Source organism: Pseudomonas sp. 3-2, assembly GCF_019710535.1.
Lineage (GTDB): Bacteria > Pseudomonadota > Gammaproteobacteria > Pseudomonadales > Pseudomonadaceae > Aquipseudomonas > Aquipseudomonas pharyngis.
On record NZ_CP081200.1, the window covers coordinates 3,338,144 to 3,453,486 of the forward strand.

104 protein-coding genes and 4 pseudogenes (2 of these 108 running past the window's edge) are annotated in these 115,343 nt (G+C 59.2%); 58 read left to right on the top strand and 50 right to left on the bottom strand.

Features of this window, described 5'->3' with window-relative positions; genetic code table 11:
* The 3 genes from K3819_RS14985 to K3819_RS14995 form a co-directional block, all read right to left on the bottom strand.
* Positions 1–764, bottom strand: partial view of a major royal jelly family protein gene (locus K3819_RS14985; protein WP_260328921.1) — the 5' portion only. It extends 388 nt beyond the left edge of the window; the window shows 764 of its 1,152 coding nt (coding positions 1–764); it begins with the start codon at positions 762–764; the stop codon falls past the left edge of the window.
* Positions 765–976: 212 nt separating this feature from the next.
* Positions 977–1,741, bottom strand: a complete 765-nt coding sequence (locus K3819_RS14990; RefSeq protein WP_011334128.1) for an SDR family oxidoreductase — start codon at positions 1,739–1,741, stop codon at positions 977–979.
* Between the two features lie 23 nt (positions 1,742–1,764).
* A complete protein-coding gene (locus tag K3819_RS14995; protein ID WP_221397342.1) occupies positions 1,765–2,562 on the bottom strand; it encodes an SDR family oxidoreductase in 798 nt (265 codons plus the stop codon).
* 105 nt (positions 2,563–2,667) lie between these two features.
* Between K3819_RS14995 and K3819_RS15000 the strand changes: the two genes are divergently transcribed.
* Complete coding sequence (locus tag K3819_RS15000; RefSeq protein WP_085610287.1) at positions 2,668–3,639, top strand: GlxA family transcriptional regulator; 972 nt, start codon at positions 2,668–2,670, stop codon at positions 3,637–3,639.
* A 27-nt stretch (positions 3,640–3,666) separates the two neighbouring features.
* Here K3819_RS15000 and K3819_RS15005 read toward each other — a convergent pair whose 3' ends face one another.
* The 4 genes from K3819_RS15005 to K3819_RS15020 all read right to left on the bottom strand — a co-directional run bounded on the left by K3819_RS15005 (position 3,667) and on the right by K3819_RS15020 (position 7,698).
* Entirely contained in the window at positions 3,667–4,689 is a 1,023-nt protein-coding gene (locus K3819_RS15005; protein WP_221397343.1) for a transketolase family protein, read from the bottom strand.
* On the bottom strand, positions 4,686–5,534 hold the full coding sequence (locus tag K3819_RS15010; protein WP_011334132.1) for a transketolase: 849 nt from the start codon (positions 5,532–5,534) through the stop codon (positions 4,686–4,688). Before K3819_RS15010 ends, K3819_RS15005 begins: the two co-directional genes overlap by 4 nt.
* Before the next feature lie 18 nt (positions 5,535–5,552).
* Positions 5,553–6,851 (bottom strand): MFS transporter, encoded by a 1,299-nt coding sequence (locus K3819_RS15015; protein WP_064596576.1) that lies wholly within the window; start codon positions 6,849–6,851, stop codon positions 5,553–5,555.
* Positions 6,852–6,948: 97 nt separating this feature from the next.
* Positions 6,949–7,698 carry an SDR family NAD(P)-dependent oxidoreductase gene (locus K3819_RS15020; protein WP_064381592.1) on the bottom strand — a complete coding sequence of 250 codons (750 nt, stop codon included), beginning with the start codon at positions 7,696–7,698 and terminating at the stop codon, positions 6,949–6,951.
* Positions 7,699–7,895: 197 nt separating this feature from the next.
* On the opposite strand from K3819_RS15020, the gene K3819_RS15025 reads away from it, so the two are divergent.
* The gene (locus K3819_RS15025) at positions 7,896–8,810 is read left to right on the top strand and encodes a LysR substrate-binding domain-containing protein (RefSeq protein ID WP_221397344.1); all 915 of its coding nucleotides are present in this window, start codon (positions 7,896–7,898) and stop codon (positions 8,808–8,810) included.
* On the opposite strand, the gene K3819_RS15030 is transcribed toward K3819_RS15025, so the two are convergent.
* Positions 8,804–9,604, bottom strand: coding sequence for a DUF1206 domain-containing protein (locus tag K3819_RS15030; protein WP_221397345.1), 801 nt, complete (start codon positions 9,602–9,604; stop codon positions 8,804–8,806). The genes K3819_RS15025 and K3819_RS15030 overlap by 7 nt on opposite strands.
* Positions 9,605–9,886: 282 nt before the next feature.
* Here K3819_RS15030 and K3819_RS15035 point away from each other — a divergent pair, with 282 nt between their 5' ends.
* Positions 9,887–10,117 carry a hypothetical protein gene (locus tag K3819_RS15035; RefSeq protein ID WP_221399702.1) on the top strand — a complete coding sequence of 77 codons (231 nt, stop codon included), beginning with the start codon at positions 9,887–9,889 and terminating at the stop codon, positions 10,115–10,117.
* 93 nt (positions 10,118–10,210) lie between these two features.
* Positions 10,211–11,062 carry a LysR family transcriptional regulator gene (locus K3819_RS15040; RefSeq protein ID WP_221397346.1) on the top strand — a complete coding sequence of 284 codons (852 nt, stop codon included), beginning with the start codon at positions 10,211–10,213 and terminating at the stop codon, positions 11,060–11,062.
* Between the two features lie 6 nt (positions 11,063–11,068).
* Here the strand turns inward: K3819_RS15040 and K3819_RS15045 are convergent, their stop codons facing one another.
* The gene (locus K3819_RS15045; protein ID WP_221397347.1) at positions 11,069–12,523 is read right to left on the bottom strand and encodes an MFS transporter; all 1,455 of its coding nucleotides are present in this window, start codon (positions 12,521–12,523) and stop codon (positions 11,069–11,071) included.
* A 230-nt stretch (positions 12,524–12,753) separates the two neighbouring features.
* On the opposite strand from K3819_RS15045, the gene K3819_RS15050 reads away from it, so the two are divergent.
* Positions 12,754–13,512, top strand: coding sequence for an SDR family NAD(P)-dependent oxidoreductase (locus K3819_RS15050; protein ID WP_085610293.1), 759 nt, complete (start codon positions 12,754–12,756; stop codon positions 13,510–13,512).
* A gap of 60 nt (positions 13,513–13,572) precedes the next feature.
* Here the strand turns inward: K3819_RS15050 and K3819_RS15055 are convergent, their stop codons facing one another.
* Positions 13,573–14,487 carry a LysR family transcriptional regulator gene (locus K3819_RS15055; protein WP_221397348.1) on the bottom strand — a complete coding sequence of 305 codons (915 nt, stop codon included), beginning with the start codon at positions 14,485–14,487 and terminating at the stop codon, positions 13,573–13,575.
* A 214-nt stretch (positions 14,488–14,701) separates the two neighbouring features.
* On the opposite strand from K3819_RS15055, the gene K3819_RS15060 reads away from it, so the two are divergent.
* The 3 genes from K3819_RS15060 to K3819_RS15070 all read left to right on the top strand — a co-directional run bounded on the left by K3819_RS15060 (position 14,702) and on the right by K3819_RS15070 (position 17,376).
* Complete coding sequence (locus tag K3819_RS15060; protein WP_221397349.1) at positions 14,702–16,042, top strand: nucleobase:cation symporter-2 family protein; 1,341 nt, start codon at positions 14,702–14,704, stop codon at positions 16,040–16,042.
* A 30-nt stretch (positions 16,043–16,072) separates the two neighbouring features.
* Positions 16,073–16,582: a nucleoside deaminase gene (locus tag K3819_RS15065; RefSeq protein ID WP_011334143.1), complete on the top strand. Its 510-nt coding sequence runs from the start codon at positions 16,073–16,075 to the stop codon at positions 16,580–16,582.
* A 134-nt stretch (positions 16,583–16,716) separates the two neighbouring features.
* Entirely contained in the window at positions 16,717–17,376 is a 660-nt protein-coding gene (locus tag K3819_RS15070) for a carbonic anhydrase (RefSeq protein ID WP_221397350.1), read from the top strand.
* Positions 17,377–17,500: 124 nt separating this feature from the next.
* On the opposite strand, the gene K3819_RS15075 is transcribed toward K3819_RS15070, so the two are convergent.
* Positions 17,501–18,724, bottom strand: coding sequence for a zinc-dependent alcohol dehydrogenase (locus K3819_RS15075; protein ID WP_221397351.1), 1,224 nt, complete (start codon positions 18,722–18,724; stop codon positions 17,501–17,503).
* A 264-nt stretch (positions 18,725–18,988) separates the two neighbouring features.
* On the opposite strand from K3819_RS15075, the gene K3819_RS15080 reads away from it, so the two are divergent.
* Positions 18,989–20,779 carry a thiamine pyrophosphate-requiring protein gene (locus tag K3819_RS15080; protein ID WP_221397352.1) on the top strand — a complete coding sequence of 597 codons (1,791 nt, stop codon included), beginning with the start codon at positions 18,989–18,991 and terminating at the stop codon, positions 20,777–20,779.
* Between the two features lie 267 nt (positions 20,780–21,046).
* Here the strand turns inward: K3819_RS15080 and K3819_RS15085 are convergent, their stop codons facing one another.
* Complete coding sequence (locus K3819_RS15085) at positions 21,047–21,562, bottom strand: cupin domain-containing protein (RefSeq protein ID WP_221397353.1); 516 nt, start codon at positions 21,560–21,562, stop codon at positions 21,047–21,049.
* Between the two features lie 215 nt (positions 21,563–21,777).
* Positions 21,778–22,092, bottom strand: a pseudogene (locus K3819_RS15090) (peptide-methionine (S)-S-oxide reductase MsrA); the annotation flags it as partial.
* Positions 22,093–22,144: 52 nt separating this feature from the next.
* Here K3819_RS15090 and K3819_RS15095 point away from each other — a divergent pair.
* Together K3819_RS15095 and K3819_RS15100 are read left to right on the top strand one after the other, a co-directional pair.
* A pseudogene (locus tag K3819_RS15095) lies at positions 22,145–22,438 on the top strand (Npt1/Npt2 family nucleotide transporter); the annotation flags it as partial.
* Positions 22,439–22,611: 173 nt separating this feature from the next.
* Positions 22,612–23,514 carry a bestrophin family protein gene (locus K3819_RS15100; protein WP_039768508.1) on the top strand — a complete coding sequence of 301 codons (903 nt, stop codon included), beginning with the start codon at positions 22,612–22,614 and terminating at the stop codon, positions 23,512–23,514.
* A gap of 108 nt (positions 23,515–23,622) precedes the next feature.
* Here the strand turns inward: K3819_RS15100 and K3819_RS15105 are convergent, their stop codons facing one another.
* From K3819_RS15105 to K3819_RS15120, 4 genes are all read right to left on the bottom strand, one after another.
* Entirely contained in the window at positions 23,623–24,423 is an 801-nt protein-coding gene (locus tag K3819_RS15105; RefSeq protein WP_221397354.1) for an alpha/beta fold hydrolase, read from the bottom strand.
* 119 nt (positions 24,424–24,542) lie between these two features.
* The gene (locus K3819_RS15110) at positions 24,543–25,472 is read right to left on the bottom strand and encodes a ZIP family metal transporter (RefSeq protein ID WP_085610298.1); all 930 of its coding nucleotides are present in this window, start codon (positions 25,470–25,472) and stop codon (positions 24,543–24,545) included.
* A 61-nt stretch (positions 25,473–25,533) separates the two neighbouring features.
* The gene (locus K3819_RS15115) at positions 25,534–26,418 is read right to left on the bottom strand and encodes a manganese catalase family protein (protein WP_221399703.1); all 885 of its coding nucleotides are present in this window, start codon (positions 26,416–26,418) and stop codon (positions 25,534–25,536) included.
* Positions 26,419–26,664: 246 nt separating this feature from the next.
* Complete coding sequence (locus K3819_RS15120) at positions 26,665–26,913, bottom strand: hypothetical protein (RefSeq protein ID WP_178076437.1); 249 nt, start codon at positions 26,911–26,913, stop codon at positions 26,665–26,667.
* A 150-nt stretch (positions 26,914–27,063) separates the two neighbouring features.
* On the opposite strand from K3819_RS15120, the gene K3819_RS15125 reads away from it, so the two are divergent.
* Both K3819_RS15125 and K3819_RS15130 read left to right on the top strand, forming a co-directional pair.
* A complete protein-coding gene (locus tag K3819_RS15125) occupies positions 27,064–27,561 on the top strand; it encodes a short chain dehydrogenase (protein ID WP_085610300.1) in 498 nt (165 codons plus the stop codon).
* 52 nt (positions 27,562–27,613) lie between these two features.
* Positions 27,614–27,934: a hypothetical protein gene (locus tag K3819_RS15130; RefSeq protein ID WP_085610301.1), complete on the top strand. Its 321-nt coding sequence runs from the start codon at positions 27,614–27,616 to the stop codon at positions 27,932–27,934.
* A gap of 155 nt (positions 27,935–28,089) precedes the next feature.
* Here K3819_RS15130 and K3819_RS15135 read toward each other — a convergent pair whose 3' ends face one another.
* The 3 genes from K3819_RS15135 to K3819_RS15145 all read right to left on the bottom strand — a co-directional run bounded on the left by K3819_RS15135 (position 28,090) and on the right by K3819_RS15145 (position 30,446).
* Positions 28,090–29,406 (bottom strand): APC family permease, encoded by a 1,317-nt coding sequence (locus K3819_RS15135; protein WP_409348299.1) that lies wholly within the window; start codon positions 29,404–29,406, stop codon positions 28,090–28,092.
* Positions 29,407–29,639: 233 nt separating this feature from the next.
* The gene (locus K3819_RS15140; RefSeq protein WP_039768520.1) at positions 29,640–30,005 is read right to left on the bottom strand and encodes a histone-like nucleoid-structuring protein, MvaT/MvaU family; all 366 of its coding nucleotides are present in this window, start codon (positions 30,003–30,005) and stop codon (positions 29,640–29,642) included.
* A 141-nt stretch (positions 30,006–30,146) separates the two neighbouring features.
* Positions 30,147–30,446, bottom strand: coding sequence for a hypothetical protein (locus K3819_RS15145; protein WP_221397355.1), 300 nt, complete (start codon positions 30,444–30,446; stop codon positions 30,147–30,149).
* Between the two features lie 348 nt (positions 30,447–30,794).
* Here K3819_RS15145 and K3819_RS29465 point away from each other — a divergent pair.
* The 4 genes and pseudogenes from K3819_RS29465 to K3819_RS15160 all read left to right on the top strand — a co-directional run.
* Positions 30,795–31,076, top strand: a pseudogene (locus tag K3819_RS29465) (TolC family protein); the annotation flags it as partial.
* 32 nt (positions 31,077–31,108) lie between these two features.
* Complete coding sequence (locus K3819_RS15150; protein ID WP_221397356.1) at positions 31,109–31,651, top strand: redoxin domain-containing protein; 543 nt, start codon at positions 31,109–31,111, stop codon at positions 31,649–31,651.
* Positions 31,652–31,662: 11 nt separating this feature from the next.
* Positions 31,663–32,190, top strand: a complete 528-nt coding sequence (locus K3819_RS15155; RefSeq protein ID WP_103385244.1) for a DsbA family protein — start codon at positions 31,663–31,665, stop codon at positions 32,188–32,190.
* A gap of 158 nt (positions 32,191–32,348) precedes the next feature.
* Entirely contained in the window at positions 32,349–33,449 is a 1,101-nt protein-coding gene (locus tag K3819_RS15160) for a low temperature requirement protein A (protein ID WP_085610305.1), read from the top strand.
* Between the two features lie 40 nt (positions 33,450–33,489).
* On the opposite strand, the pseudogene K3819_RS15165 reads toward K3819_RS15160, so the two are convergent.
* A pseudogene (locus tag K3819_RS15165) lies at positions 33,490–33,630 on the bottom strand (diguanylate cyclase domain-containing protein); the annotation flags it as partial.
* 225 nt (positions 33,631–33,855) lie between these two features.
* Between K3819_RS15165 and K3819_RS15170 the strand changes: the two are divergent.
* On the top strand, positions 33,856–35,319 hold the full coding sequence (locus K3819_RS15170; protein ID WP_221397357.1) for an aldehyde dehydrogenase family protein: 1,464 nt from the start codon (positions 33,856–33,858) through the stop codon (positions 35,317–35,319).
* 62 nt (positions 35,320–35,381) lie between these two features.
* Here the strand turns inward: K3819_RS15170 and K3819_RS15175 are convergent, their stop codons facing one another.
* The 3 genes from K3819_RS15175 to gabT all read right to left on the bottom strand — a co-directional run bounded on the left by K3819_RS15175 (position 35,382) and on the right by gabT (position 37,961).
* Entirely contained in the window at positions 35,382–35,870 is a 489-nt protein-coding gene (locus tag K3819_RS15175; RefSeq protein ID WP_039768527.1) for an Lrp/AsnC family transcriptional regulator, read from the bottom strand.
* Between the two features lie 45 nt (positions 35,871–35,915).
* On the bottom strand, positions 35,916–36,572 hold the full coding sequence (locus tag K3819_RS15180) for a 2-haloalkanoic acid dehalogenase (protein ID WP_221397358.1): 657 nt from the start codon (positions 36,570–36,572) through the stop codon (positions 35,916–35,918).
* A gap of 96 nt (positions 36,573–36,668) precedes the next feature.
* Positions 36,669–37,961: a 4-aminobutyrate--2-oxoglutarate transaminase gene (gene gabT, locus K3819_RS15185; protein WP_221397359.1), complete on the bottom strand. Its 1,293-nt coding sequence runs from the start codon at positions 37,959–37,961 to the stop codon at positions 36,669–36,671.
* A 286-nt stretch (positions 37,962–38,247) separates the two neighbouring features.
* Between gabT and K3819_RS15190 the strand changes: the two genes are divergently transcribed.
* Entirely contained in the window at positions 38,248–39,174 is a 927-nt protein-coding gene (locus K3819_RS15190) for a glyoxylate/hydroxypyruvate reductase A (RefSeq protein WP_221397360.1), read from the top strand.
* A 54-nt stretch (positions 39,175–39,228) separates the two neighbouring features.
* On the opposite strand, the gene K3819_RS15195 is transcribed toward K3819_RS15190, so the two are convergent.
* From K3819_RS15195 to K3819_RS15250, 12 genes are all read right to left on the bottom strand, one after another.
* Complete coding sequence (locus K3819_RS15195) at positions 39,229–40,308, bottom strand: tartrate dehydrogenase (protein WP_221397361.1); 1,080 nt, start codon at positions 40,306–40,308, stop codon at positions 39,229–39,231.
* A 28-nt stretch (positions 40,309–40,336) separates the two neighbouring features.
* On the bottom strand, positions 40,337–41,794 hold the full coding sequence (locus K3819_RS15200) for an NAD-dependent succinate-semialdehyde dehydrogenase (protein ID WP_085610310.1): 1,458 nt from the start codon (positions 41,792–41,794) through the stop codon (positions 40,337–40,339).
* A 123-nt stretch (positions 41,795–41,917) separates the two neighbouring features.
* Positions 41,918–43,075 (bottom strand): acetylornithine deacetylase, encoded by a 1,158-nt coding sequence (argE, locus tag K3819_RS15205; protein WP_085610311.1) that lies wholly within the window; start codon positions 43,073–43,075, stop codon positions 41,918–41,920.
* Positions 43,072–44,226, bottom strand: coding sequence for an FAD-binding oxidoreductase (locus K3819_RS15210; protein WP_221397362.1), 1,155 nt, complete (start codon positions 44,224–44,226; stop codon positions 43,072–43,074). Before K3819_RS15210 ends, argE begins: the two co-directional genes overlap by 4 nt.
* Positions 44,223–45,599: an NAD(P)/FAD-dependent oxidoreductase gene (locus tag K3819_RS15215; RefSeq protein WP_221397363.1), complete on the bottom strand. Its 1,377-nt coding sequence runs from the start codon at positions 45,597–45,599 to the stop codon at positions 44,223–44,225. The genes K3819_RS15210 and K3819_RS15215 overlap by 4 nt, the downstream gene beginning before the upstream one ends.
* Complete coding sequence (locus K3819_RS15220) at positions 45,581–45,889, bottom strand: (2Fe-2S)-binding protein (protein WP_221397364.1); 309 nt, start codon at positions 45,887–45,889, stop codon at positions 45,581–45,583. The genes K3819_RS15215 and K3819_RS15220 overlap by 19 nt, the downstream gene beginning before the upstream one ends.
* Positions 45,886–47,727, bottom strand: a complete 1,842-nt coding sequence (locus K3819_RS15225; protein WP_221397365.1) for an ABC transporter ATP-binding protein — start codon at positions 47,725–47,727, stop codon at positions 45,886–45,888. Before K3819_RS15225 ends, K3819_RS15220 begins: the two co-directional genes overlap by 4 nt.
* A gap of 1 nt (position 47,728) precedes the next feature.
* A complete protein-coding gene (locus K3819_RS15230) occupies positions 47,729–48,604 on the bottom strand; it encodes an ABC transporter permease (RefSeq protein ID WP_221397366.1) in 876 nt (291 codons plus the stop codon).
* A complete protein-coding gene (locus K3819_RS15235) occupies positions 48,601–49,557 on the bottom strand; it encodes an ABC transporter permease (RefSeq protein WP_221397367.1) in 957 nt (318 codons plus the stop codon). The genes K3819_RS15230 and K3819_RS15235 overlap by 4 nt, the downstream gene beginning before the upstream one ends.
* A gap of 47 nt (positions 49,558–49,604) precedes the next feature.
* Positions 49,605–51,242 carry an ABC transporter substrate-binding protein gene (locus K3819_RS15240; RefSeq protein WP_039768550.1) on the bottom strand — a complete coding sequence of 546 codons (1,638 nt, stop codon included), beginning with the start codon at positions 51,240–51,242 and terminating at the stop codon, positions 49,605–49,607.
* A 94-nt stretch (positions 51,243–51,336) separates the two neighbouring features.
* Positions 51,337–52,611, bottom strand: coding sequence for an FAD-binding oxidoreductase (locus tag K3819_RS15245; protein WP_221397368.1), 1,275 nt, complete (start codon positions 52,609–52,611; stop codon positions 51,337–51,339).
* 32 nt (positions 52,612–52,643) lie between these two features.
* Positions 52,644–53,312, bottom strand: coding sequence for a haloacid dehalogenase type II (locus K3819_RS15250; RefSeq protein WP_085610318.1), 669 nt, complete (start codon positions 53,310–53,312; stop codon positions 52,644–52,646).
* A gap of 592 nt (positions 53,313–53,904) precedes the next feature.
* On the opposite strand from K3819_RS15250, the gene K3819_RS15255 reads away from it, so the two are divergent.
* Complete coding sequence (locus K3819_RS15255; RefSeq protein ID WP_085610319.1) at positions 53,905–54,759, top strand: GNAT family N-acetyltransferase; 855 nt, start codon at positions 53,905–53,907, stop codon at positions 54,757–54,759.
* A 61-nt stretch (positions 54,760–54,820) separates the two neighbouring features.
* Positions 54,821–55,528: a cupin domain-containing protein gene (locus K3819_RS15260; protein WP_221397369.1), complete on the top strand. Its 708-nt coding sequence runs from the start codon at positions 54,821–54,823 to the stop codon at positions 55,526–55,528.
* 2 nt (positions 55,529–55,530) lie between these two features.
* Here K3819_RS15260 and K3819_RS15265 read toward each other — a convergent pair whose 3' ends face one another.
* The 8 genes from K3819_RS15265 to K3819_RS15300 form a co-directional block, all read right to left on the bottom strand.
* The gene (locus tag K3819_RS15265) at positions 55,531–56,919 is read right to left on the bottom strand and encodes an LLM class flavin-dependent oxidoreductase (RefSeq protein WP_221397370.1); all 1,389 of its coding nucleotides are present in this window, start codon (positions 56,917–56,919) and stop codon (positions 55,531–55,533) included.
* 35 nt (positions 56,920–56,954) lie between these two features.
* Positions 56,955–57,800: an amino acid ABC transporter permease gene (locus tag K3819_RS15270; RefSeq protein WP_221397371.1), complete on the bottom strand. Its 846-nt coding sequence runs from the start codon at positions 57,798–57,800 to the stop codon at positions 56,955–56,957.
* On the bottom strand, positions 57,797–58,618 hold the full coding sequence (locus K3819_RS15275) for an ABC transporter substrate-binding protein (protein ID WP_039768560.1): 822 nt from the start codon (positions 58,616–58,618) through the stop codon (positions 57,797–57,799). Before K3819_RS15275 ends, K3819_RS15270 begins: the two co-directional genes overlap by 4 nt.
* A gap of 148 nt (positions 58,619–58,766) precedes the next feature.
* On the bottom strand, positions 58,767–59,165 hold the full coding sequence (locus K3819_RS15280) for a DUF5329 domain-containing protein (protein ID WP_221397372.1): 399 nt from the start codon (positions 59,163–59,165) through the stop codon (positions 58,767–58,769).
* A 94-nt stretch (positions 59,166–59,259) separates the two neighbouring features.
* On the bottom strand, positions 59,260–60,834 hold the full coding sequence (locus K3819_RS15285) for a phospholipase D family protein (protein ID WP_221397373.1): 1,575 nt from the start codon (positions 60,832–60,834) through the stop codon (positions 59,260–59,262).
* Positions 60,835–61,140: 306 nt separating this feature from the next.
* A complete protein-coding gene (locus K3819_RS15290; protein ID WP_221397374.1) occupies positions 61,141–62,166 on the bottom strand; it encodes a sensor histidine kinase KdpD in 1,026 nt (341 codons plus the stop codon).
* A 10-nt stretch (positions 62,167–62,176) separates the two neighbouring features.
* Complete coding sequence (locus K3819_RS15295; RefSeq protein ID WP_221397375.1) at positions 62,177–63,637, bottom strand: ATPase domain-containing protein; 1,461 nt, start codon at positions 63,635–63,637, stop codon at positions 62,177–62,179.
* A complete protein-coding gene (locus K3819_RS15300) occupies positions 63,634–64,068 on the bottom strand; it encodes a hypothetical protein (RefSeq protein WP_085610674.1) in 435 nt (144 codons plus the stop codon). Before K3819_RS15300 ends, K3819_RS15295 begins: the two co-directional genes overlap by 4 nt.
* Positions 64,069–64,334: 266 nt before the next feature.
* On the opposite strand from K3819_RS15300, the gene K3819_RS15305 reads away from it, so the two are divergent.
* The 7 genes from K3819_RS15305 (at position 64,335) to tspO (ending at position 73,833) form a co-directional block, all read left to right on the top strand.
* Complete coding sequence (locus K3819_RS15305; protein WP_166742306.1) at positions 64,335–65,780, top strand: ATPase domain-containing protein; 1,446 nt, start codon at positions 64,335–64,337, stop codon at positions 65,778–65,780.
* Between the two features lie 24 nt (positions 65,781–65,804).
* Positions 65,805–66,167 (top strand): response regulator, encoded by a 363-nt coding sequence (locus K3819_RS15310; protein ID WP_039768563.1) that lies wholly within the window; start codon positions 65,805–65,807, stop codon positions 66,165–66,167.
* A gap of 508 nt (positions 66,168–66,675) precedes the next feature.
* Positions 66,676–67,659, top strand: coding sequence for an LLM class oxidoreductase (locus tag K3819_RS15315; protein WP_221397376.1), 984 nt, complete (start codon positions 66,676–66,678; stop codon positions 67,657–67,659).
* A 460-nt stretch (positions 67,660–68,119) separates the two neighbouring features.
* Positions 68,120–68,662 (top strand): DUF3833 domain-containing protein, encoded by a 543-nt coding sequence (locus K3819_RS15320; RefSeq protein ID WP_085610328.1) that lies wholly within the window; start codon positions 68,120–68,122, stop codon positions 68,660–68,662.
* An 8-nt stretch (positions 68,663–68,670) separates the two neighbouring features.
* Positions 68,671–70,209 (top strand): cryptochrome/photolyase family protein, encoded by a 1,539-nt coding sequence (locus tag K3819_RS15325; RefSeq protein ID WP_221397377.1) that lies wholly within the window; start codon positions 68,671–68,673, stop codon positions 70,207–70,209.
* Positions 70,210–70,373: 164 nt separating this feature from the next.
* Positions 70,374–73,319 (top strand): PAS domain S-box protein, encoded by a 2,946-nt coding sequence (locus K3819_RS15330; RefSeq protein WP_221397378.1) that lies wholly within the window; start codon positions 70,374–70,376, stop codon positions 73,317–73,319.
* 58 nt (positions 73,320–73,377) lie between these two features.
* Entirely contained in the window at positions 73,378–73,833 is a 456-nt protein-coding gene (gene tspO, locus K3819_RS15335; RefSeq protein WP_085610677.1) for a tryptophan-rich sensory protein TspO, read from the top strand.
* Between the two features lie 27 nt (positions 73,834–73,860).
* Here the strand turns inward: tspO and K3819_RS15340 are convergent, their stop codons facing one another.
* On the bottom strand, positions 73,861–74,838 hold the full coding sequence (locus tag K3819_RS15340) for an NAD-dependent epimerase (protein WP_221399705.1): 978 nt from the start codon (positions 74,836–74,838) through the stop codon (positions 73,861–73,863).
* A gap of 603 nt (positions 74,839–75,441) precedes the next feature.
* Here K3819_RS15340 and rfaH point away from each other — a divergent pair.
* The 15 genes from rfaH (at position 75,442) to K3819_RS15415 (ending at position 93,349) form a co-directional block, all read left to right on the top strand.
* Positions 75,442–75,978 (top strand): transcription/translation regulatory transformer protein RfaH, encoded by a 537-nt coding sequence (rfaH, locus tag K3819_RS15345; RefSeq protein ID WP_064596747.1) that lies wholly within the window; start codon positions 75,442–75,444, stop codon positions 75,976–75,978.
* Between the two features lie 37 nt (positions 75,979–76,015).
* On the top strand, positions 76,016–77,176 hold the full coding sequence (locus tag K3819_RS15350; protein ID WP_039768571.1) for an outer membrane beta-barrel protein: 1,161 nt from the start codon (positions 76,016–76,018) through the stop codon (positions 77,174–77,176).
* A 12-nt stretch (positions 77,177–77,188) separates the two neighbouring features.
* The gene (locus tag K3819_RS15355) at positions 77,189–77,722 is read left to right on the top strand and encodes a polysaccharide biosynthesis/export family protein (RefSeq protein WP_085610331.1); all 534 of its coding nucleotides are present in this window, start codon (positions 77,189–77,191) and stop codon (positions 77,720–77,722) included.
* 2 nt (positions 77,723–77,724) lie between these two features.
* Positions 77,725–80,037 (top strand): GNVR domain-containing protein, encoded by a 2,313-nt coding sequence (locus tag K3819_RS15360; protein ID WP_039768574.1) that lies wholly within the window; start codon positions 77,725–77,727, stop codon positions 80,035–80,037.
* Positions 80,038–80,185: 148 nt separating this feature from the next.
* Entirely contained in the window at positions 80,186–81,577 is a 1,392-nt protein-coding gene (locus K3819_RS15365) for an undecaprenyl-phosphate glucose phosphotransferase (protein ID WP_064596757.1), read from the top strand.
* Between the two features lie 70 nt (positions 81,578–81,647).
* Positions 81,648–82,988, top strand: a complete 1,341-nt coding sequence (locus tag K3819_RS15370; RefSeq protein ID WP_221397379.1) for a UDP-glucose/GDP-mannose dehydrogenase family protein — start codon at positions 81,648–81,650, stop codon at positions 82,986–82,988.
* A gap of 13 nt (positions 82,989–83,001) precedes the next feature.
* Positions 83,002–83,706 carry a WecB/TagA/CpsF family glycosyltransferase gene (locus K3819_RS15375; protein ID WP_064596761.1) on the top strand — a complete coding sequence of 235 codons (705 nt, stop codon included), beginning with the start codon at positions 83,002–83,004 and terminating at the stop codon, positions 83,704–83,706.
* A 2-nt stretch (positions 83,707–83,708) separates the two neighbouring features.
* Positions 83,709–84,788: a glycosyltransferase gene (locus K3819_RS15380; protein ID WP_221397380.1), complete on the top strand. Its 1,080-nt coding sequence runs from the start codon at positions 83,709–83,711 to the stop codon at positions 84,786–84,788.
* Positions 84,785–85,897, top strand: a complete 1,113-nt coding sequence (locus K3819_RS15385) for a glycosyltransferase (protein WP_221397381.1) — start codon at positions 84,785–84,787, stop codon at positions 85,895–85,897. The genes K3819_RS15380 and K3819_RS15385 overlap by 4 nt, the downstream gene beginning before the upstream one ends.
* Positions 85,894–87,207 carry an O-antigen ligase gene (locus tag K3819_RS15390; RefSeq protein WP_064596767.1) on the top strand — a complete coding sequence of 438 codons (1,314 nt, stop codon included), beginning with the start codon at positions 85,894–85,896 and terminating at the stop codon, positions 87,205–87,207. Before K3819_RS15385 ends, K3819_RS15390 begins: the two co-directional genes overlap by 4 nt.
* Before the next feature lie 16 nt (positions 87,208–87,223).
* Positions 87,224–88,177: a glycosyltransferase family A protein gene (locus K3819_RS15395; RefSeq protein ID WP_221397382.1), complete on the top strand. Its 954-nt coding sequence runs from the start codon at positions 87,224–87,226 to the stop codon at positions 88,175–88,177.
* A gap of 13 nt (positions 88,178–88,190) precedes the next feature.
* Positions 88,191–89,609, top strand: coding sequence for an oligosaccharide flippase family protein (locus K3819_RS15400; protein ID WP_221397383.1), 1,419 nt, complete (start codon positions 88,191–88,193; stop codon positions 89,607–89,609).
* 29 nt (positions 89,610–89,638) lie between these two features.
* A complete protein-coding gene (galE, locus tag K3819_RS15405) occupies positions 89,639–90,694 on the top strand; it encodes a UDP-glucose 4-epimerase GalE (protein ID WP_103385231.1) in 1,056 nt (351 codons plus the stop codon).
* Positions 90,694–92,172, top strand: coding sequence for a family 16 glycosylhydrolase (locus K3819_RS15410; RefSeq protein WP_260328925.1), 1,479 nt, complete (start codon positions 90,694–90,696; stop codon positions 92,170–92,172). The genes galE and K3819_RS15410 overlap by 1 nt, the downstream gene beginning before the upstream one ends.
* Positions 92,173–92,299: 127 nt before the next feature.
* Positions 92,300–93,349 (top strand): acyltransferase, encoded by a 1,050-nt coding sequence (locus K3819_RS15415; protein ID WP_221397384.1) that lies wholly within the window; start codon positions 92,300–92,302, stop codon positions 93,347–93,349.
* A gap of 109 nt (positions 93,350–93,458) precedes the next feature.
* Here the strand turns inward: K3819_RS15415 and K3819_RS15420 are convergent, their stop codons facing one another.
* Positions 93,459–94,367 carry a helix-turn-helix domain-containing protein gene (locus K3819_RS15420; protein WP_085610342.1) on the bottom strand — a complete coding sequence of 303 codons (909 nt, stop codon included), beginning with the start codon at positions 94,365–94,367 and terminating at the stop codon, positions 93,459–93,461.
* Between the two features lie 161 nt (positions 94,368–94,528).
* On the opposite strand from K3819_RS15420, the gene K3819_RS15425 reads away from it, so the two are divergent.
* The 3 genes from K3819_RS15425 to K3819_RS15435 all read left to right on the top strand — a co-directional run bounded on the left by K3819_RS15425 (position 94,529) and on the right by K3819_RS15435 (position 98,364).
* Positions 94,529–95,887, top strand: a complete 1,359-nt coding sequence (locus tag K3819_RS15425; protein ID WP_064600843.1) for a glutamine synthetase family protein — start codon at positions 94,529–94,531, stop codon at positions 95,885–95,887.
* A 90-nt stretch (positions 95,888–95,977) separates the two neighbouring features.
* Complete coding sequence (locus tag K3819_RS15430; RefSeq protein ID WP_221397385.1) at positions 95,978–97,066, top strand: polyamine ABC transporter substrate-binding protein; 1,089 nt, start codon at positions 95,978–95,980, stop codon at positions 97,064–97,066.
* Positions 97,063–98,364 carry an FAD-binding oxidoreductase gene (locus tag K3819_RS15435; RefSeq protein ID WP_085610344.1) on the top strand — a complete coding sequence of 434 codons (1,302 nt, stop codon included), beginning with the start codon at positions 97,063–97,065 and terminating at the stop codon, positions 98,362–98,364. The genes K3819_RS15430 and K3819_RS15435 overlap by 4 nt, the downstream gene beginning before the upstream one ends.
* 76 nt (positions 98,365–98,440) lie before the next feature.
* Here K3819_RS15435 and K3819_RS15440 read toward each other — a convergent pair whose 3' ends face one another.
* The gene (locus K3819_RS15440) at positions 98,441–99,484 is read right to left on the bottom strand and encodes a phospholipase D family protein (protein ID WP_221397386.1); all 1,044 of its coding nucleotides are present in this window, start codon (positions 99,482–99,484) and stop codon (positions 98,441–98,443) included.
* Positions 99,485–99,697: 213 nt separating this feature from the next.
* On the bottom strand, positions 99,698–100,498 hold the full coding sequence (locus K3819_RS15445) for an NYN domain-containing protein (protein ID WP_221397387.1): 801 nt from the start codon (positions 100,496–100,498) through the stop codon (positions 99,698–99,700).
* A 213-nt stretch (positions 100,499–100,711) separates the two neighbouring features.
* Between K3819_RS15445 and K3819_RS15450 the strand changes: the two genes are divergently transcribed.
* On the top strand, positions 100,712–102,367 hold the full coding sequence (locus K3819_RS15450; protein ID WP_074690527.1) for an intermembrane transport protein PqiB: 1,656 nt from the start codon (positions 100,712–100,714) through the stop codon (positions 102,365–102,367).
* Between the two features lie 16 nt (positions 102,368–102,383).
* The gene (locus tag K3819_RS15455; RefSeq protein WP_221397388.1) at positions 102,384–102,935 is read left to right on the top strand and encodes a membrane integrity-associated transporter subunit PqiC; all 552 of its coding nucleotides are present in this window, start codon (positions 102,384–102,386) and stop codon (positions 102,933–102,935) included.
* Positions 102,936–102,949: 14 nt separating this feature from the next.
* On the opposite strand, the gene xerC is transcribed toward K3819_RS15455, so the two are convergent.
* Positions 102,950–103,795, bottom strand: a complete 846-nt coding sequence (xerC, locus tag K3819_RS15460; protein WP_260329070.1) for a tyrosine recombinase XerC — start codon at positions 103,793–103,795, stop codon at positions 102,950–102,952.
* Between the two features lie 447 nt (positions 103,796–104,242).
* On the opposite strand from xerC, the gene arnB reads away from it, so the two are divergent.
* The 10 genes from arnB to K3819_RS15510 are packed head-to-tail and all read left to right on the top strand — an operon-like array spanning position 104,243 to position 115,201.
* Complete coding sequence (arnB, locus tag K3819_RS15465; RefSeq protein ID WP_221397389.1) at positions 104,243–105,391, top strand: UDP-4-amino-4-deoxy-L-arabinose aminotransferase; 1,149 nt, start codon at positions 104,243–104,245, stop codon at positions 105,389–105,391.
* On the top strand, positions 105,388–106,410 hold the full coding sequence (arnC, locus tag K3819_RS15470) for an undecaprenyl-phosphate 4-deoxy-4-formamido-L-arabinose transferase (protein WP_221397390.1): 1,023 nt from the start codon (positions 105,388–105,390) through the stop codon (positions 106,408–106,410). The genes arnB and arnC overlap by 4 nt, the downstream gene beginning before the upstream one ends.
* Positions 106,407–108,398 (top strand): bifunctional UDP-4-amino-4-deoxy-L-arabinose formyltransferase/UDP-glucuronic acid oxidase ArnA, encoded by a 1,992-nt coding sequence (arnA, locus tag K3819_RS15475; RefSeq protein WP_221397391.1) that lies wholly within the window; start codon positions 106,407–106,409, stop codon positions 108,396–108,398. Before arnC ends, arnA begins: the two co-directional genes overlap by 4 nt.
* On the top strand, positions 108,398–109,282 hold the full coding sequence (gene arnD / locus K3819_RS15480; protein WP_221397392.1) for a 4-deoxy-4-formamido-L-arabinose-phosphoundecaprenol deformylase: 885 nt from the start codon (positions 108,398–108,400) through the stop codon (positions 109,280–109,282). The genes arnA and arnD overlap by 1 nt, the downstream gene beginning before the upstream one ends.
* A complete protein-coding gene (gene arnT / locus K3819_RS15485) occupies positions 109,279–110,928 on the top strand; it encodes a lipid IV(A) 4-amino-4-deoxy-L-arabinosyltransferase (RefSeq protein ID WP_221397393.1) in 1,650 nt (549 codons plus the stop codon). The genes arnD and arnT overlap by 4 nt, the downstream gene beginning before the upstream one ends.
* The gene (arnE, locus tag K3819_RS15490) at positions 110,925–111,269 is read left to right on the top strand and encodes a 4-amino-4-deoxy-L-arabinose-phosphoundecaprenol flippase subunit ArnE (RefSeq protein ID WP_221397394.1); all 345 of its coding nucleotides are present in this window, start codon (positions 110,925–110,927) and stop codon (positions 111,267–111,269) included. The genes arnT and arnE overlap by 4 nt, the downstream gene beginning before the upstream one ends.
* The gene (arnF, locus tag K3819_RS15495) at positions 111,266–111,670 is read left to right on the top strand and encodes a 4-amino-4-deoxy-L-arabinose-phosphoundecaprenol flippase subunit ArnF (protein ID WP_221397395.1); all 405 of its coding nucleotides are present in this window, start codon (positions 111,266–111,268) and stop codon (positions 111,668–111,670) included. The genes arnE and arnF overlap by 4 nt, the downstream gene beginning before the upstream one ends.
* The gene (locus K3819_RS15500) at positions 111,667–113,046 is read left to right on the top strand and encodes a UDP-glucose/GDP-mannose dehydrogenase family protein (protein WP_064596803.1); all 1,380 of its coding nucleotides are present in this window, start codon (positions 111,667–111,669) and stop codon (positions 113,044–113,046) included. The genes arnF and K3819_RS15500 overlap by 4 nt, the downstream gene beginning before the upstream one ends.
* Complete coding sequence (locus K3819_RS15505) at positions 113,043–114,638, top strand: glycosyltransferase family 39 protein (protein ID WP_221397396.1); 1,596 nt, start codon at positions 113,043–113,045, stop codon at positions 114,636–114,638. Before K3819_RS15500 ends, K3819_RS15505 begins: the two co-directional genes overlap by 4 nt.
* A 35-nt stretch (positions 114,639–114,673) precedes the next feature.
* Positions 114,674–115,201: a GNAT family N-acetyltransferase gene (locus K3819_RS15510; RefSeq protein ID WP_221397397.1), complete on the top strand. Its 528-nt coding sequence runs from the start codon at positions 114,674–114,676 to the stop codon at positions 115,199–115,201.
* Here the strand turns inward: K3819_RS15510 and K3819_RS15515 are convergent.
* Positions 115,185–115,343: the 3' portion of a LysR family transcriptional regulator gene (locus K3819_RS15515; protein WP_221397398.1), read on the bottom strand. It continues 807 nt past the right edge of the window; only the last 159 of its 966 coding nucleotides appear in the window; its start codon lies beyond the right edge, outside the window; it ends in the stop codon at positions 115,185–115,187. The genes K3819_RS15510 and K3819_RS15515 overlap by 17 nt on opposite strands.

Here is a 115,343-nt window from a genome sequence, read left to right on the forward strand (position 1 = left end):
AACGGGCAGAAGTAAAGCGTCTTGCCGTCACTGGACAGGGCAATACCGTCAGACGCCACCGTCAACAGGCCGGTTTTGCCTTGAGCGTCGCGCGTCACCAGTGCGGGCTTGCCTTCAACCTTCGGGATAAAGGACGGGTCGGCCGAGGTGGATTGGGCGCCAGTCAGTTTGCGGCTTGCCTGGCCACTCGCCAGATCGACCACGATGATGCCGCCAGGACCACTGACCGAAGAGTCGGTAATGTAGGCGGTCCCTTCCTTGCCTGTACGGAAGTCAAAGCGCACGTCATTGACATAGGTGGTCGGCAGGATGACGTCGTCAGGGAACACAATCGTTTTTGTGATCTTGTCGGAGGTCAGGTCGATCGCCACCAGCTTGGCTCCGCCCGCCTGAGGTGCGGAAAACTTCGGTGCTGCCGTGTCGAGCACCCAGACGCGGCCTTTGCCGTCGGCAACCACACTTTGCACGCTGATGAATCCCTTGGCCGGGTTCTGCGGATCCGCGACATTGGTTTTCAGATCAGGGTAGGGCACAAGTTGACCGTTGGAAATTTCCGCAACGGTGTAGGGCACGTCATCGCCCCAGCGGGGGAAGTTCACGAAGATCCGGCCGGTTTCGGTTACCGTCACGCCTGTCGGCATGGCCCCGTTGAACGCGTAAACACGTTCGATGCCGGCGCCTTTGCCCGTATCACTTTGCGCTACGGCCAGGCCGCTTACGGATACCGCAAGGGCCAGGCCTGCGATTTTAAATAATCTGTTCATGTTCAAGTCCTTGAGCGCCAGTGATATGAGGAGCCTTCAAGCACGAGTCGCGATAAATCAGTGAGCGCGAGAAGGCAGTGACAGGCTATGCACGAAGACCTTCTTCAGACAGAAGCAGATCGCAGGAAGACTTTCCGCATTTTGCGGAAAATACAAAACTGCCAGCCTTCCATCAGGGAGGGCTGGCAGCGTTGACGACAGATGGCTTCAACTCAGGCGACCGGAATCGGGTTCTCCTCCAGTGCCTGATTGAACTGATTGATCAGAGCGTGCTCATTAATGCCTTGGTTGGCTCGCAACGGGACGACCCGATCCACCAACACTTCCGTGGTCGCCGTTTCGAGTTTTTCCAGGGTTTCCCGAATGAATTCGTCGAGCGGCATGGCGCGTTCATCGCCGCTTTTGTGAATCAGGTCGGTGTCGACCCATGGCGGCGCGATCTCCAGCACTTTTACGCGGGTGTCGCGCAGGGTGAAGCGTTGCGACAGCGAGTAGGAGTGAATGGCCGCCTTCGTCGCCGAGTACAACGCTGTCGCAGCCAGTGGCAGATAGGCCAGCACGGAGCTGTTGTTGATGATGAAGGCTTCGGGTTGACGCTTGAGGTGCTCGACGAATGCGGCGCTGACACGCACCGGGCCGAGCAGGTTGGTTTGCAAAAGACTCACCGCCTGTTCGTCGTCGTAATCACCCGAGGCTGGATTATCGAACGGCATGATCCCGGCGTTATTGATGATCACGTTCAGCGAGGGGTGGCGGCGTATGACTTCCTGGGCGACGTCCTTGATTTGCTGCGGGTCATTGATGTCCAGCTGGACCGTGTCGATTCCGGGATTGGCCCGGGCGATCTCATCCAGCAGGGCCTGGCGACGGCCCGCGATGATGACCTGATTGCCGCGCTGGTGAAATGCCTCGGCCAAAGCGCGGCCAATGCCGGAGGTGCCGCCGGTGATGAAGATCGTGTTAGCGCTGAGTTTCATGATTCATATCCTTTTGATAGCGATCAGTTGGCGTTGTAGCGCGGCGCGAGCCGGTTGCTCGAAAGCTCGGAGAACAAGGCCTGGCGGCTGGCTTCGTAACGCTCGTAGCCTTGCAGGTCGTGCATCGAGGGGATGGAGATCAGTACGCCGTTGTCGAAATCCTGCAGAGCGCCGGCGACCAGGTCCTGGGCCGACATCACAATGCCCGGATCCAGATGCTCGACAGGCAATCCACCGATTTGCCAGAAGTCCGTCGCGGTTGCGCCGGGCAGGACAGCCTGAATCCGGATGCCTTTATCCGAGAGTTCCTTATGCAGGGACTGGGTGAACGCGGTGACGTAGGCCTTACTGCCGCCGTACACGCCGTTGAGCAGCTCCGGCGCCAGGCTGACGATCGAGGAAATATTGATCACGGCGCCTTGTTCACGGGCGACAAAACCTGGAATCGCGGCGTAGGTCAGGCGGGTAAGGGCGGTGACGTTCAGCGTGATCATCTCGGCCATCCGCTCGACATGACTCTCCAGCAGGCCGGTATGGGTGCCGATGCCGGCATTGTTGACCAGCAAGGTGATGCTGGCGTCCTCACGCAACTTGCGTTCTACCTTGGCGAGGTCCTCGGGGCGACCAAGATCGGCCTGCAACACTTCGATGTTCTGCCGGGTTTCGCTGGTCAGGCGGCTGGCCAGTGCGTTCAGACGTTCGCGGTTGCGCGCCACCAGCACCAGGTCGTAACCCCGGCGGGCAAGGTGTTCGGCGTAAATCGAGCCGATGCCGGTGGACGCGCCGGTGATGAGCGCAGTGCCTTTGTATTGTTGCGTCATGATCAAGCTCCGTGGGTTGTGTGTGGAGCCATGATGAAGGAGGGGACTGATGTCTTAAACGACGTATATGGTAGTGTTTAAGGACATTCAAAAAGGAGTTCAGTCATGCATCGCGTCGGCTATCTGATTACCGAGGGTTTTCAGGTGATGTCCCTGGCAACCCAGGCTGTATTCGAGTTCGCAAACATCGTTGCGGGGGAAGAGATCTACAAGGTCCAGAACTTCTCGATCGGCGGCGGAACCGTGCGTTCTTCATTGGGCATGTACATCGACACGCTCCCTCTGGGCACCCCGGGATTGGCCGACACGTGGATGATTACCGGTACGCTGACCCCGTTGAATCCACCAGATGAAGAAGTGCTGGCCAGTGTGCGCGCCTTCGTCGATGGAGCCCGACGCACAGCAGGTCTGTGCACCGGCTCGTTCGTTCTGGCGCAGGCTGGGGTTCTGGACGATCGGAGGGCGACCACCCACTGGGCCTATGCGAACAAGCTCCGTGAGCTGCATCCAAGAATCGAGGTCGAGGAAGACCGCATCTTCATCGTCGACGGTCCCGTCTGGACGTCGGCAGGCATGACAGCCGCGCTGGACATGGCGCTGGGCATGGTGGAAAAGGATCTGGGCACCGACATGGCCAGGTCGGTGGCGCACAAACTGGTCATGCATCAACGGCGTTCGGGTGGGCAATCCCAGCATTCGGAACTGCTTACGCTTGCTCCAAAGTCGGACCGTATTCAAAGCGCGCTGGAGTATGCGCGCACGCACCTGGACCGCCCGCTCAGCGTGGAGGAACTTGCCGACGTCGTGCACTTGAGTCCCAGACAATTCACCCGGGTATTTACTGCCGAGACAGGCCAGTCACCGGCCAAGGCTGTTGAAAGCCTGCGTCTGGAGGCCGCTCGCGTGATGATCGAGCAAAGTCGTCACAGCCTGGATCGCGTGGCGAAGGAAACGGGGTTTCGAGACCGTCGCCACATGCGCGAAGTGTTCATGCGAGGGTTTGGCGTTCCGCCGCAGGCGGTTCGACGAGATGCCAGGCGGATCGGCCAGGGGGAATACACCTCATCGGGGCGCTAATCCGTAAGCGCCCCGATCAGCCAGCAGTCAAAGCCAGGACTTGATTTGCGCGCAGACGGCGTCGGTGGAAATGCCATAGCGATCATGCAGTGTCGGCAATGCACCGGCGTCGAGGAAGGCGTCGGGCAATGCGATCTGCCTGAATGTCGGCGTCACTCCGTTGCGCAGCAGTACCCCGGCAACCGCTTCACCCAGCCCGCCAATAATCGAGCTGTTTTCTGCGGTAACCACCAGCCGGCCAGACTTGCGGGCCTCGGCGAGAATGGTCTGTTCATCCAGCGGTTTGATCGTCGGCACATGCAGCACGGCGACATCGACGCCATCGGTCTGCAGCGCCTTGGCAGCCTCCAATGCGCGCATGGTCATCAATCCGGTCGAGATGATCAGGACATCGTTGCCGGTACGCAGGGTCTTGGCCTTGCCGATCTCGAATTGATAGCCGTACTCATCCAGCACCAGCGGCACGTTGCCGCGCAGCAGCCGCATGTAGACCGGCCCCTGATGCGCGGCAATGGCGGGCACGGCCTGTTCAATTTCCAGTGCATCACAAGGGTCGACGATCATCAGGTTGGGCATCGCCCGGAAGATCGCCAGGTCATCGGTGGCCTGGTGGCTGGGGCCGTAACCGGTGGTGAGGCCGGGCAATCCGCAAACGATTTTGACGTTGAGGTTTTCCTCGGCAATGGCCATGCAGATGAAGTCATAGGCGCGACGCGAGGCGAACACCGCATACGTGGTCGCGAACGGCACGAAGCCTTCGCGGGCCATGCCTGCGGCAGCGCTCATCAACAGTTGTTCGGCCATGCCCATCTGATAGAAGCGATCCGGGTGGGCCTTGGCGAAAATGTGCAGGTCGGTGTACTTGGACAGGTCAGCGGAGAGGCCGACGATGTCCGGACGCTGATCCGCCAGTGCAGCCAATGCATGGCCAAAAGGTGCTGAGCGGGTGGCTCGGCCCTCAGAGGCAATCGAGGCAATCATCGCCGAGGTGGTCAGGCGCTTCTTGATCGGTTCGCCAGTCGAGGTCGGTGTGTTGGCGGCGTTGCTCATTGGTTTTTTCCTTCTTCAAGCGTGGTCAGTGCCAGATCCCATTCGTGTTCGTCCACACGGATGAAATGGGTCTTTTCGCGGTTTTCGAGGAAGGGCACACCTTTGCCCATGGTGGTGTCGCAGATGATCACCCGTGGCTGAGTGCCGGGGTGGTGGCGGGCGGCATCGAAGGCTTCGACCAGTGCGTCCAGGTCGTTGCCGTCGACGCGCTGGGTGAACCAGCCAAACGCTTTCCAGCGATCCACGATGGGTTCGAACGACAGGATCTCGCTGGAATGGCCGTCTGCTTGCTGGTTGTTGACATCGACGATGGCGATCAGGTTGTCGAGCTTCCAGTGCGAGGCCGACATTACGGCTTCCCAGGTCGAGCCTTCGTTCAGCTCGCCGTCCGACAGCAGGTTGTAGACGAACGATGTCGAGCCCTTGCGCTTGAGACCCAGGCAGGCCCCGACCGCGATGCCCAGCCCCTGACCCAGCGAGCCACCGGTGATTTCCATGCCCGGCGTGTAGGCGGCCATGCCCGACATCGGCAATCGGCTGTCATCCGAGCCGTAGGTTTCAAGCTCATCGAGCGGAATGATCTCGGCTTCGATCAGCGCCGCGTACAGCGCAATCGCATAGTGACCGATCGACAGATAGAAACGATCACGCGGCTCCCACGCCGGGTCTTCGGGGCGATAGCTCAGCGCATGGAAGTAGGCGACCGCGAGCAGGTCCGCCGCACCGAGGGCCTGGCCGACGTAGCCCTGGCCTTGCACCTGCCCCATGCGCAAGGCATGGCGGCGAATGTTGTGGGCGCGCTCGGCCAGCGTCTGGGGTGTTGTGAATGAAAGGTTGGCAGTCATGGTGAATTCTCCTGTGAATCAACGATTGACCAAGGCAGCAGGAATGCGCAGGACCAGCGAGGCGCCGATCAGCAGCACGCCGGTGATCAGATACATGCCGATAGCGCTGGAGCCTGTGAGTGTGGTTATCCAGCCAATCAGGTAGGGCGAGCAGAAACCGGCAAGGTTGGCGAAGCTGTTGACGGCGGCGATGCCGGCCGCGGCGGAGACACCACCAAGCAGCGTGGTGGGGAGCATCCAGAACAGCGAGGTCGCGGACAGGATGCCGGAAGCCGCCAGGCACAGACTGAGAATGGACAGCATCACATTGCCTCCCATCAGCGCCGCGAGGGTCAGGCCGATGGCCCCGGCGATCATCGGCACGATGAGGTGCCAGCGGCGTTCGCGATGTTTGTCGCCACTGCGTCCGACCAGCAACATGGCGGCGATGGCACAGAGGTAAGGCAGGCTGGTCAGCAAGCCGATCTTCATCGGATCGGAGACCCCGGCATTACGCACAAGGGTCGGCAACCAGAAGGTGATTGCGTACTGCCCCATCACCACACAGAAATAGATCCCCGCGAGCAGCCAGAGGCGACGGTCACGAATGAATTCGCCTACGGACGCATGCGTCACTTTCTGCTGGTCGTCCTCCGCCAGCTCACGAGCGATCAGGGCTTTTTCGTCGTCGTTGAGCCAACTGGCCTGATGCACGCCATCCTTGAGGTAGCTGAGCACCAACAGTCCGACAACCACCGTAGGCACAGCCTCCAGCACAAACATCCATTGCCAGCCGGCCCAGCCGTGCATACCGGCGAAGTGGTTCATGATCCAGCCGGAGAGCGGACCGCCGACCATGCCCGACAACGGGATAGCGATGAACCACAACACCGTCATGCGCGCACGCCGGTAGGACGGAAACCAGTAGGTGAGGTACAGCAGCAGACCCGGCGCCAGGCCGGCTTCGGCAATGCCCAGCAGAAAGCGCAGGGCGTAGAACTGCCAGGCGGTTTCGACGAAGGCGAAGAGGGCGGAAACAATGCCCCAGGTGATCATGATGCGCGCGATCCAGACTCGCGCGCCGACCTTGTGCAGGATGATGTTGCTGGGCACTTCGCAGAGAAAGTAGCCGATGAAGAACATGCCCGCGCCCAGCCCGTAGACTGTTTCGCTGAGCGCCAGATCGTTCATCATTTGCAGTTTGGCAAAGCCGACGTTGACGCGATCGAGGTAGGCGCACAGGTAGCACAGCATCAGGAACGGCATCAGGCGCCAGGCGGTTTTACGGTAGGCGTTGGAACGCACCGCCGAAACGGCTTCGAGCGACAGGGTAGTCATGATGGTCTGATCTCTTGTTTTTATTGACCGCCGGGCAAGTCTGCCCGGCCGTATCATCGATCCAGAACCGCACGGGCCGCGAGGCCCGCCACGTGTGTCAGTGAATCAGCATGCCGCCGTTCACATCCAGGGTGATGCCGGTCAGATAGGAGGACAGGTCGCTGGCCAGGAACAGCGCCGCATTGGCCACATCCTGGGCCTCGCCCAGGCGACCCAGCGGAATACCGTCGATGATCGCGTGGCGGCGCTCGTCCTGCATCAGGCCGCCAGTAATGTCGGTGTGAATCAGGCCGGGAGCAATGGAGTTGACGCGCACGTTGTCCGGCCCCAGTTCACGCGCCATGGCCTTGGCCAGGCCCAGCACACCGGCCTTGGCGGCGCTGTAATGAGGCCCGCCAAAAATGCCGCCGCCGCGCTGCGCGGAAACCGAAGACATGCACACGATGCTGCCGCTGGCTTGTTGGCGCATGAGCGGAATCACCGCCTGGGACATCAGCAACGTACCGCGCAGGCTCACGTCCAGCACCTTGTCGTAATCACCGGGGCGGATATCGAGGGTCTTGAGGGGTTGGGTGATGCCGGCATTGTTGACCAGTATGTCGATCCGGCCAAAGTGTTCGATGACGGTGGCGACAGCCTGCTGCACCTGGGACTCGTCGGCGACGTTGGCAGCCAGGCCGAGATGACCCTCGCCCAAAGAGGCAGCGGCATCGCGGGCAGCGGATGCGTCCAGATCCAGAATCACCACCCGGGCGCCATGTTGAGCGAAGGTCGTAGCTGTCGCGCGGCCGATACCACGTGCGGAGGCAGCACCTGTGATGATCGCGACTTTGCCTTGAAGAAGCATGGGAGAAACCTCTGATTGTTGTTATTGAGTCGGTCCGTACAGAACCGATGACTCAGCTTGTCTCCCGCAACGACCCTGAGCAATAACGCAAACTTCACTGGATGCTGAAAAAAATTCAGCACTCGCCAACATGCGGTTGCGGTGTTTGAATAGCCGAACGCCCGGCCTCAGCCACTTGCAGCGGAATAACCCTCATCATGAGTTCATCCGGCGAAGCACCGCCAATCCTGCCACCCCTGAAAGCCATTCAGGCCTTTGAGCAAACTGCGCGCTTTGGCAACGTCGCGCGTGCGGCCGAAGTGCTGGACCTGACGCCCTCGGCAGTCAGTCACCAACTGGCCAAACTCGAGGCGATGATCGGGCGGCAGCTGTTCCTCAGAACGGCCAGAGGGGTGACGTTGACGCCCGTGGGCGAGCAATACCTGTCCGAGATTTCCGGCATCCTGCACAGCCTGGCGGTGGCAACAGAGCGTGCGACCAGTGATGTCAGCCTCGACTGTCTGCGATTGCATTCATCACCCAGCTTCGGCCTGTTGTGGCTGATGCCGCGCCTGGAACAGTTTCGCGAGAGCCATCCCGACATTCAGCTCAATCTCTCATGCTCTTATGAATCGCTGCACTTCAGTCGGGACAAGATCGACGTGGACATCCGCCACGGCATGCCGAACTGGCCAAGTTTCGAAGTGCGCACGTTGCGCAACGAAAAAATCGCGGTCCTCGCATCGCCCAAACTTGTGGAAAAACGCCCGATCCGCGCCGTCGCCGACTTGCTGGACTGCAACCTGATCCTGTCGGAAGCGACGCTGATCAAGTGGCCGCAACTGTTTGCTCAACACGGGCTGTCGCGCCCTGAAAGCCCCTATACCTTGAGCTTTGATCGCTCCTACATGACCCTCGAAGCCGCCAGCCACGGGCTTGGATTTGCATTGGAAAGCACGCTGCTGGCGCAGGACTACCTGGCGCGCGGCGAGTTGGTCGAAGTCATTCCCGGGTTGAGCGCCCCGATCACCGCACACCACCTGGTTTTCCCGAAGGCGCATGCGGGGTTTCCACGGGTGAGGCGTTTTCTGGAATGGATGCAGCGTGAGTTGGGGCATGACTTCAGTTACTGAAGCACATCCATATTGATCTTGCGCCAACACGCTTCCGAGAAACTGTAAACCGAGAACGCAATCAGCCCCAGGGCCATTACCATCAAAAGAAGCCATCCAGCGGGCAGATTCTGCAGCGCGTCCAGCGCTTCCTTCATGCCTGGCGGGTCCATGGCTTGATAAGCGGAACCGCTGACGGCCAGCAGCAAAGCAATCTCCATAAACACGACGCCGCGTGCGATCAGACCGAAGCGAGACACCGGACGGACATAGCGCATGACCTCTTCGTCGGCCTCAAAATACTTCTCGAACGAGGCCTTCCAGCCCTTGATGATGTGCGCAACGCCAACCCCCAGCGGAATGAGCGCAATCAGGTACAACAATAGATTCGAGTGTTCCCACGACAAAAGATGCGCCAGCCAGTCTTTGGTCTGCTCTGCGGAATGGTTCGAACTGCGGCTACCACTCACAAGCAGGCCCAACGCAAAAAACGCCAGAGCACCGTTGACCAGACCTCCTGCAAACAGGCCTGCACGAATCACCAGCCCTTTGAGCTGCGTGCCGTGATGATCGACATCGCGTATCGCTTGCAGGACACGCCAGGCTGCAAACGCAAGCAGACCCGCCACCACAAGGCCCACCAGAAAATAGCCGAACGGCTGGCTCAGCAAGGCCTCCAGGCTCTTGTGACTGTCTTTGGGTTTTGTCGAATCCTGGGCTGCCAATAGCGCGAATATGCCGATGATCAAATAAAGCACTCCGCGAGCGGCGTATCCGCCCCGAGCGAGTATGACGAGACTGCGTTGCGCGGACATTGGATAGATTTCCGAGGTGTATTAAGAGAGCAGACCCTTGTCGCTGAAAGGGGTTCTGTTACAAATCGGAGTCCGGACATTTACCCGGAGTGCGATGGATGAAGGGGACGAGCTGACGTTGCGAGCCGGACGATCCTGACCCATCATTCAGATTCATATTGATGCCGTGGTGAAAATGGACAAGCAACTGGCTGGTTACTCGATTGTATTGACCATCATCTGGGTTTCAGCGGTTATCGCGGTCATGTACTGGATGTCTAATTGAACGTATTGGGTGGCGATGTGGAAGGCGTGGTGTTGGGCGACAAGATTCAGCGAGAAGCGGATCGACTGCTGGCGCAGATTGTCCGGGCAGACTCGATGATCATTGCTGTCAAGGCAGGGGCGCGGGCGGATGGTTTCGTGCTGGGACTGGAAACCGGCGGGGCGTTGCGTGCCGGCGATGCCGAGAAGCTGTACATCATTTTCGAAGCCGCACTGGTGGAGCGTTTGAAGTCATTGTCGCGAGGCTGATCAGATCGGCTGACTGAATCGAAATTCATGAGCAGCCATCTACTTGAACTATAAGCTGACCACTCAATGTTCATTTTTGTACGGGGCGAGGGCATGGACTGGAGTGACTTGCGGATCTTCCTGGCGATTGCCCGCAACGGCTCGCTGGGCGGAGCCGCCAGGGAGTTGGGGGTCAGTCATCCGACGGTCGGACGGCGCTTGCAGGTGCTTGAACAAACCAGCGGGCAAACCTTTTTCCTGCGGACCGCCCAAGGGCTGGTGCTCACGGACAGTGGCGAGAGGATTCTCGGTCTGGCGCAGGACATGGAACACAGCGCCTTGGCCATCGAGCGGCGTCTGGCGGGGCATGGTGATCAGCCTGAAGGCCTGTTGCGGATATCCTCAGCCGACTGGTTCGCCTGTCATGTTTTGTCGCCGGTTCTCAGCGAACTGGTGCACCGCTACCCGTTGATCGTTCCCGAAGTCATCGCCGGGCATCGACTGTTCGACCTTGCCCGCCGGGATGCCGACATCGCTTTCCGGATCGTGCCTTTCACCGAACCCGACATAGTGCACCGCAAGCTGACAACTCTGTCGTACGGCCTATACGCGGCTTTGCATGTCCCGGCGCCGCAGCCGGACGGCGAGGGGCTTGGCCTGATCCTGATGAACATCGCCCAGGCCCATTACCCGGACGTGCAATGGCTGCAGCAACGCTATCCGCTGGCCCGCACCGTGTTCACCAGCAGCAGCCGTACGGTTCAGGCACAGATGTGCGCGAAGGGGCTGGGTGTTGCGGTGTTGCCCCGCGTCCTCGGCGACTCCGTGCCGGGACTGCGACTGCTGGATGAGGACGAGCCACCGCCAGGGCGGGACATCTGGATGGGGTATCACCAGGACATGCGCCAGATGGACCGGCTGCGCGCGCTGGCCGACCTCGCCTCCAACATGATCGGTGCGGGGTAGCGCGCCTCAGGTCGGGCAAACAGCCGAGGCTTGCGCTACCGTCGCTGGCTCGCGCGCTAACGTCAGGCTTATCGCTGCCCCTACGGCCAGGCAAACGGCGATGCACAGAACAGCGATCGTGAACGCATGAGTGATGCTGACCGCCGTCGCCGGTTCTCCCAGCAAGGTATAAAACACACCGCCAATCAGTGCGACGCTCAGCGATGTGCTGATCTGCAGCGTGGCGCTGGTAATGCCTGCGATCATCCCGGCATACGCCGGCGCTACCCGGCCCGTGACCATGCGCATCAACGTCGGCAGGCCGAGCCCCTGTCCCAGACCGATCAGGAACAGGATGACCGTCATGGAAGTGAAGGGCGGGGCGAGGGTAGTCGGTGTCACTGACACGAGCCAGCCCAGCCATAGCAATCCGACTACTTCCAGCCCCATGCCTACCGGATTCACGTAGCTCCCGAGGACGCGCCTGAGGAGCGGAACCGACAGGGGACCGAGCAGAAATCCCGCGCCAAACGGCAGAAAGATCAGGCCGGCATGCAGTGCGCTCATATGCAATGCGCTTTGCATGTACATCGAAAACATCAGAAAAAACACACCGATTGAATAGAAGCAAAGCGCGACCAGAAGCGCTCGCCCCAGGCCCGGTGCATTCAGTACGGCCGGGGCGAGGATGGGAGTTCCTCCGGCTCGGTGCAAACGGTTCTCGTAGCGCCAGAACACTACCGCCAGCACAGGGCTGGCGGCCAGCGACAGCCAGGCCCACCACGGCCATCTCGCCTCGCGGCCTTCAATCAACGGCACCACAAGGGTGGTCAGGGTCAGCATCGACAACGCGGTGCCCACCAGATCCAGCTTGCTCGCGTGTTGCGCACGGGTTTCTTTGAGCACACGGATGCCGAACGCAATCACCAGCAACGCGATCGGCAGGTTGACCAGGAAGATCGCGCGCCATCCCATGCCCAACACGTCGACCTCAATCAAAAAGCCGCCCAGTGCCTGACCGATCACAGACGCCAGTCCAAATACGGCCCCGTAAATGCTCAATGCCAATGGTCTTTCCGACACTGGGAAAATCGCCTGCACCGATGCAAGTGCCTGAGGGGCCATTACCGCGGCGGTCACACCCTGCAAGGCGCGTCCGAGGATGAGCATCCACGGCGAAACCGCCAGGCCGCACATCAGCGACGCGGCGGCGAAGCCCAGCAGGCCAAGGAAGAACATCCGCCCGCGGCCGTACAGATCGCCGAGTCGTCCGCCGGTAATCAGCGTCACGGCATAGAGCGTTGCATAGGAAGAAATCACCAGCTGCTCGGCAGAGGAGCCTGTCCCCAGATCCTCCTGTATCGAGGGCAGGGCGACGTTGACGATAAAAAAATCCAGGGGCGGCAGAAACGCACCGACGAGCAAGATGGCAAACATCAACCAGCGCCGGGGTTTGGGCACTTCGATTTCGATTCGAGACATGACAGGCATCCTGTAGGGAAACTCAGGTTTGACGACGACTGAAGGGCAAGGCTTCGCGCCTGCCCGGGTCAGGTCACCGCGTCCCAATTTAGGCAATCGCTACTGCGTTTTCGCCTTACAAAACTGCACGGCCAACGTTCATTCCTGTCAGTGCCGTTCTGCGCCGTTGACGCTCACCATGGGCCAGGTCGTTTCAGACATTCCCTTCATCAGCGACCGAGGAGTCAGACATGTCAGGTAAATTCAGCGATCAGGTTGCCGTCGTGACCGGCGGTTCCACAGGGATCGGGTTTTCCATCGCGCAAGCCTTGATCGCCGAGGGCGCCGAACGCGTTTACATCACTGGACGGGCAGCAGACAGGCTGGAGGCGGCAGTTGCCAGACTCGGCGACAAAGCTGTCGCGGTGGTTTCCGATGTCTCGCTTCAGGCCGATCTCGACACGCTCAAAGCGACAATCCAAACGCGCGACGATCGGCTGGACGCAGTGTTCGCAAATGCCGGGATCTGTGAGAAAAATCCGCTCGGAGAGACCAGCGAGGCGGCTTACTACGCCATGTTCGACGTGAACGTGAAAGGCGTTTTCTTCAGCGTTCAAACGCTTCTTCCGTTGATGAAAGACGCTTCGTCCATCGTCTTGACTGCCTCAATCTGCTCCAGCAACGGCATGGAAGGATTGAGTCTGTACAACGCGTCGAAGGCGGCGGTGCGATCGTTTGCACGCACGTGGGCCAATGAGCTCAAGGACCGCAAAATCCGCGCAAACGTGTTGAGCCCTGGCTTCACCCGCACACCGCTGATGGACAACGGGCTGAAAATGAGCGAGAGCGACATTGCCGCGCTGCGCCAGCACGTCGAGCAAATCACGCCATTGGGCTACATGGCGCAACCCGAAGAAATTGCCAGCGCGGCACTGTTTCTCGCCTCGGACGACGCCAGATACGTGAACGGCGTGGAGCTGATGGTCGATGGTGGTTTATCGCAAATCTGAAGCAGGGGATTGGTAAAGCATCGGGCAGGCGTAAGGCGACTTGTTCCATCTGCATTGATCTCAAAGCGTGGTGGTCTGCCCGTTGCGATCCAGTTCATACACCTTGTTGCCCTGCAACTTCTCCTTCAGCCATCGCTCTGCCTTACCCAACGGCCGCTGCCGCGCCCAGAGCAAATCCACACCAATCTGCCAGTCGGTATGCGGATACGCCGAGAGCTGCAGTTCCACCAGCTCACCCTTGGCCAGTTCACGCTGAATGAGTTGGCGAGGCAGGGTGGCCCAGCCGAGTCCGGCGCGGACCATTTCCAATAACGCCAGATAGCTTTCCGCCTGCCACAACTGGGTCGAACGCAGATATTCGCTGCTCGGCAGTTTGCTCGCGTGGGCGCTGAAGGCAAGGCGGCGATGGACGTGCAGATCCTCGAACGTGACGTTATCGAGTTGCGCCAATGGGTGCTGGGGATGGCAGACGTGCAGCATGATCAGTTTGCCCAGTTGCTGGAACGCCAGCTCCTTGGGGTAGCCGGGCTGTGAGAACGCCACACCGAGCACCGCTTCGCCGCTGCTGACCAGTTCACTGACGTCGCCATGGACCGGATGACGAATGATCAGGTCGACAAAGGGGAAGGCTGCTTCGAAGGCTTTGAGCACCGGCATGATCGGGCCGTACGGCGTTTCAATGGCCAGTGTCAGGCTGGGTTCTACGTTTTCCGACAGACAATCGGCGTGGGCTTCGAAGGTCATGCAGCGTTCGAGCACGGCTTCGGCCTGCACCAGCAATTTGTGGCCGCTGGCGGTGAGGGCAGGGCTGCGGTTGCTGCGGTCGAACAGGTCGACGCCAAGGTCGGTTTCGAGGTTGGCAATCGATGCGCTGATGGTCGATTGGGTCTTGCCCAGTTTGCGCCCGGCGGCGGAAAACGATCCGCTTTTGACCACTTGGACGAACATCAACAGTTGATCGAGTGAGAAGCGCAAGCGTTGAACTCCCGGTTCGAAAATGAAGGTTTGGAGCGGCTAACGGATGCCAGATCCGTGCCATCGGAAAAAGCGATGGTTGCTAATTTGTTTCATCGCAATAAACGTTCAAATATGGCCCCGCTTCAAACGATCTCCGGGGCGGATGCACCTATCAAACGCCTTGGGCATGCCCGCAATCTCAACAGATGCCGCACCTTCAGGAGCGTGTGAAATGACCACACAACGCATTCATCCGGTGGACGAGGTTTTGCCACTGCGCCAGTTGTTCACGTTTGGCTTGCAGCATGTTCTGGTGATGTACGCGGGAGCGGTGGCGGTGCCGCTGATTCTTGGCAGCGCGATGGGGCTGACCTCGGCGCAAGTCGTGTTGCTGATCAACGCCAACCTGTTGACCTCTGGTGTGGCGACGCTGATTCAAACCCTCGGTTTCTGGAAGTTCGGCGCCCGCCTGCCGCTGATTCAGGGCTGCTCGTTCATTGCCCTGGCGCCGATGATCATGATTGGCAAGGAGTTCGGCCTCAGTCAGATTTTCGGTGCGGTGATCGCGGCGGGATTTATCACCGTCGCGCTGGCACCGGTGTTCAGCCGCTTGTTGCGTTTTTTTCCGCCGGTGGTGATTGGCAGTCTGATCACCATTATCGGCATCTCGCTGATGCCGGCCGCGGCGATCTGGCTGGGCGGTGGCAATCCCGACTCGGCAGATTTTGGCAATCCCGCCAACCTGTTGCTGGGTTTGGCCACGGTCAGTGTGACGCTGGTGATCTACGCCAGATTCAAGGGCTTCATCGGCAACCTCAGCGTGCTGATTGGCCTGTTTGTCGGCAGCCTGATCGCAGCGGCTTGCGGCATGACTCACTTCAATCGGGTCAGCGAAGCGGCGTGGTTTGAGCTGAGTGCGCCGATGGCTTTCGGCGCGCCGGAATTCGCGCCGGTACCGATTCTGATCATGACCCTGGCGATGCTGGTCATCATGGCCGAGACCACCGGCAACTGTCTGGCGATCGGCAAATTGACCGGCAAACCGACCACGCAACAGACCCTCGGCAATGCATTTCGCGCCGATGGCTTGTCGACCATGCTCGGTGGCTTGTTCAACAGCTTTCCTTACAACGCCTTTACTCAGAACACCGGTTTGATTGCACTCTCCAACGTTAAAAGCCGCTTCGTTGTGGCCGCTGCCGGGGCAATCATGGTGCTGATGGGCCTGTTCCCGAAACTCGGCGCGTTGATCGCCGCGGTGCCGACGCCGGTGCTCGGTGGCTGCGCGATTGTGATGTTCGGCATGACCACGGTCGCGGGAATTCAGGAACTGTCACGGGTGCAATTCGAGGGCACGCGCAACGGCATTATCGTCGCCGTGTCAGTGAGTGTCGGGGTGCTGCCGATGTCCTTTCCGGCGCTGTTCGAACACGTCGGCCCGACCCTGAAACTGGTGCTCGACAGCGGGATTTTCCTCGGAGCGATCACCGCCATCGTCCTCAACGTTCTGCTCAACGATGAAAAAAAATCGACCGAAACCATCGGCGCTACATCGGTTGAACTGGCCGACTGACTTTTGTTTTCCACTGCCCTGGAGTTACCCATGAATCAATTGACTGAACTCATCCCGGCTGGCATCAGCGCGCTTGATCTGACGTTACTGCGCCAGACCATTGCCTTGTCCGAGGCATCGAAGCAACGCGGTCGCCATCCGTTCGCGGCATTGGTGGCCGACCGCAACGGCAAGGTGATTGTCGAAGCGGGGAACAACTCGATGCCCCCGGAAGGTGATCCAACCCAGCATGCCGAGTTGGTGGCAGCGGCGGCAGCGGCCAAACTGCTGTCGCCGCAGGAGTTGGAACTGTGCACGCTGTACACCAGCGCCGAGCCATGCTGCATGTGCGCCGGCGCGGTGTATTGGACGGGGATCGGACGTGTGGTCTATGCCTTGTCGGAGCATGCCTTGCTGGGACTGACGGGGGACCATCCGGAAAACCCGACGTTCTCGCTGCCGTGCCGCGAAGTGTTCGCCAAGGGGCAACGCAAGGTCAGCGTGTTGGGGCCGATGCTGGAGGGGGAGGCAGCTGAACCGCACAGGGGGTTTTGGTCGTAACAGGTTTTGAAACGAAGCTTGAGCGGTGTGAGGCCGCGCACTCGCATGCGACGTCTGCAATAATGACGCCCCACTGAGACGCGAAGGCATCAAGTGCTCGTCTCGGCATCCGGAATCAGGCTTTGGAGGACTTTATGCGTGACATTATTGATGGCTTTCTGCGGTTTCAGCGTGAGGTGTATCCACAACGCGTCGAGCTTTTCAGGCAGCTCGCGACAGAGCAAAACCCAAAGGCGTTGTTTGTCACGTGCTCGGACAGTCGTGTAGTGCCTGAACTGCTCACACAGCGTGAGCCGGGTGAGCTGTTCGTGATCCGCAACGCCGGCAACATTGTGCCGTCATATGGTCCTGAGCCGGGTGGTGTTTCGGCCACCGTCGAATATGCGGTTGCAGTGCTCGGCGTACGGGACATCGTGATCTGCGGCCACTCGGATTGCGGAGCGATGGGCGCGATTTCACGCTGCACGTGTCTGGATCATCTTCCGGCAGTTGCCAACTGGCTTCGTCACTCGGACGCCGCGAAAGCGATCAACGCGGCGCATGAGTTCGATACGCCAGGCGACAAGCTCGATGGCCTCGTTCGTGAAAACGTGATCGCACAACTGGCGAACCTGCGGACTCATCCATCGGTGGCGCTTGCGCTTGAGCAAGGACGCTTGAATTTGCATGGCTGGGTCTATGACATCGAGGCAGGTTGCATCGATGCGCTGGATGGAGCCACTCGACGCTTCGTTCCACTGTCCGATTCACCGACCACCGTTGCCGTCGCTGCGCGCAACGGTGGTCAGATATAACGCCGACAGACAGGTCGGGACGGGGAAAATTTCGTCCCGGCCGATCGGTCCCTGACCCGAATCAAAGACCCACCGATGACTCACAATCGTTTGATATTTCACGTCCTTTCTTTTATTCACACATTTACGTGGCCAACGCCGTGGTGTTGACATCGTGTTCCGGTAGAGCCACATCGCTATCGCCCGGCGTCAGAATGACCTTGCGGCAATCCTCTTCCTTTTTATCAAAAATTTTATAGCCCTCCGGAGCCTGTTCCAGCGACATACGATGGCTGATGATGACCTCCGGTGAGAGGCGGCCTGCCTCGATGTGATGGAGCAGCTCCGGCAGGAAGCGATGCACGTGGGTTTGACCCATTTTGAAAGTCAGACCCTTGTCAAACGCGTCCCCGAAAAGGAATCCATGTATGAATCCAGAATAGACTCCAGGGACACTCACAATGCCACCACGTCTGACAGCTGCAATACACTGGCGCAGAGCTTTGCCGCTACTTCCCTCGAGCTTGAGTGTCGCCAGAACCGTTTCCGTCGTACTACCTTTCGCTTCAAACCCGACCGCGTCCACGACGCCGTCGACGCCCCGCATTCCTTTGGTCTGCCGAATGATCGTATCTGCAGGGTCGTCGTCTTCATCGAAGTTGATGGGAATTACGCCGTATGTTTTCTGCGCGTAAGCCAAGCGGTAAGGATGGTGATCGACCATGAAAATCTGGTCGGCCCCGAGCATTCTTGCGCAGGCTGCACTTAATAAACCGACAGGGCCCGCACCATAAATGGCGATGCTGGAGCCGTTGCCAATCCCCGCGTTCGTTACAGCCTGATACGCAGTCGGGAGGATGTCGGAGAGGAAAAGAACTTTTTCATCCGGCAGTGTCCCTGGCACTTTGAACGGCCCGGTGTTGGCTTTCGGTACACGCACGTATTCGGCCTGCCCGCCAGGCACTCCGCCGTACATATGGCTGAATCCGAACAGCGCGGCTCCCGGGGGGATCGCCTTTTTATTCAAGATCGCTCCACGCCCCGTATTTGTAGTTTCGCAGGCCGCGAACAGATCCATTGCGCAGAAGAAACAGCTGCCGCAGGCAATAACGAAGGGAATGACAACCCGATCGCCCGGCTGCACGGCGGTGACCGCTGAACCTGCCTCCTCGACGATCCCCATGAACTCATGACCGAAAATATCGCCATGCTCGACAGTTGGAATTTTTCCTCGATAAAGGTGAAGGTCAGATCCGCAAATCGCGGTTGCCGTCACTCGAAGAATGATGTCATCGCTGTCCTGGATGACTGGATCCTCAACGTTGTCGACTTTGACGCTGTGCGCGCCGTGATACGTAAGTGCTCTCATGGCGTCCTACCTCTGACTTTCACTGGATGTAAGTGGGAGAGGGCACACGGAGAGCGTAAGTTCATAATGAAAGGCGGGGGAAGTGACTGGCGGTGGTCCTCACAATGAAGAGCGCCTTATCACCCTGTCTTGCGTCTCCGTCGTGATCCGCAATTAATCGAAACTTCGCCGTCCGCCGGGCGGTCCAGACCTTTACATCTCCCGAGCGTGTCGTGGATGTCGGCGCACCGGGATGTCATACGCAATGAAAAGATGAGGTCGGACATGACGGTGACAGTGGGTGATTTTCTGGTCGAACGCCTGAGCCAATGGGGTGTGACGCGAATTTTTGGTTATCCCGGCGACGGTATCAACGGCGTCTTCGGTGCGTTGAGCCGGGCGGGCGGCAAGATCGAATTCGTCCAGGCGCGTCACGAGGAAATGGCGGCGTTCATGGCGTCCGCCCATGCCAAATTCACCGGTGAATTGGGTGTGTGCATCGCGACATCCGGCCCCGGCGCCTCGCACCTGATCACCGGACTGTACGACGCTCGGCTGGACCACATGCCGGTGCTGGCGATTGTCGGGCAGCAGGCGCGCACGGCACTGGGCAGCCATTATCAGCAAGAGCTGGATCTGGTCTCGATGTTCAAGGATGTGGCCGGAGCATTTGTGCAACAGGCCTCGGCGCCTTCTCAGGTCCGGCACTTGCTGGATCGTGCGGTGCGCACGGCGATTGGCGAACGCCGGGTGACTGCGTTGATCCTGCCGAACGACCTGCAGGACTTAGAGTACAAGGCGCCGGCGAGGGCCCACGGCACTGCGCATTCGGGGGTTGGTTACAGCAAGCCGAAAGTGCTGCCTTATGACGCGGATCTGCAACGTGCGGCCGATGTGCTGAATGCGGGAGAGAAGGTTGCGATTCTGGTGGGTGCCGGAGCGCTGCACGCCAGCGAGCAAGTGTTTGCGATTGCCGAGAAACTGGGCGCCGGAGTGGCAAAGGCACTGCTCGGCAAAGCTGTATTACCGGACGAATTGCCTTGGGTCACAGGTTGTATCGGTCTGCTCGGCACCGAACCGAGCTACAAATTGATGACGGAGTGCGACACCCTGCTGATGATCGGATCGGGGTTTCCTTATGCCGAGTTCTTGCCGAAAGAAGGGCAGGCGCGCGGGGTTCAGATCGACCTGCAACCGGACATGCTCAGTCTGCGCTACCCGATGGAGGTGAACCTTGCCGGCGATGCGGCCGAGACCCTGGCGGCACTGGCACCGTTGCTCGAACACAAGCCGCTGCGCAAGTGGCGTAAAAAGATCGAAGGCTGGCGGGCGAGCTGGGATAAAACCCTCGAGAAGCGCGCGATGGCCAAGGCCGACCCGGTTAACCCGCAACGGGTGGTGTATGAGTTGTCCCCGCGTTTACCCGAGCAGGCCATCATCACCAGCGACTCCGGTTCTTGCGCCAACTGGTTCGCCCGTGACCTGAAAATCCGCAAGGGCATGAAGTGCTCGCTCTCCGGTGGCCTGGCCTCGATGGGCGCCGCTGTGCCATACGCGATCGCGGCGAAGTTCGCTTTCCCGCAACGGCCGGTGATCGCCCTGGTGGGCGATGGCGCCATGCAGATGAACAACATGGCCGAACTGATAACGGTCGCCAAATACTGGCGACAGTGGGACAGCCCGAAGTGGATCTGTGCCGTGTTCAACAATGAGGATCTGAATCAGGTCACCTGGGAGCAGCGCGTGATGGAGGGCGATCCGAAATTCGTTGCCTCGCAGAGTATTCCGGATGTGCCTTACCACCTGTTCGCCATCTCCATCGGCCTCAAAGGCATTTTTGTCGATCGGGAGGAAGACGTGGCCGCAGCCTGGGAGCAGGCGTTAGCTTCCGAAGTACCGGTCGTCATTGAATTCAAGACCGACCCGAATGTGCCGCCGTTGCCGCCGCATATCAAGCTGGAACAGGCAAAGAAATTCGCCAGCACATTGCTCAAGGGTGATCCGGACGAAGCGGGCGTCATCGTGCAAACGGCTAAACAGGTATTGGGGACGGTATTGCCCGGGAAGCGCAAGTAGTGACGGTAAGACCCGCGAAGAGTTTCGTGACGATGGCTTGGTTTTCAATCTGCATATCACCAGGACGCCGGGGAGTCAGGGCGTCCTGGCGTCAAAGGTGAACCGAGGAAGTTCCGATCAGAAACACTATTTAACATAATATACATTACACGTAACAAAGTATTACGGAGTCAGCCCGGTTGCGCACGCCATTTCGATCTCCAGCATCGCCTTCAAACGACCTGATCTTTGTTGGCTGTAGGTCCCTCTATTTAAAACGTGCCGCTCTCAATCCTCGGCACGCGTCAGCTTTTCAATCAGCGCTCGATGCTGCGGATACCGCGCTGTGAGTTTCTGCCGGTTCCCCATTTCCATATCGGCAAAATCAAAGCCTGGTGAAACCGCTTCGCTGATCAAACCAAATCCGTTCTCGCCATTCAGCAGTCTGGAGGCTTTCCAGATTCCGCCCGGTACGTGCAATTGCAAATGTTGTCCGGCTAGAACATCGCTGCCCATCACCAACGTCTGCAGTGAACCGTCTTCAAGGATCAAGCTGTACTCAATGGAATCGCCCAGATGGAAATAATGCAGGATGTCCGAATGGTTGAAATGAAACTGGCCGACCGGTGAATCTTCGGTAAGCAGGTAGTAAATCGACGTCATCAGAAAGCGTGAGCCGCTCGTGGTTTCAAGCATGTCCCGGTGATCAGCCTGGTATGTCCTGCGGAAATAGCCGCCCTCAACATGAGGTTCAAGGTCCAGTGATGCAATCAAGTTCGACGCACTGATCTGACTCGGATTCATGGCCTGCTCCATTGATTTTCAATACATTATGTAATAACTCGACTAAACGGTCATTTAGTGTAGTTAACTGTATTTCGACGATTTTAATCACTTTTATACGCCCTCACCTGCCCGTGTTCCTGTGGATTCACTCTTGCGCCAATATTGGCTTGCCCACTCGCCGACCCAAGAAATCGCAACGCCCCGGCCCAGATGGCAAAAGCGTTGCCTATGCATCAAATGGAACAGGCGCTGCCACCATGCTTTTCAAGGTAGCGCTGATGTTCTTCATCTGCCTTTTGAAACTCACCCAGTGGCAGGATCACCGTAGCCACTGGCTTGCCCAACCGGCCACTGGCATCCAGTTGCTGCCTGGCGACAAGCGCCAGTCGGGACTGCTCGGCACTGTTGAAAAACAGCGCGGAACGGTATTTCGCCCCGACGTCCGCACCCTGCCGGTCGACTGACGTTGGATCGTGCAGTGTCCAGAAGTGCTCGACGAGACGGCTGTAGGAAATGAGTCGGGGGTCGAAGTCGACTTGCACGACTTCTCAGCAATGGAGCTTTGCGTTTCGGCAAGCCACACCGGTTGACGGAACGGCGCGCCGCATCGGTGAGTACGCCCTCGTTCGCCCAGGCCGGGAGATGCTGTTTGCCCCGCTCGATGCCGAAAGCAAGTACAAGGCAAAGAACGTCATCGACACCGTGGTCTACCGCGCCGGCGACGCCATCAGTGCCTGGGCGAAAAGCGCGCTGGACGCGCTCGGCCAAGGTGCAGGCATGGCAGCGCTGGTCGGCGCGTTGTGTGCACTGCTATGGGGTCTGCTGGGATGGCGGCTCGGCGAGCGGGCGGACCGACGATCCAGTGTGTCGGCAGCGCGGCAAACCCCCGCCTAGTGTTCAAGAGTCTTTGAGAGAGCGGACGAACAACTTTTTGCTCGGTCGCTCTGTCCGTTCCCTTCTGCGTTCGTAGATTGACTGACGGTTGGCTGCTTCACCAGGGAACTGCCGGTGCCAGGCGTCGTCCGAGCTTAAGCGTTTAAACAAACTGCTCGCCACGAGGTTTCCGTTTGAAAGCTGCCATCGTCAAAAAATACCGCCTGATCATCAAGACCCTGGGCTACGTGGGCTGGTCTCTGTTCTGGTTGCTGCTGTGGGACATCGCCGTCACCGTCGACTTCATGCTGTTTCTCAACGCCAAGCTGAACCTGCCGCTGATGCCGCTGACCTTGCTGGGTTCGGCGTTGATCGTATTGATCAGTTTTCGCAACAGCAGCGCGTACAACCGCTGGTGGGAAGCGCGGACGTTGTGGGGGGCGATGATCAACAACTCTCGCAGCTTCGCCCGGCAGGTGCTGACGCTGCTGGACGATGCCGGCGGCGAGGTGAATCCGGTCAAATCCACTCTGCTGCGCCGCCACGTCGCGTATGTGAATTGCCTCGCCGCGCATCTGCAAGGCCAGCCTTGTCCCGACGAGGTGCGGGCGTTTATTCCCGCCGAAGAGTTCGCCCGCAGTGGCACGACCAATAACTTTGCCAACGACATCCTCACCGGCTCCGCGACTTTGCTCGCCAAGGAATACAAGGCCGGGCATCTGGACAGTATTCGCCTGGCGCGGCTTGAGTCGACGCTGGTCGACCTGTCCAACAGTCAGGGCGGCATGGAGCGGATCGCCAATACCCCGCTGCCCTACCCTTACGTCTATTTTCCGCGGCTGTTTATTTCGCTGTTCTGCCTGATCGTGCCGGTGGGACTGGTCGAATCCCTGGGCTGGTTCACGCCGCTGGCGTCGACCGTGGTGGGATTCATGCTGCTGGCCATCGAACGCATCGGCACCGATCTGCAAAGCCCGTTTCGCCACAGCGAACACCAGATTCAAATGGAAGCACTGTGCGAAACCATTGAAAAGAACTTGCAGTCGATGCAACGTGATTCGTTGGGTGATGTGCGCAGGCTTGAAGAGCACGCGTGAGGCGCTGCTTTAGCAGCAGTGTGATAGCGGGTCTCCCCCTTTTCTTTATCAGGTGCAGAGCGACTATTGATGAGACGAGCGTGTGCGCTCCAGGCCAGCCTTGGTGTTTCAGTTCGCGATCCTCGGTGCCTTCTCTTCATCGTCGTAATGGCGGCAAAGAAATTCGCGGACCAGGACGGCAGTTCGTCTAGCGCTGGTCACCACAAAGAAATGTCCCTCACCCTTCAGAAGGCGAAGTTCTGAACGTCCAATTGTGCGGCGCAGGATATGGCCGTTGTACGCCTGTATTAACGGATCGCGGTCGCCGGCAAGAATCAGCGTGCGTTGAAGCAGTCGGGACAAGCGAAGCAGGCTTGTCCATCCAATCAAGGCTGCGAGCTGGAAATAGTAGGTTCGCGGATTAACAGAGAGCATGCCCTTCATCACACCGAACCGCAGCAGCGTCTGAACTGAATGGCCGGATCGTTCTTGCTTGTGCATGTTGGTGTTTTTGCTCTTGCGGAAAAAATCCATAACGTCTGCAGGCTTCATCAGCAGCAATGGACCGGGAGAGGTCGCCGCGAGGATCAGCCTGCGTACCCTGCTCGGGTAACGAAGAGCGAATTCCTGAGCCAATGCACCTCCCCAACTCACACCGAACACATCGACCTGGTCGATCCCCAATTGCTCAAGCATCCCGGCAATCACGTCGGCATGGCGTGGCAGGCGAAAGGGCCAACGGGGCATTTGCGACTTGCCGACTCCGGGCACGTCCAGCGTGATGGTCATGAAGTCGTCAAGTTCATTGCGCAGCGGATCGAAGGTACGAATCAAACCACCCAAACCATTGAGCAAAAGCAGCGGAGAGCCTTGACCGCAGATCGAAACGTTCAACTGCAAGCCCTTCGTTGTCAGCCTGTGCGTTGTCATGATTTCTCCTTGCTGCACGTATTGAAAGGCAGTGCAGGTGGGATCGCGACGTCTACCGTCGGATTTTTGCTTCCAGTTTCTTCAACCAAGCCGTCCAATGATGGATGGGAAATAAAGGGTCAACCCAAAGCCGTATCGAGAAACATCATGACCCCGAAACCGAGCATCAACCCCAAGGTTGCAGGTGTCTCATGACCATTGCGATGGGTCTCGGGAATGACCTCATGGGACACCACAAAAATCATCGCGCCCGCCGCCAGACCGAGCGCTATGGGATATCCCAATGCGAAGCTGCTCGAAATGCCCAAGCCGACGATCGCGCCAATGGGTTCCATCAACCCTGAGCCCACCGCAATAAGCGCAGCGCGAAGCGCTGAAATCCCGGTCACGCGTAACGCAAGCGCCACAGCCAGGCCTTCGGGAATGTCTTGAATGGCGATGGCAGTGGTGAGCGGCAATCCCACCTTCATATCGCCATTGGCAAAGCTCACTCCAATGGCCATCCCCTCCGGCAAGTTATGCAGCGTGATTGCCAGAACAAACAGCCATACGCGATTGATGCGCTGCGCCTCGGGCCCACGGCGACCGCTTTTCTCATGTTCGTGAGGCACGAAGCGATCCAGACCGACCATCAGCGCTACCCCCAATCCCAATCCTGCGACGACGACACAGGCTGCGAGCAACTGGTTACCGTACAGCGCCTGGGCGGCTTCGATACCCGGAAGAATGAGCGAAAACGAACTGGCGGCCAGCATCATCCCGGCAGCGAAGCCGAGCATGATGTCCTGCGTTCTGGCGGCGATATCGCGTAACGCAATCGCTGCCAACGCACCTATGGCCGTCGCAGCGAAGCCTGACATGCCGCCGAGAAATGCAAAGTGCAGATTTTGTTTGTTGGCGCCGACGAAGGCGCCGTACCCGCTGATCAGCAAGCAAAGCGTCACGCCAATCAGAATTGACCAGAAGGCTAGCCCGCCCCATCCGGATTTTGAGAGTCGAACAAACCGTGAGCGAAGTGTTGCGCCAGATGAGGTCAACGGCTCGGACATCGCACCCTCCTGTTTTCTTGAGTTGGAAAAACCGCACGCCCTTCGGCGTGCGGTCGCGTCGTTAAGGTTGTGGTTCGCCTTGCACACCCGCCCCCAGGTCCGCACCCGTGATCGGATTGCTGTCTGGGTCGGACATCGTCCTGGCTTTCATGTCCATGAGCAGCGCTTCATCCTCGGCGCTCAATTGCACAGTCGCGGTGCCGTCACCTCCATCCACCGCCGGCGCTGGATTCTCTACGAACTCCCAGTCCTCCCCTTCGTTCCACGGCCCGCGGGTGCTGCCTTCGCCCTGAGACATGTTGAAGTAAACGTTGGTGAATTCAGGCATACCCGGCAGTTTGCCCTGAGGGAAATTAGGCTGGATGGCGTGCAGTGCTTTTTCGAAAGACAGTTGATGGGCGATTTCACGGGTCATCAGAAATCCGAGGGCTTCCTTTACACCCGGATCATCTGTGACATTCATCAAACGCTCGTAGACGATTTTCGCCCTGGCCTCAGCGGCGATATTGGAGCGCATGTCTGCAGTCGGTTCGCCGATGGTATCGACGTAAGCCGCTGACCAGGGAACGCCTGCCGAGTTGGTCAAAGGAGCACCCGCTCCGTACAACAGACTTGTGATGTGGGAATCGTTGCCGGCCCCGTTGATGGCGCGATACAACTCGCCCTCTTCCTCGACACCTTCGGCCATTTGCCCTTTGGCGCCCTTGTTCAACATCACGATAATCGACCCGACGATCTCAAGGTGGCTGAGCTCCTCGGTGGCAATATCCATAAGGAGATCCTTTCTGCCTGGATCATCTTCGGCCAACGCCTGTGTGAAGTAGCGTGAAGCTGCAGCGAGTTCCCCTTGGGCGCCCCCGAATTGTTCCAGTAGTAGATTGGCCAACCCCGGATTGGGCTGAGCAACGCGCACGGTGTATTGAAGTCGTTTGTTATGTAGGAACATGACATTCTCCTCAGGTGAACCAGGGCTGCCGTTCACTCGGCAATAGACCGAATGCCAACCCGCATTCATCTGAAGCAAATGCGCCGGGGTTAATTTCAAAAACCTTCTGCCCTGTCGACCAACGGGTGCTGATTTCCCTTTAACGGAGATCAAGACTTTCAACTGATAGGCCATGTCCTCGCGTATTGGATAATTCCGGCTGCGCAATTGCGAGTGTCGTCGGCGATAGACATGAGCTGAATGACCTCAGTGATAATCCTCACCGGCGACCGCACGCAGATAGGCCGCATCTGCCTCCCTTCTCAGGTCACGCCATTCGGAATCGGTCAACCTACCCAACCGATGCATCTCATCAGTCTGGCGCAATAGCTCCTCGTGATAGGCATCGGGACACTCCATGCGTAACGCTCGGTTCTCCAATGCAAGATGCCAGGCATCCAGGGCTTTCAATTTGGATTCCTGCTCAAGCGTCAGTTGATTCTTGAAAGCATTCATTTCACCTACCCCGAACATTTCCCGGTTGAGCAACAGTTTTCGAATTAGGTTCAAAAGGTCTGACGAAAATCAGCCTTTCGGTAATCTCGATGGAACGTTGCGCCAGGCCCCGTCCTCTATCGCAACACCAGCGAATCTGAGGATTTCATCATGATCGATCCAGCAACCGGTATGAAGGCAGGCGAGCGCTACACCATAGACAGTCTCGAACGCACGCGACATTTCCCGGGTTTCTTCCTCGACGGAAAATATTACCTTGGCCCGGAATTGATGACGGCCATAGGTTGGCTGGAAGGAAAGCAGTTTTATTACGATGAGCTTGATCCGACGGGTGAGCCGGTGTTTCCCGATCGACTCGCCGGCACTGTCGAAGACCTCACCCTGACTCTCGCGGACGGTGCGCGTTTGCCCTTGAACGAAATGCCGTACAGGGCAGATGTCGACTCACCTGCCAGTGCAAGCCGTCTTACTCCATCGTCATCACGGCATCGACCTGCTCCGGCAAGCGATCAACTCGGAGTCGAGGGCGTCCGGATGTCAGGTAAACATCCATATCCAATACTCCTGGCGGCAGGCGCCGCGCTAGTACTGGGAATACTGCTTGGAGTCAAACAAGCCAATCGCCTTCCTGCCCGAAAACCGAGATAGCCGTCCTTGCTGAATTTTTGGAGAAGTGCTCTTTGAACGATCGGAGACAGGAATGCATCCAGTGACACCAGACGGTCGCTACTTTGTTGTCAAAGGCCAGCTATGGCGATGTTCCAACCCATCATTGGATGAAGAGGTGCGCCAGCGTCTTGTCGATGCGCTTATGGCCGCTCGACGAGAGGTCAAGAACGCAAAGGGTTCGCAAGACGCGTCGCAACTGAAGCGCGCTCGGGAAAAGGTACAAATGGCCAAAGTGGCCCTCGGGGAACGGGGGCCTGTCTGGTGGGCTGATGGAAGCCCGGACTTCAACCGGCGGCTGGTCAGCAATTCCCCTTATGCCGAATGGTTCAGCTCGCTCCAAGAGCCTGATTAACTCTCGGCGTAAGGCGGGATTCGGATGATGTTCCAGTGTTGCTCACAACCGCCGATCCAAGGCATTGGATGCACCCATTACAACCGCTCACCCCCTGGCATTTGTACGACGTAGCCAAGTTAACGCTGCGGTAGACAGGGAAAGCGCTTGCAAGCCTAGCCAGGCTCCACTGGCGCCGGCAGTGCCACTCTTGCACAGGCGAAAAGCAGCATGCCTGTCAGGATCAGCGCGCCTCCACGCATCCAGGTTTCCAGACTTTGCTGACTAAGCAGTACCAGGCAAGAGACGATAGCAAGTAGCGGAACCCACGTAGGTACTCGAAAGTGATCTTGCGCAACCTCGTCACGGCGCAGGATCAACACGGACAAATTGGTACTGAGAAATACGAACAGCAGGAGCAGGACGACTGTTTCAGCGAGTGTGGCTAGCGTCCCCGTCAGCGTGAGCCCGATTGCTACGAGGGTGGTAGCGATCACTGCTATCCACGGGGTGCGTCGTTGAGGCAGCACTTTGCTCAAGGCATTCGGCAAAAGTCCAAGGCAGGCCATGCCATAAGTAAGGCGGCTGGCCATTATCATGGTTAGAAGTGCGCCGTTGGCTACCGCGACCAATGCAATAAAGGCAAAGACGCGAGGCGGGATGTTCAAACCTGACGCCCGAACCACCTCAAGAAGAGGAGCAGAGGTTGCAACCAGTTTTTCCATGGGCAGTACGGAAGATGCCGCTACACCGACCGCCATGTAGAGGACTCCGGCGGTCAGCAATGCGCCAAACAATGCGCGGGGGTAAACCTTTCGAACGTCTCGAATTTCTTCTGCAAGATTGGCGGATGTTTCGAATCCTACAAAAGAATAGAAGGCGATCAGTGCCGCACCCAAAACGGCTAACATCGGGCTGACTCCCGGCTTGAACTCCAGGCTGCGACCCAAATCTGCATCGCCTGTACGGAAATACCAAGCGGCGGCAACAACGACCAAAAGAAGGCCTGACAGCTCAATGACTGTCATCACCAGGTTGGCTCCCAAGGATTCTTTGATTCCCCTCGCATTGAGTAGCGCGATCACGAGAAGAAACAGTAAGGCTGAAATGTGAGGTGGTACATGGATGAACGCCGCCAGGTAATCACCCGCAAACGCCAGCGATAAACCCGCAGCGCTCGTGACAGCTGCAGATAGCATGCAAAAGCCCACAAGAAAAGAAATGAGCGGTGACCCGAACGCTTTCTCGGCGAAAACCGAAGCGGCGCCTGCGTGGGGATATTTTGTTACCAACTCGGCATAGGAACCTGCAGTAAGCATCGCGAAAAAAAGAGCGATCAGCAGCGGCATCCATATTGCGCCACCCACCTCCCCCGCAATTGTCCCGGCAAGAGCATAAACGCCTGCCCCGAGCACATCGCCGAGAATAAATAGAAAAAGCATCGGGCCGGTAACGGCCCGGCGCAGGGAGGTCTTGGAGGGCAAGGTCTTCACGATCTACTTCCTGACTTGAGGTTCGGAGGGCCGATTACCGGGCTGGAAGTCAGGCGGCTCCACTCTCAATCAATGGAAATTCGCGTATCACTAAAGTTCACATATCTTGCCAAGGTGACAAGTAAAAGGTGCCTCACGTACACCCTGATTAGAGCTATGGAATTCCTCTCAAGTAGCTAAAAATCGAAAACAAAAAAGGGCCGTAATCAGGCCCTTTTGTGTTCAAACCAAAATCATTTGGTCAGCCAGGACTCCACAGTGTCGGAGCCGTGCTCTGCTTTCCAATCCTTCAGCGTTTTATGATTGCCGCCTTTGGTTTCAACAACTTCCCCAGTGTGCGGATTTTTATAGACCTTCAACTGGCGAGGCTTGCGACTGCCGGCTTTGGACCCGGCGGCTGGAGCGCGACGACCTGCTTGCGGATCAAGCAGGTTGATCACGTCCTTAAGGCTGTAGCCGTATTTTGCGAGCAAGTCGCGCAGCTTCGTTTCGAACTCGATTTCTTTCTTGAGGCCAGCATCACCCTTGAGGGTTTCGAGGGCCTGGAGCTGTTCGGCGAGGTGTTTTTCGAGCTGGCGGAATTCGGCAAGTTTAGACATGAAAAAATCTCGATGTGAGTAATACCTGAAGGTTACACCATAAATCACGGCCCGCACTTACAAGGACTGGCGCTGGGTCTTTACCTGGACAGCCTCAACAGGCCTTGAATTGATTCCCTGTGAACGGTCGAAGTCTTTTTCTTATCGATGAGTATCCGCCTCCTCAGCCGGATAAAACTCACCTTCCTTCCCTATCCTTTTGAGCTGTTCGCGCACGATCAACTCAACGCTGGCAACTGCGGCTTGATCGTCAGGGTCGACCAGCTGCAAGGACAGGCGCTGGATATTCTGATCGTGGGTGCCCTCACTCATCATCTCGTGCGTAAAGACTTGTTCACCTCGCCATAGGCAAAGTTGAGTATGAGTTTCTCCGAGCCATATTTCGTTGATTGATCTGAGGTCGGTGGTAGCCAGTTGATCGACAGTGATTGTCTTATCCATTGCGCCGTACCTTACCAATGAGTAGATACACATAGACTTGCGGGCCCAGGGGTCGCTCCAAGTGAAGGCAGTTCACTGCGATTTCCGATGATGACGAAACCATCCCGTTCGTCCGCTTCCAGCCCTTCCTGCATCTCAGCCAAACCAGCAAAGAACATCGACTTCATGATCAGAAATACCGCCGGTGGTAAATCACCCACTCATCAGCAATTGAGGCTATGGAATCACCAGAGTGATCGAGCAACGCTTTGATCTGCGAATTCGCAGAGGCGAATCGATCAGTAATGAGATGACCAGGCGTTTACGGCGAAGGTGTATGGCAACAGAGCGAGAGCGCGAAGCCCTGCCAAGGAAACCGAAAACGCGTTTAGCGACTACGACAAGCGACAACAGCGACTATAGTCATTGGTGAGCCAGAGCGAATCCTGTCGCTGCTCTCCCCAACTGGCCCTCAATTCAATACCGCGAAAGCACGGCGAGCGTCGTCGTGCTTCTGGACGCGGAATATGAACGTCTTGCTGCCGAAAACACGCAGGCTCAGGCTGAGATCGTGGCAGCGTTGCCTCTTATAAATCCCTTGATGGTGGATGGAGTTATCCCCGCCGGGCAAGTCGCATCCCCCCTGAGTAGACCCCAAACTCCTATCTATCAGGGCTCAAGCAATGAACACTTCAGAATTTGGTGATGCAGAGGAAACGAAAGACGACCTGGTTCAGGAGCCGCTGCCAGCCGGCACCGTAGCGCCCGACTTCTTACTGTACGCGACTCCCGATCAGCAATTGTCGCTACGCGAGCTGAAGGGAAATCCCGTGATACTGACGTTTTATCCCGCCGATTGGAGTTCGGTTTGTGGCGATCAACTGACCTTGTACAACCAGTTGCTACCCACATTCAGAGAATACGGTGCGACGCTCCTGGGTATCTCAGTCGACAGCGCCTGGTGTCATCAGGCCTTTGCCAAAGATCGGAATTTCCACTTCAGCCTGCTGGCCGATTTTGAGCCCAAAGGAGCTGTGGCGCGACGGTATGGAGCGTACGACTCCCACCTGGGAGTTTGTAAGCGGGCACTGTTCGTGATTGACAAGGAGGGAGTGATCGCCTGGAGCTACATTTCACCAATGGCAATCAACCCAGGGGCGGACGGCATTCTGGATGCGCTGGATGCGCTGGCGAATGCACCACAATGCACGCCAACCAAAAATTAACAGGTGATCACATGGCCACTCTCAAAGTGCCGGTAAGTGCCAACGACCATCGCCAGGGAAGCGCGCATGCCAAAGTCACCTTGGTGGAATTTGGCGATTATGAATGTCCCTATTGCGGTTTAGCGTATTGGGTCGTCAAAAATCTCCAGCAGCGTTTTCGCAACGATTTGCTCTTCGTGTTCCGTAACTTTCCCCTGACCACCGCCCACCCGCACGCAATGGGTGCAGCCGTCACCGCTGAATATGCAGGGAGTCGAGGACTCTTCTGGGAGGCTCACGACGAACTGTATGAAAATCAGGATCGATTGGGCATGCCACTGTTTCGGGCCATCGCTCTAAAACACGGTCTCTCCAGTGAAGAACTTTATGTTGCGCTGCAGGAAGGCACTTACCTGGCCAAAATAAAATCCGACTTTAATGGCGGTGTACGGAGCGGCGTTAACGGCACCCCCGCGTTTTACATTGACGGGCTTCGCTATGACGGGGTTCCAGAGTTCGCCGAGATGAGTCAGATGATTGAGCGTTCGTTGGTGAGTTGACGAAATGGCCGGATAATCAATTCGCCTGATAGTTCCCCACCGTAATCGAGGCGGCATGTACGGCTGTTGAACGGCAGCATCTGCCCGATCCAATTGGCTCGCTGCCACGCACTCGCCATTTGGCCATATACAGACCGCCGATACGGAGCCAGCAGCGAATGAAATCCTTGAAGTATTATGAAAAAAATCGACACGCCACATGGTTAGAGTTGTTTTTTGACCTGATTTTTGTTGTTGCAATTGGCAAGGTTACACACACTCTCGGACATGTTCATCAAGGCCACTTTGAACAAGAGCAACTATGGACATTTCTCCTGCTTTTTGTTCCATTGTGGTGGGTTTGGTCCAGCCACACGATTTACTCCAACAGGTTTGATACAGACAGCAGCCTTCACCGTCTGGCCACATTATTTATAATGTTGCTGCTGATTGTGTTGTCTGCACGGATCGGTGAGGAATTAGGATTAAACTATCCGCTTGTTATTTCCTGCTATTTTGGAATACGTGCCATCATCAGCATTATGTACATTTCATCCATCAGTAAAATCGACTACCGCAGCGAATTATCCTCCAGGCTTGGCTTTGCGCTGTCAATTAGCGCAATGGTTAGTCTTTCATCCATCCTTTTTGACCCACCTGTGCGTTACGTTGTCGCTTACATTGGGATTTTCCTTGACATTCTGCTGCCTGTATTTTTTTGGAGCAAATCAAAGCCATTGCCAGCACATACGGAACACTTGGTTGAACGACTAGGCTTACTCACCCTCATCTTATTGGGTGAGTCAGTCATTAGCCTTGCTGGAGGATTATCCGGCATTCAATGGGATCGTTATAATGTGATGGCAGCAATCACCGGCTTTATCATGATTTGCAGTATCTGGTGGATCTATTTTGATAGCTTTTACCTGCTGAGCAAAAATGATAGCAGTATGAGCGGGCACTCCTTAATCTACTCGCACCTCTTTCTATTTATAGGGCTGGCCCTCCTCGCAAATTTGATTAGACATGCAATCCTGAATGACATTGTGATTCGCGATTTTCAGATTATGTCAATCATCGGCATGACCTTGTTTTTCCTGGGCAAGCAATATGGCTATTTCGTAGCCGTACCTAAAATAAGGAAGTACATACTGCAAAACACCTTGATCGTGTTGTCTTTGGCAGGGCTGTTTATATTCCTGCCCCGCGCCGAGTACATATTGATCGGACTAACAGCAACCATGATCTGTTATGTTTTGTTGAATTTCAGATATCGTTAAATGTTTATTATTCGAGCATGGAGCTCGCAGGTGCATCAGTGGTATCACCGGGACGAACCTGCTGAGTCATTCGCTGCGCCACTTCAATCAGTACCTGATCGCCGAAGTAGTGTCCGATCGAATCGTTGATGGATTTGAATCCATCCAGATCAATACACATCACCGCCAGACGACGCTTACGCATTAGCTATCAGCTTTGATGCTCGATCGCACAGACACAACGTCAGCCCCTGAGATACAGCAGATTATCCCTTGCCGACTTCAAGAACGGCATATTTCGACTGAGCCCTTTTGCTAGCTTATTCAAACCACAGGGCACCCCATATACCGGTGCCCCGGCGTCGCTCTGACCTCCCTCCGTCCCTGCGGTTAACAGCCCCCATCAGTCCTCTAAGGAGCTAGTTGGATGACAACACAATCTTCGAATACCTACACCGTGGATTCGCAAACGGCTCAACAGTTTTATATCAATGGTGGCTGGTGTTCGCCGGCAACGCCTGCCAGTTCGCCCGTGGTCAATCCGGCGACTGAAAGCGTAGTTGCAGAGGTTGCCAGCGGGTCGGCCGCAGACGTTGATCGGGCCGTCGCTGCAGCGCGTGCTGCGTTTCCTCACTGGTCTGCAACCTCCGCCGAAACGCGCGCGAGCCTTCTTGGAAAGATTTACGACCTGATCCTTGAACGAAAAGAGTCGCTTGCGCAGGCCCTATCTCTGGAAATGGGTGCTGCCATCGTTTTCGCCCGAGCGATGCAAGTGCCTTTGGCGGCCGAACATGTTCGGATTGCCCGTGATCTGCTGTCCACCTACCGCTTCCAGACGGTTGAAGGCGGCACCGCGATTGACCGCGAACCCATTGGCGTCTGCGGTCTCATCACCCCTTGGAACTGGCCGCTTTATCAAATCACCGCCAAGGTGGCTCCAGCGATTGCGGCCGGATGCACAGTGGTGCTGAAACCCAGCGAGCTGTCACCACTGAGCGCCCTTCTTTTCGCCCAGCTGGTGCATGACGCCGGCCTGCCACCGGGTGTCTTCAATCTGGTCAATGGCACGGGCCCCGAGGTCGGCGGCGCCATGGCTGCGCACCCGGATATCGATATGATTTCGATCACCGGTTCAAACCGTGCAGGTGCGCTGGTCGCACAGGCGGCTGCTCCTACAGTGAAACGCGTCACCCAGGAACTGGGCGGCAAGTCACCCAACGTGCTGTTGCCCGATGCGGACTTCGCCAACGTCGTGCCACTGGGCGTGATGACGGCGTTTCGCAACGTCGGGCAATCCTGCAGCGCCCCGACCAGAATGATCGTACCCAGGGACCGGCTGGCGGAAGTCGAGGCACTGGCCGCCGCAACCGCCAACGCGATCATCGTGGGGGATCCACAATCGGAAGAAACGGTACTCGGTCCGATAGCCAATGAGGCTCAGTTCAAGCGCGTGCAAGCCATGATCGAATCGGGCCTGAATGAAGGGGCCAAACTCGTCTGCGGCGGACCAGGCCGCGTGCCTGGTCATGAAACAGGCTTCTATGCCCGACCGACTGTCTTTTCCGATGTCGACTCGAGCATGCGCATTGCCCAGGAGGAAATCTTCGGGCCAGTGCTGTGCATCATTGCCTATGAAACGCTCGATGAGGCTGTCGCGATCGCCAACGACACCGTGTACGGACTGAGCGCCCACGTTCAATCCCGCGACCTTGATCAGGCACGCGCCGTTGCCTCACGCATCCGCGCAGGACAAGTGCTGCTGAATCACCCGGCCTGGAATCCCATGGCCCCATTCGGTGGCTACAAACGATCCGGAAATGGTCGTGAATTTGGTGTCTACGGCTTTGAGGAATATCTGGAAACCAAAGCAATCGTAGGCTTCGGTGGCTAGCACACAATGGGGGACAGTCAGCTGTCCCCCTATTGGATCGCGCCTGATGGATGTAGGGAACTTCAGTGCCGCAACAACTTGCGCAACGGCACACCGTCCTTGAGCACCGGGGACTTGATAACGATGTAGCTGAAGTACTTGGAAATGCCGATGTTTTTATCCAGCAGGCTTTCAATCACTTCCTGATAGTGCTGAATACTGCGCGTCATGAAACGCACCAGATAATCGTAGCCACCACTGATCAAATGGCACTCGAGCACCTCATCCACCAGCCGAATGTTCGACTCGAACTTGGCGAAGTCTTCACGCTTGTGGTCACTCAGGGTGATTTCGGTGAAGACCGTTACCGATTCGGTGATCTTCGCCAGGTTCAGGTGTGCCTTGTAGCTGGAAATGTACCCGGCCGATTCCAGCCGTTTGACCCGTTGCAGACAGGGGCTGGCCGACAATCCCACGGCATCGGCCAGGCTGACATTGGTCATGCGCCCGTCCCTCTGCAACTCAACCAGGATACTGATGTCGATGCGGTCCAGTTTGACTAAACCTTCCATTGCGAACCTCTTGACTGCCATTTGTAGGACAATCTACTAGCAAAATCAGCGCCGTAAACACTGCTGATGCTGTGCGACCAGATCAGCCATGCTGTTGATGCAATAATCCGCAGCACATGGGGTCGGCTGTTGGCCCCGTTCGCGACCGATCAGACACACATCGGTCAGCGCCGGGCCACGGGCGGCGGGTCGGGTCACCCGCAGAATGTGCTCCGGCTTCAGCTCGTTGGCATTCAACCAGTCCTCGTCCCGCAGCGGATCGCTGGCCAGCGAAATAAAATCATCGGCCACAATCCCCAGATGCTCGCACAACACGGCGCGATCCTCGGCATCCCGGTCGCCCACCACCAACAGACGATAAAACTTGCGCAAGTACAGCATCGCTCCCGGCGCGTCTTCGAACAATGACCAGTTGGCAGCAGAGCGCGCGAAACTCATGCCCTCCTCCCAACTGGCGTTCAAGCTCCAGCGCTCGGCCAGTTGGCGATGGGCAAAACACAGCAATCCGCTGAAGCCCAGTTCGGCAAAGCGCGGATAGAGCGCCTGCACCACCTCGCGAAATTCGCCCAGCACCTGTTCCTTGTCCGGGCGCCCGCCCCGGCTGTCGAGCAACGGCTGCAGCGCTGTCCAGACACCCGAATCACGGTCAACCAGGACTTCGTCGCAATCGATGAGCAGTGCTCGATAATCAGTCAGCCCCATGGTGTACACAGCCTCCGATGATGCGTTTCATCAATCCGTGCGCCAAAAAGGTTCAGCGACGCTGGCCAGCGACCGCGCCGCTGAACCCGGCGGACATCAGTTCAATACCCGTGCCAATGCAGCCTGCAGCATCTGCAACGCTTCATCGATCTGCGCTTCGGTCGTCACCAGTGGCGCGAGGAAGCGCAAGACGTTGCGATAGACGCCACACTTGATCACCAGCAAGCCACCTTTGCGTGCTTCATCGATCACACGCTGGTTCAGATCCGCGTCCGGGGAGCGCGCTTCATCGTTCTTGATCAGCTCGATGGCCAGCATGAAACCGGTGCCGCGTACGTCACCGATCTGCGGGTGACGGCGCTGCAACTGCAGCAAACCTTCACGCAGGCGCTTGCCCAATGCATCGCCACGTTCGAGCAGTTTCTCCTCTTCATAAGCGTCGATCACTGCCAGGGCCGCTGCGCAGGAAAGTGCATTGCCACCGTAGGTGCCGCCGAGGCCTCCAGGCAGTGGAGAATCCATGATTTCAGCTTTGCCGACCACGCCCGACAACGGCAGCCCGCCGGCCAGACTCTTGGCGACGGTGACCAGGTCAGGCTGGATGCCGGCGTGCTGGAAACCGAACCACTTGCCGGTGCGGCCGAATCCGGTCTGGATTTCATCGAGGATCAGCACGATGCCGTGCTTGTGGGTCAACTCACGCAATGCCTGGAGGAATGGTGCCGGCGCCGCAAGGAAACCACCGTCGCCCTGTACGGGTTCAATGATGATCGCCGCAACCCGCTCCGGCGCAACCTGAGTGGCGAGCAACTCGTCCAGCGCCTTGAGCGCCATCTCACTGGTGACGCCGCGATAGGCATTGGGAAATGGGGTGTGAAACACCTCCGGCGCGAATGGCCCGAAGTTCTGTTTGTAGGGCTGGCTCATGCCGGTCAGCGTGGTGCCGAGCAAGGTGCGTCCATGGAAACCGCCGCGGAAGGAGATCACCGCAGAGCGGTTGGTGTGAGCGCGGGCGATTTTCACCGCGTTCTCCACGGCTTCGGCACCGGAGGTGAAGAACGCCGCTTTGTAGTGTTCCTCGCCACCTATCATTTCGCACAAACGCTGGGCCAGATCCAGATACGGCTTGTAGGCCACCACCTGGAAGCAGGCGTGCGAGACCTTATGCAATTGGGCCTGCACCGCTGCAACCACTTTGGGATGGTTATGGCCGATGTTCAGCACGCCGATGCCGCCGACGAAGTCCAGATAACGCTGGCCGTCCACGTCCCACAATTCAGCCCCTTGGGCGCGATCAATCACCAGTGGATGAGCGGTGACCAGTCCGCGTGGCACGAACTGATCACGCTGACGGAGTAAATGAGGCGTTTGGTCGACTTGGCTGTTCATGGCATTTCCCTTCGTGATTCCGGCAGCCCGGAGTGAATGCAGGAGGTGGTTACACAGGGTCTTAAGATTAAGACTTGTGCGGAACGAACTACGCCGAACTTGGCCCCTGAGAAATCCGGATCGACTGTTTTCACCCTGCCAAACGGCAGATTCCTTCAGGCCGCCGAATCTGCCGGACGCGTGCGTATATGACGTGGCGCGCAGTGTTCGCAGCGCTGCTTTCGACAGATCCTGCTCTGGCGTTGGGCGATGATGGGAGCACCTTCAACCTCCTCAGGAATTGACCATGGCCCTGCTTTACAAAGCTGACCCCGTGCGCGGCGAACGGTGGAAAGCACTGTTCGCCGAACATGCCCCGGACATCGAATGGCGCGCCTGGCCGGACATCGGCGATCCCGCAGACATCAAGTACCTGGCGGCGTGGCAGGCGCCGGAAGATCTGCAGACGGTGCTGCCGAATCTGCAGGTGTTGTTTGCGTTGTCGGCCGGCGTCGATCAACTGGATCTGAGCCGTGTCCCGCCAAGTCTTCCGGTGGTGCGCCTGCTCGATCCCGGGATCACCCAAGGCATGTGCGAGTACGCCAGTTTTGCCGTGCTCGCTTTGCACCGGGACATGTTGCGCTATCGCCAGCAGCAGATGGCGCGGTGTTGGCAGGCGCACCTGCTGCAGCCGGCGCATCAGCGTCGGGTGGGAGTGATGGGCCTCGGTACTCAGGCGCAGCAGATTCTCGCCACCTTGCAGCCCCTGGGCTTTGCCCTCAAGGGCTGGGCGCGCAGCGCGCATCGGATTGCCGGCGTCGAGTGTTTTGCCGGTCGCGAGCAACTGCCGGCGTTTCTGAGCCAGTGCGACATTGTGATGTGCGTATTGCCGCTGACCGAGCAGACCCGTGGCATTCTCGACCGTGAGTTGTTTCGCCAATTGCCGCGTGGCGCTGCACTGATCAACATGGGGCGCGGTGGGCATCTGGTGGAAGAAGATTTGCTCGAAGCGCTGGACAGCGGGCAACTCAGCGGAGCGGTGCTGGATGTGGTGCAGAACGAACCGGCGCCGGCGGATCATCCCTTCTGGGGCCATCCGCAGATTCTGCTGACGCCGCATATCGCGGCGATGACCCAGCCGGAAAGTGCATTTGCTGTCCTGCTGGAGAACATCCGCCGCTTCGAACGCGGCGAGCCCATGAACGGTCAGATCGACCGCAACAAGGGCTACTGATTCAGACCCTCTGCACGAGCGAGCAGGCTCACTCATGCAGAGGATGACGATGTTTCAGAGGAATTCGGCGATGGCCCTGCCGACATCCTGGGTCGAGCCCTTCCCGCTCAGGTCCGGGGTGATCGGGCCCTCGGCGATCACCCGCTCGATCGCCTGCAGGATACCGTCGTGTGCTGCACGATAACGCTCGTCACCGTTGCCCAGGAAATCGAGCATCAGCGCCCCGGACCAGATCATCGCAATCGGGTTGGCGATGTTCTGCCCATAGATGTCCGGCGCCGAACCATGCACCGGCTCGAACAGCGACGGAAAGCGTCGCTGCGGATCAAGGTTGGCCGACGGCGCAATGCCGATGGTTCCGGCACACGCCGGCCCCAGGTCGGAGAGGATGTCGCCGAACAGGTTCGACGCCACCACCACATCGAACCGATCCGGTTGCAGAACGAAGCGCGCGCACAAGATATCGATGTGCTGCTTGTCCCACGTCACTTCCGGGTACTGCGCAGCCATCAGCGCGGTGCGCTCGTCCCAGTACGGCATGCTGATCGAAATGCCGTTGGACTTGGTCGCTGCGGTCAGGCGCTTGCGTGGCCGGGTCTGGGCCAGGTCGAAGGCAAACTTGAGAATCCGGTCGACACCCCGGCGGGTGAAGACCGATTCCTGCAGCACAAACTCATGCTCGGTGCCTTCGAACATCTTGCCGCCGACCGATGAGTACTCGCCTTCGGTGTTCTCGCGAATCACCACGAAATCGATATCCCCCGGTTCGCGTCCAGCCAACGGGCATGGCACCCCGGGGAACAAGCGCACCGGCCGGATATTCACGTACTGGTCGAAGTCGCGACGGAATTTCAGCAGCGACCCCCACAGGGAAATATGGTCCGGCACTTTCTCCGGCCAGCCCACGGCGCCGAAGTAAATCGCGTCGAAGCCCTTGAGCTGTTCGAACCAGTCCTCGGGCATCATCTGCCCGTGTTCCAGGTAATAATCGCAATGCGCCCAGTCGAGCACTTCAATGCTCAAGTCCAGCTGCCATTTCTTCGCGGCCTGCTCCAGAACCCGCAGCCCCTCGGGCAACACTTCCTTGCCAATCCCGTCGCCGGCAATCGCGGCGATCTTGAAGACCTTGCTCATCAGTTGTGGCTCCTCCGTTGTTGTGAAGTTACAAGCCGCCGATGTGGAAGGCTTTGACTTCAAGGTATTCGTCAAGACCGTATTTGCTGCCTTCACGACCCAGCCCCGATTGCTTGATGCCGCCGAACGGCGCGACTTCCATGGAGATGATTCCGGTGTTGAGGCCAACCATGCCGAATTCCAGCGCCTCGCCGAAACGCCATGAACGCCGCAAGTCTTGAGTGAAGTAATAGGCGCCGAGGCCAAACGGTGTGGCGTTGGCCAGGGCCAAGGCTTCGGTTTCGTCGGTGAACCGCATCAGCGGCGCGACGGGGCCGAAGGTTTCTTCGTTGGCCAGGAGCATGCCGGCGTGGGCACCGCCAAGCACCGTCGGTTGCACAAATTGACTGTCACCCTCGGGAACGCCGCCGCAGAGCAACTGCGCGCCCTGGCTCAAGGCATCATCGATGTGGCGGGCCACCTTGCTCACGGCCGCCTTGTTGATCAGCGGGCCGATGGTCACGTTGTCTTGCAGGCCATTGCCGACCTTGAGCTTGCCGACCTCCTCGACCAGACGCTGGGCAAAACGCTGGTAAATGCCGTCCTGTACCAGAATCCGGTTGGCGCAGACGCAGGTCTGCCCGGCGTTGCGAAACTTGCTCAGCATGATCCCGGTAATCGCCTGCTCAAGATCAGCGTCGTCAAACACAATGAACGGTGCGTTGCCGCCGAGTTCCAGGCTCAATCGCTTGATGTGTTCGGCACTCTGGCGCATCAGCAAACGGCCCACCGCAGTGGAACCGGTGAAGGAAATCTTGCGCACTGTCGGGTTGCCGGTCAGCTCTTCGCCAATCCCGGCGGGCATGCCGGTCAGCACATTGAACACCCCGGCCGGAATGCCGACGCGCTCAGCCAACACCGCCAACGCGAGCGCTGACAGCGGCGTCAGATCCGACGGCTTGACGATGATCGGGCACCCCGCCGCCAGAGCCGGTGCACACTTGCGGGTAATCATCGCGTTGGGGAAATTCCACGGCGTGATCGCCGCGCAGACACCCACCGGTTGCTTGAGGGTCAACAGTCGGCGGTCGCCGCTGGGCGCCGGCATGGTTTCGCCGTAAATCCGCCGAGCCTCTTCGGCAAACCATTTGACGAAACCCGCACCGTAGCGGATTTCACCTTTGGCTTCATTCAGCGGCTTGCCTTGTTCGCAGGTCATGATCAGCGCCAGATCATCGAGGTTGTCGATCATCGCCTGATACCAACGCTCCAGCAGCGCCGCTCGTTCGGCGGCCGGTCGTGCCCGCCAGGCGGGCCAGGCCTGTTCGGCGGCGGCGATGGCGCGTCGGGTTTCCACGCCTTGCATGGCGGGCACGCGGCCGATCAATTCGCCGCTGGCCGGGTCGACGACATCCAGGGTCGCGCGGTCATCGGCGCCGATCCACTGGCCGTTCACATAAGCGAGTTCTGCGAGAAGACCGGGGTCTTTCAAACGATTCTTGAGCATGGTCGAGTCCTGATCCGAGACAGATTCCAGTCTAGGGAGACTCGACGGATAAGGATGCTGAAAGCGCGTAGCGGACAGTGTCGGCTGCTGAAATTGACGGTGGAACAGCAGAATTGCTGTTTCCTATCGTTTCAGCGAACCGAGCAAACCCTCCAGAAAGCGCTCCCCCGCCTCCATCTGGCTGATCTCGATAAACTCGTCCGGCTTGTGCGCCTGCTCGATCGATCCTGGCCCACAGACAACCACCGGCACATCCAGACGCTGCTTGAACAACCCGCCTTCCGTACCGAACGAAACCTTGGACGTCGCGGTATCCGGCGCCGCGAAATTTTTCAGAAAACGTACCGCTTCGACGCTCGGGTGGGTGTCCAGTCCGGGATAGACGTTGACCGTTTCAATCTCGATGGCCGCCACACTTGAGAGCTTCTGCGCCTCGCGCACGATCACCTCGGCACGCTCCTGCATCTGCGCGAGAATCTGTTCCAGATCATCGGCCGGCAAATTGCGCACCTCAAAATCCACCGTGCACAGATTCGGCACGATATTCAGCGCCCGACCACCGCCGATCTGGCCGACGTGCACGGTGGTGTAAGGCACGTCGTAATCGGCATCCCGGGCGCCCTGCTCCTGCAGTTGGCGCTGGGATTCACGCAACGCAGCAATGAAATCGCAGGCAACGTGGATCGCGTTGACCGAGCGCGGCGCCAGCGAAGAATGCGCCTCCAGCCCCCGACAATAAGTGCGGTACGAGCCCTTGCCCTTGTGCCCCAGCACAAACTGCATGTTGGTCGGTTCGCCGATCAGGCACAGGAACGGTCGCACCGGCGCCAGGTGCAGCACATCGAGCAAACGCCGCACGCCAACGCAGCCGATTTCCTCGTCGTGTGACAGCGCCAGTTGCAGCGGACGGCTGAGGGAATGTTCAGCAGCGTCAAGCATCGCGTCGATGGACAGGGCGATAAAGCCTTTCATGTCGCAACTGCCGCGCCCGTAAACCCGCCCGTTCTGCTCCGTCAGCTGGAACGGTGGAACAGTCCACGCCTGCCCCGCTGCTGGCACCACGTCGGTGTGTCCGGACAGCAGAATGCCCGGTTGGTCTTTCGGACCGGTACTGGCAAACAGATTGGCCTTCTTGCCGCTTTCGTCCTTGACGATCAGCGACTCGATGCCCTTGCTCAGCAGCAACTCGCGAACGTACTCGATCAACGCCATGTTCGATTCCGACGACACGGTATCGAACGCAATCAATCGTTTGAGAATCTCCAGTACACGGGGTTTCATGAGGCTTTGCTCCGTTGTTCGGCCAGGGGGGCGAACCGGCGTATGGAAAAGGGTTCAATCAACGTGGAGGTACTGCCGGTACTGATCAATTCAGCCATGACGTCACCGACGCCCGGCCCCAACTGGAAGCCATGGCCACAGAAGCCGAACGCGTAATACAAGCCATCGACCGTACCGCTTGGCCCCATGATCGGCAGCGAGTCCGGCAGATAGCTTTCGATGCCGCTCCAGACTCGAATGATGTTCAGATTGCCGACGCCCGGCAGCAGTCGGCGCATTTGCCGGATCTGGTTGAGGATGCTGCGCGGCTCGACATAAGCGCGGCGATTGAGCATGTCCGGTTTGCTGCGATAGCCGCCGCCAATGATGATGTTGCCGCGCGGAATCTGCCGGAAATAAATGACTTCCTCAGGGATCTTGGTGAACACCCCAATCACCGTCGGCAAGGCGTACGGCACCGGTTCCGTCACCGCCATCTGCGGGCCATGGGTGTCCAGCGGAACCGGTTCGCCGAACTGCGCGGACAGTTTCTCGCCCCAGGCCCCGGCGGTGATCAGCAGTTGTGCGGCGCGATATTGCCGGCCATCGGTGGTGGTGACGCTGAACTCGCCTGCGGTTTTCTGCACCTGGGCCACTTCGGTCTGTTCTTCGATACGCGCACCGATCCGCCGCGCCGCCCGGGCAAATGCCGGCGCCGCCAGACGCGGGTTGGCGTGACCGTCATGCGGCGCGTAGGAGCCCCCCTTCACGTCCGGCCCCAGAAATGGAAAACGCCGATGCAGTTCAGCGCCGCGATAGACCTGCAGATCCAGTTGGGCCGCCTCCGGTGCAGCGGCATACGCCTCGAGCTCGGCAATTTCGTCTTCGCGGTAACACACGCGCATGTGGCCGCTGGCGATGAATTCCAGATCGTCGTCAATCAGCTCCGGCAAGCGCTTCCACAGCGCAAACGAACGGTTGGCCAATTCCAGTTGCCCCAGATAACGGCCCTGACGCCGCACGTTGCCGAAGTTGACGCCGCTGGCGTATTGGCCAATCAGGTCGCGCTCGAGCAGCGTCACGGAGTGCCCGCGCTGACACAGGAAAAACGCTGACGCCGCGCCCATGATGCCGCTGCCGATAATCAATACATCACTTTTCTGCGGGTTCATGACGGCTCCTCGATGATCACCATCGGCAACGGTTTGACGGGGGCCTGACCGCGTTGACGGCCGACCTGCTGCACACTGACGCCGGCCGCGGCGGCAATCACTTCGGCGCCGGCCTGGGAGCAGTAGCGGCCCTGGCAACGGCCCATGCCGACCCGACTGAAGGCCTTGGCCCGATTGACTTCACACGCGCCCTTTTCACTGACCGTACGGCGCAGTTCGCCCGCGCTGATCATCTCGCAGCGACAGACGATCGCCGAATCCGGCAACGCCCGGGCCTGTTCGGCGGGCCAGGGAAATGCCTGCGCCAGACCGAGGCGGAACTGATCCATCAACGCCAGTGCGCGCCGTTGCTCCGCGCGCAAACCGGCATCCACCGGTTGTTGCTGATCCTCCAACAGAGCCATCGCCACCAGACGTCCGGCATGTTCAGCCGCATCGGCGCCGCGGATCTTTGCCCCGTCGCCAGCGGCATACACACCGCTGACCGAAGTGCGGCCCTCTTCATCAAGCGCCAGCCACCATTGGCCGGATGCTTCATCAAAACGCATGCGGCACCCGGCCAGATCGGCCAGTTGGGTTTCCGGACGCAAGTGATACCCCAGGGCCACGGCATCGCAATCGATGTCCAGGTTTTCGCCTTTGGCTGAGCGCACGCGCACGCCACTGACGCCGCTAGTGGCATCTCCCGATATCTGCTCCGGCTTGATCCCCAGGTGCACCGGAATTTTTGCCTGGTACAACTGCGCCAACAGTTTCATCCCGGTGAGCAACACCCCGGGCCGCGCGAGCATCTTCGGCAGCGCCACAATGCGTTTGCTCATCGGCGATGTATCAAGCACCGCGGCGACGTTGGCGCCGGCCTTCACGTACTGGCTGGCCACCAGATACAACAGCGGGCCGCTGCCCATGAACACCACGCGATGACCGATAGAAACCGCCTGCGACTTGAGCGCGATCTGCGCCCCGCCGAGGCTGTAGGTGCCCGCCAGCTGCCAGCCTTCAATGGGCATCAAACGATCCGTGGCGCCGGTGCAGAGGATCAGCGCGTCGTAGTCCACCGTCGTATGGTGCCCCTGACTGACGCAGCACAACTGCTTGGGCACCAGATTCCACACCAGCGTGTCGGGCCGGTAATCGATGTGTGGGCGCAAGCGCTCGAAACTCTCGTGCAGGTCGCGCGCCTTGGCCGCTTCAGTGCCGTACAGCGCGCGGTAGTCGCGGGTGAAACCTTCGGGTTGGCGCCGATAGATCTGGCCGCCGTCGCGGCGATTTTCATCGATCAGGACCGGCTTGATGCCGGCCTTCACCAACGTCTCGGCGCAGCGAATCCCCGCAGGGCCGGCGCCGACGATAACTACCCGTGCAGTGGCCATGTCGCCTCCGGTTGTGTGGTGACGAGATCCAGCCCTTCACGGACTTCACTGGAGCACGCACGCAGACGTTCGCCGCTGCGCGTCCACACCCAGCAATCCTGGCAGGCGCCCATCAGGCAGAACCCGGCACGTCGACCGGCATCGAACTCCGACTGGCGCAGCGCATTGCCCTGAGTGAGCAATGCGACCATCAGTGTGTCGCCCTGCAACGCCTGGATGGGCACGCCATCCACGGTCAACCCGACGGTCACCCGACCCTGCTCGGCCAGTCTCACAAAACGAGCACTCATGCATAGGCTCCCTGATTCAAGGTGGTCACGTCCCGCTGGGTTTTCAGCAGTTCGACGCTGTCGTGGTGGCAAAGAATTTCACTGCCACCGTCGATGATTCGGCGGTTGGGTGCCGTACGGTTGCACAGGCCATCGACGCGCACCGGGCAGCGATTGAGGAAGGTGCACAGCTCGGCGACATTGGCTTTGGGCCCGATGGACGGCAGTTCGCCGCAAGTCGTCCCGCAGGTTTCCAGCCAGCCCTGGCGCAGCTCCGGCACCGAGTGAATCAACAGATCGGTGTAGGGATGGAACGGTGCCTGCGCAAACGACTGGCGGCTGCCGGCCTGAACCTTGTGGCCGCTGTACATCACCACCACGTCATCGCACAGCGCGCGCACGGTGGAGATGTCATGACTGATGAACAGGTAGGACACACCGAGCTGCTCACGCAAGTCGCGGAGCAATTCGAGAATCGCGGCACCGACCACGGTGTCAAGCGCCGAGGTCACTTCATCGCAGAGGATCAGATCGGGTTTGGCCGCCAGTGCCCGCGCCAGGTTCACCCGCTGTTTCTGCCCGCCGGATAACTCGCTCGGACGACGCTCGGCCAGGGCTCGCGGCAGGCGCACCAGATCCAGCAATTCACCGATACGTTCGCGCAACGCCGCGCCTTTGAGGTTGAAATACATTTTCAGCGGCCGACTCAGAATCGTGCTGATGCTGTGCATCGGATTGAGCGCCGTGTCGGCGTTCTGGAACACCATCTGGATCCGCCGGAATTGCTCGTCGCTGCGTTCGGCCAGACAACCGCCCAGCGGTTGCCCGTCAAAGGTCAGCCCGCCCAATGCCGGCGTGAGCAGGCCGGCCACCACGCGGGCCAGCGTTGACTTGCCCGAACCCGACTCGCCGATCACGCCAATCGCCTGGCCCCGGCGCACGGTCAGATCAATGTCTTCCAGTACACGAATGGCCGGCATGCCCTGGGTGTTCTTGTTGCCGTAACCGGCAGTCAGGCCGCGAATGGTCAGCAGCGGGGTTTCTTCGGCAATACCGCCAGGTGGGCGGATCGTCGTGTCCGGCCGCGCGGCGGCCAGCAAACTGCGGGTGTATTCATGACGCGGGCCTTTGAGCAGCGCCGCCGTGGCGCTTTGTTCGAAGATCTGACCGCCATTGAGCACGACAATCTGATCGGCCATTTGCGCCACCACGGCCAGGTCATGGGACACATACACCGCTGTCGCGCCACGATCACGCACCACGCGTTTGAACGCTCGCAACACGTCGATCTGGGTCGTCACATCGAGCGCCGTGGTCGGTTCGTCGAGGATGACCAGCAACGGATCACTGATCAGCGCCATTGCCGCCATCACCCGCTGCAGTTGCCCGCCGGACACCTGATGCGGGTAACGCTGGCCGATGTGATCCGGGTCCGGCAGGGCCAGGTCGCGGAACAGTTCAATGGCCTTGGCCTCAAGGGCGGCGCGGGTGCCGAGGCCATGAATCAACGCGCCCTCCACCACTTGGTCGATCAGCTTCTTCGCCGGGTTGAAAGCCGCCGCAGCGCTCTGCGCGATATACGACACCCGATTACCGCGCAGGCCCTGCAATTGCTGCTCGCTGAGCGCGAGCATGTTGTGCTCGCCGACCTGTACCACGCCGCCGGACAACCGACAGCCCCGTCGGGCATACCCCAACAGAGCGAGGGCAATGGTGGTCTTGCCCGAGCCCGACTCGCCGATCAACGCCAGCACTTCACCTTGTTCCAGGGCAAAGCTCACGCCTTTGACGATTTCGGTTTCCCCGTGTTCGCCGCAAGCGACCACGCGCAGGTCTTCAACTCGAATCAATTGGGTCATTTCAATGGCCTCCCGTGCGGCGACTGCGTCGCGACGACACTCTGTCGATAAACAGATTCACGCCGATGGTCAGGGTGCCGATGGCCAGCGCCGGGATGACGATGGCCGGCGCACCCTGATTGAGGCCGCCGATGTTTTCCCGCACCAGCGAACCGAGGTCGGCATCCGGCGGTTGCACGCCCAGTCCGAGAAAACTCATGCCGCTGAGCAGCAGCACAATGAAACCAAACCGCAAGCCCAGGTCAGTCAGCACCGGGTTGAGCATATTCGGCAGGATCTCCACGCACGCGATGTACAAGCGCCGCTCGCCACGGGTTCGGGCGACCTGCACATACTCCAGCGCTTCGATGTTCACCGCCATGCTGCGGGCGATACGGAACGCGCCCGGGGCGAAGCTCAACACTGCCGTGCTGATCAACAGCGTCACTGAAGAGCCGAACGCCGAGACCATGATCAACGCGAGCATCTTGCTCGGAATCGAGATAAAGGCGTCCATCAAGCGGCTGATCACTTCGTCCAGCCACTTCGGCGAGACCACCGACAGCAGCGCGCAACCGGTGCCCAGCGCACTGGCCAGCACCGCCGCAATCAACGCCAGGCCCACGGTGAAACGTGCGCCGACGAGCACCCGGCTGAGCATGTCGCGGCCCAGATAATCAGTGCCGAACGGGTACACCGCGCTGATGTTGTCGAACACATTGCCTGAAACCACTTCGCCGACCGGATGCGGCGCCAGCCACGGGCCGACCAACGCGACCAGCAGCCAGATAACGCAGATGGCGGCGCCGATGAGTCCCAGCCACGCGGGCCCGTGAGACACTTTGCCGGCTGACAGATCGGGGGCCGCGGGCGTCGATTTCACAATGAGATTGTTCATTGGTTTCTCAGCCTCGGATTGGACAGAATCGCGCACAGGTCGGCAATCAGCACCAGACCCAGATAAGCCGTACAGAACAACATGGTGCAGGCCTGCACCAGTGCCATGTCACGGTTGGTCACGGCATCGACCATCAGGCTGGCGATGCCGGGATAGTTGAAGATGGTTTCGACAATCACCACCCCTCCGAGCAGATACGACAGGCTCAGCGCAATCGCATTGGCGATCGGCCCGATGGCATTGGGCAAAGCGTGGCGCAGTACGATGCGCATCGGACTGACGCCTTTGAGCCGGGCCATTTCCACGTAGGGGCTGTCGAGCTGGTCGATCACTGCCGCGCGTGTCATCCGCGCCATTTGCGCAACGATCACGCAACACAGCGTCATCACCGGCAAGGCATAGGTGCGCATGAATTGCCACGGTGAAGTGATGTCACTGGCATAGGACAGCGCCGACAACCAGCCCAGGTTTACCGCAAAGATCAGCACCGCGAGGGTCGCCACCAAAAACTCTGGCACCGCGACCATGGCCAGGGTGGTGAAACTCAGGACACTGTCGATCCGCCCGCCCCGGCCCATCGCCGAGCCGATGCCGAGAACCAGCGCCACCGGCACCGACACCAGCGCGGTGGCGGCCGCCAGCATCAAGGTGTTGGGCACGCGCCCGGCCATCAGCTCGACGACCGGCATCGCGTTGGATACCGACACGCCCATATCGCCACTGAACAGGCTCATCAACCAGTGCAGGTAACGCACCACACCGGGTTGATCGAGCCCCAGTTTCAGGCGCAGCGCCGCCACCTGTTCCGGAGTGGCAAACTGGCCAAGGGATTGTTGCGCCGCGTCTCCAGGCAATACCGCCGTGATCGCGAACACGACCATCGATACGATCAACAAAGTCACGATCGCGGCGCCCAGCCGTCGACCGATCAACCACAGTGTGCTGCTATTCATCGCCTACCCTCCTGCACCTGGCTTGCCGTTCATTTCGACGGCTCTGTTCAAGCGTCCAGCCAGACCTGCTCGGCGAACATGTAACCCATGAAGCCGCCGAGCGGGTTGCTGCCGTAGCCCTTGATCCGTTGATCGACGCCGTCGATGTTGCTGATGAACACCGGAATGCCGATGCCACAGTGGTCGTGCACCAGAGTCTGCATGTCCGCGTACATCTTGCCGCGCTTGGCATCGTCGGTTTCGCCGCGGGCGAGCATCAGCAACTGATCGAACTGTTCGTTCTTCCAGCCGGACTCGTTCCACGGCGCCTTCGACTGGAAGAACTGCGAGAACATCACGTCGGCGTTCGGACGTGGGTTGATGTTGCCGAAGCTGATCGGGTGCTTCATCCAGTGGTTGGACCAGTAGCCGTCGCTCGGCAGGCGCTTGACGTCGAGTTTGAGCCCGGCCTGTTTGGCCGACTGCTGCAACAGCACTGCGATATCGACGGAACCCGTTGCGGCAGGCGACGCAAACAGCTCCATGCTGATGTTTTCCATGCCCGCTTTTTTCAGCAGGAACTTGGCTTTTTCCGGGTCGTAGACTGTTTGCGGCAGGTCGCTGTTGTAGTAGCGCGAGCCGGGCGCGATCGGATGATCGTTACCGACCACGGCAAAGCCGCGAAACACCGCCGACTTGATCTGTTCGCGATCGAGCAGGTACTTCATCGCCTGGGTGAAATCGGCGTTCTGACCTGGCAGCTGATCCTGACGGATGATCAAATCAGTGTAGTTGCCCGACGGCGCATCAACGACCCGGTGTCTGGCGCTGGCCTTGATCCGGTCGGTGGAGCGCGGGTTGACCTCGTTGATCATGTGCACGTCGCCGGACAGGAGCGCGTTGACCCGCGATGGCTCGTCGCCGATGGCAATGAATTCGATTTCGTCGAGGTACGGCAGGCCTGGCTTCCAGTAGCCGGTGTTGCGTGCGGCGACCGAACGTACACCCGGTTTGAACTCCTTGACCTTGAACGGTCCGGTGCCAATGCCCTGGTTGAAGTCAGTGGTGCCTTCGGGAACGATCAGCAGATGCGAGACGGCCAGAATCGACGGCAATTCGGCGTTCGGGGCAGTCAGGCGAATCTGTACTTCGTTGGCCCCTGTGGCCTTGATTTCGGCGAACTGCTCCATCAGCGGCATGACTTTGGAGCCGGTCAGCGGATCCTTGTGTCGTGACAGCGAGAACACCACGTCGGCCGCGCTGAGGGTTTTGCCGTTGTGGAAAGTCACGTCCTTGCGCAGGGTGATCGTCCACAGGGTCGCGTCGGTGTTATCGATGCGCTCGGCCAGTTCCAGTTGCGGCACCAGGTGCGCGTCGAAACGGGTCAGGCCGTTGTAGAACATGTAATGCCGCACATAGTCGGTGGACAGCGCGCCTTTGGCCGGGTCGAGGGTATCGGCGGTGGAGCTGGACATGCCGGCGACACGTATGCGCCCACCCTGCTTGCCTTTGCCCGGCGTCGCCGTATCGTCGGCCAACAGCTTGCCCGCGGCACCGAACAGGCTGCCGGCGCCGGCAGCCGCTACACCGGCCACGCCGAGCATTTGCAACGCGTGACGGCGTGACATGCCGCGATTGAGGCCTTCGAACACCCGCAGGCTTTCTTCGCCCGAGATCAGAGGTGAGTCGTTCTTGTGATCAGTCATTTCAGTGCTACCTGTCGAAATTAAGAAGGCTCAAGTGTTCCGGTTGGCCGGAACGTCCTGGAAACGCAAACGACGGTAAAGCCACAGCATCAGCTCAATGCAAATAGTCCTGAAAGCGGTAATAGGCGCCCACGAAAGGCAGGAACCACGGCTTGCCGAAATGCCCGGGGATCGCCGGCCAGTCGAGTTCACGCCAGGGGTTGGCCTCGGCATTGCCCGCCATCACATCGGCCATCACCTGCCCCATGTGCACCGACATCTGCACGCCGTGGCCGCTGTAGCCCATCGAATGGAACACGCCACCGTGCTGGCCGGCTCGCGGTAAACGGTCGGAGGTCATGTCTACCAGGCCGCCCCAGCAGTAATCGATCCTGACGCCGGCCAGTTGCGGAAACATCTGGATCATTGCCGCCTGCAGCACCTTGCCGCTCTTGGCATCGTTGACACTGTCGGACATGGCAAACCGCGCGCGCCCGCCAAACAGCAGGCGGTTGTCCGGGGTCAGGCGGAAGTAGTTACCAATCATTCGACTGGTGACATAAGCGCGGCGCCCCGGCAGCAACTGGTCGATCAGCGTCCGCGGCAGAACCTCGGTGGCAATGACGAAGCTGCCCACCGGCACAATCCGCCGCCGATACCAGCCCAGACCACCGTGCTGACAGGCACCGGTCGCCAGCAGAATCTGCCCGGCGTGCAGCGATCCCTGGCTGGTGTTGACCTGATAACCACCAGCCCGGGCTTTCCAGTCGAGCACCGAGGTGCCCTCATGGATCAGCGCGCCGTGACGCACCGCCGCTTCTGCCAGACCGACGCCGAAACGCCCGACGTGCATCTGCACGCCATTGCGCTGCAACAGGCCGCCATGGAACTGCGCAGAGTTGACTTCGGTGCGGGTCTGTTCGGCAGACAGCAATTCAACATCGGCATCGACTTCGTTGCGAATCAGCTCGCAGGTGCGGGCCAGCCCTTCGTAGTGCAGCGGTTTTGCCGCCAGTTTCAGCTTGCCGTTGCGCAACAGGTCACAGGCGATCTGCTCCTGCTCGACCAACGAGACAACGCTTTGCACGGCACTTTCGTAAGCCTGGTAATAGGCTTTGGCCCGGTCGGCACCGAGGCTGGCGCTGAGGCTGGCGTAATCTTGCGCCACCCCCGTGTTGCACTGCCCGCCATTGCGTCCCGAAGCCTCGCCGATCACGCGCCCGGCTTCCAGCACCACCACACTGGCGCCCTTGAGCGCCAGGGCCCGGGCTGCCGCCAGCCCGGTGAAACCGCCACCGACGATGGCCACATCGACTTGCCCGGGCAAACCGCCGAGCTGTGCGCCGGTGAAGGCCGGTGCGCTGTCGAGCCAGTAGGATTCACTGCCCATGTTCAATCCCGCCTTTGCCAATGAGGATGTCGTTACAGGCCGACCAGTGCGGCCAGACCGCCGATGTCCGGGATCTGGTGGTAGCTGTAGAAGGCATTGCCCGGTACTTCGTGGCCACGGGCGACGAAGGCCTTGTTCTTGATCTTCATGTCGTGGGCCGGCATCAGGTCGTAACGGAAGCTGGAGGACACATGCAAGATGTCTTCCGGGCCGCAGTTGAGGTTGTCGAGCATGTACTCGAACGCCGCCAGACGTGGTTTGTAGGCTTGTGCCTGTTCGGCCGTGAAGACTTTGTGAAAAGGTGCGCCGAGTTTTTCGACGTTGGACATGATCTGGCTGTTGCTGGCGTTGGAGAAAATCACCAGGGGAATCTTGTCGGCGATTTTCGACAGGCCGGCCGGTACGTCCGGGTGCGGGCCCCAGGTCGGAACGGCGTCGTAATACAGCTGGCCTTCTTCGCGGTATTCGATTCCCCAACGCTTGCAGGTACGCGCCAGAGCGATCTTGAGAATCTCGTCATACGGCATCCAGTCGCCCATGACCTGGTCCAGGCGATAGGCCGAGAAATCCTTGACGAACTGATCCATCTGCTCAGCGGGAACGCGATCGGCGAAGAGTTCGCGGGTCATCGTACCCATGTGGAAATTGGTCAGCGTTCCGTAGCAGTCGAAGGTAATGAATTTGGGGCGAAGAAAGCTCATTGAGTGCGTTCCTGAAGTTCGTTGAGGTCAATGGCGCTACAAGCATTTGCCTGGTTTGCGCAGTAGCGATGCAACGCTGCAGCACACCGTCATTACAACACCGTGAAATCAGCAGATGGCGTTAAAAGCGACCTCCGTTCGATACAAATCACCGTTTTGGTCACGCCGCTCAGCAGACTTTGCGGTGCGCTCCAGCCTTGGGCAAAGCCCCGGTTTATGCGCACTTATGGACCTTTATCAGCCGCTTTGGACTTCGGGCAGCGACTTTGCCCGCAGAAACTGCGCCCCATCGCAGCCGTGGCATCAGTTGCTGCGGCGCATCTCAGCCCGGTTCTGAATCGAGGCGATTGAACGTACATCCTGCGCCTGAGCGACGAGGCTCGGTACAAGCCTTTTATAGGGTAAAAAGGCCCAAGCATTTGCTGCCGACACAAGGCCCGGATTAAGTAGTAAGTGTGGTCTTCGGGACCGTGCTTCGCGGAATCTGCCGAATATTCCCTGCCCCCTTGTCAGGCTTTCATCCAGATGGGATACAGGCGTCACCTCGCCGCAAAACCCGGCGCCAGCGCACACTCTTGATCGGAGAATCGCCATGTCCACCCCACTCCCTTCCTACGTCTATCGGCCGATGACTGCCGACGACCTGCCCAAGGCCCATGCCCTGTCCGTGCAATTGAAGTGGCCCCATCGACTTGACGACTGGGCCATGCTGCAACGGGTCAGCAAGGGCTTTGTCGTACTCGATGGCGAGCGTTTGATCGGCACCGCGTTCGCCTGCCCGCAAGGTGATTTCACGACCATTGGCCTGGTCATTGTCAGTGACGATTACCAGGGCCAGGGCATCGGGCGAAAGCTCATGGAACACGCGCTGCAGGCTTGCCAGTCAAGCACGGCGATATTGAATGCGACCGTGGCCGGCGCACCGCTGTATGCCAGCCAGGGTTTTGTCGAGTTTGGCCGGATTCAGCAGCATCAGGGCCTGGCGCAAGCCCCCGTGCCCGGACCATTGGCAGACGGTGAGGAATGCCGCCCGCTGCACGAGGCGGATCATGGGCGGGTGCTGGAACTGGCCAATGCCGGCAGCGGGCTGGATCGGCAAGCGGTGCTCAGCGATCTGTTCACTGTCGTAGAGCATTCGGTGGGCATTGTGCGCGCCGGCCAGTTGCGCGCCTTCGCCCTGCTGCGCCCGTTCGGTCGCGGTCGTTGCATCGGCCCGTTGATCGCCGAAAACCTTGGGCAGGCCCAACATCTGATCGCGACATTGCTGGCCGGGATACCGGACGCCTTTGTGCGCATCGATATTCCAGCCGATTGTGGCCTGGCCGATTGGCTGGAGGCCGCCGGCCTGAAAAAGGTCGACACCGTGGCCCAAATGTCCCGCGGTGCTGCACCGCAGGCACACCATGGCGTTCGGCAGTTTGCCCTGGTCACCCAAGCCATCGGCTGACTATCGGGCTGGCGCTGGTCGCCCCCCATGAAATTCCCTCAAGACCTGGAGCTTCACCCGTATGTTCGAACCTTGCATCATGCTGCTGGCTCGCGCCGATGGCAGTCGCGTCGACACCGCTTTCAAACAGCAACCCTTGAACGCTGCAGACCCTTTCTCGACCGGACGTCAGGTCGCCTGGTCAGGGAGCGACGGCATATCTGCAGGCATCGTCAAAGCAGGCGCAAGCCTTGATATCGAGGACTTCCCGCACACCGAGGTGATCGTGGTTCACGCGGGGCATGTGACGTTGAAAACCCGGGAGCGGACGCTGGAACTGGCCGTCGGCGCCAGCGCGGTCATCGGCCGCGGCACGGCCCTGCGGATCGAAGCAAAGACCGGCACCCGATGGGCGTTTTGCGCCATGGCCACCAAAGCCGCGACACCCGGCCTGACCCCGCTCGACCCGCTGGCGCACCTATCTCCCTCCGCCGCGCCGGAGCAGCAGATACTGATCGGTCCGGCACCGCAATGCCGCTCACGCAATGCCTTCGAAGACGCCACAACCGATCTGCGTGTCGGCGTGTGGGACTCGACGCCCTACGAACGTCACGGTCGCCCGCACAAGCTCAATGAGCTGATGTACCTGTTCGAAGGCAGCGTAACGTTGCAGACACCTGAGGGCTTGAGCGTGACCGTCAATACCGGCGACAGCGTATTTGTTGCGCGCGGGGCACCGTGCGCCTGGAAAAGCACGCGCTATGTACGCAAGGTGTATGCGGTTAAATAGCGTCAGCCATGAAGCGCCTTGTCGAAGCGGAACGAAGCCCCATAAGCCGAGGCAGGCAGGTGACTGGAGTGATCTGCCCGCAACCGCGAGCGGAAAGTGCCGCTCTGGGGTCGAGTACGGTACAGCCCACGCTTTTGCAGTTCGGGAATAACCAGTTCGACAAAGTCCTCAAGGCTGCCTGGGCTGATCAACGGGTTGAGCATATAGCCGCTGGTGCCGGAAATTCGCGCGTGCTCTTCGATGCGATCGGCCACTTGCTGCGGCGTACCGACGAGAATCAGGTCGCTGCCACGGGTAACGCTGGCGAAGCGCTTTTTCACATCACCCGCCGTCAGCGGCTTACCACTGCCATCGGGGCGCATCACGTAAGAGGTCAGGCCTTCGGTGTGCGTCGAGAGCGCATCGCTGTCGGCGTAGCGGCTGATATCGATGCCGGTGTCACCGGCGTAACTGACCAGTTGTGCCTGCAAGTGATAGTTGCTTTGCAACTCGTCGTATTTGCGCTGGGCTTCGATTTCGGTTTTGGCCGTGACGATGCGCAATACCGTCAACGATTTCACGTCTTCACGTTGACGCCCCCGCGCCTCAGCCTGGGCCCAGATGTCTTCCAGGCCCTGACGGATTTCCTGCGGGTTGGATTTAGCGATAAAGATCAATTCCGCATGCTTGGCGGCGAATTCTCGACCGCGTCCCGACCAGCCCGCCTGAATCAGCAACGGGGTGCGCTGCGGCGACGGAGCGGTCAGGTGCGGCCCGGCCACGCGATAGTGCGCCCCTTCGTGATTGATCGGTCGCACCCGCTCGCCTCTGGCATACAGCTGGCGGGCCTTGTCGGCAACCACGGCGTCATCGGCCCAACTGCCTTCCCAGAGTTTGTACACCACGTCGAGAAACTCCTCGGCGCGTTCATAGCGATCGTCATGCTTGATCATTTGCTCCAGCCCGAAATTGCGGGCGGCACTGGACAAGTAAGAGGTGACGATGTTCCAGCCCACTCGCCCATTGGTGAGGTGATCAAGCGTGCTGAAGCGCCGGGCGTGGGTAAACGGATGCTCATAACTGGTGGTCACCGTGACACCAAACGCCAGGTTTTCCGTCACGGCCGCCAATGCCGGAATGATCATCAACGGATCGTTGGCCGGTGCTTCCACCGCCCATTTCATGGCCGCATCGGCATTGCCGCCGAACACATCGTAGAAACCCAGAACATCACCAAAGAACAACATATCGAGGTGCGCCTGATCGGCAATCCGCGCCAGGTTTGACCAGTAGCCCAGCGAGTTGATCGCCAGGCGTTCGTCAGCCGGGTGCGTCCACAGACTCGGCGCACCGCCGCACCCGACACTGGCTTGTTCATAGAGTGCAAAAAGCAGAGGTTTGGGATCGGACATCTTGGTTCCTGCAAGAAATCATTCAACGGAATGGCTCAGCGCTGATGCTTGAAGCCTCTGCCGTAATGGCGTTCGAGGCGATGCTGGATCAGTTCGAGACCGATGGATAACAGCCAATAGATGGCGGCTGCGGTGGTCAGCATTTCAATGTAACGGTAGGACGAGCGCCCGTACGACTGCGCCAGAAACATCACTTCCCAAACCCCCATGACCGAAATCAGGGACGAGTCCTTGAGCATCGAAATGAACTGGCTGGTGGTCGGCGGAATGATCGTGCGCATGGCTTGCGGCAGGATGATATGGATGAACGTCGCGGCCGGCCTCAGGCCCAGTGCGGCTGCCGCTTCGCGCTGACCTGGGGCAACAGCGAGGATGCCGGCACGGAAAATCTCACTCAGATAAGCCCCGTAGTTGAGCGACAGCGCGATGATCCCGGCGCTGATTGCGCCTGGCACCACGCCCAACTGCGGCAGCCCCAGATAGATCAACAGGATCTGGATCAACAGTGGCGTGCCGCGAAAGAATGAGGCGTAGAAGCTGGCGATACCAAACGCCACGGCGCTGCTCGACAGTCTGGCCAGCGCGGTGACAAAGCCCAGCAATAACGAAAACCAGATCGAGCAGAAACACAGGAATATCGTCAGCGCCGCGCCCTGCAAGAACCCGTTCGGCCCCAGATGCAGGCCGACCAGGTTCGGCAACTTTTCCACAATGATCGAAAATTTCAGATCGAAGCGCATGAAAAACCACACGCCCAGACCCGACAGCGCCGCCCAGGTCAGATAAAGGCGCGTGCGAAAGCCGAACAGCTGACGTGTCAGTGGCGGCTGCTTTTGCGGGCTGACGGCCGCTTTGGCCGGATGCGGATTGATGGCTGTCATTGGCTGATATCAGAACCGATCCACTTGCGGGATATTTTGCTCAGCGTGCCGTCAGTCTTGAGTTGCGCAATGACCTCGGTGACTTTCGCATTCCATTGCGGATCGCCCTTCTCGACCGCCACGACGTTCGGCTCGGCATACAGTGGATCTCCGGCAATCTTGAAACGCGGATCCTGAGCGATGCGTTCACGCGCGGTGATGAGGTTGGTGACCATGGCATCCAGGCGCACGCCAGTACCCAGTGCGAGATCCTGGAAGGCAACGGTTTCATTGTCGTAAGGGGCGATCTGGACATTGTCGAACGGATAGCTCAACGGTTTGTCCTCGGCGCCTTCAATGACCAGATCCTTGTTCAGATAGGCCTCATAAGTCGACGCACTGATCACACCGACTTTTTTGCCGGACAAATCTTTGCCAGTGACGATGTCCTTGTCCTTCGCATTGACCACGATCACCGCCGGTGACTGGTAATACTCCACGGGGAAATCAAATACTTCGGCCCGCGCCTTACTCGGTGTCATCGAGCACACGCAGATGTCGTATCGACCGTTCCAGTGCCCCGCGGCAATCACGTCCCAGGAAGGTGTTTCAAGTTTCAGCTTGACCCCAAGGCGCTCGGCCACAGCTTTAGCGACATCCACATCGAAGCCGTCGAGCTGGTTCTGGTCATTGAGAAAAGAGAACGGCGGGTAACTCTCCATCAGGACACCGGTGAGCTCACCTTTTTGCGTCACGCGATCAAGGGTGGGCCCGGCGAAGGCTGCAGCGCAACTGACGGCGAGCGCCAGGCCAAGTGTCAAATGTGTCGGGATCTTCAAGTGCGAATGCTCCAATCAGGAAATGCCTGGTTAGATTAAAACGCACTATAAAATTAATATGAACTTCGTTTTAGGAATAAAAAGCTACACTTGGGCTATATGAAATTCAGCCGCCAGCATCAGGCAAAGCCTTCATCTCCAAGGCCCGTTAATGAAGTTGCCGTTGCCTGTCGAGCTCCCTCTTCAACCAGCTGCTGGCGGGTTCTGTGCGTTCTGCACAACGCACCTCATAGGCGCGCCCACTGATGCTGCTTTGAGTGGCAGCAAGATCGATGAAGTCTTCTGCGCTGTTCACCCTGTTCCTGGCTTCAAGATAATTCAGCTTTTTCTCCAGATGCGCTCGAGCACGGGGACCTGGGTATTCGCTGCCATTGCGCACAAACTGACACTCACTGTGTTCGACAAAGTCCAGCAAGGCTTTTATCTCTTCAATGGTTTGAGGTCTGGTTTGAACCTGCGCATCTGCGACGATTGCGATGAGGCTGATCCCTGCAATCATGACCCATTGGCTGATACGCCTCGCCGTTTCCCCTGCTCTCATTCGCATGATTCATCCTGCTCTTGAAAAAGGAATGGAACGAGCTCTGGCAGTATCGCCCGTCGTTGTCCGGTTGGTCGCAGACCCAAACTTGATGCGGTCTCTATAGCATCCTCTCCAGCCCGATCGCGCTGCTCAGCCACGAATTGAAGTGTCGCCACCAACTCCCCGGCTCCCTGGTCAACGTATGCTTTTTGCCGTCATCCTCGGTGACCCAGACCAGTTGATCCTTTTCCAGCACGGTGTGATAACTCAGAGCAGGCGCCATACCTTCCAGGGCTAGTTCACGCACCCGCCCCGCGAGTTCGGGATCATCAACCAACACCCCGACTTCGGTGTTCCACAATAAGGATCGCGAGTCAAAATTGAACGACCCGATAAAAGCTTTCTGCTGGTCAAAAATCATCGCCTTGCTATGCAGGCTGGAGTCGGAACTGCTGGAGGACCCGCTGTGGAACAGACGCGGTCCGCTATGGCTGTCGGCATTGTCGCCGGACTGGCGGCGTAATTCGAACAACTGCACACCATGCTTGAGCAAGGTTTTTCGATAAGGCGCGTAAGCGCCGTGCGCGGCGGGTACATCGGTAGCTTCCAGAGAGTTGGTCAGTAAGGTGATCGACACGCCGGCGTCGGCACGACCGGTCAAGTACAACAATCCCGGTTGACCAGGCACCATGTAGGCCGAAACCATGATCAACTCCTTGCTGACGCCGTCAAGTTCAGGCGCCAACTGGGTGGCCAACAGCAAGTGCGGAGCGGGTTCGCCCTTGGACAATACCTTGCTCGGGGCATCCCACATCGCTTTGTTCCAGGCCCAGATCAGCTCCCGGCGCCAGACATTCAGGCGTGGGTGAGTGGTGTAAGTCATCAATTGCTGATAGAGCGCGTGATCCTGCTTGCGAGTTTCCTCCAGGGATTCATCCAGCCGGGTCCGGGTATTTTGCAGGTCCCTGGTCGTCGGCCTGATCGAGAGAAACTGCTCGATCGACTTGCTCAGCGCACTGTTCCAATACTGATCAAAACTTTGCTCCAACTGCTCCGCAACCGGGCCGACACTCAACATATCGATGTCTTTGAAATTCTTGTCAGGCTGCGCATCGAAATACTCATCCCCCAAATTGCGGCCTCCGACGATTGCCACACAGTTGTCTGCCACCCACAATTTATTGTGCATCCGTCGGTGTTGCTGCGACAGATTGAACAGCCGCCCCATCGTTCGCGTTACGACGGTGCTGCGTCCCAGGTGCAGCGGATTGAACACGCGCACTTGAATCAGCGGGTGCGCCGCCAGCGTCGCGATAATCCGGTCCAGGTCATCGCTGGTGGTGTCATCGAGCAGAATCCTCACGCGGACGCCGCGGTCGGCGGCGTCGAGCAACTCGCTCACCAGTATTCTGGTACTGATGCCGTCGTGGACGATGTAGTACTGCAGGTCCAGGCTGCTTTGGGCATTACGAATCAGCTCGGCGCGGGCACTGAACGCTTCGGCACTTTCGGATAACAAACGAAACCCCGATTGGCCCTGATGCGGGGCAGCCTGGGCCTTGATTGAACGCCCGAACGCCGAATCGCTTGCCGGCAAAGCCTGGCTGGGTTCGTGGAGGACATTGGGGGTCGTACACCCACCAAAGAGTACGGCGAGCAACAGAAGAACAAACAAGCGCTGCTGGTTTCTCACGGAGCGTACTCCGGGCAATGAACATCAGGGAACCGGATCCTGAAGAATGGCCTGTTGGTTCCCTCCAGCCTTGTGGTCATATCGACCCATTGCACTGTTTTCTTCAATCTGCGGGGGTTGTTTCAGGAGCGTAGTTCATCCGCTGACACTTGCGGGAGCTGCCCATGGTGGAAAAGAGTGTGTGGACAGCAATCGACAAGAAAAAAAGCAACTGGTACCGCTGATTAAAATGGCAGCGCGAAGCATTTCCGCTACGCTCCCGCAGTCAGAGGCCTTGGTATAACGGTGGTCGACTTGTAGAAGGCGTCAATGACCAGCCAAGGGCAGTCTCATGACGAACTCGCTACCCTTCCCTTCTCCCGAACTGGTCCCCGCCACAGTACCGCCGTGGGCTTCGATCAATTCCCGCACGACCGTAAGTCCAATGCCCAGGCCTGCCCCATTGAAACCGACCGCGTGAACATCCTGTACGAACGGCTCAAAAATGAACGGCAGCGCCTTGGGCGTTATTCCAATACCGGTATCGCGAATGCATATCGTCAGGTGGTCGACTTCAATCGTCGCAGTCAGTGAGACCGTGCCATTGGCGGGCGTATATTTGGCGGCGTTGCCCAGTAGATTGCCGAGGATTTGAGTGAGGCGCGCTGGATCACCATTAACCATCAAGGCGCATTCCGGCAGGTTCGAGCTGAAACTCAAACTGTTAGCGATCATGAGCGGGCTGCAGGCATCTATCGCCTCATGAATGATTCGAGCCATATCGACACGCTGGCAATCAAGTCGAAACTTGCCGGTACTGGCGCGGGCGATATCGAGCAGGTCTTCGACCAAGCGGGACATCTGCTTCACTTGCCCCTCTATCAACACCTGCATGCGCGGCAGTTCTTCACTCGGCACACGTACCAGCCGGCCGGCAATCATGCTGATGGGTGTCAGAGGATTGCGAAGTTCGTGTGCAACCAGGTTGAGGAAGTTGCGTTGCTGTTCCAGCGCATGTTCAGCGGCCGCCTGCAAATCCTGGGCACTCAGCGCGGCTATCACCAGCTTCTCGTTTGCCTCGCGCAATTCGAGATACATTTGCTGCTCTGCCTGGGCGACTGTCGGATTTTCTGCATCCGACTGCGCCGACAGGATTGACAGCACCAGTTGCTGGTTGGCTTCAATCAATTGTTCGACATGGTGGCTATCGACGAGCTGGGCATTGGCCTGGTTGAGTTCTTTATGAACCGCTGCCAGCACCGCACGCGCCGCCACCGTTTTCTGGCCGAGCACGAACAGTTCGCGTGCAGCGCCAGCGATGGCTTGCTCATTCTTGCCGTGACCCTCGCTCATGATATTTCGCTCATCCTTCGATGGTGACCGCGCGCTGCTGGGTAGGACGTCCCCCTAACAACCCTTCCCTGTCCGGCAACATTTCGCCGATCTGCAAGCCATCATCATCTATCCGGTACAACCTCAACTCGTCGGAATGCGCGCTGGCCCGCACCTTGACCACGGCCATGATGCGCAACAAGCGGCTCTGCACTTCTATGTAGCGCTGGACGATGATGGCATCGGTGAGAAACGCCGTGCCGTAAGGACTGAAACGCAGGTCGGTGTAGCGATCCTCCAGCTCGGAGGTCATCAATACACTGACACCTGCACTGGTGAGAGCGGTCACCATGCGTGACAGCGACTCACGAAAGTCTTCGCGGAATGTCGGCGCCAACGCCAGCTCAAAGCCTGACAGGGAGTCAATCACCAAACGAGTAGCGTTCAGGCGGTTGATCTCGCTCAACAGTAACTGGACGATTTCGTCGATTGACAAGTCTGGCGCGCGACTATCGACCAAACCCACCTTCCCGCCCTGAATCAACCCGGCGAGGGTGGCGTTCTGGGAGCGATTGGGACGCTGCTCGAATACCGCGATCACGCCGGTCTCACCATTGCGCACGCCTTCGGCGAGGAAGGTCGCAGCCAGAATGCTTTTGCCCGAACCTGATGGACCTGCCACCAGCAGGGAGTATCCACGGGGCAAGCCACCGCCCAGCATTTCGTCGAGTTGGGGCACACCCATTTTCAGGCGCTGCATCGGAAATGTCAGCGTGGTTTCAACGTGGTTGAGGGGGGGCGGTGCGAAAACCTTTATGCCTGATGTAGCGATGCGAAAGGTGTGCAGCCCCGGCAGTGTCGGCTGGCCGCGCATCTTCATGATTTCCATCTTGCGCACCATGGAGTTGCGTTGAACGCTCTGACGCAGCCAGATCAGACCATCGGCCACCGTGAAAATAGGGTTGGTGTCAGTTTCAGTGAAATATTCACCGATCAGGAAAGTGGTCGCCTGCCAAGTGGTCATCAACATGCCTAACTGCTGAATGAACTGCGGCAAGTTGTTGTTGGGATTGTCCTGGGTCTGGCTCGCGAGCACCACTGAACGAAACGAATCGACGAACACCAGCGCCGGAGAGTACGCCTCTACCTCGGCGACGATTCGGCGTAGCACTTCGTCCAGATCCCCCGCCAGGGTATCACTGGCCAGGTTGATATAACGGATTGACTGATTGACGGCTTCCTCGTCGAAAAAGTCGAATTGCTGTTGGTAACGCAACATCTTCAACGGAGGCTCGCCGAGCACGGTGAAGAACAGTGCCGGACGCTCGGGCGTCGCCAGGGCAAACATCATCTGATGCGCCAGGGTAGTTTTGCCACAGCCAGGCGGGCCGGCGATCAGGTTGAACGAGAACTCCGGCAATCCCCCGCCCAGCACCTCGTCCAGTCCTGGCACTCCGGTGGACAGACGCTTGATAGTCACTTTGGTGTTCATGGCGAGTTTTCCTGCGCAGATGTGTCGCTCAAAGAAGGTTTCCACACGTCACGAAGCAAGCGTGCGGTGAGCGAGGGCCCGATCAGCGTAGTGAGCAGTTCGTAGAAGGTGGTCAGCATCACTTCACCAAACAACAAGGCGTCTGCTTCGCTTTCGGTAACGAGTTCAGAATGAAGAGCGTTCAGACCCGGCGCGGCTTGTACACGATCAGACAGGGGGCCCAGGTGCGGTTGGCGGGAGGCGCAGAGATGAAGGCTGCGTCGGTAAAGCGCTGCGACTCCCTGCTGACCGATGATGGGGGTAAGCGCTGTGTGCATAGCCTCCAAAATCGAGACAGTCGCTTGCGCGATACTTGCAGTATCAGCATTGGGGCCAACCCGGTGCGCCAGAGCAGCTACGATCTGGCGGCTCTCTTCGTTTAGCGCGGACATGGCTAGCTGATTTCTGATGGGCAGGTCTTGATAGTACACCCTGCAAGGCGTTGCAGAGACTCAATTGGCCCGAGAACCTTCTTTACTTTCGATTCCCCCGATTTATCGCCCACATTGAGGCTTCGCAGCTCCAGATTTAAGCGAATGAATAACTTTACCGGCACTGCTGCCTGAAACGTCAGTGAAGTGCAGATAGCCCCGGCACACAAATGGCGTTAGCATCCCGTACATTCGGTTTAACAGCATGATTTCAAGATCAGGGTCGCATAGTGGAAAAGCTAAATCGCCTTCAGAGTGGAATCGAAGGCCTGGATGCTCTGCTCAAGGGCGGATTGGTCTCAGGCGCTTCCTACATTATTCAGGGGCGTCCAGGGTCGGGTAAAACGATCCTCGCCAACCAACTTGGATTCCATCATGCGCGCAACGGCGGCCGTGTACTGGTAGCGACACTGCTTGCCGAATCCCATGACCGGCTTTTTCAGTTTCTGTCCACCTTGAGCTTTTACGACGCTTCCAAAGTTGGCGCTGAAATCCAGTTCGTCAGTGCATTCGATACGCTGGAAAATGAAGGTCTGGATGAAGTCGTAAAACTGCTGAGGCGTGAGATCAGCCGCCAGAAGGCGACAGTCATGGTTGTCGACGGCTTGCTGAACGCACGCTCTAAAGCCGACTCGCCAATCGACACCAAGAAGTTCATCTCTGAATTGCAAGGGCACGCTGCATTTGCTGGATGCACCGTGTTGTTTCTCACCAGTTCCCGACTGGATGACGGCAGCCCCGAGCACACCATGGTGGATGGCGTGATCGAAATGGGAGAGGAGCTTTATGGCACCCGCTCGGTGCGTCGTATTCAACTGCGTAAAACCCGGGGTAGCGCGGCACTGACCGGACTTCACGAGTGCGAAATCACCGAGAACGGTCTGGTGGTTTATCCGCGCCTGGAAAGCCTCTACAGCCACCCCTCTTCGCCCGACAGCGCCAACATGACGCGCATCCCCAGCGGTATACATTCTCTGGACACGATACTGGGTGGCGGGCTGCACAGTTCCAGCGTGACGCTGGTCATGGGCCCGTCAGGAATAGGCAAGACAACGCTGGGTCTTAAATTCCTGGGTGAGTCGACGGTGAAGGCACCGGGCCTGCATTTTGGCTTTTATGAAAGCCCGGAGCGGTTACGCCTGAAGGGCCAGTCACTAGGAATCGACATCAAAGGCATGGAAGAAAGCGGTGCGTTGAGCATCGCGTGGCAACCGACCACCGAAGGTCTCCTGGACGGCCTGGGCTCAAGGTTGCTGAGCATCGTCGAAGAAAAGGGCATCAAGCGTTTATTCATCGACAGCCTTAGCGGCATGACGCGGGTGTCGACGAATCCAGCCCGAATTACTGACTTTTACAGTGCCCTCATGAACGAATTACGCTCCAGGGGCGTGACCGTGTTTGCCTCTTGGGAGATGCGAGATCTGTTCGGCTCCGAGATCAGTTCACCAAACTCTGACCTGTCCAGCATCGTCGACAATCTGATGCTGATGCGGTTCTTCGAGAATGACTCTGAACTAAGCAGAACCATTTCCATTCTTAAAGTCAGAGATAGCTCTTATGACCCTTCGCGATTTGAAGTGGTCATCCGTGACCAGGACGTTGATCTGAAAAAGGCTTCAAGAAATGAACCGCCAGTTCCTAATCCTGCAGCCCTGCCAGGTTCATTTTCCTAGGTCTTCTATTCAGGTTGCATTCTCATGACCACCATCCTGGTTGTCGACGACGAATATTTGATCGCTGACATTCTCGGCTTTGCGCTGGAGGATGAAGGCTTCATGGTCGTGAAAGCCAGCAATGGCAAAAAAGGGCTTGAGGTACTTGAGCGAGAGCGCCCTGACCTGATCATTACCGACTTCATGATGCCGGTAATGGACGGACTCGAATTCGCCACGGCCGTCCGCGCCCTGCCCTCAGCGCATCTCTTGCCCATCATTCTGATCAGCGGCGCGCAAGCCCACCTCGGCATGGAGAGATCGGACTTGTTCAATGCTGTCCTGGAAAAGCCTTTCAATATCGATTCAATCCTTGCTACCGCCAGGCGACTGCTGGCTGCAAATTGAAACGGATTGAATCCATCTCCAAGACTGAACCTACCCGCTCGGCCCTGCATGCCTGATGGCATGCAGCTTTCACCCTTTGCTGGAACCGCTCGAGATTCATCGATGATTCGCCCAATGACCGAAGTCATGTCGAGTGGGACTCGATGGATCGTAATCCTGCCACCTGCTTGTGATCGGTTGAAGTCGCAAAGGTCTCCCACGATGTGCGAGGCACAATGGCGCAACACGGCAATACCGCCTACGCTGATGAGGTAACCTCTGGGCCCGTTTCCGAGTTGACGGTATCGAGCCGGGAGATGATTCCTTTTACCGTCCGCTTATCACCCATCCGGACCTGCCCGCGCATATCGCCAGCAACTGGCTCCTCAATCCGGTCCACCCGACCGGCAGTACGGCGCAATGGACAAAGCTGCACTCAGTCCCCCCACCTGTCGTTCCCAAGCTACCGATGCCGCAGCACCTCTGGCAACGGGGCGCTGTTCACGTTCTGCCACTGAGGAAAATCAGTATGTATCGGCCGAGCACGATTCCTTATCAGCAGCATCGAGGGTTCAGCCGAACCTTCACGCCGGGGCATTTGAGCCTCGGATTGTTCTTTCCCATGGAGGCCTTCGACGGCGACACGCCGAGCATGCTCAACCAGGTCGCATTGGCGAAACAGGCCGAGGCATTGGGCTTCAGCGCGCTCTGGTTTCGTGACGTGCCGCTTCGCGATCCCGGATTCGGCGATGTCGGCCAAGTCTTCGACCCCTGGGTCTACCTGGGTTATATGGCCGCCCATACATCGGAAATTGCGCTTGGCACCGCCTCCATCGCCATCCCTTTGCACCATCCCCTGCACACGGCCAAGGCGTCAGCCAGCGTCGATCAGTTGAGCGCAGGTCGCTTGATTCTTGGGGTGGCGTCCGGCGACCGCCCGGTGGAGTTCTCGGCTTTTGGCGTCGATCCCGAAAGGCGCGGGGATATCTTTCGCGAGCACTACGCGGTGATTCGCCGAGCCCACAGCACCAGTTTCGAACCCATCCACTGGAGCGCCGGGGAAATGCGCGGCGCGGATCTGATTCCGAAACCGACCACCCAATTCATTCCAATGCTCGTGACCGGCAATAGCCGTCAGTCACTGGATTGGATCGCGCGCGAAAGCAACGGATGGATCAACTATCCACGCATACCGAACATGCAGAGACTGGTCGTGGAAGATTGGCGGCTGGAGGTCACGAAGCAATGTGGTTCCGTCTATAAGCCCTTCACTCAGTCGCTTTACATCGACCTTGATGAAAACCCGTCCACGCCACCCGCTCGCATTCATTTGGGGTTCAAACTCGGACGCTACCATTTGCGGTTTTTGCTGGAGTCGCTTGAGGAAATCGGCGTCGATCACGTCATCCTGAATCTCAAATACGGAAAGCGCCCGGCAGCGGAGGTTATTGAGGAGCTGGGTACTCACATCATTGCGCAATTCGGTGCACAGCCAAGTCCGACAGCGCATTGATCTGTCGGCCACTCCTATCCCCGCAGGATGCTCACTGAGCATCCTGCGCCTCACGGTCCGGCGTTCACTGCGCTGGATATTCCCCAGTACCAGCGCTCGCCCGGCAGACCGGCCAACCGCTGTTTCCAAGGCAAAACGTTCGGCATCGCGTTAAGGCGCAGCAAGCGCCCTGCGTGAGGGAAGAAGTATTGTCAGATGGTTTTTTTCAGCCTATCTTGATTTATACCTATACAGACCATCCAACCACGTACAACTATTTCGCGATGGCTTGCCCCTCACGTACAGCGCTGCCGCGAGAAAAACAAAGCCGGCCATCGCCGTAAGACTCTCGTTGACGTCGTCAAAAGTCGAGCGTCAAGACCAGCTGGGGAAAACGATAAACCTGTACATGTCCAGCCCACCGTACAAGCGAATGGTTCGAACCTGGCCTTCGACACTTTTGCAATCAGGGAGTAAGGCAATGACGCGATTCCTGCTGTTACTGACACTGATATTCAGCATCGCAAGCTGCACCAGCGTGGACGTCGCCCGTTATGCCGACCAACACCCAGCCCTGGATCTGCATCGGTTTTTCAGCCAGCCCGTCAAGGCCTGGGGAATGTTTCAGAAGCGCAGCGGCGAAGTGACCAAGCGTTTCGAAGTGAATATTGTCAGCCGTCGCGAAGGCAACAACCTGATTCTCGACGAGCGCTTCCTGTACAGCGATGGCACCCGCCAGCACCGCGTATGGACATTGACGCCCGAGGGCCAGGGACGCTGGAGCGGTCGCGCCGGCGATGTAGTCGGCGTTGCCCAAGGCCAGGTGGCGGGCAACACATTTCACTGGCGCTATCGGCTGAACGTACCGGTCGACGATTCGACCTATGAAATGAGCATGGACGACTGGATGTACCTGATGGATGAGGACACGTTGATCAACCGCACCCGCATGTCCAAGTTCGGCGTGGAGGTCGGCCAGGTGACCTTGTTCTTCCGTCGCCAGAGCACCGAAGCAAGCCAATGAACCGCAAAATGAACACTACCCGCCGCTTGTGCCTGGTCCTGGGCGACCAGTTGTCCTTCGACCTGGCGTCCTTACAGGCACTCGATGCCGAGCGCGATACGGTGCTGCTGGTCGAGGTCATGGAAGAAGCCAGCCATGTGCCCCACCATCCACAGAAGATTGCTCTGATCTTCAGCGCCATGCGCCATTTCGCTCAGGCGTTGCGAGACCAAGGCATACGTGTTGAATACGTGACCCTGGATGACCCGCAAAACAGCGGCTCGGTGCCGGATGAGCTGCATCGTTGGAAAAAGCTGTTGCAGGCCGACGAAGTGCACGTGACTGAGTGTGGCGACTGGCGGCTGGAGCATTCGATCAAGGATTGCCGTTTGCCCGTCCAGTGGCACGCCGATACGCGTTTTCTGTGCAGTCGCGAAGAATTTGCCGCATGGGCCGAGGGCAAAAAACAGCTGCGCATGGAGTTTTTCTACCGGGAGATGCGGCGCAAGAGCCGCTTGCTGCTCAATGGCGACGGTTCACCAGTGGGCGGCGCGTGGAACTTCGATGCCGAGAATCGCAAGGCCCTGCCCAAAGGCGTCAAAGCCCCCTACCCCGCACGCTTCAATAACGACCCCATCACCCTCGATGTGCTGGCACTGGTCAAGGCGCGCTTCAGCCACCATTACGGCACACTCGATGACTTCAACTATCCCGTCACCCATGCCGATGCGCAGGCACTCTGGGCGTACTTTCTCGATTATGGCCTGGTGGGGTTTGGCGATTACCAGGACGCCATGGCCAGTGACGAGCCGTTCCTGTTTCATGCGCGCATCAGCGCAGCGCTCAACATTGGCCTGCTGGATTTGCGGCAAATTTGCAGTGACGTGGAGTCGGCGTACTGGGCCGGCAGCGTTGCGCTCAATGCCGCCGAAGGCTTCATTCGGCAACTGATTGGCTGGCGGGAATATGTGCGGGGCGTGTACTGGCTGAAGATGCCGGATTACGCGCTGGGCAACTCTTTTGGCAACAGCCGTCCGCTCCCCGAGTTCTACTGGACGGGTGACACGCAGATGAACTGCATGCGCCACGCCATCGGGCAAAGCCTGCAGCATGCCTATGCGCATCACATCCAGCGACTGATGGTCACCGGTAACTTCGCCCTGCTCGCCGGTATCGCGCCGAGCCAGATCTGCGAGTGGTATCTGGCGATCTACATGGATGCTTTTGACTGGGTCGAGCTGCCCAACACGCTGGGCATGGTCATGCACGCCGATGGCGGTTATCTCGGTTCCAAACCCTATTGCGCCAGCGGCCAGTACATCAATCGCATGTCGGATTACTGCCGCGGTTGCGCGTACAAGGTCCGCGAAAGCACGGCAGACAATGCCTGCCCGTTCAACGCGTTGTATTGGCATTTCCTGATGCGCCACGGTGAGCTGCTGCGCGGCAATCAGCGCATGGCCATGATGTACAAGAACCTCGACCGCATGCCGCAAACCAGGCAACAGGCACTCTGGCAACGCGGCCAGTCGTTGCTGGCCCGCCTGGATAACAGCGAATCGATTTGAAATCAGCGTTCACCCGAAGCGACCTTGCTCCATCAGTGAAACTTAACGACGAAGCAACCTGTCAACGGATCAGCAGCTACAACGCTTCCCGCTGCTGACTGCAGCGCTCGGGCATGCCCGAACCACTGAAACCGGTCCCTGAAAAATTCAACCAAGAAGGTGAGATGGACACCCTCAAACACCTTAGTCGCGAAGCGCTCGAGTGCGAGGTCAAGCGATTACGCGCCGCGCTGCAGAGCAATGAAGTCGACATTGAGCGCAACATCACAGCGCGACTGCACGCCAGTCAGGCCGCGCTCGCTCGTAGTGAGGCGCGGCAGCGCGCGGTTTTCGAGAGTGCAGTGGATTTTGCGATGGTCGTCACTGACCTTGGCGGGAACATCACGGAATGGAACTGCGGCGCGACCAACGTGCTGGGCTGGTCCGCCGAAGAGGTTCGCGGCCAGAGCGCGGCCTGCTTTTTCACACCTGAGGACCGCGCTGCCGGCCGTGTAGAAGAGGAAATGCAACGCGCCCTTGTCGAAGGCCGTGCCTACGATGAGCGCTGGCATTTGCGCAAGAACGGCGAGCGATTCTGGGCCTCTGGCGAGCTGATGCCGCTCTACGATGAAGACCAGACTCACCTGGGGTTCGTGAAAATTCTCCGCGACCGGACTCAGGAGCATCTGTTCGGACGCGCCATGACCGAAACCCAGGAGCGCTATCGACTGGCGGTCAAGGCGACCAGCGATGCAGTTTGGGATTGGGACCTGCAAACCAACCAGATCATCTGGAACCAGGCGTTGCAACAGGCGTACGGTTTCCCGCTGGAGAATGTTGATCCCAGTGGCGACTGGCGGTTCGCGCGGATCCATCCGCAGGATCAGGCGCGGGTGCAGGCATCGATGCGCGCCGCCATCGAAGGCGACGGCACGACATGGAGCGCGGAGTATCGGTTCTGCTGTCAGGACGGCTCTTACGCCGAGGTGCTGGATCGCGGACACTTGATCCGCAATCCCGCTGGCCAGGCCGAACGCATGATCGGCGCGATGCTTGACCTGACGCGCTCGCGCAGTGCCGAAACGGCGCTGCGTCAGAGTGAGGAACGCTTCAGTACCATTCTGGAAACCATCGAGTCGGCGTTCGCTATCGTCAAAGTCAAATTCGACGCCAACGATGAGCCTGTCGACTACTACTTCGTCGAGGCCAACCCGGCGTTCGAGCGCCAGTGCGGGGTCAACCTGCGCGGTAAATGGGTCACCGAGTTCGCGCCCAATCTTGAACGCTTCTGGTTCGAAACCTACGGCCACGTGGCCAAGACCGGGGAACCGGCGAACTTCGAAAATTACGCCAATACCTTTGAACGCTGGTTCGATGTGCGCGCGGTGCGGGTCGGCGATCCGGCCGACCGGCAGATCGCGATCCTGTTCAACGACGTCACCGAGCGGCGCGCCGCCGAGGAACGCTTGCGCGCCAGCGAGGCAATTGCCCGGGAAAACGTCGAACGAGTGCAACTGGCCCTTGCCGCCGGCGCCATCATCGGCACCTGGCACTGGGACCTGCTGACCGACCGCTTTGCCATCGACGAAGGCTTCGCCCAGGTGTTCAACCTCGACCCGGCACTGGGGCGCGAAGGCCTCAGCCTCGAACAAGTGATACCCAGCGTGCACCCCGACGACCGCGATAGCCTGACCATGGCAATCGACGAAGCCATTGGCCGCGGTGGCGCCTATTCCCATCAGTACCGTGTACGGCGCGAGGACGGCAGATTCCAGTGGATCGAAGCCAACGGACGCGTTGAGTGTGCAGATGACGGAGTTCCCCTGCGTTTTCCCGGCGTGCTGATCGACGTCGAGGAGCGGCGCACCGTCGAGGCAGAGCGCGACCGGGCTCTTGCCGCGTTGCGTTCGCTCAACGACACCCTCGAGCAACGGGTTTCATCGCGCACCGCGGAGTTGATGCAGGCAGAGGAAAAACTGCGTCAGTCGCAGAAGATGGAAGCAGTCGGCCAACTGACGGGAGGCCTCGCTCACGATTTCAACAACTTGTTGGCCGGCATTTCCGGCGCACTGGAGTTGATGGGCGCGCGGATCAATCAGGGCCGCTTGAACGAAGTCGACAAGTACATGGTGACCGCACAGGGCGCGGTCAAGCGAGCCGCCTCCCTTACCCACCGCCTGCTGGCATTCTCCAGACGCCAGACCCTCGATCCGCGACCGACCGACGTCAACACACTGATGACCGGCATGACCGAGCTGATCCAGCGCACCGTGGGCCCGAGCATTCTCCTGGAAACCATTGGCTCGCCCGTACTCTGGCCAACACTGGTGGATGCCAGTCAACTGGAGAACGCGCTGCTCAATCTGTGTATCAACGCGCGCGATGCAATGCCCGATGGCGGACGCATCACCATCGAGACGGCCAATCGCATCGTCGACACCGAGATCGCCGGCGCGCTGGACATGCCCGAGGGCGAGTATGTGTGCCTGTGCGTCACCGATACCGGCACCGGCATGTCGGCCGATGTCATCGCCAAGGCCTTCGACCCGTTCTTCACCACCAAACCGCTGGGCCAGGGCACAGGGCTGGGCTTGTCGATGATCTACGGGTTCGCCAAACAATCCGGCGGCCAGGTGCGCGTGCACTCCCAGGTCGACCGGGGCACCACGATGTGCATCTACCTGCCTCGTCACCGTGGCGATCCCGTGCAGAGCCACGATGACAAGCACATCGCACCGGCGGTGGTGCCCAAGGCCAGCGAGACCATTCTGGTGGTGGACGACGAACCCACGGTGCGCGCGCTGCTGACCGATGTGCTTGGCGATCTCGGCTACAACTTGCTTGAGGCAGGCGACAGCGTTGCCGGGCTGAAAGTATTGCAATCAAACGTGCATATCGACCTGCTGATCACCGATGTCGGCCTGCCAGGTGGCATGAACGGCCGGCAACTGGCCGACGCCGGCCGGGAGATCCGCCCGAACCTGACGACCCTCTTCATTACCGGTTACGCGGAGAACGCAGTCATCGGCGCCGCCCAACTGGGCCCGGGCATGCAGGTGCTGACCAAGCCCTTCGCGGTCGACACGCTGGTGGCGCGGGTCAGTGAACTGATGTGCTCAAGATCCGAATGAACGACCGCTGCGGCGGAACAAACCAGGCAAACGGGCTGCGGCCAAGGAGTATGAAATGGTGACTTTCCTGATTTTTCTGATCGCGTGCGGTGCGGCGGCAACCACCGGCATGGTTTTCAAGCCCGGGCAATGGTACGCGCAGCTCAACAAACCGAAGTTCACGCCACCCAACTGGGTGTTTCCGGTGGCCTGGACGACGATCTACCTGCTGCTGGCCTGGGTCGGCTATCGCTTGACCATGATTGCCGGCAGCGAACAGGTGCTGGCATTGTGGGCGGCGCAGATTGCGCTGAACACACTGTGGACGCCTGTGTTCTTCGGCGCGCAGCGGATCGTTGCCGCGATGATTATTCTCGTCCTGTTGTGGCTGGTCGTCGCCGTGATGGTGGTCCTGGCCCTGCGCCTGGATGTGATCACCGGGTTGATCCTGTTTCCTTATCTGGCCTGGCTGTGTGTTGCTGCGGCGCTTAATTTTTCGATCATGCGCAACAACCGGGTGGGTCTCGGCTCATGACCGTACTCCAGGCGCATGAAGCGCCGCTCAAATCCGATAGTACTGGCGATACCAACTCACAAACTGCGCCACACCCTCTGCAACTTCCACTCGCGGAGAGAACCCGATCCATTGTTCCAATGCCGAAACATCAGCCCAGGTCTTGATGACATCGCCGGCCTGCATCGGCAACAGATTGCGCTGGGCTTTTATGCCCAGTGCCTGTTCGAGGCAGTCGACGAAATCCAGTAACGCGACCGGTTTGCCGCGCCCCAGGTTGAAAATCCGGTTGACGCCACTCGCCTCCTTCTCCGGCGCTGGCGGTTTCGGACACAGGCGGACGATGCTTTCGACAACGTCATCGACGTAAGTAAAGTCCCGCGCCATCTGACCCTGGTTGTAGATGTCGATCGGTCGTCCCTGAAGAATGGCTTCGGTAAATTTGAACAGCGCCATATCCGGCCTGCCCCAGGGCCCGTAAACCGTGAAAAAGCGCAGGCCGCTGGCCTTCAAGCCGTAGAGATGGCAATAGCTGTCGGCGAGAAGCTCATTGGCGCGCTTGGTGGCGGCATACAGCGAGACAGGGTGCTCGACCGCATCATCGACGCTGTAGGGCAACTTGCTGTTGGCCCCATATACCGAGCTGCTCGACGCGTAGACCAGATGCGCGGGCGGATAATGTCGGCAGGCTTCCAGCACATTCAGAAACCCCACCAGGTTCGATTGCGCATAGGCATCCGGGTTGTCGAGCGAATAGCGCACACCCGCCTGAGCGGCCAGATGCACCACCTCGGTGAAATCGTGCGCTTTGAATAACGCCATCAAGGCAGGCTTGTCGACAATATCCAGTGTTTCAAAACTGAAACTCTGCAGACCGCTCAACTGTTCAAGCCGCGCCTGTTTGAGATCCACACTGTAGTAATCGTTAAGGTTGTCGATACCGACAACTTCCTGGCCTTGCTGCGCCAATCGTTTGACCGCGTGATAGCCGATAAAGCCCGCAGCGCCTGTAACAAGAACGGTCATAATCCCTGCTCCACACAAGCCGACAGGCAATAAGTTATAGCGCTGGATGACTTATTCAGTCCAGGTTTTATAACAGCACCCAATAGTGGGGAAAGTTTTCGATCTAAATAATAGTCGCGACCATAACAGGCAGAAAAAGTTTCTACCGTTCAGCTAAAAGAATAAGTCATTAAAAAACAATTGGTTATCCATCGGTAAAAGCATTACTGGATGGATGGCGTATTTTTTGACTGCTAACGTTTGACAGACCAGAAAGACTGGCCGATAACTACCAAGGTTGATTTTTTGCAGGGCGCGAGCAGTCACTTACTCGCGCCCTGTCGCTTCAGGGACAACTACTTAGTTACCTAACCTTAAGCCTGAATGAACAGACCGTGCGGTAGCTTTGCCTTCTAAAAAGTTGAACCGATAATTCCTCCAGAGGTGCCGCAGAACAGAGCGAAACTTCACTGCTCGATGCACACCAATGAAACACTTTGTGATTCATGTTTGAAACACCTCAATAACCCATAATAAAAAAGCACTTTCGCTGACAGCCCTTACTTAGCCCTCAATAGAGCTTCTGCCTGCCATAAACTTTCGATCATTACAGAGTTTACCAGCATGCCAGTCATCAGCTCGGACCACCCAAATTGGTATCTTTTGCAATGCAAGCCACGTCAGGATGAGCGTGCTCATCTCAATCTGCTTCAACAGAATTACGTGGTCTTTCATCCCCAACTCGTCAGCGAGCGCATTATTCGCGGAAAACGCCAGCGAGTGCACGAATCCCTCTTTCCTGGATATTTGTTCATCCAACTCAGTCGTGAAGACAACTGGGCCCCCTTGCGTTCCACCCGAGGGGTCAGTCGTTTTGTCGAATTCAATCATGGTCCCGCGACAGTGCCTGAGCACGTCATCGAGCATCTGCGTACGCGTTGCATCGAATCAATGACGTCGGGGCCGGATGAAGCGCTGAAACCCGGAGAGAATCTACAGATTGTCAGCGGCCCGCTCGCGCCACTGGAGGGCGTGTTCCTCGGATTGCACGGAACCGACCGCGTGATGATCCTCCTGCAGTTTCTCAACCGTGAGCAGCCTGTCTGCCTGCCACTCAGCGTGATTGAACGACAACAAGCCGGTTTTCACCCCTACAACTAACGACTTGCCTTATATGCCCTTGCTCAGGAGCTATAACATGGCTTTGAAGTCACGATGCCCTGTCGCGCTGATGATGGCCTGTCTCTATCCCGAAATGGCCTGGAGCATCAATCCGCAAGCCATTGATGTGTATGGATTCGACTTCACGCCATCGTTCCTGTTTTCGGAAAGTTATGACGACAACTTTCGCGAACTGGAAAACAGCAAACAGTCCTCCATGGTCACCAAGCTGGCGCCTTCTTTCGAGCTAAAGGCCGAGGATCGCAACAGTGCCACGCGACTGATCTGGCAACCCACTCGCTACATTTATCACGACGAATCAGATGCCTCGAACACGGCACAACGCGTGCGTGCCGACAGCATCATGGAGTTCACTGACCGGCATCGTCTGAAGCTCGACGCCGAGTACCGCAAATGGGAGCGCACGGAATCGACGGCGGTCGAAGGCATCAACGACAAGCTCAACAACAAACGGGTGGGCGGTCTCTACACCTTCGGGGCGAAAAGCGCTGACAACCAAATCGATCTCGGGGCCAGTTACGCACAACTGCGCTACGACAACGCCGATGGCATCAACGACGACAAGGAACGCAATACCACTGCCCTGACGAGCACCTGGTATCACCGCATCGGCAGCAACACCCGGGGTCTGGTGGAATATAACCACACCGACTTTGATTACCAGCAGGCCAACAGCCCGCGCAGCAGTAAATCCGACGCCGTCATGGCCGGTGCCGTATGGGATTTCACGGCACGCACGACGGGTAAAGTCCGCGTCGGTTACGAGAAAAAGAACTTCGACAACAGCGAATCCAAAGACCTCGACAACCCGACCTGGCAAGTCGATCTGCAATGGAAACCGCGGACCTATTCGACATTCACCTTCGTCGCTCGCCAGGCCCTTGCCGAGGGTGACGACGGCGCTGATGCCGTGAAGTCGACCTTCACCCAGGTCGGCTGGCGTCACGGCTGGACTGAACGGATTACTACCGTGGCCCAGGCCGGTTACGGGCGTTATGTCTACGAAGGCCAAAGCCGTACCGACAATCTTCAGGACTACAACCTGGCCGTGGTGTACGCCATGCGCCGTTGGCTGGATATCGAACTGGGTTATCGATACCGCGACAACGATTCCGATGCCGACAATGAAAGCTTCACCCGCAACGTGTTTCAGATCAGCTTCAACGTCAGCCTTTAAGAGGGTCTCGACATGAACACTCGCACACTTGTCCTTTTGTTCGCGTTGTTTCTCTTGCCCCACACCTATGCGGCAGATCCCGATACGCAATACAAACTCGCTGCCGGCGACGTGTTGCGAATCATCGTTTTCGGTGAGCCGGAATTGAGCATGAAAAAGATCCGGCTCAGTGATGCCGGCACCTTTTCCTACCCGTTTCTCGGCGAAATATCCGCCAAGGGACTGACCCCCGGCCAGGTCGAGAAAATCATCGTCGACGGGCTCAAGCAGGGTTATCTGATCGACCCGAAAGTCAGTCTCAGCCAGATCGAATACCGCTCGTTCTACATCAATGGCGAAGTGAAAAAGCCCGGCAGCTATCCGTTCGTGCCCGGACTGACACTGGAAAAAGCCATTGCACTGGGCGGCGGCTTGACCGAGCGGGCCTCGATGAAGCGAGTGACCATCTTGCGCGGTGATGGTGGCGCGACCGTGACCGATAACGTCACGCGCAGCACCACGATCGCCCCCGGCGACACCATTTCCATTGCACAAGGCTTTTTCTGATCATGGACAACAGCCCAAGCAACTACGTCGAACGTCCTCTTCAAGCGCATCTGCATCCGCAGCACGCCGAAGACAAGGACACCCTGGATCTGCTCAATCTGTGGAGGATCATCTGGCGCGCCAAGTGGCGCATTGGCTGGCTGGTGCTGCTGAGTTGCGTATTGGCGGCCGTGGTGGTCTCCAATATCACGCCGCAATACATTGGCAGCACCACCCTGCTGTTCAACGACAAAACACCTCCGCTGATGTCGTTCCAGCAAGTCAAGGACTCCGGCGGCAACGCCACAGATTACTTGCAGACTCAGCAGGCGCTCCTGCAATCGCGAGACCTCGCCGAACGCGCGGTGAAAAAACTCGGGCTGACGACTCACCCGGTCACCGATCCGCGCCAGCAGCCAAAGTCCTGGTTTGCGCCGCGCCAATGGCTGGCCGATCTGGACCTTGATCAATGGATCCCGGGGCTAGGTCGATATCTACCGCAAAAGAAAGAGCCACTCACTGAAGCAGACGTTTTCAACCAGGTCACGCAGAATCTCATGCTGCATACCAGCGTCAAGTTCGTTGGCAAAAGCCAGTTGCTCGAAATCGAAGTCGAGTTGCCAGACCCTGTTCTCGCAGCGGCGGCGGCCAACGCACTGGCTCAGGGCTTTACCGACAGCCAGCTCGATACCAGCGAGAAATCGTCGCAAACCACCACGGCCTGGATGAACACGCGTCTGATCAAGCTGCGCGACAACCTGCGTGCGGCCGAGAAAAAACTCCAGGGTTACCGCGAAGAACAAGGTCTGGTGGATGTTGGCGGCGTTGCCACCATCAGCGCCAACGAACTGGAAATGACCGGCAACCGCATGGTCGACGCCCGACGCAACCGTGCTGAAGCCGAGAGCGAGTACCGGCAGGCGAAAGCCCTGGGCAACGGCGATCTGAGCCGACTCTCCAGCGTACCGGCGGTCTTGAGCAACCCTTTGGTGCAGAAATTCCAGGCCGATCGCGCGGTGGCCCAGGCCAAGGTTGATGAACTGGCCGGGCGCTATGGTCCGAAGCACCCCAGCCTGATCTCCGCACAAACCGAATTGCGCACCGCCACCACCAGTCTGCAATTGCAGGTGCAGCAGGTGGTGGCCGGTATCGAGCGGCAATACCAGCTCGCCACGGCGAGTGAAGCGTCGCTGCGTCAATCCTTCAACAGCAACAAGGCACAGATCCAGGACATCGCGCGCAAAGAGTTCCAGTTGCGTGAGTTCCAGCGTGAAGTCGATAGCACGCGCGCGCTGTATGAAACTTTCGTCACTCGCCTGAAGGAAACCACAGCCACCGCCGACATGGACTCGACGAAAGTGCGCATCGTCGACCCGGCCATCGTTCCCGTCGACGCGAGCAAACCGCGCAAGACATTGATTGTCGCGATCGTCGGGTTGATTGCTGCAGTCATCGGCGTCGGGCTGGCACTGCTCTTCGAGAGTCTGAGCAATACCTTCAAAACCGATGAATCGATCGAGAGCGTGTTGAATGTTCCACTGCTCAGCGTCGTGCCGCTGGTGATAAAGAAAAGTCGCCGGCAACTGGCGCGCCTGTTCGAGGACAACGACAACCCGCGTTTTTCCGAGACCATTCGCAACCTGCGCACCTGGTTGATGTTGCAAAGCAGCGAAAAACCGTCACAAGTGGTGCTCGTGACCTCCACGGTTGCCGGCGAGGGTAAAAGCACCATCGCCACCAACCTCGCCAGTTCGCTGACACCGCTGGAACGCGTGCTGCTGATCGATGCCGACATGCGTCAGCCAACCCTGTCGCTGAACTTCGATTTTCCGCCGGACAGCCCCGGACTGGCGAATGTCATTGCCGGCACGGCCAGGCTTGAAGACTGCATTGTTTCAGTGGGCAATCTGGACATGCTGCCGGCCGGGAAGGTCTTGCCGCCGTCGCTGGATATGTTCGTTGCGCCACGCCTGCCGTCCCCTGGCGATCCGCTCAACCCGGTTCAGCCACCGCCACAGGATTTGCTCAGCTCGCCGCGCATGGCGCGCATGCTCGAAGCGCTCAGGTCACGTTATCGCCACATCATCATCGATTCTCCCCCAGCGGAGATGATCAGTGACGCGCTGCTGCTGGCAAAACATTCGGACGCGGTGATCTATGTCGTGAAGGCTGACAGCACGTCGATCAGCCAGGTTCAGCGAGGGATTGCCATGTTGCAACAAAGCCATGTGCCGGTCTTTGGCACGGTGCTCAACCAGGTCGACCTGCGCAAGGCGCGCAAGTACGGCTACCACCACTCCCGGGCGTTCTATAACTACGATTTCGCGCCCAGGTAACCATCGGGCGCGTACGCCCGCCGCTACGCCCTCTTCTGCCAACGCACTACTCGCTTCACCTCCGCCGAGCTACGGAAAAGCCATCGGGAGGCACGCCGTGCCTGCTCGATTCGCGCTGATGCATGAATGCTGTCTCGAGGTTAAGCCCATGACATCGCTCTATACCGCTCACATGACACACCGCCGAGGCCTGACGTTCTGGGGCCAGTGGCTTTGCGCGCTGTCGCTGGTGACGGCGCTGTTGATATTGCTCGTGCATTGGCGCGTCGGCAGTCTGACCAGCGAATACCGCATCCTGATCATTCTGACGGTGCTCGGCTCGGTGCCGATCTACAGCGTGATGCAGGTCTACCACAAGCGCCATGGCCTGCTGGTCGGGCTCGGCAGATTGCTGGCCGGGTGGTTGACCCTGCTGGCCGTACTGGCGGCGATTGCGTTCTTCACCCAGACCAGCGCCATTTATTCACGCCAGGTGATCATGGTCTGGGCAGTGCTGGGTTTTGTGGTTCAGGCCTTGAGCTTTCTGCCCCTGCATTACCTGGCCCGCCTGTACTCGCGCAAGGTCTGCAACGGACGCCGTTCGGTGATCATCGGTACCTGCCCGACGGCCCATGAACTGGCTAAAAAGCTGTCCCGACCGAACCGCGCGCTGGTGCTGGGCTTCATTGCCGCCGAGGACAGCTGTGGCCCTGCCCCCAGCATTCTGCCGTTGCTTGGCCACGTTTCCGCCATCCGCGAGATCATCACGGGCCAGGAAGTGCGCCGCGTCTATATCGTGCTGCCGATGGCCCATGCCGCCACCATCGAAGCCCTCTACATCGACCTGCTGGACATGAACGTCGACGTGGTGTGGATCCCGGATTTCGGCAGCATGGTGTTGCTCAACCATTCGATCTCGGAAATCGAGCGAATGCCGGCCATCTACCTCAACGAGAGCCTGATCAGCTCGCACCCTGCCAGCCTGTTTTGCAAGGATCTGTTTGAACGCAGCCTTGCCGCCCTGGCGATTATTCTGCTCAGCCCGGTGCTGTTGGTGGTGGCCATCGCCGTCAAGCTGACCTCCGCCGGCCCGGTGCTGTTCAAGCAGAACCGTCACGGTTGCAACGGCGAAGTGATCAAGGTCTGGAAGTTTCGCTCGATGCATGTCCACGACGACCAGCAGGTGCGGCAGGCCACCCGCAACGATGACCGCCTGACGCCGATCGGTGGTTTTCTGCGCCGCAGTTCCATCGACGAATTGCCACAGCTGTTCAATGTGCTGTCCGGCCGCATGGCCCTGGTCGGCCCGCGTCCGCATGCCGTCACCCACAACCTTTATTACACCGGCAAGGTGCGCGCCTACATGGCCCGGCATCGCCTCAAGCCGGGGATCACCGGCCTCGCCCAGATCACCGGCCATCGTGGCGAAACCGAGACCGTGGAAAAGATGCAGCTGCGCGTCGCCCAGGACCTCAACTACATCAACCAGTGGTCGCTGTGGCTCGACATCAAAATCCTCATCAAGACCCCCTTCACCCTGTTCTCGAAAAACATCTACTGAGCCCCTGCTCCACTTCTGCCGCCCCCCTGCCCGACCGTTGATAACTGTCACCACGATCTGAGGTTCGACCATGAATGTGAGCGTATTCGGTATTGGTTACGTAGGCCTTGTCCAGGGTGCTGCATTGGCCGAGGTCGGGCACAACGTACTCTGCGTTGACGTCGATGCCGGCAGGGTCGAGGCATTGAAAGAAGGAACGCTGCCGCTCTACGAACCGGGCCTGAAAAGCCTGGTGCGCGACAACTACCAAAGCGGCCGACTGCGGTTTGGCACAGACCTGGCGGACGCCGTTCACCATGGCGATGTGCTGTTGATCGCCGTCGGCACACCGCCCGACGAAGACGGTTCGGCGGATCTCCAATACGTGCTGAGCGTGGCGCAGACCATCGCGCTGAACATGGATCGGCACCAGATCATCGTCGACAAATCCACCGTGCCCGTCGGTACGGGCGATCGGGTGCGAGCCTGTATCGAGCAAGTATTGGCCGACAACGGTCGCAGTGACCTGACGTTCGACGTGGTTTCAAACCCGGAATTTCTCAAGGAAGGCTGCGCGGTCGATGACTGCATGCGCCCGGATCGGATCATCATCGGCACCGACAGCCCGCGTGCCGAAGAGGTCATGCGCGAACTGTATGAACCGTTCAATCGCAGCCGCGAAAAAATCATTGTCATGGACGTTCGCAGCGCTGAACTGACCAAGTACGCCGCCAACTGCATGCTGGCGACCAAGATCAGCTTCATGAACGAAATGGCCTGCCTCGCTGAAAAGCTCGGCGCCGACATCGAAAAGGTGCGCCACGGCATCGGCGCCGACCCGCGCATCGGTTACCAGTTCATCTACCCAGGTCTGGGCTACGGCGGCTCGTGCTTTCCCAAAGACGTGAAAGCGCTGATACAGGCGGCCGACGGTGTCGACATCGACGCCCGGGTGCTCAAGGCCGTGGAGGCGCGCAACCAGGAACAGAAAGCCAGCCTCTATCGCAAGGTATTCGATCACTTCGACGGTCACCTTCGCGGCAAGACGTTTGCCCTGTGGGGGCTGAGTTTCAAACCCAATACCGACGACATGCGCGAAGCCCCCAGCCGGGTACTGATGGAGGCTTTGTGGCAAGCCGGCGCCAGCGTGCAGGCGTTTGATCCCAAAGCCATGGAAGAGGCCCAGCGCCTTTACGGCTCGCGCGACGACCTGACCCTGACAGGCACCAAGGAAGCGGCGCTGAAAAATGCCGACGCCCTGATCATCGTCACCGAGTGGCAATCGTTTCGGGCACCGGACTTCGACCAGCTCAGCCGGTTGCTCAAACAGCCGTTGATTTTCGACGGGCGCAATCTGTTCGATCCGCAGCGTTTGAGCAAACGTGGGTTCACCTACGTCTCCGTGGGTCGGCAGACCCCTTCAGTTATCTGAGAGGAGCCGCGCCATGTTCAAACTGGAGATAGTCGGCCACTACTCGGCGAAATTGCTGGAGGCCAACCAGGCCTATTCCTTCATCAACTTTGCCTCGATCGGCAGTTTTTTCGAGCAAAACCCGAGCAGCGTTGCCTATTTTTGCGACGGCATGCTGATGTCGACCTTCATGTCTCGCATCACCGGCAGACCGATTGGCCGGGTCAGCTTCGACTTCACCTCGATAGCCGACGTTGTGCTACGCAGCGCCGAGCAACAGGGCAAACGCGTCTATTTCGTCGGCGCCCGGCAAGCCGAACTCGACCTGTTCATCAGCAAGATCAAGAGCCTTTATCCGCAACTGAGCATCGCCGGCTATCACAACGGCTATTTCGACGCTGCCCAGGCCGAAGACATTCGGTACGACATCTGTCGCAGCGCAGCGGACATTCTGATCGTCGGCCTGGGCGCCGGACGGCAAGAGCAGTTCGAGCAGGATGCCCTGCGCGCAGGCTTTCGCGGGGTCGCCTTCAGCTGTGGCGGGTTCATCCGCCAGGAAGCTCTGGCCACGCGGCAGTACTACCCGGCGCTGATCAATCGTCTGCACTTGCGCGCGTTCTATCGCATGTACCGCGAGCCCCACACGATCAAACGCTACCTCATCGATTACCCGAGCAACTTCCTGCACCTGCTGAACATGATCGTTCGACACAAAGTCGCCATCAAGGTTGAGGAATGACCATGCACATCCTGTTTATCCTCAAGGATTTCAAGCCCGGCGGTGGCGTCGAGCGCGTTCAGCAGCGGCTGTCCGAGCAGTTTCTCAAGGATGGCCGGCGGGTGAGCTTTTTCGTCATGAACGCAGACATGCCCGACGCCCGGGACATTCAATCCTACAGCGGTGGCGGCAACGGCCTCGTCGGCCTGTTCAAGTCCATCGTTTTGCTGCGCCGGCTCATACGGCACGAAGGTGTCACCCATCTCATTTCCGCCAAGGAGCAGGCCAACCTCTGCACGTGGTTCGCCACCCTGGGCAGTGCCTGCAAAGTCATCTACAGCCGCCATGCGACCCTCGATTGCAGCGAACAGAAAACCGGACCCTCAAGCCTGCGCTTTCTCTACGCCTTGTACCTGTGTGGCAGTGGCAAGGTGGTGACGGTTTCGTCGGCTTTGCGCCAGACCCTCGCCGATGCCGTGCCTTGGGGGCGGCAGCGCATCCGTTATTGCCCCAACGCGGTCGTCACCGATCAACTGTTTCAAGCCGCACAGGCGCCCAGGCCGGCCGGATTGCCCCGCAACTACTGGCTGAGCCTGGGGCGTCTGGTCGAACCCAAGGGGTTTCATCTGCTGCTGGACGCCTACGCTCTGGCGCTGCGCAGCGCAGCGCTGCCGGATCTGGTGATCGTCGGTGATGGCCCGTTGCGCGAAGCCTTGGTCACCCAGGCCAGGCAATTGGGTATCGCGCAACGGGTGCATTTCAGCGGGTTTATGAGTAATCCCTATCCCGTGCTCAGGCACGCCCGGCTGTTCATTCTGAGTTCGCTGCAAGAAGGCATGCCGACCGTGCTGATCGAGGCGTTGGCGCTGGGCACGCCGGTGCTGGCCTGCGATTGCGAGACCGGGCCCAGAGAACTGCTGGACCACGGCCGACTCGGTCAACTGGTGATCGTCAACGACGTACAGGCACTGGCCGACGGCATGCTGCGCAACCTGACCTCAGGTCATGCCATCGCCCCCGGCGAAGAGACGCTCACTGCCACCCTGCGCCCGTACACCAGTCAGTACGCGGCGCAGGCGTATTACCAGGTCTGGAATCAATGAAAAAATTACTGATCATCCTCCATGACCTCAGCGCCGGCGGTGCTGAAAAAATGATGTCGCGCCTGGCCAAAGCGCTGGTGGATGCAGGCAACGACGTGACATTGCTGATGCTCACCGGCGGCGGCCTTCACGCAGCGCATCTCGATCCGCGTGTGAAAAAAGTCGAATTGCACAGCCCGCGCAGCGTCCGTGCGGTGCCGGCACTGACGCGATTCCTGCGTGACAATCGCTTTGACGCCCAACTGGCAGCCCTCACCCACGTCAACGTGGTGGCGATCATCGCGGCGGCACTGTCCGGCACGCTGGCCCGCCTGCACGTCAGCGAGCGCAATGCCTTTTCCCATGACCGGCACGTGAATCCCGATTTGATGGTGCGCATGGCATATCGGGTGGCGCCGCTGTTGTATCGGCTGATTCCCAATCCGGTGATCTGTGTTTCGCGCGGTGTCGCCCAGGACCTGGTCGACACCACACTCGCCCGACGCCGGGACGTGACCATTGCCGACAACCCGGTGCTCGACAACGACTTTCGCGAGAAGACACCGGGACTGCCCCGCCACCGCTGGCTGCTGGAAAAGTCCGGCACGGTGATTGTCGCCGTGGGGCGTCTGGCGCCACAAAAAGGTTTCGACACGCTGATCACAGCGTTCGCCGCACTGCCGGATCGCGATGCCCGCCTGATCATTTTTGGCGAAGGCGCCCTCAGGGCCGAACTGCTTGAACAGGCGAAACAGCTGGGGGTGGCGGAGCGCTTCGATCTGCCGGGGTATGCCAACGATCCCCTGGCAGAAGTGGCCGCAGCCGATTGCTTCGTGCTGTCGTCGCGTTTCGAGGGCAGCCCCAACGCGCTGGTCGAGGCGTTATCAACCGGCACGCCGGTGGTGGCGACCCGCTGCCCCCATGGTCCTCAGGAGATTCTCGGCGGCGGCGTGGTTGCCCCGCTGGTCGCAGTGGAGGATCCCATCGCCCTGGCACAGGCCATCGTCGAGCAACTGTCCATACCGCGCGATCTGCAGCGTCAATCACGCCTTGATGCGGCCGCACGATTCATGAGTGCCAGTGCAGTGCAGACCTACCTCAAAGCACTGGTTGGAGACCCGTCATCATGAGCCCCCTGACGATCCGCTATTCGACACTGCGCGACGCCTTCACGCTGTTCGGCATCCTGTTCTACATCCAGGTGATTACCTTTGTCCTGGGTCTGGGCAGTGCCGCGAGCTTCGGCGATATCAACAAAGACCTCGAAGGCAATGTCGCCAATCAGGTCTGCGGCCTCATCACGCTGCTGGTGCCGTTGTTCTTTTTCATCCGCAACAAGGTATTCCTCAGCAAGACCTTTTATCGCAGCAACTTCTTTCTGCTGGTGTTCCTGCTCTGTGTCATCGCATCGATCGGCTGGTCCCACGACCCGATGCTCAGTCTCAAGCGGTTTATCGCCCTGCTCGGCGTGGTGTTTTTTGCAGGCTTCATTGCCTATAACTACTCCCTTGAAAAAATCGCCTTCATGCTCGGCTGCGCCATTGGCATCGCGGCGTTGATCGGGTTGTTGCTCGCCGTTGTCATGCCTGAAGTGGCGTTTCTCTCCGGGGGCATTCGCGACGGCGCGTTCAAAGGCGTTTTCGCCGAAAAGAATGCCGGCGCCCGACTCAATGCGATCGCCATCATGCTGTTGCTGCCGATGATCCGGCAGCGCAATCGCTGGGCGCTCTTGTGCTCATTCTTTTCGCTGGTCGCGATCCTGCTTGCCCAGTCAGCCACCGGTGTAGCGCTGATTATTTCCGGCACGATCAGCTACTGGTACTTCCTCACGATGATCCGCCTGGGCATCAATCGCTCACAGTTGCTGTTCCTCGGATGCACCCTCCTTTACCTGCTGGTTTGCCTGTTTCTGTACAGCAACTTTGCGGTGCTGCTGGAAATGGCCGGGCGCGATCCGTCACTGACCGATCGGACCCTGATCTGGGAACTGCTCGCGCCTTTCATCGACAGCCAGTTGCTCAAGGGCTACGGCTTCGGCGCCTTCTGGGCAAGTCCCGATGCCGATGCGTTCATCACCCGCTGGGGTTACATCGGCAACGCCCACAGCGGCTACATGGAGACCCTGCTCAACGGCGGCCTCATCCAGCTGACGGCGCTGGCGTTGATGTTCGGTGAAGCACTGTTCAAGCAATACCGCGCCGTGACGGCGAATCAGGCAGCCCGGTTTCGTGCCAGTGCGCTGGTCATCATCGGTCTGTTCGCCGTCACCAATTATGTGGCGTACGTGATCCCCAACTACCGCTCCGCCGAGTTTCTGGTGTTCTGCACCCTGGCCCTGACCTTCCGGCACCACCACGCGACCTACCCCGAATCCTCACCGGCAGCGCTGCGTCAGCGTTCGTCGGGCCGCGCACTACCGCGCGATTCCGCCCGCGCGTAACCCAAGGAGAATCACCGTGCCCAACCAAGCTCCCCGTTCAGCAGATTCAGTGTGCGTCATCATTCCGATGTACAACGGCGCCGACAGCATCGAGCAGACGCTGACCTCCCTGGCCCGGCAAACCCGACTGCCCGATCACGTCATCGTCATCGACGACGGGTCCACCGATGACGGACCACAACGGGTCCGAGACTTCACCGCGCCGTTTCGCCTGACGCTGTTGCAGCAAGCCAACGAAGGCCAGGCCAGCGCCCGTAATCACGGGATGCGTCACTCTGAAGAGACGTTTGTGGCGATGCTCGATGCCGATGACCAATGGCATCCGCGAAAGCTGGAGTTACAGCTGGCACTGTATGGCGAGCTCACGCAACAGGGCCGGCCTGTGGGGCTGATCGACTGCTACGCGCAAGTCAATTACAGCGATGGCAGGCGTCAGCGGGACGACCGGTTGAAGAACGGCAGGCATTTCTACGATTTCATCCACGCCAACGTCGTCAATGGCGTCTCCACCGCGCTGGTCAAACGTGACGTGATCATGCAACTCGGCGGCTTCGACGCCAGCCTGCGTTATTCCGAAGACCGCTTCATGTGGACGCGGATCGCCGAACACTGGGAGATCCACACGGTGCCGGAGGTGCTGCTGGAGCGCACGGTCAATGGCGGCAACATGACCGCGAATCCGAAAAAGTACTACCAGAACAAAATCCGCTTCATCGAGGTGTACCTCGCCCGTTACGGCGCGCAGCTGACCCGGCAGCAGCGAATCGATTTCGTGCTGGGCAACCACACCGATTTTCTCGAGGCGTTTTCCCGACGTGGCGAGCATGACCAGGTCCTTGGCGTATACCGGCGAATGCTGGATTGCTCCTGGCAGGCCCTGATCTTCGCCAGCGGCAAACCGACCTTGCGCTACCTGTATGCCCGCGCCAGAACCTTGCGCAAGGCAACGGCGTCAACCACGGCTCATTGATCCGGTATCCGCCATGGCCAACCACCGTCTGACGACATTGACCTGGATCTTCACCGAGAAATTCGGCCTGATCCTGTTGTCGATGATTACCTTTGTCGCCTACGCCAGGCTGTTGTCGCCTGCCGAGCTGGGTGTGGGCACGGTAATCATCGCCATCGTCGAGTTGATCGGTCTGGTGTACTCCTCGGTGCTCGAAGACCCGCTTGTCCGGCTTGAGCGACTGGAAGACAAGCACATCAGCACCGCCTACTGGGCGGCGGTGCTGGTCAGTCTGGCGAGCATCGGCATCATCTCGGGCGCGGTCATGCTGTACACCCCGGATCCGCTGCTGCAATGGATGACGGCGATAGCCTCGATAAAGATCCTGCTCACCATGATGGCGCGGGTCTATGTGGCGCAGATGCGCCGCAGCGGGAACTTCAAGATGCTGGCGTCGCGCACGTTGCTGGGCAAAGTGGCGGGTGGAGTCGGTGGCATTGCCGTTGCGCTTTGGGGACTGGGTGCGTGGGCGGTCATTGCCCAGGCGCTGATCATGGAACTGGTGTCCATCATTGTGTTGATGCGCGCCGACCCGCGACGTATCCCTTTTTACATCGACGGTCCGATCCTGCGTGAATTGTTGAGGTCAGGCGCACCGGTGGCCATCAACGCGCTGAGCTCGCAAACCTTGCAGCGCGGGGTCAACGTGGTGCTGGGCATCACCGCCGGCGCGAACGCGGTCGGCATGTTCAACATGGCGATGCGCATCATTGAACTGCCACGCACCGCAATCTACAACGGCCTGCTGAGCTACGCGCTGCCGGCGTTCTCCCGGCGCAGCGCAGAACCCAGGCGATTGATCGGGATCGTTGGCGACTCAACCGCCGTCAGCGGCTTTCTGTTGACGCCCCTGTTCATCGGACTCGCACTTACGGCAAGCGACCTGATCCTGTTGATCTTCGGCGCCAAATGGGCAGAGGCCATCCCGCTGCTGCAAGTGCTGGCCTGCACCGCCGCCATCGGCAACAGCGCCATGTACGCCACCACCGCACTGGTGGCGGTCAACCGCAGCCACCTCACGATCAAGGCTGAAGTGCTGACCACCGCGCTGGCCCTGGCGCTGGTCTACGCCCTCGGCAACCTGTACGGCGGCATGGCTGCAGCCGTCGCTCTGCTCGCGCGAATGCTGGTCATCACGCCGTTGCAGATCCGCGGCCTGAACACGGCGATCGGTTACAGCTGGCGCGGCTTTTTCGAAGCCAGTTACCGCAGCGTGATCGCTTCCCTGGTCATGGCTGCAACCGTGCTGCTGGTGCTACCGCAGCTGGGTCTTCAGGGTTACCTGCATTTGATCGGCAGCGTCGTACTCGGCGCACTGAGTTATGCCGTGGGTTACAGCGCCCTGCACCCGCATTGGCCACAGGAATTCAAATCGGTTTTCACCTCCCGCTGAGTTCAGCCCTGAGACAGGAAGGCCTCACCATGCGCAAAACCACGTTGATTACTGGCGGAGCCGGCTACATCGGCTCGCATACGGCTCTGGCCCTCATTAACGCCGGCCACAAGGTGCTGGTGCTCGACAACCTGTGCAACAGCTGTCGAGAGTGCATCCGGCGCCTCGAGCAACTGACCCTGACCCGCGTCGACTTCATCAAGGGCGATATTCGCGACCCGGTCCTGCTCGACGATATCTTCAGCCGATACGACATCGACGCCGTCGTGCACTTTGCCAGTCTCAAATCCGTCGAAGAAAGCGTGCGCAAGCCGCTGGACTACTACGTCAACAACGTTGCCGGCACGCTTGGCCTCTGTCAGGCGATGGCCCGCAATAACGTATTCCGGCTGGTGTTCAGCTCGTCAGCCACGGTGTACGGGGAGCCGACGCGCACGCCGATTGCCGAAGATTTCGGCACCGGCAAACCGGTCAATCCCTATGGCCGCACCAAGCTCATGATCGAGGAGTTGCTGACGGATCTGTGCAACTCCGATCCGCGCTGGAGCGTTGGATTGTTGCGTTACTTCAACCCGATCGGCGCCCACGAAAGCGGAATGATCGGCGAAGACCCGAGCGGCCGCCCCAACAACCTGTTGCCGTGCCTGACCCAGGTCGCCATAGGCCGGATACCCGAACTCACGGTGTACGGCAGCGACTATCCCACCGTGGACGGGACCTGCGTGCGCGACTACATCCACGTGGTCGACCTGGCCATCGGTCACCTCAAGGCCCTGCAAGTTCTGCAGCACGACAATGGCATTCACTTCTGGAACCTCGGCACGGGCGTCGGCTACAGCGTGCTGCAGATCATCCACAGTTTCGAGGACATCACCGGCATCAGCATTCCCTACCGCTTCGCCCCTCGACGTCTCGGCGACATCGCCAAGTGCTGGGCCGATCCGGCCAAGGCGGGACGCGAACTGGGCTGGAGCGCGCAACGCGGCCTGGAACAGATGATCACCGATAGCTGGCGCTGGCAGTCGTGCAATCCGCAGGGGTATCAATCGTCATTCAAGATTCCGGCACCCGTTGCGGTGAAGTGATGCCGATGCTCAAGGAATGTCTGCTGGCCGTGCTGTTTTCGGTTGCGCTGGCAAGCAACGCCGCGCAGGCGCCTGCGCCTGTACCGACCACCGGCCTCGTGTTGTGGCTGGACGCGGCCGACTCATCCGCGATGACCCTAGATGCGCAGAACCGGCTCCAGCGCTGGAGCGACAAATCCGGGAAGGCCAATGACGCGACTGTCGCTGACGCCACCTCACCGCCACAGTGGACAAGAAACAGCCTCAATGGCCATGCGGTGGTGCGCTTCGACGGTAATTCGGGATTACTCGGCCGGGCCCTGCGCACGGCTAAAGGATCTGTGGCCGTACTGATCGTGTCCCGGCGGTTGCCGGAACAGGCCGGAGTCGATCCCTGGCAACGCTTGTTCAGTTCACGCCCGCAGGCCGACAGCAACGACAACGTGCTGCCGAATTTCGCGGTCAGCCTGGCGCAAACCGGGGAGTACGAGCCGACGGTTTCCGTGCTGGAACTGCACGACGTGCCGATCGGCCCCTACGGGGTCGGGCGCAATGCCGTCGGTCACTCGGAAAATTTTCGCGGCGACATCGCCGAAGTGCTGGTGTATGACCGTCCGTTCGCCTCGCTCGCCGAGCGCCAGCGCGCCTTTCAGTACCTGGCAGACAAATGGTCCGTGGCCATCCCCACGCATGCCGACACCTGGACCCGCGTCGGCCCATTGGGGACATTGCCGACGCGCATCAACGCCCGGTTGCCCTTGTCCGATCAGGCCAATGCCGGTCAATGGGTGCTCAACACGACGCTGTCCGACGAGTTCGATGGCACCACCCTCGACCGCACACGCTGGCACGTCAACAATGCCGTCGGGAATGAGTCGCTGGGCCGCAAGCCGGCGTTGTTCACCGAGCGTAACGCCAGCGTCGGCAATGGCAACCTGAAGATTGTCTTTCGCAAGGAAACCTTGGCGCAGAAATACGTCGAGCTCGGTTTCAAGGACTACACCTCAGCCATGGTGCGTACCCTTGAACGCGGCTTCTACGGGTACTACGAAGCGCGGGCCAAACCCATGAATTCCGCAGCGTCCAGCGCCTTCTGGCTGGCCTGGACGGGCATGACTGACAACGCCACCGAAATCGACATCTTTGAAATCGGCGGCAAGACCAAAAATGCGCTTTCAGACCGCGCCTACAACATGAACGCCCACCTCTGGGCCACGCCGCACAGCACCGAACATATCGCCAACGGCAGCACCTGGACCAGTCCCTGGCGGCTGGCCGGCGACTTTCATGTCTACGGCTTCGACTGGCAGCCCGATACCCTGCGCTGGTACGTCGATGGTGTGCTGGTCAGAGAATCGAAGAACCATTATTTCTTTTTCCCCATGCAGATCGTCTTCGACAGCGAGGCTATGTGGAAATGGTTCGGCGTGGTCGACGATGCTGACCTGCCCTCCACTTTTGAAGTCGATTACATCCGCATGTGGCAACGCAATCCTTGACCCTCACACCAAGCCTGGGGCCAGACGATGAGCCGCCCCAACCGTCATAGCTTTCGCCTTGAGTCGATTTTCACTCGGCACAGTCGTCAGTTTTCAATCCGCGCTAACACCCCCGGAGCGCATGCACATGAACAACAGACGGCTGACAGAACTGGATTTGCTGCGCTTTCTTGCGGCGTTCGCGGTGGTGATCTTTCACTATGCGTTTCGCGGCTATGCGAGGGGTGAGATGTCGGTCATGCCCTATCCACTTTTGGCTGACGTTGCCAAATACGGTTATCTGGGCGTTGAACTGTTTTTCATGATCAGCGGATTCGTCATTCTGATGACGGCTTCGAGCAACAACCTCAAGGTGTTCTTCATTTCCCGCGTCATTCGTCTCTGCCCGGCGTTCTGGGTGTGTTGCACGATCACGTTTCTCATCACGCTGGCCATCGGGCAGCCACGATTTTCGGCCGATTTCTATCAATACTTGATCAACCTGACCTTTCTGGGCGACCTGCTCGGTGTGCCCCCCATAGACGGGGTCTACTGGTCTCTGTTCGTCGAAATAAAGTTCTACCTGATGATCGCCGTCCTGCTGGCTTTCAAGAAGATAGAGAAAATAGAAACCTTCCTCGTACTCTGGCTGCTGATCTCGGCCGCAGCGGAAGTCTTTGCTTTCGAAAAACTGCGCTCGGTCCTGATCACCGACTACGCGGCCTATTTCATCGCTGGCGCCACGTTCTACATCATCTGGGACAAGGGGTTTACCAAATCCCGTATTTCCCTGCTGGCAGCCGCGCAGGCATTGGCCAGCTTCAACGCGATCAAGTGGGCCGAGTCGATTGAACTGAAATATTCGACCGAATACGACTCCTTGATCATCTGCGGCGTCATTGCCCTGTTTTTCATGACCTTCCTTTTTATCGCGACGCATAAGACGTCAGCCGTGGGGAAGTTCGACTGGACAGCATTGGGCGCACTGACTTACCCGCTTTACCTGCTGCATCAGATGATCGGCTTCATGATCTTCAACATCGCTTATCCGACCATCAATCCACACGTGCTGCTCTGGGGCACCATCGCTTTGATGATAGGTGCGTCCCATGTCATCCATAAGGAAATAGAAACCCCGATGGCCAGACTGATGAAAAGATCCCTTTCGTCCTCCTTCAAGCGTCTCAGAGTGGGTTAGCCGGTAACGCCACAGGCTTGGCAATATCGGCAGATGAAAAAGGCGGGAGAGGCTTCGGTGAATACCGAAACCTCTCCCGCCTTTTTTTGTTTGTGGCGCAGAGCACCCGTTACAAGGACGATGAACGCTTCAACGTCTCGCTCGGTAACTCCTTGAACAATGCTCGATAACTGCTTGAAAAACGGCCTAAATGCCAGAACGACCAATTCATCGCCACTTCCGCCACGGTGGTCTCCGCGGGCGAACGCTTGAGCAATTCCCGCCGCGCACTGTTGAGCCTGCGCAAACGCAGCCATTGGCTTGGCGACATCCCCGTATAGGCCTTGAAGGTCTGCTGCAACTGGCGCAGGGAAACCCCGGCGACCCGCGATAATTCCAGCAGATTGAGGGTTTCTTCCGGCGAATCCGCCGCCCACTCGCCCACGCGTTTGAGGGTGATTCGCTCCTCGGCGCGACGCTGCAAACCGCCGCCATCCAGACACACGCTCGCGTTGTCGAGGATGAACAGGCAATCCTCCAATAGCTGCTGAGTCAGTGCCTCTTTACTCGGCAGATCAAGGGCTTGCGACAACTTCGTGAGAGTCGAGCTTAACCAGCGGCTGAACAATCCATTCTGCGCGCCATTGAGCGGCGCCATGAACAGACCTTCCAGCCTGGCCACGTCCAGTCCGTTGCGCTGGACGAATTCCGGGCCGAACACCACGGCGATTTCCTGGTAGTTCTCCGGGGTGATCCAGATGTTGCGGCTCTCTTCATTGAGCAGATAGAGCGCGTTGTCGCTGCGATCGAAACAGAACGCCAAAGACCCTTGCGGCGCACTGAAATTCTGCTCGACCCGGGTGTTCATCTGTTCTTCGTAAACCTCCACTCCCTGCAAATCCAGATAGCGAATCTGCCCGGCGAAATGCCCAGGCGACATCTGCTGGTAATGCTGCACCCAACCCGGCGTGGCGCGGATTTGTTCGGTGACATCGGCGGTGTTGAACGCTTGGACCTGAAGCGGATTGCACGTCGTCATGGGGAACCTTGCGCACTCTTTTGGTGCGCTTTGGTGCTGCTGAAAGTGGATAGATGGAACGGCAAGGCCCGCCCAAGATAGTCGTCAACGCGCCACAGGGGAAGCCTGCGAAAGATGAAATCGCGTTCCCCGGCGTCAACAAAACCAACGACGAGGTCTTTATGAATGCCCCTTTCGATCAGCTGTTCACATGGCTGAAAGATCACAAGATTACCGAAGTGGAATGCGTGGTCAGCGACCTGACCGGCATCGCCCGCGGCAAGATCGCACCGACCAACAAGTTCCTGCATGAGCGAGGCATGCGCCTGCCGGAAAGTGTGCTGCTGCAAACGGTAACCGGGGATTTTGTCGACGACGACATCTACTACGACCTGCTCGACCCGGCCGACATCGACATGGTCTGCAAGCCGGTGAGCGATGCGGTGTACGTGATTCCGTGGGCCATCGAGCCGACCGCCATCGTCATCCACGACACCTTCGACAAGTTCGGCAACCCGATCGAACTGTCGCCGCGCAACGTGCTGAAGAAAGTCCTGCAGCTGTACACCGACAAAGGCTGGAAGCCGATCGTGGCGCCGGAAATGGAGTTCTACCTGACCCAGCGCTGCGAAGACCCGGACTTGCCATTGAAAGCACCGCTGGGCCGTTCCGGTCGCGCCGAAAGCGGTCGTCAGTCGTTCTCCATCGACGCCGCCAACGAGTTCGATCCGCTGTTCGAAGACGTCTACGACTGGTGCGAACTGCAAGGCCTGGACCTGGACACGCTGATCCACGAAGACGGCCCGGCGCAGATGGAAATCAACTTCCGCCACGGCGATGCACTGGATCTGGCCGACCAGATCACCGTGTTCAAACGCACCCTGCGTGAAGCGGCGCTCAAGCACAACGTCACCGCAACCTTCATGGCCAAGCCGATCGGCGATGAGCCCGGCAGCGCCATGCACCTGCACCAGAGCGTGGTCGAGATCGCCAGCGGCCAGCCGATTTTCGCCAATGCCGACGGCAGCATGAGCGACCTGTTCCGCCATCACATCGGCGGTCTGCAGAAGTACATCCCGAAAGTGCTGCCGATGTTCGCGCCCAACGTGAACTCGTTCCGCCGCTTCCTGCCGGACACCTCGGCACCGGTCAACGTCGAATGGGGCGAAGAAAACCGCACCGTCGGCCTGCGGGTGCCGACCTCCGGCCCTGAGGCGATGCGGGTTGAAAACCGTCTGCCGGGCGCCGACGCCAACCCGTACCTGGCCATCGCCGCGAGCCTGCTGTGCGGTTACATCGGCATGGTCGAAGGCATCGAACCGAGCGCCGCCGTCGAAGGCCGGGCTTACGAGCGCCGCAACCTGCGCCTGCCGATCACCATCGAAGAAGCCCTGACCCAGATGGAAGAGTGCGACACCGTCGCGCAATACCTGGGCAACAAGTTCGTGCGCGGTTACGTCGCGGTGAAACGCGCCGAACATGAAAACTTCAAGCGCGTGATCAGTTCCTGGGAGCGGGAGTTCCTGTTGCTGAGCGTGTAACCAACACCCGCCCTTGTGGGACCTGGCTTGCCAGCTCCCACAAGGGAACGTGCTCACCTGAAAAACCCAATAATTCGAAGAGGTGTCGATATGCGTCTGTTGAAATCCATGATCCCCGCCGCGCTGGCCCTGGCGTGCAGTGCCGGTGCCTTCGCCCAACCCCAGGTCAGCGTCTACAACTGGACCGATTACATTGGCGAAACCACCCTCGCCGACTTCCAGTCCAGCAGCGGGATCAAGGTGATTTATGACGTCTTCGACTCCAATGAAACCCTCGAAGGCAAACTGCTCGCCGGCCGCACCGGCTATGACGTGGTGGTGCCGTCCAACCACTTCCTCGCGCGTCAGGTAAAGGCCGGCGCGTTCCTCAAACTGGATCGCTCGCAACTGCCGAACTGGAAAAACCTCGACCCGAAACTGCTGGCCCTGCTTGAGAAAAACGATCCGGGCAACGAGCACTCGGTGCCGTATCTGTGGGGCACTAATGGCATCGGCTATAACGTCGACAAGGTCAAGCAGGTGCTGGGCATCGATCACATCGATTCCTGGGCCGTGCTGTTCGAACCGGAGAACCTGAAAAAGCTCAGCCAGTGTGGCGTGTCGATGATGGACTCGGCCGATGAAGTGTTCCCGGCGATCCTCAACTACATGGGCATGGATCCGCGCAGCGAGAAACCCGAGGACTACAAGAAGGCCGAAGAGAAACTGCTGAGCATCCGGCCGTACATCACCTATTTCCATTCCTCGAAGTACGTGTCCGACCTGGCCAACGGCGACATCTGCGTGGCCTTCGGTTATTCCGGCGACGTGTTCCAGGCCGCCAACCGCGCCAAGGAAGCCAAAAACGGCGTGAACATCGCGTATTCGATTCCCAAGGAAGGCGCGAACCTGTGGTTCGACCTGCTGGCGATTCCTGCCGATGCCGGCAACACCAAGGAAGCTCACGCCTTCATCAATTACCTGCTCGATCCGCAAGTGATCGCCAAGGTCAGCGCCTCGGTCGGCTATGCCACCCCGAACCCGGCGGCCAAGCAATACATGGATCCGGAGCTGGTCAACAATCCCGAGGTCTATCCGTCTCAGGAAGTCCTCGACAAGCTCTACATCTCCTCTACCCCGCCCCAGTCGATCATGCGTCTGATGACCCGGTCCTGGAGCAAAGTGAAGTCGAACAAATGAATCAGTACACCCAGGAACACGCCCGCTCCTATTACGCCGCGTCGGCCCGGGCCAGCACACCCTATCCGGAACTGACGGGTGACTTGATTGCCGATGTCTGCGTGATCGGTGGCGGGTTCACCGGCGTCAATACGGCGATTGAACTGGCGCAGCGCGGGCTTTCGGTGATTCTGCTCGAAGCCCGGCGCATCGGCTGGGGCGCCAGCGGGCGCAATGGCGGGCAGTTGATTCGCGGGATCGGTCATGACGTAGAAGGCTTCGCCCGGCATGTCGGCAGCGAAGGCGTGCGCTACCTGCACCGAGCCGGGATCGACTCGGTGGAGCTGGTGCGCCAGCGCATCACCGACAACGCCATCGAGTGCGACCTGCGCTGGGGCTTCTGCGAACTGGCCAACACGCCAGCGCAGTTCGACGCCTTCAAGGCCGAGCAGGACAGCCTGGCGCAACTGGGTTACCGCCATGAAACGCGGCTGGTTGCCCCTGAGCTGATTCGTCAGCAAGTGGTGAACGCGGGTGTCTACAAGGGCGGCCTGATCGACATGGGCTCGGGCCATCTGCACCCGCTCGACCTGGTGCAGGGTGAAGCGCGGCTGGCGGCGTCCCTCGGGGTGCGGATTTTCGAGCAGAGCCCGGTGCTGGAAATTCTCCACGGCCCGACCGTTCAAGTCCGCACCCAGAGCGGCAGCGTGCGCGCCGGCAGTCTGGTGCTCGGCTGCAACGCGCATCTGGACGAACTCGAACAGCAACTCAGCGGCAAGGTCCTGCCCGCCGGCAGCTACATCATCGCCACTGAACCGCTGCCGGCGGAACGCGCCGCCGAGCTGATTCCGCAGAACCTGGCGCTGTGCGACCAGAAAGTCGGCCTCGATTACTACCGGCTCTCGGCGGACCGACGCTTGCTGTTCGGTGGCGCCTGCCATTATTCGGGGCGGGATCCGACGGACATCGCCGCCTACATGCGACCAAAGATGCTCAAGGTGTTCCCGCAACTGGCGGATGTGCGCATCGACTATCAGTGGGGCGGCAAGATCGGCATCACCGCCAACCGCTTCCCGCAGGTCGGTCGATTGAAACAGCACCCGAATGTGTTCTACGCCCAGGGCTATTCCGGCCATGGCCTGAACGTCACCCACTGGTGCGCCAAGCTGCTGGGCGAAGCAATTCATGCCGGTCACAGTCAGGGCATGGATGTGTTCAGCCGCGTGCCGCACATGACCTTCCCCGGCGGCCCGGCGCTGCGTTCGCCACTGCTGGCACTGGGCATGTTCTGGTATCGCCTGAGGGAACTGCTGGGATGACTGGATACGATGTCGTAGCCTGCGAAAGCAGGCTACGACATCAAAAGGTTATCCAATTTGCGTATTTCCGCTTGAATCAACGGCTAGTCTTCCAGTCGTTCCATACCCGAACCATCTCGGCCAAGTGGATCACACAGGCGTGCTCACCGTTCTCCTGCTTTCTAGCGTTGTGCCATAGCACCTCGATGAACTCACTGATTTCTTCTTTTAGTGCACTCGCGTCTTGAGTTGTAAACGGCCGACCCAAAAGCTGCGGCCTAGGAGCTGCCAACTCGATCCAGCCGTCTTCACCGTTGTCATAAGTGAAGGGAACACTTTTGCAGCTTACGAGGGTACATACGCCTTCCACCAACAGTTTGCCTTTCAGTCCCCAGTAAATTCCGAGCAACTCGGCAGGTGCTTGAGGCAATCCGTCCCAGCATTCATAAGCCCACCAATCAATTTTGCCTGCCTGTTTCAACGCCAAAGATGCCGACTGCTCTTCGGCCTCTTTGGCCTCTCTCGCCTCTCTGGACAACCATTTGCGGTAGATCGTGACGTAAGCAGGTCTGCCTTTAAGTTCATCGACGCTGAACTTTCCCATTGTGAAAGGGGACATTGGATCACCATCCAAAGGTGGTCTGGCGTTCTGCTTACGATCCCAGGCGATCTGCGCAGCAGCGAGATCTTCGTCATTGATCTCCGACACAGCATCGGACTGCCAAAGGGTTTCAAACCATTTCTGTGCTGCGCCGATCTCTTGGAGGTCACAGGTATGGATACCCGCCTCAAGCCAATGGGCCAAAGACTCGTCTTCCAGCCCTAACCCATTCGTGGACAGGTTGGCTGATCCAATCAGGGCTTGCTTGCTCCCAACAACAACCTTCGCGTGAAGACGACTGGAATGTCTGATCTGGAGCGAACTGTTACCGTCTCTGATGCGTGTCAAAAAAGACCTGACGACGGATGGATTTGTCCCGCCTGTCGTGAGATTGCAGATAATTCGAATGGTGTGGTCAGTGTTTTCAGGAATCAGGTCCTGTGCTCCCTCGCCCCAGAATGCGACTGCAAAATCGACATTTTTCTCTTCGGATATCAGGCTTGTCAGCGATTTTTTGTAATCCTCTGGCACAACGAACATCTCAAATTCCTTTTCTGATGGTGATAAGTTCAAAATTCATAAGCATATTTTTCTTTGGAAATCGCGTCGCACAATCACCACCAAGTCATATTGACATCATTTTTACCATAGAGAATTTCGTGAGCATGGAATATGGGTGTCGAAGAGCTGATTCTCGGCATGTGGCTGTTTGAAATACTTTTCGGAAGGCTGGCAGCCTTGCTTTCGCAGTGTTTATTTATGGACTCCGCTCACATCTTCCATGTTTTTTTTCATTATCAACCCAACCGTCCACTGCCCCCCTGATTCTTGTCTGGACTCAAGCAAGTCATAGGTTTTAACCATTTCAAGTAACCCGGAGTATCCATACTCAACAGGAGAAAATGCAGGATCTGTTCTTTTCAAATAGTGGCCCAATCCACTGAGAGTGACTCTTCCCTCATTCGTACCTCCCACGAGAAGCGATACCGCGTCAACCAAAAATCTTGGACGGCGAAGCTTCGGCTTAGGACCTATGTCACGGGCTTCCTTCCTGATGCTCGTTGGTTCCTGAGGTTCTTTACCAGGAGCCGTATCATTTCCGGTTGCGTCCTCAGTCTTGCGCCATTCAAAAAACTGATCGCTTGCATTGCGCAGTGCATCAGGCGTTTTGGCTTCTCCAACGATACAAACTGCGGCGCCTCGCTCGCGCAGCTTACGGCACAGATAGGCAAAGTCAGAATCACTGGTGACCAGGCAGAACATGTCCGCCCGGTGGTCAAAGTGGGCCTCCAGCGCATCCAGTGCCAGAGCAATGTCAGAGGTGTTTTTCCCCGATGCATACTGATATTGCAGGCAAGGAGAGAAGGCTAGACGCACGAGCGCCTCCTGCCATTTGTTGGCGAGCGTTCCATGGTTACCGTAGCCGCGGCGCAGCACAATGCGGCCAAATTGTGCGACGACCTTCAGAGCATGTTCCAACACTTCAGGTGACACATTGTCGCAATCGACCAGAACAGCTACTCGGGCCTCGCCCACATTAGTCAGTGCCGGCATTTCAGCTCCTTGCTTGCTCAACAGGTAAAGGCTGTCAGCGTCGATCCTCGACATTTGCATCGAATACTTACCTGACCATTGAAAAGTTATTAGCACAACGCTCCAGCTAGCGCGAACTCACCTTACATTTGCTCTATCGCGAAGCACTTCTATATTGATGAAGTGCTTTTGCGTTCCTGACGCTCAGTGCCCAACACACCCTGGAGGTCATGGATGGAGTCGTCAGCCGCCGATCAACCGCGAGCGCCCGGCCAGGCGCCGGTCAAGACCCGCCGTTTCAGCATTTCGCTGGTGTGGATCGTGCCGATCGTCGCGGTGCTGGTGGGCCTCTCGCTGGTGGTGCACAACCTGATGCAGGAAGGCCCCACCATCACCGTCACCTTCAAGACCGGCAGCGGCCTGACCGCCAACAAGACCGAAGTCAAATACCGCAACGTGGTGATCGGCCAGGTCACGGACGTCGAGCTGAGCGACGACCAGAAAAGCGTCAACGCCACCATCAAACTGGCCAAGCAGGCCGAAACATTTACCCGCGAAGACTCGCAGTTCTGGGTCGTCCGGCCGCGCATCGGTGCGGGCGGTGTCTCGGGCATCGATACGTTGCTGTCCGGTGACTACATCGGCGCTGATATCGGTCAGTCCAACTCGCGCTCGAAAAACTTCAAAGGCCTGGAGAATCCACCGCCGATCACCTACGGCGAGCCGGGTAAACGCTTCAACCTGCACGCCTCGGACCTCGGCTCGCTGGACATCGGCTCGCCGGTCTATTACCGCAAGATCCCGGTCGGCCAGGTGGTGGCCTATGCGCTGGACGCCGATGGCAAAGGGGTCAACATCGAGGTGTTCATCCATGCGCCGAACGACGCCTACGTCACCGAAAACACCCGGTTCTGGAACGCCAGCGGGATTGACGTCAACGTCGGCGCCAACGGTTTTGCGGTGAAAACCGAATCGTTGTCGACCTTGCTGGTGGGCGGCATCGCCTTCCGCGCGCCGGAGTACAGCCCCAACGACGTTGCCGCCGCCGAAGAAAGAACTTACGACCTGTTCGACGACCAGCAAACCGCCCTCGCCCCGCCCAACGGCAAGGCGCAATACCTGACCCTGCGTTTCGATCAGGCCCTGCGCGGGTTGAAAGTCGGCGCACCGGTGGAGTTTCTCGGCATCGAAATCGGCCGGGTGGTGAGCGTCAACCTGGACTTCGACGCGAAAAAACGCAGCTTTCCGCTCAACGTCGGCATCGTGATCTACCCGCAACGCCTCGGTCAGGCTCACGTAAAGATGCTCAAGGTACTGGAGCACAATCCGGACGACGAAGCCGCCGCCGTGCGCCTGATCGGCACCTTTATCGATAACGGTCTGCGCGCCCAGGCCCGCAGCGGCAACCTGCTGACCGGCCAGTTGTACATCGCGCTGGATTTCTTCCCCAAAGCCGAAAAAGTCGCGTTCGACCCGACCGCCCGCCCCATCAGCGTTCCGACCGTCCCCGGCAGCCTCGAACAGTTGCAGGAAAAACTCGAAGCGATGATCGACAAGCTCAACAAACTGCCGGTGGAACGGATTGCCGGCAACCTCGACAGCAACCTCGTGGAATTGCGCAAAGGCCTGACCCAGTTCAATGCCAGGACCCTGCCCGGCGTGCAGAACACCCTCGCCGACCTGAGCAAGACCCTGCAGTCGGCCAGCTCGACCCTGGCCGAAGATTCGCCGCAACGCGAACAACTGACCGAGACCCTCGACGAGCTTGGGCGCATGTCGCGTTCGTTGCGTGAACTGTCCGATTACCTGGGCCGTCATCCGGAATCGTTGATTCGCGGCCGCCCCGACAACGCCCCGCCGCTGGACCTCAAAGGGCCGCCGCGCAATTGAGCACAGGAGCTGTCCCATGGCTTTAAAGCTGAAGTTCACCGTGCTCGCCATCGGCCTGCTGCTAGGCGCCTGCAAAAGCGCCCCGATCAGCTTTCACACCCTGACGCCGACGCAACCGATGGCCGGCCGCGCCGGTTCAGAAATCACCATCGAAGGCATCAGCGTGCCGCCGCAGGTCGACCGGCCGCAAATCGTGATCCGTCAAGGCAACAGCGGCCTGGCGATTCTCGAGACCGAATGGTGGGGCGCCAGCCTCAGCGATGAATTGCGCAGTGCGCTGGTGGATCAACTGAGCAATGCCGGCGGCCCGCGCAAAACCTCGGTGCGCATCGATGTGCAACGCTTCGATTCGATTCCCGGGCAATACGGGCTGATCGACGTCAAATGGCGCCTGCGCCAGGCCAACACCGGTGACGACGCCCTGCTCGCCTGCCGCTCGCTGCTGCAAACCCCGTCCGGGCCGACCATCGACGATCTGGTGATCGCCCAGCAGAACAACGTCAAACGTCTGGCCGCGTTGATCAGCCAGGCGTCTGCCGGCTCACGCGGCTGCCCGCCCGCCTCCTGAGCGAAACGCACTGCCTACAAGTCGAAACGATCCACCGCGCGGCGCCGCTCGTTGTCGTCGCGCACGTCGTAGTTGGCGGTTGTCTGGATATTGCTGTGATGCGCCAGTTTCTGGGCGATCGACAGGTCATGCTCCTCGATCACCCGTGTTATGAACGAACGGCGGAAATCATGGGGCATGATCTTCACCCCGACCTGGGTGCCGCGCTGGCGGGCGATGTAATAGATCGCGTGCTTGGTGATGCGCTCGCGGGTGATGTGGCTGCCACGGCGAATACGGTTGAACAGAAACGCGTCGTCGCTTTCGCCTTCCTTGAGCTCTGACCGGCGAAATTCCAGCCAGGCATTCAATTTGGCGAACGCCCAGGCCGGCGCGTATTTGATCAGCTGTTTATTGCCCTTGGCGGTGACACACAGGCTGCGCTCGCTGAAATCCACCTGATTCAAGTCCAGATCCACCGACTCCGACTTGCGCATGCCGGTGCCGTACAACAGCGCAATCACCGCTGCATCGCGCAAACCTTGTGGCCTTGGGTCGGCCGCGCAGACTTCCATCAGTTCATGAATCAGCGTGCGCTTCAGATTGCGCCCCTGAGACAGTCGTGTGCCGCCAATGCCTTTGACCGAGCGCATCTTCAATAGATGGTCCTGGCTGATCAGGCTCATGCGCCAGGCTTCATTCATTACACCGCGAATGGCGTTTACATACAGCGAAGAAGTGTTCGGTGCGTAGTTGTCCGCGCGCAATGCTGCGACTAGCGCAACGACGTCATCCGGTTGCAGCCCGTGCCATGGGATGTCCTCAAGGTTCACGTCTTCGAACCCGAGGCGGTCGGCAGCGTCCTGCAACACGTAACGCATGGTCAGTTGGCTGGAGGGCGCCAGGCGCGCCAGATAAACAGTCAGCGGATTGCTGTTGGAGGGTGAGGATTCAGTACTCGACAAGTCAATCAAACGAAACGGCCTTGAATAAGAAACAGTTCAACAAAACAACTAAAAACGGCAACAAAACTTAAATAAGACGGGGCACTTCTGTAGGACTTTTCTACTAAAAACGCCGATGAACGGAAGAAGTCTGAACGGTGGCTGTATAAGTTTCAGATAGACGATTCGCCAACCGCTTTTTCATGTTCCTTTCACAAAAACGCGCATAACCTTACTTGCATCCAGTGGGCCCCGAATGGCTCACAACGTGCCGTCCGGGGACGCAAAAGTCAATCAGGCATTCCCCGGGCGGTACTTCAAACCCTTGAAAACACGTGTTTTTCAGGCAATTGGCTGAAGGATGGCTGTCGCCCCGAGGTTCTTATGAGTCAAGCGTTTCTCCCGTTTTCCCGCCCCAGTATCGGCGAAGAAGAAATTGCCGCCGTCGAACAAGTATTGCGTTCGGGCTGGATCACCACCGGGCCGAAGAATCAGGCATTGGAAGAACACTTCGGCAACTATGTCGGTAGTCGGCACGCCGTGGCACTTTCCTCAGCCACCGGGGCCATGCATGTAACTTTGCTGGCGCTGGGAGTCGGCCCCGGCGATGAAGTCATCACCCCGTCGCAGACCTGGGTGTCCACCGCCAACATGATTTCCCTGCTCGGCGCCACGCCGGTGTTCGTCGATGTCGACCGCGACACCCTGATGACCGACGCCGCGCGCATCGAGGCCGCCATCACCCCGCGCACCAAAGCGATCATTCCCGTGCATTACGCCGGCGCCGCGTTCGATCTCGATCCGCTCTACGCCCTGGCCGACAAACACGGCATCGCCGTGATCGAGGACGCCGCCCACGCCGCCGGTACCCGCTACAAGGGCCGCCACGTGGGTTCGCAAGGCACCGCGATCTTCTCGTTCCACGCGATCAAGAACATGACCTGCGCCGAAGGCGCGATGTTCGTCACCGATGATGAAGCTTTGGCCAACCGCGTGCGCATGCTCAAGTTTCATGGTCTGGGCGTCGATGCGTACGACCGCCTGACCCATGGCCGCAAACCCCAGGCCCAGGTGATCGAGCCCGGATTCAAATACAACCTGGCCGACATCAACGCCGCGATTGCCCTGGTGCAGTTGGAGCGTCTGGACGCGATCAACGCCCGTCGCACCGAACTGGCCACGCAATACCTGCAAAAACTCGAAGGCCTGCCGGTGCAACCGCTGGCGGTGCCGCAATACGCCCAGCAGCACGCCTGGCACCTGTTCATCCTGCGTATCGACAGCGAGCGGTGCGGCATGGACCGCGAAGCCTTCATGAAGGGTTTGCAGGATCAGGGCATCGGCACCGGCATCCACTTCATCGCCACCCACCTGCACACCTGGTATCGCCAGCGTGATCCGCACCTGTCCCTGCCCGACACCGAGTGGAACTCGGCGCGGCTGTGCTCGATTCCCTTGTTTCCCGACATGACCGACCAGGATCTGGACCGGGTCGTCGGAGCCATTGAACACCTGATGGGGAAACGCCCGTGAGACCTTATCCGATTCATTGCGTGTCGATCGTCATCCCGGTCTACAACGAAGAAGACAGCCTGCCGGAACTGCTGCGCCGTACCCAGGCCGCCTGCCAGCAACTGCATCATGATTACGAAATCGTGCTGGTCGACGACGGCAGCCGCGACGCCTCCGCGCAATTGCTCGAAGAGGCGGCCTCGGTCGTGGACAGCCCGTTCGTGGCAGTCATCCTCAACCGCAACTACGGTCAGCACGCGGCAATCATGGCCGGTTTCGAGCAGTGCAAGGGCGACGTGGTGATCACCCTCGACGCCGACCTGCAGAACCCGCCGGAAGAAATCCCGCGCCTGGTGGCCGAGGCTGAAAAAGGCTTTGATGTGGTCGGCACCGTGCGCGGCAACCGTCAGGATTCGGCGCTGCGCCGTTATCCGTCGAAACTCATCAACCTCGCGGTGCAGCGCTCCACCGGCGTCGCCATGAGCGACTACGGCTGCATGTTGCGCGCCTACCGCCGCACGATCATCGACGCGATGCTGGCCTGCCGCGAACGCAGCACGTTCATTCCGATCCTCGCCAACAGCTTCGCCCGCCACACCACCGAAATCGTGGTGGCCCACGCCGAGCGCGAGCACGGTGATTCGAAGTACAGCCCGATGCGTTTGATCAACCTGATGTTCGACCTGATCACCTGCATGACCACCACGCCGTTGCGCCTGCTGAGCATCGTCGGCTTTGCCATGGCCGGGCTCGGCGTGCTGTTCGCGGCGGCGCTGATCTTCATGCGCCTGGCCTTTGGTGCCGGATGGGCCGGCGACGGCCTGTTCGTGCTGTTCGCCGTGCTGTTCGTGTTCACCGGCGGCCAGTTCATCGGCATGGGCCTGCTCGGCGAATACCTGGGCCGGATGTACAGCGATGTGCGTGCCCGCCCGCGTTTCTTCATCGAAAAGGTCCTGCGCGGGCACCCCGCCACGCCGGCCCCTGCCATCACCGTTGACGGCCTCACTTCCAACTCCACGTCCGATCAGGTTCTCTCATGAGCGCAAAAACCGTTGTCTTCGCTTACCACGATATTGGCTGCGCCGGCATTCAAGCCCTGCTCGACAGTGGCTATGACATTGCGGCGGTATTTACCCATGCCGATGACCCGAAGGAGAACACCTTCTACGCCTCTGTTGCGCAACTGTGCGCCAACAAAGGCATCGCGGTTCACGCACCGGAAGACGCCAACCATCCGCTGTGGATCGAGCGGATCGCCAAGCTCGACCCGGATTACATCTTCTCGTTCTACTACCGCAATCTGCTGAGCGAGCCATTGCTGGCGCTGGCCAAAAAAGGCGCGTTCAACCTGCACGGTTCATTGCTGCCGCGCTACCGTGGCCGCGCTCCGGCCAACTGGGTGCTGGTCAACGGCGAAACCGAGACCGGCGTCACCCTGCACCGCATGGTCAAGCGCGCCGACGCCGGCGCGATCCTCGCCCAACAGCGTGTGGCCATCGAACGCAGCGACACCGCGCTGAGCCTGCACGGCAAACTGCGGATCACCGCCAGCGACCTGCTGCGCGATGCACTGCCGGCGATGTTGCACGGCAAACTGCGAGAAACTCCGCAGGACGAATCCCAGGCCACGGTATTCGGCCGTCGCACCCCGGCGGACGGCAAACTGGTCTGGGCGCAATCGGCCGAAAAACTGTTCAACCTGGTGCGGGCCGTGACTCAGCCTTACCCCGGCGCCTTCTGCGCTGTGGGCGAGCACAAACTGATCGTGTGGAGCGCCGACGTGGTCAAGGGCAACGAAGGCCAGGCACCGGGCCGCGTCATCAGCGTCGATCCGCTGCGCATCGCCTGCGGTGAAGACTCGCTGGTGATCAACGCCGGCCAGCGCAACGACAACGGCCTGTACCTGAGCGGCCCGCAACTGGCCAATGAGCTGGGTCTGGTGGACGGCTCGCTGCTGCGCGGTGCCGAATCCGGCCGTGGCCCGCGCCGTACACGGGTGCTGATCCTTGGCGTCAACGGCTTCATCGGCAACCATTTGTCCGAGCGCCTGCTGCGTGACGAGCGCTATGAAGTCTATGGCCTGGACATCGGCTCCGACGCCATCGACCGCCTGCGCAGCCATCCGCGTTTTCACTTCGTCGAAGGCGACATCAGCATTCACTCGGAGTGGATCGAGTACCACATCAAGAAATGCGACGTGGTGCTGCCGCTGGTGGCCATCGCCACGCCGATCGAATACACGCGCAACCCGCTGCGGGTGTTTGAACTCGACTTCGAAGAAAACCTGAAACTGGTGCGCTACTGCGTCAAGTACAACAAGCGCGTGATTTTCCCGTCGACCTCGGAAGTCTATGGCATGTGCCAGGACAAGCACTTCGACGAGGACCGCTCGAACCTGATCGTCGGCCCGATCAATAAACAGCGCTGGATCTACTCGGTGTCCAAGCAACTGCTGGACCGGGTGATCTGGGCCTACGGCGCCAAGGGCCTGAACTTCACCCTGTTCCGCCCCTTCAACTGGATGGGCCCACGGCTGGATCGCCTCGATTCGGCGCGCATCGGCAGTTCCCGGGCCATCACCCAGTTGATCCTCAATCTGGTGGAAGGCACGCCGATCCGCCTGTTCGACGGCGGCGAGCAGAAACGCTGCTTCACCGACATCGCCGACGGCGTCGAGGCGCTGGCGCGGATCATCGATAACGACAACGACGTCTGCAACGGCCAGATCATCAACATCGGCAACCCGGACAATGAGGCCAGCATCCGCCAGTTGGGCGAAGAACTGCTGCGCCAGTTCGAGGCTCACCCGCTGCGCAGCAACTTCCCGCCGTTCGCCGGTTTCCGTGACGTGGAAAGCAAGGCGTTCTACGGCGCCGGTTACCAGGACGTCGAGCACCGCAAACCGAGCATCGCCAACGCCAGGCGGCTGCTGGACTGGACGCCGACCGTGGAAATGCGCGAGACCATCGGCAACACGCTGGATTTCTTCCTGCGTGAGGCCATGGCCGAAATCGAGAGCAAGCGTTAATGCAGGCCGGTTTGCGCATCGACGTCGACACCTTTCGCGGCACCCGCGAAGGCGTGCCGCGCTTGCTGGAGATCCTCGATGAAGCGCAGATCAAGGCGACATTTTTCTTCAGTGTCGGCCCGGACAACATGGGCCGGCACCTGTGGCGCCTGATCCGTCCGCAGTTCCTGTGGAAGATGCTGCGCTCCAACGCCGCCGGCCTGTACGGCTGGGACATCCTGCTGGCCGGCACCGCCTGGCCGGGCAAGCCGATCGGCCGCGACCTCGGGCACCTGATGCGTCAGGCCCGGGCCGCCGGCCACGAAGTCGGCCTGCACGCCTGGGACCACCATGGCTGGCAGGCCAATGCCGGGCGCTGGAGCGATGCGCAACTGGTCGAGCAGATCCGTCAGGGCGTCGACACTTTGGGCGACATCCTTGGCGAAAAGGTCACGTGCTCGGCCGCCGCCGGTTGGCGCGCGGACGAGCGTGTGATCGAAGCCAAGCAGGCCTTCGGCTTTCGCTACAACAGCGATTGCCGTGGGCAGCGGGTGTTCCGTCCGTTGCTGGCCGATGGCTCGGTCGGTGCGCCGCAGATTCCGGTGGACCTGCCGACCTTCGATGAGGTGGTCGGGCCGAGCGTGACAGCGAAGGATTTCAACGCCTTCATCCTCGACCGGTTCCGCCCTGAAAACCTCAACGTCTACACCATTCACGCCGAAGTAGAAGGGATTCTGATGGCCGAAGACTTTCGTCGACTGCTGGCCGACGCACGCCAGCGACATATCAACTTTCAGCCCTTGGGCGATTTGCTGCCCGAGTTTCTCAACACCTTGCCCGTTGGCCGCGTGCACCGCGGAGCCCTCGAAGGCCGTGAAGGCTGGCTGGGAGTGCAAGGCGCATGAGCAAACGCTGGGCATTGCCGCTGTTGCTTGGGATTTTCCTGCTGGCCTATCTGTTGCCGTTGGGCAGCCACGGTTTGTGGATTCCCGATGAAACCCGTTATGCGCAAATCAGCCAGGAAATGCTGCTGAGCGGCAACTGGGTATCGCCGCATTTCATGAACCTGCGTTACTTCGAAAAACCGGCAGCCGGTTACTGGATGATCGCCCTCGGGCAGGCCGTGTTCGGGCAGAACCTGTTCGGCGTGCGGTTTGCCTCGGCCCTGAGCACCGGGCTGAGCGTGCTGCTGTGTTTTCTCATCGCCCGCCGTTTGTGGAATGACCCGCGCAAAAGCTTCGTCTGCGCTCTGCTCTACATGAGTTTCGTCATCGTCGCCGGCCAGGCCGGTTACGCCAACCTCGATCCGCAATTCACCTTCTGGGTCAACCTGAGTCTGGTGGCGCTGTGGTTTGCCCTCGACAGCCGTTCCAATGGTCAGCGGATCGCCGGCTGGGCGGTGCTGGGTCTGGCCTGCGGCATGGGCTTCATGACCAAGGGGTTTCTCGCCTGGCTGTTGCCGGTGCTGATCGCGTTGCCGTGGATGCTCTGGCAAAAGCGCTGGAAGGAATTGCTGTTGTACGGTCCGGTGGCCATCGCGGTGGCGATCATCGTCAGCCTGCCGTGGGTGCTGGCGGTGCACGGTCAGGAACCGGATTACTGGCGGTTCTTCTTCTGGCATGAGCACATTCGTCGGTTTGCCGGTGACGACGCCCAGCATGACGCGCCGTGGTGGTTCTATCTGCCGCTGCTGGTGGCCTTCAGTCTGCCGTGGGTCGGGATGCTGCCGGTGGCGCTGAAGCAGGCGTGGCAGACCCGCCGCGACACCGGCATCGCGTTTCTCGGCCTGTGGCTGCTGATGCCGCTGCTGTTCTTCAGCCTGAGCAACGGCAAGCTGCCGACCTACATCCTGCCGTGCCTGCTGCCGCTGGCGTTGCTGCTGGGCCACGCGCTGGCCGATCGCTTGCGTCTGGAGCACGGCCGGGCGCTGGGTCTCAATGGCCTGCTGAACCTGTTGCTGGGACTGGTCACGCTGGTCGGGCTGGTTTACGTGCAGCTCAAGCGCCCGCTGTACGACCACGAATTGCACAGTCTGGTGTTGGTGTTCATTGCCCTGACCGGCTGGATCATCAGCAACCTGCTGCAAGCCTTCCGCCCATTGCAATGCTGGGCGGCGCCGGCAGTGGGCAGCCTGCTGCTGATCGCATTGCTGCCGGCGGCACTGCCCAAATCGGTGGTCGCCAACAAGATGCCTGACCAGTTCGTCCTCGCCCACCAGACGGAACTGGCGACCACTACGCACCTGTTGAGCAACGACCTGGGCGCCGCGTCGGCCCTGTCCTGGCGCCTCAAACGCCCGCAGGTGGCGCTGTACAACACGATAGGCGAATTGAAATATGGCCTTGCCTATCCTGACGGCATTCACCAACGGGTCGACCCCGATCAGGTGCAACAGTGGATGCGCGAAGCCCGCAGGACCGGTGCGGTCGGCGTGGTGATGCGGGTCAAGGGGCAAGACGAACTGGACGAACTCGACAGATTGCCCAAGGACGGCGTTCGTTATGAGCAAGGCAACCTCGTGATCATGATTCTTCCGCAGGAGGCGTCATGAGCCTGTGGCTGCTGCTGCTCGCCTGCCTGCTGACCTGCCTGGGCCAGGTCGCGCAGAAATTCGCCGTCGAGCGCTGGCGCGGCGCGAGCCTGTCGTGGTCGCGCAAAGTGCGCTCGCCGTGGCTGTGGCTGGCGCTGTTTGCCCTCGGTGCCGGTCTGCTGGTGTGGCTGCTGGTGTTGCAGCGCCTGCCGGTCAGCATCGCCTACCCGATGCTCAGCCTCAATTTCGTGATCATCACCCTGATCGCCCGCTTCGCATTCAAGGAGCCCGTAGACGTTCAGCACTGGTTCGGCGTGTTGCTGGTGATTGGTGGCGTGGCGCTGTTGGGGCAACAGTCATGAACCCGCGTCGTGGAATCGTCTTCGCCCTGGCCAGTGTGCTGCTGGTCAGCGTGGCGCAATTGAGCATGCGCTGGAGCGTGACGCGCCTGCCCCGGCCGGATCAGTGGCTGTCCGTGCCCAGCGTCGATTCAACCGCGCTGGCCGTGGTGCTGGCGGCGATCTTCGCCTACGCACTGTCGATGCTCTGCTGGCTCGCCGCCTTGCGCGATCTGCCGCTGGGCCGGGCCTATTCGCTGCTGAGCATCAGCTATGCGCTGGTGTACCTGCTGGCGGCCAGCCTGCCGCTGTTCAACGAATCCTTCAGTTTCTCTAAATCACTGGGTGTGGCGCTGGTCATGCTCGGGGTCATCACCATCAACACTCGTCCGGCCCGTGCGCCCGAATTGAGGAGTTCGCCATGAAAATCACAGTGTTTGGTAGCGGTTATGTCGGCCTGGTGCAGGCCGCCGTGCTGGCCGAGGTCGGCCATGACGTGGTGTGCATGGACATCGATGAGAAAAAAGTCGAGCTGCTGCGCCAGGGTCACGTCAGCATCTTTGAGCCGGGGCTGGCCAGTCTGGTCCGCGAAGGCCTGGACGCCGGGCGCCTGCAATTCACCTGCGATGAAAAACTCGCGGTGCAGCACGGCAAGGTCGCGTTCATTGCCGTTGGCACCCCGTCGAAAGAAGACGGTTCGGCCGACCTGCGTTACGTGCTGTCGGTGGGTGACGCGGTGGCCCGGCACCGTGAACAGCCACTGATTCTGGTGGAGAAATCCACCGTACCCGTCGGCACCGGCGACACCCTGCGCACGCACTTGGACAAAGCCTTGGTCAAGGCCGGACGTCTGTTGCAGTTCGATATCGTCTCCAACCCGGAATTTCTCAAGGAAGGCTCAGCCGTCGCCGATTGCCGCCGTCCAGACCGGATCGTCATCGGCTGCGAACGCGAAGAAGTACGCGACGTAATGCGCGACCTGTACTCGCCGTTCAACCGCAACCACGACCGCATCATGTTCATGGACCTGCGCAGCGCCGAGCTGACCAAGTACGCCGCCAACTGCATGCTGGCGACCAAGATCAGCTTCATCAACCAGATCGCCGAACTGGCCGAACACCTGGGCGCGGACATCGAGTCGGTGCGCCAGGGCATCGGCGCCGACAGCCGTATCGGCTATCACTTCATCTACCCCGGTTGCGGCTACGGCGGTTCGTGCTTCCCGAAAGACATGCGCGCACTGATCCACAGCGCCGAAGAGGCGCACTGCTCCAGCGACCTGCTGCAAGCGGTGGAAGCAATCAACCAGCGGCAAAAACACAAACTGTTCGAGCGCATCAACGCGTTCTACAAGGGCGAACTGCGCGGCAAGACCTTCGCCGTCTGGGGCCTGGCCTTCAAACCGAACACCGACGACATGCGCGACGCGCCGAGCCGGGTCCTGCTCGAATCGCTGTGGGCCGCCGGCGCCAATGTGCGCGCGTTCGATCCGGAAGCGATGCAGGAAACCCAGCATCTGTACCCGGACGAATCAAAACTGATGCTGATGGGCACCCCGGAATCGGTACTCGCCGGTTCCGATGCGCTGATCATCTGCACCGAATGGCAGCAGTTCAAGGCGCCGGATTTCGACCTGATCCAACAACGTCTCAAGGCCCCGGTGATCTTCGACGGACGCAACCTGTACGACGCCGAACGCCTGGCCCGCAACGGCTTCCATTACTTCCCGATGGGCCGTGGCGAATCGCGCTCCCTGCCGATTCCTTTGCAGCAGTGGCCGCACGCCTCGGACGTGGCTTGATCGCGCTGTCTCCCGTCCGGCGCCGGCAGTCCCTGATCGCAGGGCTGCTGGCGTTTCTGCTGTTCATCGCCGGCGTGTACGGGCAGGCGCCCATCGGTTTTGACTCGCGCTTCGTGTTGTTCGCCCAGGAAATGCTGCGGCACGGGCCCAGTGTATTTCCCACCACTTACGGTGAGCCGTACGCCGATTATTCAGCGCTGTCGACGCTGTTCATCTGGCTGTTGTCGTTGCCGTTCGGGGCGGTCAACAGCCTGACGGCGTGGCTGCCGAGCGCTGTCGCCGGCGCGGTGATCGTGACGTTGATGTATCGCTTGCTCGCGCCCTCATCCGTGCGTTGGGCGGTGGTCAGCATCGCGCTGTTGATGCTCACCAGCACCTTCATCACCGAGACCCGCGCGGTGTCGCAGGACCTGATGCTCGCCGCCGTGGCGTTTTCGGTGTTCTACCTCGGCTATGCCCCCGACCATTTCGCTGCCGGTCGACGCTGGCCGCTGGTGTTCGTTCTGTTGCTGCTGGGGTTCGGTATTCGCGGGCCGATCGGGCTGGTGGTGCCGACCGGCATGCTCTGCAGTTACTACCTGCTGGATCGCCAATGGTCACGCTTGTTGACCTTCGGCGTGCTGGCGTCGCTGCTGCTGGCGGCTTGTGTGGGGCTGTTGTTGTGGCTGGCGGAGGTCAGCGGCGGGCCGGCGTTTCGGCAGGACGTGATCCGCATGCAGTTCATGGGGCGCATGGACGGCAGCGAAGGCGTCAGCGGTTCGCTGTATTACTTCACCAGCTCCCTGGGCAACTACGCGCTGGCGTATCCGCTGGCACTGCTCGCGCTGGCGGCGGCGTGGCTGAGCAAACCCCGGCAACGCGGCCCGGCCTTGCGACTGGTGCAGTATTGCGCCGCTGCCGGGTTGATCGTGATGGTCGGGCTGTCGATTCCCCAAGCGAAAAAGGCCCGTTACCTGCTGCCGATGTTGCCCATGGCGGCGATCATTGCGGCGTATCCGTTTCAGGTGCTGCACGGCCGGGTGTTTGCCTGGCTGCGCGTCGGCATGCAGGGATTGTGGTTGTTGATTCCCGCATTGTTGATCGTCTTGTTGTGGGTGGCGAAGCGGCGGTTTCCCGAGTCGTTGACCGATCTGACGCTGGTAATGATCGTGCTGGGATTGCTGCAACTGGCCGCTTTGTCACGGTTGTGGCGACCGCGCTGGCGAACCGAAGTCCTCGCGTTCAGCGCTGTGCTGGCGGTCTGGTCGGCCTACGTTCTGGTGTTCGAGCCGGTGGAACGGCTGCTCTACGACACGCGAACCTTCAGCCAGGCTGCGCTTGCGCGAATCCACGCGCAACCCGCGCCGCTGGTGTTGCACGGCATGGGCAAGGACGCCAAGGCCATCAAGTTCATGGTCAACGTCGATCAGGATCTGCAACCGCAGTTCAGCGAAACCACGCAAGCGCTCGAAGCACTCAAGGGGCCGGCATGGTTGATGATGGATCGCAGCGACTATCGAGCGCTGCAAGGCACGCCGCTCGGGGCGTTGCAGCCTGCGTTGAGCGGCCGTTTCGATAAAAACGATTATGTGTTGCTGTGGCTGGCGCCTTAACCTGCGCGACGTGATTTCCACAGGGACCGCGACTGATGACCTTTACCGTGCGACAGGCCCTTGCAGCTGATGCCATCGCCCTCCCCGCCATCGAGCGTTCGGCCGCCGCGCTGTTTCGCCTCGACTCTTCACTGGCCTGGCTGGCGGATGCCGCTGTGCCGCAGGCTTCGGCGCATTTGCCGGCCATTGAACGGGGTGAACTGTGGGTGGCGGAAAACAACGACGGGCAACTTGCAGGTTTTTTAAGGGCGGTGACGGTCGAACATCAGTTACACATTGAGGAACTGTCCGTCAGCCAACACTTTCAGGGCAGGGGCGTCGGTCGCAAGTTGCTGTTGGCGGCGATTGAACAGGCGCGTCTGTGGCAACTTCGGGCGGTGACGCTGACGACCTTTCGCGATCTGCCGTGGAATGCGCCGTTCTATCAACGCATGGGTTTTGCGCTATTGAACGCCGAAGACAGCGATGCGCGTCTGAACCACGTATTGCGCGATGAAATCGCTCACGGTTTGCCCGGCGAGCGACGTTGCGCCATGCGTCTGATCCTCACGCCGTCGCCTTGAGATCAACCCCCAGCGCCTGGGCGAACGCCTTGACCAACGGACTGCGCACGGTGTTGTGGCGCAGGATCAAATTGAACGGCGTGACGAAGTGGATCAGTTCCGGGCACACCGCGCGAAACTGCCCGGCGGCCACCAGCGTGGC

Excerpts from the sequence above, each read along its gene's own strand:
- K3819_RS15225 (WP_221397365.1), bottom strand. The coding sequence starts at position 47,727 with ATGACCCAATTGATTCGAGTTGAAGACCTGCGCGTGGTCGCTTGCGGC.
- K3819_RS15310 (WP_039768563.1), top strand. The coding sequence starts at position 65,805 with ATGACCACCATCCTGGTTGTCGACGACGAATATTTGATCGCTGACATT.
- K3819_RS15240 (WP_039768550.1), bottom strand. The coding sequence starts at position 51,242 with ATGACTGATCACAAGAACGACTCACCTCTGATCTCGGGCGAAGAAAGC.
- K3819_RS15340 (WP_221399705.1), bottom strand. The coding sequence starts at position 74,838 with ATGACCGTTCTTGTTACAGGCGCTGCGGGCTTTATCGGCTATCACGCG.
- K3819_RS15330 (WP_221397378.1), top strand. The coding sequence starts at position 70,374 with ATGGACACCCTCAAACACCTTAGTCGCGAAGCGCTCGAGTGCGAGGTC.
- K3819_RS15260 (WP_221397369.1), top strand. The coding sequence starts at position 54,821 with ATGTTCGAACCTTGCATCATGCTGCTGGCTCGCGCCGATGGCAGTCGC.
- K3819_RS15230 (WP_221397366.1), bottom strand. The coding sequence starts at position 48,604 with ATGAACAATCTCATTGTGAAATCGACGCCCGCGGCCCCCGATCTGTCA.
- K3819_RS15120 (WP_178076437.1), bottom strand. The coding sequence starts at position 26,913 with ATGAATGCTTTCAAGAATCAACTGACGCTTGAGCAGGAATCCAAATTG.
- K3819_RS15360 (WP_039768574.1), top strand. The coding sequence starts at position 77,725 with ATGGACAACAGCCCAAGCAACTACGTCGAACGTCCTCTTCAAGCGCAT.
- K3819_RS15075 (WP_221397351.1), bottom strand. The coding sequence starts at position 18,724 with ATGAGAGCACTTACGTATCACGGCGCGCACAGCGTCAAAGTCGACAAC.
- K3819_RS15430 (WP_221397385.1), top strand. The coding sequence starts at position 95,978 with ATGCGTCTGTTGAAATCCATGATCCCCGCCGCGCTGGCCCTGGCGTGC.
- K3819_RS15130 (WP_085610301.1), top strand. The coding sequence starts at position 27,614 with ATGCATCCAGTGACACCAGACGGTCGCTACTTTGTTGTCAAAGGCCAG.
- K3819_RS15385 (WP_221397381.1), top strand. The coding sequence starts at position 84,785 with ATGAAAAAATTACTGATCATCCTCCATGACCTCAGCGCCGGCGGTGCT.
- K3819_RS15160 (WP_085610305.1), top strand. The coding sequence starts at position 32,349 with ATGAAATCCTTGAAGTATTATGAAAAAAATCGACACGCCACATGGTTA.
- K3819_RS15390 (WP_064596767.1), top strand. The coding sequence starts at position 85,894 with ATGAGCCCCCTGACGATCCGCTATTCGACACTGCGCGACGCCTTCACG.
- K3819_RS15265 (WP_221397370.1), bottom strand. The coding sequence starts at position 56,919 with ATGTCCGATCCCAAACCTCTGCTTTTTGCACTCTATGAACAAGCCAGT.
- K3819_RS15370 (WP_221397379.1), top strand. The coding sequence starts at position 81,648 with ATGAATGTGAGCGTATTCGGTATTGGTTACGTAGGCCTTGTCCAGGGT.
- K3819_RS15295 (WP_221397375.1), bottom strand. The coding sequence starts at position 63,637 with ATGAACACCAAAGTGACTATCAAGCGTCTGTCCACCGGAGTGCCAGGA.
- K3819_RS15210 (WP_221397362.1), bottom strand. The coding sequence starts at position 44,226 with ATGAACCCGCAGAAAAGTGATGTATTGATTATCGGCAGCGGCATCATG.
- K3819_RS15290 (WP_221397374.1), bottom strand. The coding sequence starts at position 62,166 with ATGAGCGAGGGTCACGGCAAGAATGAGCAAGCCATCGCTGGCGCTGCA.
- arnD (WP_221397392.1), top strand. The coding sequence starts at position 108,398 with ATGCAGGCCGGTTTGCGCATCGACGTCGACACCTTTCGCGGCACCCGC.
- K3819_RS15015 (WP_064596576.1), bottom strand. The coding sequence starts at position 6,851 with ATGACTACCCTGTCGCTCGAAGCCGTTTCGGCGGTGCGTTCCAACGCC.
- K3819_RS14995 (WP_221397342.1), bottom strand. The coding sequence starts at position 2,562 with ATGACGCAACAATACAAAGGCACTGCGCTCATCACCGGCGCGTCCACC.
- K3819_RS15245 (WP_221397368.1), bottom strand. The coding sequence starts at position 52,611 with ATGGGCAGTGAATCCTACTGGCTCGACAGCGCACCGGCCTTCACCGGC.
- K3819_RS15380 (WP_221397380.1), top strand. The coding sequence starts at position 83,709 with ATGCACATCCTGTTTATCCTCAAGGATTTCAAGCCCGGCGGTGGCGTC.
- K3819_RS15005 (WP_221397343.1), bottom strand. The coding sequence starts at position 4,689 with ATGAGCAACGCCGCCAACACACCGACCTCGACTGGCGAACCGATCAAG.
- K3819_RS15440 (WP_221397386.1), bottom strand. The coding sequence starts at position 99,484 with ATGTTCGTTGTGCCAGAGGATTACAAAAAATCGCTGACAAGCCTGATA.
- K3819_RS15455 (WP_221397388.1), top strand. The coding sequence starts at position 102,384 with ATGGCTTTAAAGCTGAAGTTCACCGTGCTCGCCATCGGCCTGCTGCTA.
- K3819_RS15020 (WP_064381592.1), bottom strand. The coding sequence starts at position 7,698 with ATGCTTCTTCAAGGCAAAGTCGCGATCATCACAGGTGCTGCCTCCGCA.
- K3819_RS15080 (WP_221397352.1), top strand. The coding sequence starts at position 18,989 with ATGACGGTGACAGTGGGTGATTTTCTGGTCGAACGCCTGAGCCAATGG.
- arnT (WP_221397393.1), top strand. The coding sequence starts at position 109,279 with ATGAGCAAACGCTGGGCATTGCCGCTGTTGCTTGGGATTTTCCTGCTG.
- K3819_RS15400 (WP_221397383.1), top strand. The coding sequence starts at position 88,191 with ATGGCCAACCACCGTCTGACGACATTGACCTGGATCTTCACCGAGAAA.
- K3819_RS15355 (WP_085610331.1), top strand. The coding sequence starts at position 77,189 with ATGAACACTCGCACACTTGTCCTTTTGTTCGCGTTGTTTCTCTTGCCC.
- K3819_RS15435 (WP_085610344.1), top strand. The coding sequence starts at position 97,063 with ATGAATCAGTACACCCAGGAACACGCCCGCTCCTATTACGCCGCGTCG.
- K3819_RS15445 (WP_221397387.1), bottom strand. The coding sequence starts at position 100,498 with ATGCCGGCACTGACTAATGTGGGCGAGGCCCGAGTAGCTGTTCTGGTC.
- K3819_RS15315 (WP_221397376.1), top strand. The coding sequence starts at position 66,676 with ATGTATCGGCCGAGCACGATTCCTTATCAGCAGCATCGAGGGTTCAGC.
- argE (WP_085610311.1), bottom strand. The coding sequence starts at position 43,075 with ATGAAACCCCGTGTACTGGAGATTCTCAAACGATTGATTGCGTTCGAT.
- K3819_RS15350 (WP_039768571.1), top strand. The coding sequence starts at position 76,016 with ATGGCTTTGAAGTCACGATGCCCTGTCGCGCTGATGATGGCCTGTCTC.
- K3819_RS15025 (WP_221397344.1), top strand. The coding sequence starts at position 7,896 with ATGAGTTCATCCGGCGAAGCACCGCCAATCCTGCCACCCCTGAAAGCC.
- arnE (WP_221397394.1), top strand. The coding sequence starts at position 110,925 with ATGAGCCTGTGGCTGCTGCTGCTCGCCTGCCTGCTGACCTGCCTGGGC.
- K3819_RS15220 (WP_221397364.1), bottom strand. The coding sequence starts at position 45,889 with ATGAGTGCTCGTTTTGTGAGACTGGCCGAGCAGGGTCGGGTGACCGTC.
- K3819_RS15110 (WP_085610298.1), bottom strand. The coding sequence starts at position 25,472 with ATGTCCGAGCCGTTGACCTCATCTGGCGCAACACTTCGCTCACGGTTT.
- K3819_RS15040 (WP_221397346.1), top strand. The coding sequence starts at position 10,211 with ATGGACTGGAGTGACTTGCGGATCTTCCTGGCGATTGCCCGCAACGGC.
- K3819_RS15255 (WP_085610319.1), top strand. The coding sequence starts at position 53,905 with ATGTCCACCCCACTCCCTTCCTACGTCTATCGGCCGATGACTGCCGAC.
- K3819_RS15150 (WP_221397356.1), top strand. The coding sequence starts at position 31,109 with ATGAACACTTCAGAATTTGGTGATGCAGAGGAAACGAAAGACGACCTG.
- K3819_RS15190 (WP_221397360.1), top strand. The coding sequence starts at position 38,248 with ATGGCCCTGCTTTACAAAGCTGACCCCGTGCGCGGCGAACGGTGGAAA.
- gabT (WP_221397359.1), bottom strand. The coding sequence starts at position 37,961 with ATGAACAGCCAAGTCGACCAAACGCCTCATTTACTCCGTCAGCGTGAT.
- K3819_RS15175 (WP_039768527.1), bottom strand. The coding sequence starts at position 35,870 with ATGGAAGGTTTAGTCAAACTGGACCGCATCGACATCAGTATCCTGGTT.
- K3819_RS15250 (WP_085610318.1), bottom strand. The coding sequence starts at position 53,312 with ATGAGCTTTCTTCGCCCCAAATTCATTACCTTCGACTGCTACGGAACG.
- K3819_RS15115 (WP_221399703.1), bottom strand. The coding sequence starts at position 26,418 with ATGTTCCTACATAACAAACGACTTCAATACACCGTGCGCGTTGCTCAG.
- K3819_RS15375 (WP_064596761.1), top strand. The coding sequence starts at position 83,002 with ATGTTCAAACTGGAGATAGTCGGCCACTACTCGGCGAAATTGCTGGAG.
- K3819_RS15365 (WP_064596757.1), top strand. The coding sequence starts at position 80,186 with ATGACATCGCTCTATACCGCTCACATGACACACCGCCGAGGCCTGACG.
- K3819_RS15200 (WP_085610310.1), bottom strand. The coding sequence starts at position 41,794 with ATGCTCAAGAATCGTTTGAAAGACCCCGGTCTTCTCGCAGAACTCGCT.
- K3819_RS15155 (WP_103385244.1), top strand. The coding sequence starts at position 31,663 with ATGGCCACTCTCAAAGTGCCGGTAAGTGCCAACGACCATCGCCAGGGA.
- K3819_RS15410 (WP_260328925.1), top strand. The coding sequence starts at position 90,694 with ATGCCGATGCTCAAGGAATGTCTGCTGGCCGTGCTGTTTTCGGTTGCG.
- K3819_RS15420 (WP_085610342.1), bottom strand. The coding sequence starts at position 94,367 with ATGACGACGTGCAATCCGCTTCAGGTCCAAGCGTTCAACACCGCCGAT.
- galE (WP_103385231.1), top strand. The coding sequence starts at position 89,639 with ATGCGCAAAACCACGTTGATTACTGGCGGAGCCGGCTACATCGGCTCG.
- K3819_RS15320 (WP_085610328.1), top strand. The coding sequence starts at position 68,120 with ATGACGCGATTCCTGCTGTTACTGACACTGATATTCAGCATCGCAAGC.
- arnF (WP_221397395.1), top strand. The coding sequence starts at position 111,266 with ATGAACCCGCGTCGTGGAATCGTCTTCGCCCTGGCCAGTGTGCTGCTG.
- K3819_RS15085 (WP_221397353.1), bottom strand. The coding sequence starts at position 21,562 with ATGAATCCGAGTCAGATCAGTGCGTCGAACTTGATTGCATCACTGGAC.
- K3819_RS15415 (WP_221397384.1), top strand. The coding sequence starts at position 92,300 with ATGAACAACAGACGGCTGACAGAACTGGATTTGCTGCGCTTTCTTGCG.
- K3819_RS15180 (WP_221397358.1), bottom strand. The coding sequence starts at position 36,572 with ATGGGGCTGACTGATTATCGAGCACTGCTCATCGATTGCGACGAAGTC.
- K3819_RS15045 (WP_221397347.1), bottom strand. The coding sequence starts at position 12,523 with ATGTCTCGAATCGAAATCGAAGTGCCCAAACCCCGGCGCTGGTTGATG.
- K3819_RS15425 (WP_064600843.1), top strand. The coding sequence starts at position 94,529 with ATGAATGCCCCTTTCGATCAGCTGTTCACATGGCTGAAAGATCACAAG.
- K3819_RS15325 (WP_221397377.1), top strand. The coding sequence starts at position 68,671 with ATGAACACTACCCGCCGCTTGTGCCTGGTCCTGGGCGACCAGTTGTCC.
- K3819_RS15500 (WP_064596803.1), top strand. The coding sequence starts at position 111,667 with ATGAAAATCACAGTGTTTGGTAGCGGTTATGTCGGCCTGGTGCAGGCC.
- K3819_RS15070 (WP_221397350.1), top strand. The coding sequence starts at position 16,717 with ATGCGTGACATTATTGATGGCTTTCTGCGGTTTCAGCGTGAGGTGTAT.
- rfaH (WP_064596747.1), top strand. The coding sequence starts at position 75,442 with ATGCCAGTCATCAGCTCGGACCACCCAAATTGGTATCTTTTGCAATGC.
- K3819_RS15195 (WP_221397361.1), bottom strand. The coding sequence starts at position 40,308 with ATGAGCAAGGTCTTCAAGATCGCCGCGATTGCCGGCGACGGGATTGGC.
- K3819_RS15140 (WP_039768520.1), bottom strand. The coding sequence starts at position 30,005 with ATGTCTAAACTTGCCGAATTCCGCCAGCTCGAAAAACACCTCGCCGAA.
- K3819_RS15105 (WP_221397354.1), bottom strand. The coding sequence starts at position 24,423 with ATGACAACGCACAGGCTGACAACGAAGGGCTTGCAGTTGAACGTTTCG.
- K3819_RS15300 (WP_085610674.1), bottom strand. The coding sequence starts at position 64,068 with ATGTCCGCGCTAAACGAAGAGAGCCGCCAGATCGTAGCTGCTCTGGCG.
- K3819_RS15065 (WP_011334143.1), top strand. The coding sequence starts at position 16,073 with ATGAATCAATTGACTGAACTCATCCCGGCTGGCATCAGCGCGCTTGAT.
- K3819_RS14990 (WP_011334128.1), bottom strand. The coding sequence starts at position 1,741 with ATGAAACTCAGCGCTAACACGATCTTCATCACCGGCGGCACCTCCGGC.
- K3819_RS15000 (WP_085610287.1), top strand. The coding sequence starts at position 2,668 with ATGCATCGCGTCGGCTATCTGATTACCGAGGGTTTTCAGGTGATGTCC.
- K3819_RS15280 (WP_221397372.1), bottom strand. The coding sequence starts at position 59,165 with ATGCGAATGAGAGCAGGGGAAACGGCGAGGCGTATCAGCCAATGGGTC.
- K3819_RS15170 (WP_221397357.1), top strand. The coding sequence starts at position 33,856 with ATGACAACACAATCTTCGAATACCTACACCGTGGATTCGCAAACGGCT.
- K3819_RS15010 (WP_011334132.1), bottom strand. The coding sequence starts at position 5,534 with ATGACTGCCAACCTTTCATTCACAACACCCCAGACGCTGGCCGAGCGC.
- arnB (WP_221397389.1), top strand. The coding sequence starts at position 104,243 with ATGAGTCAAGCGTTTCTCCCGTTTTCCCGCCCCAGTATCGGCGAAGAA.
- xerC (WP_260329070.1), bottom strand. The coding sequence starts at position 103,795 with ATGCGTTACGTGTTGCAGGACGCTGCCGACCGCCTCGGGTTCGAAGAC.
- K3819_RS15125 (WP_085610300.1), top strand. The coding sequence starts at position 27,064 with ATGATCGATCCAGCAACCGGTATGAAGGCAGGCGAGCGCTACACCATA.
- K3819_RS15450 (WP_074690527.1), top strand. The coding sequence starts at position 100,712 with ATGGAGTCGTCAGCCGCCGATCAACCGCGAGCGCCCGGCCAGGCGCCG.
- K3819_RS15060 (WP_221397349.1), top strand. The coding sequence starts at position 14,702 with ATGACCACACAACGCATTCATCCGGTGGACGAGGTTTTGCCACTGCGC.
- K3819_RS15030 (WP_221397345.1), bottom strand. The coding sequence starts at position 9,604 with ATGTCCGCGCAACGCAGTCTCGTCATACTCGCTCGGGGCGGATACGCC.
- K3819_RS15050 (WP_085610293.1), top strand. The coding sequence starts at position 12,754 with ATGTCAGGTAAATTCAGCGATCAGGTTGCCGTCGTGACCGGCGGTTCC.
- K3819_RS15270 (WP_221397371.1), bottom strand. The coding sequence starts at position 57,800 with ATGACAGCCATCAATCCGCATCCGGCCAAAGCGGCCGTCAGCCCGCAA.
- K3819_RS15235 (WP_221397367.1), bottom strand. The coding sequence starts at position 49,557 with ATGAATAGCAGCACACTGTGGTTGATCGGTCGACGGCTGGGCGCCGCG.
- K3819_RS15510 (WP_221397397.1), top strand. The coding sequence starts at position 114,674 with ATGACCTTTACCGTGCGACAGGCCCTTGCAGCTGATGCCATCGCCCTC.
- arnA (WP_221397391.1), top strand. The coding sequence starts at position 106,407 with ATGAGCGCAAAAACCGTTGTCTTCGCTTACCACGATATTGGCTGCGCC.
- K3819_RS15145 (WP_221397355.1), bottom strand. The coding sequence starts at position 30,446 with ATGGATAAGACAATCACTGTCGATCAACTGGCTACCACCGACCTCAGA.
- K3819_RS15215 (WP_221397363.1), bottom strand. The coding sequence starts at position 45,599 with ATGGCCACTGCACGGGTAGTTATCGTCGGCGCCGGCCCTGCGGGGATT.